General features: G+C 73.8%; 98 protein-coding genes and 3 pseudogenes (1 of these 101 running past the window's edge). 70 read left to right on the top strand and 31 right to left on the bottom strand.

The features are described from left to right. A protein-coding gene (locus tag ACZ6O5_RS07625) for a PP2C family protein-serine/threonine phosphatase (RefSeq protein WP_465975221.1) crosses the window boundary here: on the top strand, positions 1-196 show its 3' end. Its footprint begins 1,028 nt before the window's first position; 196 of the gene's 1,224 nt are visible here — the last part of the coding sequence; its start codon lies beyond the left edge, outside the window; it ends in the stop codon at positions 194-196. A gap of 93 nt (positions 197-289) precedes the next feature. On the opposite strand, the gene ACZ6O5_RS07620 is transcribed toward ACZ6O5_RS07625, so the two are convergent. Further along, positions 290-610, bottom strand: coding sequence for a peptidase inhibitor family I36 protein (locus ACZ6O5_RS07620; RefSeq protein WP_465975219.1), 321 nt, complete (start codon positions 608-610; stop codon positions 290-292). Positions 611-923: 313 nt separating this feature from the next. On the opposite strand from ACZ6O5_RS07620, the gene ACZ6O5_RS07615 reads away from it, so the two are divergent. Continuing rightward, a complete protein-coding gene (locus ACZ6O5_RS07615; protein ID WP_465975217.1) occupies positions 924-3,182 on the top strand; it encodes an ATP-binding protein in 2,259 nt (752 codons plus the stop codon). Here ACZ6O5_RS07615 and ACZ6O5_RS07610 read toward each other — a convergent pair. Then, the gene (locus ACZ6O5_RS07610; protein ID WP_465975215.1) at positions 3,145-3,465 is read right to left on the bottom strand and encodes a hypothetical protein; all 321 of its coding nucleotides are present in this window, start codon (positions 3,463-3,465) and stop codon (positions 3,145-3,147) included. The two genes, ACZ6O5_RS07615 and ACZ6O5_RS07610, sit on opposite strands and share 38 nt — an antisense overlap. Before the next feature lie 115 nt (positions 3,466-3,580). Here ACZ6O5_RS07610 and ACZ6O5_RS07605 point away from each other — a divergent pair, with 115 nt between their 5' ends. From ACZ6O5_RS07605 to ispG, 7 genes and pseudogenes are all read left to right on the top strand, one after another. Continuing rightward, complete coding sequence (locus ACZ6O5_RS07605) at positions 3,581-4,387, top strand: helix-turn-helix domain-containing protein (protein WP_465975213.1); 807 nt, start codon at positions 3,581-3,583, stop codon at positions 4,385-4,387. Then, positions 4,378-4,545: pseudogene (locus tag ACZ6O5_RS07600) on the top strand (DUF397 domain-containing protein); the annotation flags it as partial. The gene ACZ6O5_RS07605 and the pseudogene ACZ6O5_RS07600, both read left to right, overlap by 10 nt. Before the next feature lie 49 nt (positions 4,546-4,594). Then, positions 4,595-4,786, top strand: a complete 192-nt coding sequence (locus ACZ6O5_RS07595; protein ID WP_107155982.1) for a hypothetical protein — start codon at positions 4,595-4,597, stop codon at positions 4,784-4,786. 92 nt (positions 4,787-4,878) lie between these two features. Beyond that, complete coding sequence (locus ACZ6O5_RS07590) at positions 4,879-5,511, top strand: Uma2 family endonuclease (RefSeq protein ID WP_465975211.1); 633 nt, start codon at positions 4,879-4,881, stop codon at positions 5,509-5,511. Between the two features lie 32 nt (positions 5,512-5,543). After that, complete coding sequence (gene dxr, locus ACZ6O5_RS07585; protein WP_465975209.1) at positions 5,544-6,758, top strand: 1-deoxy-D-xylulose-5-phosphate reductoisomerase; 1,215 nt, start codon at positions 5,544-5,546, stop codon at positions 6,756-6,758. Next, positions 6,755-8,002 carry a M50 family metallopeptidase gene (locus ACZ6O5_RS07580; protein ID WP_465975207.1) on the top strand — a complete coding sequence of 416 codons (1,248 nt, stop codon included), beginning with the start codon at positions 6,755-6,757 and terminating at the stop codon, positions 8,000-8,002. The genes dxr and ACZ6O5_RS07580 overlap by 4 nt, the downstream gene beginning before the upstream one ends. Before the next feature lie 9 nt (positions 8,003-8,011). Then, entirely contained in the window at positions 8,012-9,187 is a 1,176-nt protein-coding gene (gene ispG, locus ACZ6O5_RS07575) for a flavodoxin-dependent (E)-4-hydroxy-3-methylbut-2-enyl-diphosphate synthase (protein ID WP_396775144.1), read from the top strand. Positions 9,188-9,357: 170 nt separating this feature from the next. Here the strand turns inward: ispG and ACZ6O5_RS07570 are convergent, their stop codons facing one another. Beyond that, on the bottom strand, positions 9,358-9,954 hold the full coding sequence (locus tag ACZ6O5_RS07570; RefSeq protein ID WP_425789846.1) for a PadR family transcriptional regulator: 597 nt from the start codon (positions 9,952-9,954) through the stop codon (positions 9,358-9,360). 135 nt (positions 9,955-10,089) lie between these two features. On the opposite strand from ACZ6O5_RS07570, the gene ACZ6O5_RS07565 reads away from it, so the two are divergent. From ACZ6O5_RS07565 to ACZ6O5_RS07545, 5 genes are all read left to right on the top strand, one after another. Further along, positions 10,090-10,929, top strand: coding sequence for a GNAT family N-acetyltransferase (locus tag ACZ6O5_RS07565; RefSeq protein ID WP_465975206.1), 840 nt, complete (start codon positions 10,090-10,092; stop codon positions 10,927-10,929). 90 nt (positions 10,930-11,019) lie between these two features. Beyond that, a complete protein-coding gene (locus ACZ6O5_RS07560; RefSeq protein ID WP_465975205.1) occupies positions 11,020-11,832 on the top strand; it encodes an ATP-binding cassette domain-containing protein in 813 nt (270 codons plus the stop codon). Beyond that, positions 11,829-13,979, top strand: a complete 2,151-nt coding sequence (locus ACZ6O5_RS07555; protein ID WP_465975203.1) for a YhgE/Pip family protein — start codon at positions 11,829-11,831, stop codon at positions 13,977-13,979. The genes ACZ6O5_RS07560 and ACZ6O5_RS07555 overlap by 4 nt, the downstream gene beginning before the upstream one ends. A gap of 10 nt (positions 13,980-13,989) precedes the next feature. Then, positions 13,990-14,583 (top strand): TetR/AcrR family transcriptional regulator, encoded by a 594-nt coding sequence (locus ACZ6O5_RS07550; RefSeq protein ID WP_107155991.1) that lies wholly within the window; start codon positions 13,990-13,992, stop codon positions 14,581-14,583. A 90-nt stretch (positions 14,584-14,673) separates the two neighbouring features. Then, positions 14,674-18,165: an ATP-binding cassette domain-containing protein gene (locus ACZ6O5_RS07545; protein ID WP_465975201.1), complete on the top strand. Its 3,492-nt coding sequence runs from the start codon at positions 14,674-14,676 to the stop codon at positions 18,163-18,165. A 40-nt stretch (positions 18,166-18,205) separates the two neighbouring features. Here the strand turns inward: ACZ6O5_RS07545 and ACZ6O5_RS07540 are convergent, their stop codons facing one another. The 4 genes from ACZ6O5_RS07540 to ACZ6O5_RS07525 all read right to left on the bottom strand — a co-directional run bounded on the left by ACZ6O5_RS07540 (position 18,206) and on the right by ACZ6O5_RS07525 (position 22,491). Further along, positions 18,206-19,273 (bottom strand): NADH:flavin oxidoreductase/NADH oxidase, encoded by a 1,068-nt coding sequence (locus ACZ6O5_RS07540; RefSeq protein WP_465975199.1) that lies wholly within the window; start codon positions 19,271-19,273, stop codon positions 18,206-18,208. A 64-nt stretch (positions 19,274-19,337) separates the two neighbouring features. Continuing rightward, complete coding sequence (locus ACZ6O5_RS07535) at positions 19,338-20,633, bottom strand: dicarboxylate/amino acid:cation symporter (protein WP_465975898.1); 1,296 nt, start codon at positions 20,631-20,633, stop codon at positions 19,338-19,340. Positions 20,634-20,834: 201 nt separating this feature from the next. Continuing rightward, complete coding sequence (locus ACZ6O5_RS07530; protein ID WP_465975197.1) at positions 20,835-21,533, bottom strand: DUF998 domain-containing protein; 699 nt, start codon at positions 21,531-21,533, stop codon at positions 20,835-20,837. Next, entirely contained in the window at positions 21,526-22,491 is a 966-nt protein-coding gene (locus ACZ6O5_RS07525; RefSeq protein WP_465975195.1) for a glutathione S-transferase family protein, read from the bottom strand. The genes ACZ6O5_RS07530 and ACZ6O5_RS07525 overlap by 8 nt, the downstream gene beginning before the upstream one ends. 112 nt (positions 22,492-22,603) lie before the next feature. Here ACZ6O5_RS07525 and pcaF point away from each other — a divergent pair, with 112 nt between their 5' ends. The 4 genes from pcaF (at position 22,604) to ACZ6O5_RS07505 (ending at position 27,487) form a co-directional block, all read left to right on the top strand. Continuing rightward, entirely contained in the window at positions 22,604-23,809 is a 1,206-nt protein-coding gene (gene pcaF / locus ACZ6O5_RS07520; RefSeq protein WP_465975193.1) for a 3-oxoadipyl-CoA thiolase, read from the top strand. A 116-nt stretch (positions 23,810-23,925) separates the two neighbouring features. Next, the gene (locus tag ACZ6O5_RS07515; RefSeq protein WP_107155998.1) at positions 23,926-24,744 is read left to right on the top strand and encodes an SAM-dependent methyltransferase; all 819 of its coding nucleotides are present in this window, start codon (positions 23,926-23,928) and stop codon (positions 24,742-24,744) included. Positions 24,745-24,750: 6 nt separating this feature from the next. Then, positions 24,751-26,895 (top strand): putative bifunctional diguanylate cyclase/phosphodiesterase, encoded by a 2,145-nt coding sequence (locus ACZ6O5_RS07510; protein ID WP_465975191.1) that lies wholly within the window; start codon positions 24,751-24,753, stop codon positions 26,893-26,895. 91 nt (positions 26,896-26,986) lie between these two features. Further along, entirely contained in the window at positions 26,987-27,487 is a 501-nt protein-coding gene (locus tag ACZ6O5_RS07505) for a DUF456 domain-containing protein (RefSeq protein WP_465975190.1), read from the top strand. A gap of 57 nt (positions 27,488-27,544) precedes the next feature. Here the strand turns inward: ACZ6O5_RS07505 and ACZ6O5_RS07500 are convergent, their stop codons facing one another. Beyond that, positions 27,545-28,426, bottom strand: a complete 882-nt coding sequence (locus ACZ6O5_RS07500; protein ID WP_465975188.1) for a glycosyltransferase family 8 protein — start codon at positions 28,424-28,426, stop codon at positions 27,545-27,547. 347 nt (positions 28,427-28,773) lie between these two features. On the opposite strand from ACZ6O5_RS07500, the gene ACZ6O5_RS07495 reads away from it, so the two are divergent. Next, positions 28,774-30,345 (top strand): amino acid permease, encoded by a 1,572-nt coding sequence (locus ACZ6O5_RS07495; RefSeq protein WP_465975186.1) that lies wholly within the window; start codon positions 28,774-28,776, stop codon positions 30,343-30,345. A 122-nt stretch (positions 30,346-30,467) separates the two neighbouring features. Here the strand turns inward: ACZ6O5_RS07495 and ACZ6O5_RS07490 are convergent, their stop codons facing one another. Both ACZ6O5_RS07490 and ACZ6O5_RS07485 read right to left on the bottom strand, forming a co-directional pair. Beyond that, a complete protein-coding gene (locus ACZ6O5_RS07490; protein ID WP_465975184.1) occupies positions 30,468-30,668 on the bottom strand; it encodes a DUF397 domain-containing protein in 201 nt (66 codons plus the stop codon). Further along, positions 30,655-31,449 (bottom strand): helix-turn-helix domain-containing protein, encoded by a 795-nt coding sequence (locus tag ACZ6O5_RS07485; RefSeq protein WP_465975183.1) that lies wholly within the window; start codon positions 31,447-31,449, stop codon positions 30,655-30,657. The genes ACZ6O5_RS07490 and ACZ6O5_RS07485 overlap by 14 nt, the downstream gene beginning before the upstream one ends. A gap of 233 nt (positions 31,450-31,682) precedes the next feature. On the opposite strand from ACZ6O5_RS07485, the gene ACZ6O5_RS07480 reads away from it, so the two are divergent. Next, positions 31,683-31,937, top strand: a complete 255-nt coding sequence (locus ACZ6O5_RS07480) for a flavin reductase (RefSeq protein WP_465975181.1) — start codon at positions 31,683-31,685, stop codon at positions 31,935-31,937. Positions 31,938-31,969: 32 nt separating this feature from the next. Here ACZ6O5_RS07480 and ACZ6O5_RS07475 read toward each other — a convergent pair whose 3' ends face one another. Next, on the bottom strand, positions 31,970-33,148 hold the full coding sequence (locus ACZ6O5_RS07475) for a PQQ-dependent sugar dehydrogenase (RefSeq protein WP_465975179.1): 1,179 nt from the start codon (positions 33,146-33,148) through the stop codon (positions 31,970-31,972). An 87-nt stretch (positions 33,149-33,235) separates the two neighbouring features. Here ACZ6O5_RS07475 and ACZ6O5_RS07470 point away from each other — a divergent pair, with 87 nt between their 5' ends. The 4 genes from ACZ6O5_RS07470 to ACZ6O5_RS07455 all read left to right on the top strand — a co-directional run bounded on the left by ACZ6O5_RS07470 (position 33,236) and on the right by ACZ6O5_RS07455 (position 40,721). Next, positions 33,236-34,600 carry a glutamine synthetase family protein gene (locus ACZ6O5_RS07470; protein ID WP_465975177.1) on the top strand — a complete coding sequence of 455 codons (1,365 nt, stop codon included), beginning with the start codon at positions 33,236-33,238 and terminating at the stop codon, positions 34,598-34,600. 148 nt (positions 34,601-34,748) lie between these two features. After that, positions 34,749-36,104 (top strand): aldehyde dehydrogenase family protein, encoded by a 1,356-nt coding sequence (locus tag ACZ6O5_RS07465; RefSeq protein WP_465975175.1) that lies wholly within the window; start codon positions 34,749-34,751, stop codon positions 36,102-36,104. A gap of 5 nt (positions 36,105-36,109) precedes the next feature. Further along, positions 36,110-36,877, top strand: coding sequence for a 3-oxoacyl-ACP reductase (locus tag ACZ6O5_RS07460; RefSeq protein ID WP_107156082.1), 768 nt, complete (start codon positions 36,110-36,112; stop codon positions 36,875-36,877). 184 nt (positions 36,878-37,061) lie between these two features. Beyond that, positions 37,062-40,721 carry a SpoIIE family protein phosphatase gene (locus tag ACZ6O5_RS07455; RefSeq protein WP_465975173.1) on the top strand — a complete coding sequence of 1,220 codons (3,660 nt, stop codon included), beginning with the start codon at positions 37,062-37,064 and terminating at the stop codon, positions 40,719-40,721. Here the strand turns inward: ACZ6O5_RS07455 and ACZ6O5_RS07450 are convergent. After that, the gene (locus tag ACZ6O5_RS07450; RefSeq protein ID WP_465975171.1) at positions 40,718-42,916 is read right to left on the bottom strand and encodes a hypothetical protein; all 2,199 of its coding nucleotides are present in this window, start codon (positions 42,914-42,916) and stop codon (positions 40,718-40,720) included. The genes ACZ6O5_RS07455 and ACZ6O5_RS07450 overlap by 4 nt on opposite strands. 15 nt (positions 42,917-42,931) lie before the next feature. On the opposite strand from ACZ6O5_RS07450, the pseudogene ACZ6O5_RS07445 reads away from it, so the two are divergent. After that, a pseudogene (locus ACZ6O5_RS07445) lies at positions 42,932-43,570 on the top strand (FUSC family protein); the annotation flags it as partial. A 720-nt stretch (positions 43,571-44,290) separates the two neighbouring features. On the opposite strand, the gene ACZ6O5_RS07440 reads toward ACZ6O5_RS07445, so the two are convergent. After that, the gene (locus tag ACZ6O5_RS07440; protein ID WP_465975896.1) at positions 44,291-44,635 is read right to left on the bottom strand and encodes an STAS domain-containing protein; all 345 of its coding nucleotides are present in this window, start codon (positions 44,633-44,635) and stop codon (positions 44,291-44,293) included. A 63-nt stretch (positions 44,636-44,698) separates the two neighbouring features. Here ACZ6O5_RS07440 and map point away from each other — a divergent pair, with 63 nt between their 5' ends. Continuing rightward, positions 44,699-45,556 carry a type I methionyl aminopeptidase gene (gene map, locus ACZ6O5_RS07435; RefSeq protein ID WP_465975169.1) on the top strand — a complete coding sequence of 286 codons (858 nt, stop codon included), beginning with the start codon at positions 44,699-44,701 and terminating at the stop codon, positions 45,554-45,556. Continuing rightward, a complete protein-coding gene (locus ACZ6O5_RS07430) occupies positions 45,553-46,266 on the top strand; it encodes a VIT1/CCC1 transporter family protein (protein ID WP_431934800.1) in 714 nt (237 codons plus the stop codon). Before map ends, ACZ6O5_RS07430 begins: the two co-directional genes overlap by 4 nt. 118 nt (positions 46,267-46,384) lie before the next feature. Here ACZ6O5_RS07430 and ACZ6O5_RS07425 read toward each other — a convergent pair whose 3' ends face one another. From ACZ6O5_RS07425 to ACZ6O5_RS07400, 6 genes are all read right to left on the bottom strand, one after another. Further along, positions 46,385-46,852, bottom strand: coding sequence for a nitroreductase family deazaflavin-dependent oxidoreductase (locus tag ACZ6O5_RS07425; protein WP_465975167.1), 468 nt, complete (start codon positions 46,850-46,852; stop codon positions 46,385-46,387). Between the two features lie 65 nt (positions 46,853-46,917). Beyond that, positions 46,918-49,596, bottom strand: coding sequence for an FtsX-like permease family protein (locus ACZ6O5_RS07420; RefSeq protein ID WP_465975165.1), 2,679 nt, complete (start codon positions 49,594-49,596; stop codon positions 46,918-46,920). Further along, the gene (locus ACZ6O5_RS07415; protein ID WP_465975163.1) at positions 49,593-50,315 is read right to left on the bottom strand and encodes an ABC transporter ATP-binding protein; all 723 of its coding nucleotides are present in this window, start codon (positions 50,313-50,315) and stop codon (positions 49,593-49,595) included. Before ACZ6O5_RS07415 ends, ACZ6O5_RS07420 begins: the two co-directional genes overlap by 4 nt. Before the next feature lie 23 nt (positions 50,316-50,338). Continuing rightward, complete coding sequence (locus ACZ6O5_RS07410) at positions 50,339-50,920, bottom strand: PadR family transcriptional regulator (protein ID WP_465975161.1); 582 nt, start codon at positions 50,918-50,920, stop codon at positions 50,339-50,341. A 69-nt stretch (positions 50,921-50,989) separates the two neighbouring features. Next, positions 50,990-51,460, bottom strand: a complete 471-nt coding sequence (locus tag ACZ6O5_RS07405) for a ferritin-like domain-containing protein (RefSeq protein ID WP_465975895.1) — start codon at positions 51,458-51,460, stop codon at positions 50,990-50,992. 206 nt (positions 51,461-51,666) lie between these two features. Further along, positions 51,667-52,131: a hypothetical protein gene (locus tag ACZ6O5_RS07400; protein ID WP_465975893.1), complete on the bottom strand. Its 465-nt coding sequence runs from the start codon at positions 52,129-52,131 to the stop codon at positions 51,667-51,669. A 264-nt stretch (positions 52,132-52,395) separates the two neighbouring features. On the opposite strand from ACZ6O5_RS07400, the gene rimP reads away from it, so the two are divergent. From rimP to ACZ6O5_RS07335, 13 genes and pseudogenes are all read left to right on the top strand, one after another. Then, entirely contained in the window at positions 52,396-53,055 is a 660-nt protein-coding gene (rimP, locus tag ACZ6O5_RS07395) for a ribosome maturation factor RimP (RefSeq protein ID WP_465975159.1), read from the top strand. Further along, entirely contained in the window at positions 53,052-54,095 is a 1,044-nt protein-coding gene (gene nusA / locus ACZ6O5_RS07390) for a transcription termination factor NusA (protein WP_431934805.1), read from the top strand. Before rimP ends, nusA begins: the two co-directional genes overlap by 4 nt. Positions 54,096-54,110: 15 nt before the next feature. Beyond that, positions 54,111-54,447 (top strand): annotated as a pseudogene (locus ACZ6O5_RS07385) (YlxR family protein). 93 nt (positions 54,448-54,540) lie between these two features. Continuing rightward, positions 54,541-57,555 carry a translation initiation factor IF-2 gene (gene infB / locus ACZ6O5_RS07380; protein ID WP_465975157.1) on the top strand — a complete coding sequence of 1,005 codons (3,015 nt, stop codon included), beginning with the start codon at positions 54,541-54,543 and terminating at the stop codon, positions 57,553-57,555. A gap of 80 nt (positions 57,556-57,635) precedes the next feature. Then, complete coding sequence (locus tag ACZ6O5_RS07375; RefSeq protein WP_465975155.1) at positions 57,636-58,679, top strand: TRM11 family SAM-dependent methyltransferase; 1,044 nt, start codon at positions 57,636-57,638, stop codon at positions 58,677-58,679. 70 nt (positions 58,680-58,749) lie between these two features. After that, a complete protein-coding gene (locus tag ACZ6O5_RS07370) occupies positions 58,750-59,043 on the top strand; it encodes a DUF503 domain-containing protein (RefSeq protein ID WP_465975153.1) in 294 nt (97 codons plus the stop codon). A gap of 207 nt (positions 59,044-59,250) precedes the next feature. After that, positions 59,251-59,766 carry a 30S ribosome-binding factor RbfA gene (rbfA, locus tag ACZ6O5_RS07365; RefSeq protein WP_465975151.1) on the top strand — a complete coding sequence of 172 codons (516 nt, stop codon included), beginning with the start codon at positions 59,251-59,253 and terminating at the stop codon, positions 59,764-59,766. A gap of 35 nt (positions 59,767-59,801) precedes the next feature. Continuing rightward, positions 59,802-60,842 carry a DHH family phosphoesterase gene (locus ACZ6O5_RS07360; protein WP_465975891.1) on the top strand — a complete coding sequence of 347 codons (1,041 nt, stop codon included), beginning with the start codon at positions 59,802-59,804 and terminating at the stop codon, positions 60,840-60,842. A gap of 427 nt (positions 60,843-61,269) precedes the next feature. Then, the gene (locus tag ACZ6O5_RS07355) at positions 61,270-61,824 is read left to right on the top strand and encodes a hypothetical protein (RefSeq protein ID WP_465975149.1); all 555 of its coding nucleotides are present in this window, start codon (positions 61,270-61,272) and stop codon (positions 61,822-61,824) included. Between the two features lie 112 nt (positions 61,825-61,936). Continuing rightward, positions 61,937-62,344, top strand: a complete 408-nt coding sequence (locus tag ACZ6O5_RS07350) for a hypothetical protein (RefSeq protein WP_281935551.1) — start codon at positions 61,937-61,939, stop codon at positions 62,342-62,344. After that, the gene (locus tag ACZ6O5_RS07345; protein WP_281936265.1) at positions 62,344-62,553 is read left to right on the top strand and encodes a DUF6186 family protein; all 210 of its coding nucleotides are present in this window, start codon (positions 62,344-62,346) and stop codon (positions 62,551-62,553) included. Before ACZ6O5_RS07350 ends, ACZ6O5_RS07345 begins: the two co-directional genes overlap by 1 nt. Before the next feature lie 700 nt (positions 62,554-63,253). After that, positions 63,254-63,769: a P-loop NTPase family protein gene (locus ACZ6O5_RS07340; protein ID WP_465975147.1), complete on the top strand. Its 516-nt coding sequence runs from the start codon at positions 63,254-63,256 to the stop codon at positions 63,767-63,769. Positions 63,770-63,811: 42 nt separating this feature from the next. Then, a complete protein-coding gene (locus ACZ6O5_RS07335; protein ID WP_465975145.1) occupies positions 63,812-65,134 on the top strand; it encodes an MATE family efflux transporter in 1,323 nt (440 codons plus the stop codon). A 36-nt stretch (positions 65,135-65,170) separates the two neighbouring features. On the opposite strand, the gene ACZ6O5_RS07330 is transcribed toward ACZ6O5_RS07335, so the two are convergent. Continuing rightward, positions 65,171-66,166: a hypothetical protein gene (locus ACZ6O5_RS07330; RefSeq protein WP_465975143.1), complete on the bottom strand. Its 996-nt coding sequence runs from the start codon at positions 66,164-66,166 to the stop codon at positions 65,171-65,173. A 107-nt stretch (positions 66,167-66,273) separates the two neighbouring features. Here ACZ6O5_RS07330 and truB point away from each other — a divergent pair, with 107 nt between their 5' ends. The 8 genes from truB to ACZ6O5_RS07290 all read left to right on the top strand — a co-directional run bounded on the left by truB (position 66,274) and on the right by ACZ6O5_RS07290 (position 75,123). Further along, entirely contained in the window at positions 66,274-67,158 is an 885-nt protein-coding gene (truB, locus tag ACZ6O5_RS07325; RefSeq protein ID WP_465975141.1) for a tRNA pseudouridine(55) synthase TruB, read from the top strand. A 29-nt stretch (positions 67,159-67,187) separates the two neighbouring features. Continuing rightward, positions 67,188-68,114 carry a bifunctional riboflavin kinase/FAD synthetase gene (locus tag ACZ6O5_RS07320; RefSeq protein ID WP_281935538.1) on the top strand — a complete coding sequence of 309 codons (927 nt, stop codon included), beginning with the start codon at positions 67,188-67,190 and terminating at the stop codon, positions 68,112-68,114. A gap of 185 nt (positions 68,115-68,299) precedes the next feature. After that, positions 68,300-68,569 carry a 30S ribosomal protein S15 gene (gene rpsO / locus ACZ6O5_RS07315; RefSeq protein ID WP_013284678.1) on the top strand — a complete coding sequence of 90 codons (270 nt, stop codon included), beginning with the start codon at positions 68,300-68,302 and terminating at the stop codon, positions 68,567-68,569. Between the two features lie 223 nt (positions 68,570-68,792). After that, the gene (locus tag ACZ6O5_RS07310; RefSeq protein ID WP_405092922.1) at positions 68,793-71,174 is read left to right on the top strand and encodes a polyribonucleotide nucleotidyltransferase; all 2,382 of its coding nucleotides are present in this window, start codon (positions 68,793-68,795) and stop codon (positions 71,172-71,174) included. Positions 71,175-71,295: 121 nt separating this feature from the next. Then, positions 71,296-72,630 (top strand): M16 family metallopeptidase, encoded by a 1,335-nt coding sequence (locus tag ACZ6O5_RS07305; protein WP_465975139.1) that lies wholly within the window; start codon positions 71,296-71,298, stop codon positions 72,628-72,630. A gap of 47 nt (positions 72,631-72,677) precedes the next feature. Then, a complete protein-coding gene (gene dapB, locus ACZ6O5_RS07300; protein ID WP_465975137.1) occupies positions 72,678-73,451 on the top strand; it encodes a 4-hydroxy-tetrahydrodipicolinate reductase in 774 nt (257 codons plus the stop codon). Between the two features lie 83 nt (positions 73,452-73,534). Beyond that, entirely contained in the window at positions 73,535-74,470 is a 936-nt protein-coding gene (locus ACZ6O5_RS07295) for a helix-turn-helix domain-containing protein (RefSeq protein WP_465975135.1), read from the top strand. 185 nt (positions 74,471-74,655) lie between these two features. Beyond that, entirely contained in the window at positions 74,656-75,123 is a 468-nt protein-coding gene (locus ACZ6O5_RS07290) for a GNAT family N-acetyltransferase (RefSeq protein WP_465975133.1), read from the top strand. A 119-nt stretch (positions 75,124-75,242) separates the two neighbouring features. Here the strand turns inward: ACZ6O5_RS07290 and ACZ6O5_RS07285 are convergent, their stop codons facing one another. Continuing rightward, complete coding sequence (locus tag ACZ6O5_RS07285) at positions 75,243-77,345, bottom strand: amylo-alpha-1,6-glucosidase (protein WP_465975131.1); 2,103 nt, start codon at positions 77,343-77,345, stop codon at positions 75,243-75,245. A 146-nt stretch (positions 77,346-77,491) separates the two neighbouring features. Here ACZ6O5_RS07285 and ACZ6O5_RS07280 point away from each other — a divergent pair, with 146 nt between their 5' ends. The 4 genes from ACZ6O5_RS07280 to ACZ6O5_RS07265 all read left to right on the top strand — a co-directional run bounded on the left by ACZ6O5_RS07280 (position 77,492) and on the right by ACZ6O5_RS07265 (position 81,842). Next, positions 77,492-78,481, top strand: coding sequence for a LacI family DNA-binding transcriptional regulator (locus ACZ6O5_RS07280; RefSeq protein ID WP_425791430.1), 990 nt, complete (start codon positions 77,492-77,494; stop codon positions 78,479-78,481). Between the two features lie 25 nt (positions 78,482-78,506). Next, positions 78,507-79,754 (top strand): sugar ABC transporter substrate-binding protein, encoded by a 1,248-nt coding sequence (locus ACZ6O5_RS07275; protein WP_465975129.1) that lies wholly within the window; start codon positions 78,507-78,509, stop codon positions 79,752-79,754. An 83-nt stretch (positions 79,755-79,837) separates the two neighbouring features. Next, complete coding sequence (locus tag ACZ6O5_RS07270; protein WP_465975127.1) at positions 79,838-80,956, top strand: carbohydrate ABC transporter permease; 1,119 nt, start codon at positions 79,838-79,840, stop codon at positions 80,954-80,956. Position 80,957: 1 nt separating this feature from the next. Further along, positions 80,958-81,842, top strand: a complete 885-nt coding sequence (locus ACZ6O5_RS07265; RefSeq protein WP_107156039.1) for a carbohydrate ABC transporter permease — start codon at positions 80,958-80,960, stop codon at positions 81,840-81,842. A 76-nt stretch (positions 81,843-81,918) separates the two neighbouring features. Here ACZ6O5_RS07265 and ACZ6O5_RS07260 read toward each other — a convergent pair whose 3' ends face one another. Continuing rightward, positions 81,919-82,503, bottom strand: a complete 585-nt coding sequence (locus ACZ6O5_RS07260; RefSeq protein WP_465975125.1) for a GNAT family N-acetyltransferase — start codon at positions 82,501-82,503, stop codon at positions 81,919-81,921. A gap of 35 nt (positions 82,504-82,538) precedes the next feature. On the opposite strand from ACZ6O5_RS07260, the gene ACZ6O5_RS07255 reads away from it, so the two are divergent. After that, positions 82,539-83,852 carry a glycosyltransferase family 87 protein gene (locus tag ACZ6O5_RS07255; RefSeq protein WP_465975123.1) on the top strand — a complete coding sequence of 438 codons (1,314 nt, stop codon included), beginning with the start codon at positions 82,539-82,541 and terminating at the stop codon, positions 83,850-83,852. Here the strand turns inward: ACZ6O5_RS07255 and ACZ6O5_RS07250 are convergent. Further along, positions 83,751-84,302 (bottom strand): GNAT family N-acetyltransferase, encoded by a 552-nt coding sequence (locus ACZ6O5_RS07250; protein WP_465975121.1) that lies wholly within the window; start codon positions 84,300-84,302, stop codon positions 83,751-83,753. The two genes, ACZ6O5_RS07255 and ACZ6O5_RS07250, sit on opposite strands and share 102 nt — an antisense overlap. Positions 84,303-84,383: 81 nt before the next feature. Between ACZ6O5_RS07250 and ACZ6O5_RS07245 the strand changes: the two genes are divergently transcribed. The 7 genes from ACZ6O5_RS07245 to ACZ6O5_RS07215 all read left to right on the top strand — a co-directional run bounded on the left by ACZ6O5_RS07245 (position 84,384) and on the right by ACZ6O5_RS07215 (position 93,977). Continuing rightward, positions 84,384-85,613, top strand: coding sequence for a winged helix-turn-helix domain-containing protein (locus tag ACZ6O5_RS07245; RefSeq protein WP_465975119.1), 1,230 nt, complete (start codon positions 84,384-84,386; stop codon positions 85,611-85,613). A 4-nt stretch (positions 85,614-85,617) separates the two neighbouring features. Then, positions 85,618-86,244, top strand: coding sequence for a DUF2752 domain-containing protein (locus ACZ6O5_RS07240; protein WP_465975117.1), 627 nt, complete (start codon positions 85,618-85,620; stop codon positions 86,242-86,244). Between the two features lie 341 nt (positions 86,245-86,585). Continuing rightward, on the top strand, positions 86,586-87,323 hold the full coding sequence (gene thyX / locus ACZ6O5_RS07235) for an FAD-dependent thymidylate synthase (protein ID WP_107156087.1): 738 nt from the start codon (positions 86,586-86,588) through the stop codon (positions 87,321-87,323). Between the two features lie 52 nt (positions 87,324-87,375). Beyond that, positions 87,376-88,302: a 4-hydroxy-tetrahydrodipicolinate synthase gene (dapA, locus tag ACZ6O5_RS07230; protein ID WP_465975115.1), complete on the top strand. Its 927-nt coding sequence runs from the start codon at positions 87,376-87,378 to the stop codon at positions 88,300-88,302. Between the two features lie 51 nt (positions 88,303-88,353). After that, entirely contained in the window at positions 88,354-90,042 is a 1,689-nt protein-coding gene (locus ACZ6O5_RS07225) for a ribonuclease J (RefSeq protein ID WP_465975113.1), read from the top strand. A 317-nt stretch (positions 90,043-90,359) separates the two neighbouring features. After that, positions 90,360-93,062, top strand: a complete 2,703-nt coding sequence (locus ACZ6O5_RS07220) for a putative Ig domain-containing protein (protein ID WP_465975111.1) — start codon at positions 90,360-90,362, stop codon at positions 93,060-93,062. A gap of 72 nt (positions 93,063-93,134) precedes the next feature. Further along, the gene (locus ACZ6O5_RS07215) at positions 93,135-93,977 is read left to right on the top strand and encodes a hypothetical protein (RefSeq protein WP_465975109.1); all 843 of its coding nucleotides are present in this window, start codon (positions 93,135-93,137) and stop codon (positions 93,975-93,977) included. Here the strand turns inward: ACZ6O5_RS07215 and ACZ6O5_RS07210 are convergent, their stop codons facing one another. Next, positions 93,978-95,159 (bottom strand): asparagine synthase-related protein, encoded by a 1,182-nt coding sequence (locus tag ACZ6O5_RS07210; RefSeq protein WP_465975107.1) that lies wholly within the window; start codon positions 95,157-95,159, stop codon positions 93,978-93,980. A gap of 42 nt (positions 95,160-95,201) precedes the next feature. Next, complete coding sequence (locus tag ACZ6O5_RS07205) at positions 95,202-95,360, bottom strand: lasso RiPP family leader peptide-containing protein (RefSeq protein ID WP_465975105.1); 159 nt, start codon at positions 95,358-95,360, stop codon at positions 95,202-95,204. 254 nt (positions 95,361-95,614) lie between these two features. Between ACZ6O5_RS07205 and ACZ6O5_RS07200 the strand changes: the two genes are divergently transcribed. Beyond that, the gene (locus ACZ6O5_RS07200; protein ID WP_465975103.1) at positions 95,615-97,162 is read left to right on the top strand and encodes a S1 family peptidase; all 1,548 of its coding nucleotides are present in this window, start codon (positions 95,615-95,617) and stop codon (positions 97,160-97,162) included. A gap of 185 nt (positions 97,163-97,347) precedes the next feature. On the opposite strand, the gene ACZ6O5_RS07195 is transcribed toward ACZ6O5_RS07200, so the two are convergent. Together ACZ6O5_RS07195 and ACZ6O5_RS07190 are read right to left on the bottom strand one after the other, a co-directional pair. Beyond that, positions 97,348-99,027: a type III secretion system chaperone family protein gene (locus tag ACZ6O5_RS07195; RefSeq protein WP_465975101.1), complete on the bottom strand. Its 1,680-nt coding sequence runs from the start codon at positions 99,025-99,027 to the stop codon at positions 97,348-97,350. After that, positions 99,024-99,503 (bottom strand): type III secretion system chaperone family protein, encoded by a 480-nt coding sequence (locus ACZ6O5_RS07190; RefSeq protein ID WP_465975099.1) that lies wholly within the window; start codon positions 99,501-99,503, stop codon positions 99,024-99,026. The genes ACZ6O5_RS07195 and ACZ6O5_RS07190 overlap by 4 nt, the downstream gene beginning before the upstream one ends. A gap of 113 nt (positions 99,504-99,616) precedes the next feature. Here ACZ6O5_RS07190 and ACZ6O5_RS07185 point away from each other — a divergent pair, with 113 nt between their 5' ends. Continuing rightward, positions 99,617-102,067 carry a DNA translocase FtsK gene (locus tag ACZ6O5_RS07185; RefSeq protein WP_465975097.1) on the top strand — a complete coding sequence of 817 codons (2,451 nt, stop codon included), beginning with the start codon at positions 99,617-99,619 and terminating at the stop codon, positions 102,065-102,067. A 60-nt stretch (positions 102,068-102,127) separates the two neighbouring features. On the opposite strand, the gene ACZ6O5_RS07180 is transcribed toward ACZ6O5_RS07185, so the two are convergent. Together ACZ6O5_RS07180 and ACZ6O5_RS07175 are read right to left on the bottom strand one after the other, a co-directional pair. Then, the gene (locus ACZ6O5_RS07180) at positions 102,128-102,373 is read right to left on the bottom strand and encodes a hypothetical protein (protein WP_465975095.1); all 246 of its coding nucleotides are present in this window, start codon (positions 102,371-102,373) and stop codon (positions 102,128-102,130) included. Positions 102,374-102,457: 84 nt separating this feature from the next. After that, a complete protein-coding gene (locus tag ACZ6O5_RS07175; protein WP_107156050.1) occupies positions 102,458-102,772 on the bottom strand; it encodes a DMT family transporter in 315 nt (104 codons plus the stop codon). A 215-nt stretch (positions 102,773-102,987) separates the two neighbouring features. On the opposite strand from ACZ6O5_RS07175, the gene ACZ6O5_RS07170 reads away from it, so the two are divergent. From ACZ6O5_RS07170 to pspM, 7 genes are all read left to right on the top strand, one after another. After that, the gene (locus tag ACZ6O5_RS07170) at positions 102,988-103,920 is read left to right on the top strand and encodes an ornithine cyclodeaminase family protein (protein ID WP_465975092.1); all 933 of its coding nucleotides are present in this window, start codon (positions 102,988-102,990) and stop codon (positions 103,918-103,920) included. A 63-nt stretch (positions 103,921-103,983) separates the two neighbouring features. Further along, positions 103,984-105,471: a 30S ribosomal protein S12 methylthiotransferase RimO gene (gene rimO / locus ACZ6O5_RS07165; RefSeq protein ID WP_465975090.1), complete on the top strand. Its 1,488-nt coding sequence runs from the start codon at positions 103,984-103,986 to the stop codon at positions 105,469-105,471. A gap of 47 nt (positions 105,472-105,518) precedes the next feature. Then, positions 105,519-106,100, top strand: a complete 582-nt coding sequence (gene pgsA, locus ACZ6O5_RS07160; RefSeq protein WP_465975889.1) for a CDP-diacylglycerol--glycerol-3-phosphate 3-phosphatidyltransferase — start codon at positions 105,519-105,521, stop codon at positions 106,098-106,100. A gap of 50 nt (positions 106,101-106,150) precedes the next feature. Further along, the gene (locus ACZ6O5_RS07155) at positions 106,151-106,699 is read left to right on the top strand and encodes a CinA family protein (RefSeq protein WP_465975088.1); all 549 of its coding nucleotides are present in this window, start codon (positions 106,151-106,153) and stop codon (positions 106,697-106,699) included. A 205-nt stretch (positions 106,700-106,904) separates the two neighbouring features. Then, a complete protein-coding gene (locus tag ACZ6O5_RS07150; RefSeq protein ID WP_281935483.1) occupies positions 106,905-107,345 on the top strand; it encodes a helix-turn-helix domain-containing protein in 441 nt (146 codons plus the stop codon). Between the two features lie 128 nt (positions 107,346-107,473). After that, positions 107,474-108,325, top strand: coding sequence for a PspA/IM30 family protein (locus ACZ6O5_RS07145; RefSeq protein WP_465975086.1), 852 nt, complete (start codon positions 107,474-107,476; stop codon positions 108,323-108,325). A 16-nt stretch (positions 108,326-108,341) separates the two neighbouring features. Then, positions 108,342-109,106, top strand: coding sequence for a phage shock envelope stress response protein PspM (gene pspM / locus ACZ6O5_RS07140; RefSeq protein WP_465975084.1), 765 nt, complete (start codon positions 108,342-108,344; stop codon positions 109,104-109,106). Between the two features lie 95 nt (positions 109,107-109,201). On the opposite strand, the gene ACZ6O5_RS07135 is transcribed toward pspM, so the two are convergent. Beyond that, a complete protein-coding gene (locus ACZ6O5_RS07135) occupies positions 109,202-112,828 on the bottom strand; it encodes a fibronectin type III domain-containing protein (RefSeq protein ID WP_465975082.1) in 3,627 nt (1,208 codons plus the stop codon). A gap of 168 nt (positions 112,829-112,996) precedes the next feature. After that, the gene (locus ACZ6O5_RS07130) at positions 112,997-113,788 is read right to left on the bottom strand and encodes a DNA-formamidopyrimidine glycosylase family protein (RefSeq protein WP_465975080.1); all 792 of its coding nucleotides are present in this window, start codon (positions 113,786-113,788) and stop codon (positions 112,997-112,999) included. A 106-nt stretch (positions 113,789-113,894) separates the two neighbouring features. Between ACZ6O5_RS07130 and ACZ6O5_RS07125 the strand changes: the two genes are divergently transcribed. Then, positions 113,895-115,115: a hypothetical protein gene (locus ACZ6O5_RS07125; protein WP_465975078.1), complete on the top strand. Its 1,221-nt coding sequence runs from the start codon at positions 113,895-113,897 to the stop codon at positions 115,113-115,115. The last annotated feature ends 228 nt before the right edge of the window (positions 115,116-115,343 follow it).

Genomic DNA, 115,343 nt, shown 5'->3' with positions numbered 1-115,343 from the left:
CGACTTCGTCGAGCGTGCCCTCAACGACCGGCTGCCCAGCCCGGAGACGATGCGTCGCCTGATCCGCGCCGTCCTCGCGTACCAGCAGGACGAGCTTGACGACGACGCCACCGCGCTGTTCCTGGAGTGGCAGCCGCCGCACCTGCCCATGCGGCACCTGGAGCACCTCGCCGCGTCCGGTGACCGCGACCGCTGATGCCGCGAGGGCGGGCCTCGGATGATCAGTCCGTGGCCCGCCCGGCCTGGCGGCCGCGGCCCACGTTGACGCGGCCGCGGCCTCACCCCGCGGTCAGCAGGGGGAGGTGATCCACCTGTGCGAGAGCAGGTAGGCAGGGCCGATGTTGCCCTGCCAACCCTGCCCCATGCACCCGTTGTAGCCGGTGTAGTACGTGCCCGTGTAGAACGCCACCGCCGTGTAGGAGGTGGAGGTTCCGCGGTTGTACACCGAGCGGGCCGGAGCGCTCCGGGCCCAGGAGCAGCGGTCGATCCCCGACGTCCAGTCCGGGTCGGCGTCCGACCAGCGGCACATGTTGCCTGACCCGCCGCTGCCGGTGTAGAAGCACACGTGGGAAGCGGGGCAGTCGGCGTAGCTGGCGGATGGGGTCACCACGGCCGAGGCCGGAGAGCTGACTGCCAGAAGGGCCGCTGCCGTCGTTGCGGCCACGGCGAGAGCCCGGCTCGGTCGGGTGAGTGCGGACAGCGTTCGCTGGAACATGCAGAACCTCCTAGGGCCGCCGAAAAGGGCTTCCGGCTTGTCGGAAGGAACGCGGCGCGGGTGCCGGCCGATCTGCCCGCGCTGACGTTTGTCTATGACTTGTAGTGTCGTGAGCACACCGGAGCCGATCCAGGCGACTGACCGGCGATCCACCGGCGACTTCCTCCACGACGGCTGAGGAACAGGACAAGCGATGGAATTCGGTCCTTTGATCAAGTCGCGTCGACAGTCGCTGAACCTCTCTCAGGAGGAGCTCGCCGCTCGGTCGGGAATCAGCGTGCGGAACCTTCGTGACCTGGAAACCGGGCGGATCCGGCAACCCCGCCAGCAGACCGTGCGGTTGCTGGCCGAGGCGTTGGGGCTGTCCGGTGACGAGCGGCGCGACTTTCACGAGCGGTCACGGGCCGCTCCGGGACTCAGCTCGCCGACGGACGGGACAGGAGGCGCCTCCACGGCGAGTCGACCCCTTCCGGCTCAACTGCCGCCGGACACCGCCTCCTTCACCGGACGCGCCGACGCTCTGGCCGTGATGGACGCGCTGCTCCGCACAGAGACGCCAACCGTGGGCACGACGACCCTGGTGGTAGGTCCGCCAGGCATCGGTAAGACCTCGCTCGCGGTGCACTGGGCGCACCGGGTGAAGGACCGCTTCCCGGACGGACAGCTCTTCGTCAACCTGTCCGGATTCGACCCCAGCCAACCGCCGCTGGCTGCCACCTCGGCGGTCCACGCGTTCCTGGGCGCGCTGGGGGTTCCCGCAGCGGCTATGCCGGTCGACGAGACGGGCCGGACTGGCCTGCTGCGCAGCCTGCTCGCCGGCAAGCGAATGTTGTTGCTGCTCGACAACGCCCGCGACGCGGAGCACGTCCGACTGCTGTTGGTCGCGGCACCGGGATCCGTAGTCGTCGTCACCAGCCGGGACCGGCTCCTGGGGCTGGTCGCGGCGGCGTCCGCACACCCGGTCAGCCTCAGCCCGCTCAGCGACGACGAGTCGCGACAACTGCTGCGCCGCCGGGTCGGCGCCGGCCGCCTCGATGCCGAACCGACCGCCGCGCACGTGATCGTCGACCGCTGTGGCGGCCTGCCGCTCGCCCTGGCGGTGACGGCTGCCCGTATCGTCTCCCAGCCCGCGGTGCCGCTGGCCGTCGTCGCGGGTGACCTGACCGGTGCCGTGCCACGGCTCGACAGTCTGGCCAGCCACGACAGCCCGACAGACCTGCGCTCCTGTCTCCTCGGCTCATACCGGTTGCTGAACCCCGGGGCCCGGCAGGTCTTCCGGGTGCTTGGACTGCATCCCGGCGCCGCCAACGAGGCGGCGGCGGCAAGCCTGGTCGGGCGCCCACCCGAGCAGGTGGGCCTGCTGCTCGCCGAGCTGGCCCGGGTCCACCTGATCGGCGAGACGGCCGACCGCCGGTGGCACCTGCACGACCTGGTGGCCGCCTTCGCCAAGGAACGAGGGCGGCGGGACAGCGATGCCGACCGCATGTCCGCGCTGCGGCGGCTCGGCGATCACTACCTGCAGACCGCGGTTGCGGGTGCCCGTCTCCTTGAGCCGCGCCGGGAACCGCTCCCCACGATCACCCCGGCGCCGGGTGTCACCGTCCACCCGCTCGCCGACGAGGAGGACGCCAACGCCTGGTACCGGGCGCACCGGACAACCCTCGTCGCCATGGTGCACCTGGCCGCCGAGCACGGCATGGCGACCCACGCATGGCAGTTGGCGTGGGCGATGACCACGTTCCTGTCCCGCGGCGGCCACTGGGCCGACCAACTGGTGGTGAACCGCGTCGCCCTCCGTGCCGCCCGAGTGGGCTCCGACGCCCGCGGCATGTCGTACGCACTGCGCGGTATGGCCCGCGCCTACCTGCGCCTCGGCGACCACGATGCGGCCGAGGCCAGCCTGCGTCGGGCGCTGCGGCTGTCGAGCCGGATCGGAGACCTCGGCGGGCGGGCGCGGGCCCACCACGGGTTGGCGTATGTGCGTCAACAGCGCCGCGACCTGCCCGGCGCCCTCCACCACTCCCGGCGGGCGAGGCTCCTCTTCCTGCTGGCGGGCAACCACAGCGCTGGTGCCGAAGCGCTCAACAGCTCTGGTTGGTACCACCTGCTGGCTGGCAATCTCCGCCAGTCGTTCCGTCAGACCCGGACGGCGCTGGTTCTGTTGCGGCGGTTCGGTGAGCGGCACGGCGAAGCCAGCGCCTGGGACACTCTCGGCCGACTCTGCGCACAGCTGGGCGATCTGGGCCAGGCGGATCGATGTTACGAGCACGCCCGTGCGTTGTTCCGGGATCTGGGGGACCCGTTCTTCGAGGCGGAGGTGCTGATGCACCGGGCGGAGGACCGGTGGGCGGCGGGCGACCGGAACGCCGCCAGAGCGGACTGGAGCGCCTCCGCGCGGATCCTTGAGGGCCTGCACCATCCGTGGGCCGTCATGGTGCGCGATCGGATCGGCAATCCGGGCAGCTAGCTGTACTGTCCTGAACCGGCCATGGTCGGGTCCAGCCGACGAACCGGGCGAAGTACTCGGCCGGGTCGACCTCGCCCGAGCCCAGCCGCAGCGCGTCGGCGATCGCGTCGTGCATCAGCACGCAGAGGTAGACGGCCAGGCCGGGGCGGTCGTGTGCGTACTCGCGGCGCAGCCGCAGTCGGGCCGGCTGGCACGGCCACGGCGCGGCGCACGCCCGGCACCGCCAGGCGGGCCGGACCGCCACGTGTCGGGCCAGCGCGGCCGGACCGATGTCCTTGCTCATGGGCTCCTCCGTCGTGTCTGTTCACACTCTGGTGTGGACGCGACTACGGTCGGAAGGCGGCGGGCGCTCCCGGCCCGGCTGTGCCGATCGGCTGGTGAGATGTGGTGGAGGTGTGATGGCCGGCGAACCGGTGTCGACGCTGGAGTTCCTCGGGGCGGAGCTGCGCCGCGCCCGCCGGGATCGCGGGCTCAAGCAGGAGGATCTGGCCCTGCGGATCAACTATTCGGCGTCGCTGGTCGGCATGGTGGAGATCGGCCATCGCACGCCCTCGCAGGACTTCGTGACCCGGGCGGACGCGGCGCTGGAGACCAGCGGCCTCCTCGGGCGGCTGCTCACGCTGGTGCGCGCCGACGCCGCGCCGCCGTGGCTCCGCGAGTGGATCAGCGTGGAGCGGGAGGCGACGTTGATCCGCTGGTTCGAGCCGTCGCTGGTGCCGGGCCTGGTGCAGACCGAGGCGTACGCCCGGGCGGTGCTGCGCGGCGGCCGGATGCTGCGGGAGAGCGAGGTCGAGCAGCGGATCACCTCCCGGATGGAGCGGCAGGCGATCCTGGGGCGGGAGACGCCGCCGGAGGTGGTGGCCGTGATCGACGAGGCGGCGCTGCGCCGGGCGGTGGCGGAGCCGGCGGTGATGGTGGAGCAGTTCGAGCATCTGCTGCGGGTGACCGAGCAGCCGAACGTCACCGTGCACGTGGTGCCCGCCGAGGCGGGGATGCACGCCGGCCTGGCCGGCCCGTTCATCCTGGCCCGCACGCCGGACGGCGGCGAGGTGGCCCACCTGGACAACGCGCTGCGGGCACACGTCACCGACCGGTCGGAGGACGTGGATAATCTTCGCCGCAGGTGGGAGAGCCTGCGGGGCGAGGCGTTGCCCCGGCGGGCCTCCCGGGAGCTGATCCGGGAGTTGACGAAGTCATGGACCTGACCGGCGCGCGCTGGCGAACCTCCACCCGCAGCGACAACGGCGGTTCCACGTGCGTCGAGGTGGCCACCAACCTGCCGCACGTCGTCGGCGTACGGGACAGCACCGACCGCCACGGCCCGGCGCTCCGTTTCCGCCCGACGGCCTGGACGGCCTTCCTCCGCTCCTTCATGATTTCGGCAGAGCGGACGATCCGGTGCGGCGGCGAAGGTGAGCGCGGTCAGGCCGACCGATGCGGAATCCGGGCTCACGGCGGACGAACTCGCACTTCGTCAGGGAATTGAACCGGTCGCCTGCCTTGACGAACTGGCTCGTCCCGAGCTGTTCGAGTCGGACGACGAGTTGGACCGCTTTCTCGCCGACCTCTACGCCTCTCGGCGCGATGGCGTCATCCCCGGGTAGGCCGTGACGGACACCGTGTGCGAGCAGGGCGAGACGGGGCAGCGCCGCTAGGGTGGGTGGTAGCACGATTACCCGCCGAGGGGGTGAGCCCGATGGCCCAGGCCGCATTCGCGCCCGAGCCGGCACCGCAGCCCGCCGAGCCGTCGTTCGACGTGCTCCGCTGGCACGACGAGCCGTGGACCGCGCAGCTTGCCCTCGATCTCCTACCGGAGACCAACGGCCCGAAGGTCGAGGTCCTGAGCGGAAGCGTGATCGTGACACCACATGCCGGCATCGACCACCAGTCGGTCGAGCGCGAGTTGCCCTACCTGTTGCACCGGGCCGCCCGCCGGGCGGGGCTCTGGGTCTATCCGGAGATCAACTTGGTGTTCGGCAAGGACCTGTTCATTCCCGACATCGCCGTGCTGCGCTCGTCGGGTGGCGGGCGATCCGCGGTCGACATCGGCCAAGCCGTCCTTCTCGGGGAGATCGTGTCACCCGGCAACCGGCGTAAGGATGTCATCGACCGGCCCCGGGAGTACGCCGCCGCCGGCGTGCCGTACTTCCTCCGGGTCGACCTGCGTAACCGGGTGCCGGCGCTCGCGCTCTACGAACTGGTCGACGACGACTACCGGCCGCTGGCCGCCGCGGCAGCCGGGACCACGTTCGTGATGCGGCAGCCGTTCGAGTTCAGCGTCGACCCGGCCGACCTGCTCGACGAGGAGGCCCCGGAACGGCCCGGGTGAGGCGTGCGGCGGCGCTGGGGAACAATGGGCGCGTGACCACTCCCCGAGACCTCGTGCTGCTCGGCTCGACCGGCTCCATCGGCACCCAGGCCATCGACATCGTCAAGCGCAACCCGGACCGGTTCCGGGTGGTCGCGCTCGGCGCCGGTGGCGGCAACGTGGCGCTGCTGGCCGCGCAGGCGCTGGAGCTGGGCGTGGCGGCGGTCGGGGTGGCGCGGGCATCCGCCGCGCAGGATCTCCAGCTCGCGTTCTACGCCGAGGCGAGCCGGCGCGGCTGGGCCTCCGGCGACTTCAAGCTTCCCAAGACCGTGGCCGGGCCGGACGCGATGACCGAGCTGGCGCAGTGGCCGTGCGACGTCGTGCTCAACGGCGTGGTCGGCTCGTTGGGCCTGCCGCCGACGCTGGCCGCGCTGCGCGCCGGGCGTACCCTCGCGCTGGCCAACAAGGAGTCGCTGGTGGCCGGCGGCCCGCTGGTGAAGGCCGCCGTCGCACGGCCGGGGCAGATCGTTCCGGTCGACAGCGAGCACTCGGCGCTGGCGCAGTGCCTGCGCGGCGGCGCCCGGGGCGAGGTGCGCCGGCTGGTGGTCACCGCCAGCGGCGGGCCGTTCCGGGGCCGGCGGCGCGACGAGTTGACCGACGTCACACCGGAGCAGGCGCTGGCGCACCCGACCTGGCAGATGGGCCCGGTCGTCACGATCAACTCCGCCACCATGGTCAACAAGGCGTTGGAGGTCATCGAGGCGCACGAGCTGTTCGACGTGCCGTACGCCGACATCGAGGTGATGGTCCACCCGCAGTCGGTGATCCACTCGATGGTCGAGTTCGTCGACGGCTCCACGCTCGCCCAGGCCAGCCCGCCGGACATGCGGCTGCCCATCGCGCTGGGTATCGGCTGGCCGGACCGGGTGCCCGACGCCGCCGCCGCGGTCGACTGGACCACGGCGCACACCTGGGAGTTCGCCCCGCTCGACGACGCCGCCTTCCCGGCGGTGGCGCTGGCCAAGGCGGCCGGCGAGGCGGGACGGTGCCGACCGGCGATCTACAACGCGGCCAACGAGGAGTGCGTGGCCGCGTTCGTGGCGGGCCGGCTGCCGTTCCTCGGCATCGTGGACACCCTCGGGCGGGTGCTGGAGGACGCTCCCGATTTCGACGAACCAGGTACCGTCGAGGACGTGCTCGCCGCCGAGTCGTGGGCACGGGCGCACGCCCAGGAGATCATCGTCGGGTCGGTGGAAGGAGCTCGATGAGCTATCTGCTCGGGGTGGTGCTGTTCGCCCTGGCGATCCTCATCTCGGTGAGCCTGCACGAGGCGGGGCACATGCTGACCGCCAAGGCGTTCGGGATGAAGGTCACCCGCTACTTCGTCGGCTTCGGGCCGACGCTCTGGTCGTTCAGGCGGGGTGAGACGGAGTACGGCGTCAAGGGCATCCCGCTCGGCGGCTTCTGCAAGATCGTCGGAATGACCCCGCAGGACGACGACGTCGAGCCCGGGGACGAGAAACGCGCCATGTGGCGCTACCCGGTGTGGAAGCGGACGATCGTGATGTCCGCCGGCTCCGCGATGCACTTCGCCATCGCGTTGGTCGCGCTCTGGATCATCGCGGTCTCCGCCGGCCTGCCGAACCCGAAGTTCCCCACCACCGAGGCCGGCTTCCGGGCCGAGCCGGCGGTGATCGCGCTCGCCCCGTGCGTGGTGGTGGAGAACGCCCCCCGCGCCTGCCAGGCCGGCGACCCGGCCAGCCCGGCCGGTCAGGCCCAGCTCAAGGACGGCGACCGGATCACCGCGGTGAACGGCCGCCCGGTCTCCACCTGGGGCGACATGCTCGACGTGGTCCGCGGCACGCAGCCCGGCCCGGCCACCGTCGCCTACCTGCGCGACGGCACCCCGGCCACCGCCACCGTCGACCTGGCGTCGGTGCAGCGCCCGCCGCTGAACGACCCCAAGGGCGCCACCTCGGCGGTCTCCGCGCTGGGCGTGGCGCTGCGGCCCAGCACGCCGACCCGGGTGGAGTACGGTCCGGTCGCCGCGTTCGGCGCCACCGCCGACTTCACCGGCAACATGGCGGTGCAGACCTTCCACGCCATGCAGCGCATCCCGCAGAAGGTGCCGGCGCTGTGGCACGCGATCACCGGCGCGGAGCGCGACGTGGACACCCCGATCAGCGTGGTCGGCGCCAGCCGGCTCGGCGGCGAGGCCGTGGAGAACAACGCCTGGCTGGTGTTCTTCATGCTCTTCGTGTCGCTGAACTTCTTCATCGGCGTGTTCAACCTGCTGCCGCTGCTCCCGCTGGACGGCGGCCACATCGCCATCGCCTGGTTCGAGCGCGCCCGCTCCTGGCTCTACGCCCGGATCGGCCGCACCGACCCGGGGCGCGTCGACTACCTCAAGCTCATGCCCCTCACGTACGCGGTGATCCTGGTGGGTGGCGTGTTCACGCTGCTGACCGTCACCGCGGACGTGGTCAACCCGATCACGCTCTTCTCAAGGTGAGTGCCTGAAGTGACCGCTGTCAGTCTCGGTATGCCCCCCGTACCGCCGCCGCCGCTGGCCCCGCGCCGGGCCAGCCGCCAGATCATGGTCGGTTCGGTGCCGGTCGGTGGTGGCGCACCGGTGTCGGTGCAGTCCATGACCACCACCCTCACCGCCGACGTCAACGCCACGCTCCAGCAGATCGCCGAGCTGACCGCGTCCGGCTGCCAGATCGTCCGGGTCGCCGTGCCGTCGCAGGACGACGTGGAGGCGCTGCCGGCGATCGCGCGCAAGTCGCAGATCCCGGTGATCGCCGACATCCACTTCCAGCCGAAGTACGTCTTCGCCGCGATCGACGCGGGCTGCGCCGCGGTGCGGGTGAACCCGGGCAACATCCGGCAGTTCGACGACAAGGTCAAGGAGATCGCCAAGGCGGCCGGTGACGCGGGCACGCCGATCCGGATCGGCGTGAACGCCGGCTCGCTGGACAAGCGGCTGCTGGCCAAGTACGGCAGGGCCACCGCCGAGGCGCTCGTCGAGTCCGCGCTCTGGGAGTGCTCGCTGTTCGAGGAGCACGGCTTCCGGGACATCAAGATCTCGGTGAAGCACAACGACCCGGTGGTGATGATCCGCGCCTACCGGCTGCTCGCCGAGAAGTGCGACTACCCGCTGCACCTGGGCGTCACCGAGGCCGGCCCGGCGTTCCAGGGCACCATCAAGTCGGCGGTGGCGTTCGGCGCGCTGCTGGCCGAGGGCATCGGCGACACGATCCGGGTCTCGCTCTCCGCCCCGCCGGTGGAGGAGATCAAGGTCGGCGCGGCGATCCTGGAGTCGCTGGGCCTGCGCGAGCGCGGCCTGGAGATCGTCTCCTGCCCGTCCTGCGGCCGGGCCCAGGTCGACGTCTACAAGCTGGCCGAGGAGGTCACCGCCGGCCTGGAGGGGCTGCCGGTGCCGCTGCGCGTCGCGGTCATGGGCTGCGTGGTGAACGGTCCGGGCGAGGCCCGCGAGGCCGACCTGGGCGTCGCCTCCGGCAACGGCAAGGGCCAGATCTTCGTCAAGGGCAAGGTCGTCAAGACCGTGCCGGAGGCGCAGATCGTGGAGACGCTGATCGAGGAGGCGCTGCGGATCGCCGACGAGATGGGCGCCGAGATCCCCGAGGAACTGCGCGAGCTGGTGCCCGGCGGCGCCACCGTCACGGTGCACTGACCCACCTGTCCGCGTCACGCCGTGCGGCCGTCCCCCGTCGGGGCCGGCCGCACGCGCGTCTCACCCCCACCCCGGTATCCCCGCTGATGCACGGAAAGCGTGGCCATGGCGGGCGGAATGACCACGCTTTCCGTGAATCTGGCGCGGCGAGGGGGAGGGGTGGGAGGGGGTTACTCGGGGTCGGCGAGGATGGCGTAGAGCTTGCGGCGGGTCTCGTCGAGCACCTGGGCGGCGCGGGCGCGTTGGTCGTCCGTGCCGGTGGTCATCACCTGCCGCAGCGCGTTCATGGCCTGGGTCCCCGCGTCGCGGATGTCGTGCCAACTGTTGACGGTCTGCTCGGCGAACTCCGCCCAGGGCGGGGCCTCCGCCGCCTGGGCGGCCTCGGCCTGCCCCTGCTCGGTGAGGGCGAACCGCTTGCGCCCGCCGTCGGAGTCGGGGGCGGTGGCGATGACGCCCTCGTCCTCCAGTAGTTGCAGCGTCGGGTAGATCGACCCGGGGCTGGGCCGCCAGGCCCCGCCGGTGCGGGCGTCGATCTCCTGGATCATCTCGTAGCCGTGCATCGGCCGCTCGGTGAGCAGGGCCAGCACGGCGCCGCGCACGTTCGGTCGCCGGCCGCGGCCCCGGCCACCCCGGCCGCGCCCGTGGCCGTGCGGCCCGTGCGGCCCGGGTGGGAACGGCGGCGGACCCGGGGGTACGGGCGGGAAGCCGAAGCCGCCGTGCCGGTGCATCTCGTCGTGCATGGTGTGGACGTGTCGACGGAAACCCATCGGACTCTCCTTCGCTGGGAGTATCACTGATGCATCAACGATATATCGGCAACGCATCGTCGACAAGACGTAATGGGGCGGCTGAGTGCCCGGTCGGCCCACCGGCTCCCGGCTGCGTCTGGCAGGCTGGTAACCGTGCTCACGATGCCGGTACGCCAACTGGGGGAGTCGGAGCGCCGTTCGGTCGAGCGGCTGCTCGACCTCGACCCCTACGCCGGCGCGCAGGTCGCCGAGCGGGTCGCGGCGCGCGGCCTGGCGTGGTGGCGGGCCGAGGCGCGGATCCTCGGCTACGGCTCCCGCCGCAACCTGGAGTCGATCTGCTGGCTGGGCGGCAACCTGACCCCGGTGCTCGCGTCCGAGTCGGCGGTGGCCGCGTTCGCCGAGCAGTTGGGCGAGGAGGAGCGGCTCTGCTCCTCGATCGTGGGTCGCGCCGACGCGGTGCTCGGCCTCTGGGACCGCCTCTCCACGCACTGGGGGCCGGCCCGGGACGTACGCCCGAACCAGCCGTTGCTGGCCACGGACGCGCCGCCGCCGGTGGCGCCCGACCCGCACGTGCGCCGCGTGCGCGTCGGTGAGGTGGACCGGCTCTTCCCGGCGGCGGTGGCGATGTACACCGAGGAGGTCGGCGTCTCGCCGCTGGCCGAGGACGGCGGGCGCGGCTACCGGCGGCGGGTGACCGAGCTGGTGCGCGCCGGCCGGGCCTACGCCCGGTTCGTCGACGGCCGGGTGGTCTTCAAGGCCGAGCTGGCGGTGGTGACCCGGCGCACCGCGCAGGTGCAGGGGGTCTGGGTGGCGCCCGAGTGGCGCGGCCGGGGCATCGCGGTCGCCGCGATGGCCGCCGTGGTCCGCGACGCGCTGGCCCGGGTCGCGCCGACGGTCAGTCTCTACGTCAACGACTTCAACCAACCGGCCCGGCGCGTCTACGAGCGGTGCGGCTTCCGCCCGGTCGGCACGCTCGCCACCGTGCTGTTCTGAGGATCACCCCGCCTCGCCTTGCCCCGAACCGGACACCCGGCGCTATGCTGGCCATGTTTTTATACTGACCAGTCAGTCTAGAAGGGTGCCATGGCAATCGTCGAGGCCAGCGGATTGGGACTACGGGCCCGTCGGGGCTGGGTCTACCGGGACGTCGACCTCACCGCGGACCGCGGTGAGCTGCACGCGGTCACCGGCCCGCCCGGCAGTGGTCGCACGTCGCTGCTGCTCGCGCTCGCCGGGCGCTTCCCGCACAGCCACGGCGAGCTGCGCCGCCGCGGCCCGGCCGCGCTCGGCCAGGTGGCCGGCGTGCACGAACCCGACCCGACGCTCACCGTCGCCGAGCACATCACCGAACGGCTGCTGCTGCTCGGGCCGGTGCCGCGCCGCCGCCGGCAGCTCGTCCCGGTGGCCGCGCTGCGGGCCCGCCGCGCCTACCGCCGCGACGCCTACGCCACCGCCATCGCCGGCGCCGGCTTCACCGACACCCCGCTCGACCCGGACCGGTACGGCCGCGACCTGACCCCGGTCGACCGGCAGGTGCTCGGGCTGGTGCTGGCTAGCCTCGGCGGCCCCAGCCTGATCGTCGCGGACGACGTGGACGCCGGCGCCGACCGAGGCGAACGGGAGTGGATCTGGGCCGCGCTGGAACGCCTCGCCGACCAGGGGTACGCGGTGGTCGCCAGCGCCCGGGCCGTCGAGCCCGGCGTCACCGCCACCGTGCACCGCATCGGTGACCCGGCGCTGCCCACCCCCGCCCTGCCCGCTCCCGTTGCGACCGATCCCGTTGCGACCGATCCCGTTGCGACCGATCCCGTTGCGACCGATCCCGTTGCGACCGATCCCGTTCCGACCGATCCCGTTGCGACCGCTCCCGTCCCGGCCGCCGAGGTGACCGCATGAGCGTGCTGCGACTGGCCCTGTTCGAGCTGCGCCGGATGACCCGGGGCCGGCTGCCGCGCGCCGCGCTCGCCGTGCTCACCGTGGTCCCGCTGCTCTACGGCGCGCTCTACCTCTACGCGTTCTGGGACCCGTACGGGAACCTCGACCGGATCCCGGTCGCGCTGGTCAACGCCGACCGGCCGGCGAAGGCGGCCGACGGCAGCGAGGTGCACGCCGGCCGGGACCTCGCCGACGAACTGATCGACCGCAAGGTCTTCGGCTGGACCGTCACCGACCAGGCCGACGCCACGAAGGGCCTCCGCGACGGCCGCTACCACCTGGTCTTCTCCATCCCGGCCGAGTTCTCGGCCACGCTCGCGGCCAGCCCGGAGCCGGACCGGCCGGCCCGGCAGGGCGAGCTGAAGGTGGTCAACGACGACGCCACCAACTACCTCTCCGGGCTGCTCGCCCGCTCGGCGTTCAGCGAGATCCGGGCCGCCGCCGCGGAGAGCACCGCCGCCTCGTACTTCGACAAGATGCTGATCGGCTTCACCGACGCCAAGGCCGAGACCGGCCGCGCCGCCGACGGCGCCGGGAAGATCTCCGACGGGCTCGACGCCTCCCAGCGGGGCGCCGGGCAGCTCGCCGACGGGCTCGGCGACGCCGAGAACGGCGCCGGGCGGCTCGCCGGCGGGCTGCACACGTCCGTCCAGGGCGCCGACAAGCTGGCCAAGGGGCTCGACCAGTTGCAGACCGGCGCCGCCCAGCTCGCCGACGGCGCCGGCCGGGCCGCCACCGAGACGAAGGCCGCCGCCGCCACCGTCGACGCCGCCGCCGACAGGTACGAGCCGGTGCTGCGCCGCAACGCCGACAAGATCCAGCAGGCGGCCACCGCGGTCGCCACCGGCGCGCAGCAGCTCGCCGCCGGCCTGGACGCGCTGCCCGCCAAGGCCGAGGAGGTGGTCAGGCTGGCGCAGGAAATCTCCGACCGGCTCGACGCGGTCGCGAAGGAACACCCCGAGCTGGCCGACGACCCGAACTTCGCCGCCGCCCGCACGGCCGCCGCCCGGGCCGTCACCCAGGCCGAGGCGCTGGCGTCCGCCGTGGACAGGTCCGACCTGGCCGCGTTGAAGAAGCAGATGACCGAGGTCGCGAAGACCGCCCGGGAGGTGGCCGCCGCCGCGCCGCACCTGGCCGACGACGTCGCCGCCGCCCGGGCCAAGGTCGACAAGCTGGCCAGCGGGCTCGGCACGCTGGCCCAGGGCAGCGCCAAGCTCCGCGACGGGCTCGGTGACGCGTCCACCGGCGCCGACCAGTTGCGCGGCGGCCTCTACCAACTGTCCACCGGCGCCCGCGCGCTCGACGGCGGCCTGGCCCGGCTCGGCACCGGCAGCACCTCGCTCGTCGACGGGCTGACCAAGCTGGAGGGCGGCGCCGGCGACCTCGCCGACGGGCTCGCCGCCGGGGAGAAGAAACTGCCCGGGTACGACGACGCGGCCAGTCGCGCCGACGTGCTCGGCGACCCGGTCGGCCTGATCCGCGACTCGCAGCACCCGGCCGGCTCGTACGGCGTGGGCTTCGCCCCGTACTTCCTGGCGCTGGCGCTCTGGGTCGGCGCGATGATCACGTACATGCTGTTGCGGCCGGTCAACCGGCGCCACGTGATGTCCGGCGCGCCCGGCTGGCGGGTGGTGCTCGCCGGCTGGCTGCCCGCCGCCGGGATCGGCCTGGCCCAGGTCGCCGTGCTCTACACCGTGGTGACGCTGGCGCTCGGGCTGCACCCGACGCACGGCGCGGCGACGTTCGGGCTGCTCGCGCTCACCTCGCTGGCGTTCACCGCGATCATGCAACTGCTCGGTGTGGCACTCGGTCCGGCCGGCCGGCTGGCCGCGCTGGCGCTGCTGATGCTCCAGCTCACCTCGTCCGGCGGCACCTACCCGGTGCAGACCTCGCCCGCCTTCTTCCAGGCCATCCACCCCTGGCTGCCGATGACGTACGTGGTGAGCGGCCTGCGGCACACCGTGAACGGCGGGCCGGCCGGCCCGGTGGTCACCGCCGCGTCGGTGCTGCTCGCGTTCGGGCTGGGCGCGCTGGCGCTCAGCGTCGGCGCGGCGCGCCGCTCCCGCCGGCTCACCCCGGCCAAGCTGCACCCCGAACTGACCATGTGAGGATGGGCCGGTGACGGACGGACGGACCCGCCGGCGGGAGGACACCCGCCAACGACTCTTCGTGGCCGCGGTTGACCTGATCGCCGAGCAGGGCTTCTCGGCGACCACGGTGGACGACATCGCGGCCCGCGCCGGGGTGGCGAAGGGGACCGTCTACTACAACTTCGAGTCCAAGACGGTCCTCTTCGAGGAGCTGCTGCGACACGGCATCGGCCTGCTCACCGCCGAGTTCCGGGCCGCGGTCGACGGGCTGCCCCCGCGCGAGGCGCTCGCCGCGCTGGTCCGCGCCGAACTGGACTACATCCGCCGCTACCGGGCCTTCGCCCAACTGCTGCTCTCCGAGATGTGGCGCACCAACCGGGAGTGGCAGCAGACGCTGCGGCTGCTGCGCGGCGAGGCGATCGAGGTGATCGCGGAGACGGTCCGGGCCGGGGTGGACAGCGGCGACCTCCCGGCCGACCTGGACGTGCGTACCGCCAGTTCGGCGCTGTTCGGCGTCGGGCTGGTGGTGGCCGTGGACTGGCTGGTGTTCCAGCCCGAGCGGCCGATCGGCGACGTGCAGGAGGCGCTGCTCGGCATCGTCCGCCGGGTCGCCCGGACCTGACCGGAACGCGGTAATTCGGTTGAACCACGCCGGTCCGGCGGGAAGGCTGGGTGCACCGCCCCCACCCGTCCGAGTCCGGAGGACCGTCCTATGCGCCTGCTCCGAGACCTCTGGGCCACCGCACCCCGGCGGATGGCGGCCGTTCTGCTGCTGATCGTGCTGGGCGCCGGTGGCCAGGCCGCCGCCTCCGCGCTGGCCGGGCCGGTGCTCGTGCACCGCTCGTCCGGCTGGTTCGTCGCGCTGGCCGTGGCGCTCGTCGCCGCCGTCGTCACCGACCTGCTGATCGGGCTGATCATGGCCCGGCTCACCGCCGACTGGTCCGCCGACGTGCGTCGCCGGCTCTGCCGGGTCGCGCTCGGGCAGGAGCTGCCCGCCCTGGAGACCACGCCGGTCGGCGAGCTGCTCGACCGGATCGACAACGACGTCTACCAGGTCGCCGCCGAGATGCGGAACACCGGCGTACGGCTGGCGCAGGGCATCGCCGTCTGTGTGCTCGCCACCGTCAGCGCGCTCGTCGTCTGGTGGCCGGCCGGCGTGGGGATGGTGCTGCTCACCACGCTGCTCGCGGTCCTGCTGCGCCGGCCCACCGCCCGCATCGCCCCGGCCCGGATGGCCGAGGAGGAGGCCTGGTCCGACCTCGCGGCCGTGATGGAGGAGGCGGTGCACGGGCAGGACGACGTGCGCACCAGCCTGGCCCGGCCGTACGTGATGCGGCTCTACGCCCGCCGCGCGGCCGAGGTGGTCGCCCGCTGCGGCCGGGTGTTCCGGCTCTCCGCCCGGGTCACCTCGGTGGCCGCCGGTGGCGTCCGGGCCGGCATCGCCGGTGTGGTGCTGGCCGGCGCGTGGGCGCTGTCGACCGGGCGGGTCGACGCCGCCCGGCTCACCGCCGTCTGGCTGCTCGCCATCGCGTTCGGCGCCACCGTCGAGCACATCGCCCGTTGGGTGCCGCACCTGCAACAGGCGTTCGGCGCGTGGGCCCGAGTGCAGTTGCTGGCCGGCGCGCGGCAGGAGCCGGCCGGCGGGGCCGCCCCGACCGACGGCGACCTGAGCGTGCGCGGGCTCACCTTCCGCTACCCGGCCGCCGGCGAGGAGCGCGGCCCGGCGCTGCGCGACGTGCGGCTCGACTTCGTCCGCGGGCGCTCGTACGCGCTGGTCGGCCGCACCGGCTCGGGCAAGTCGACGCTGGCCAAGGTGCTCACCCGGGCGGTGGAGGTGCCCCGTGGCACCGTCTTCCTGGGCGACACCGACCTGGTCGACCTGGACGTCGAGGAACTGCGCCGGTGGATCGCCGTGGTGCCCCAACGCACCGAGATCCTCGCCGGCACGCTCGCCGAGAACGTCGCGTTGCACGACCCGGAGCTGCTCGACGCCGCCGAGCGGGCGCTGGCCGAGCTGGGCCTGGCCGGCTGGATCGCCGAGCTGCCCGACGGCGTGCACACCCGGCTCGGCGAGGGTGGGCACGTGCTCTCCGCCGGCCAGGAGCAACTCGTCGCGTTCGCCCGCATCCTGGTCCGGGACCCGCACGTGGTGATCCTCGACGAGGCCACCGCGCGACTCGACCCGGTCACCGAGAACCGGGTCCGCGAGGCCACCGAGCGGTTGCTCACCGATCGGATCGGCATCGTCATCGCGCACCGGCTCTCCTCGGTGCGCCGCTGCGACGAGGTGGTGGTGATGGCCGACGGCGCGGTGCTGGAGGCCGGCCCGATGCGTGAGTCCGCCCGCTTCGCCGAGCTGCTCGCCACCAGCCACGCCGGGGCGTACGCGGGCACGGGCGCGCGGCGCGGCGGCGTGGAACTGCTCGACGCGCCCGGCTGGGCCGACGAGGCGGCCCCGGCCGTCGCGCCGGCCCCCGCGCCGCGTCGCGCCGGGATGCCGCGCGCCGAACCGCCGCCGGCGCCGCCCGCGCCGCCCGCGCGGACCATGCGGGAGATCCTCCGGCTGGGCTTCAACGATCCCCGGTACGGCCTGGCCGCGATCGGCCTGTTCATCGTGCTGACGCTGCTCGGGCTGGACGGTTCGGTGCTGCCCTGGCTCTGGGCCGAGCTGGTCGCCGGCGGCGACCCGTGGCTGCCGGCACTCGGCATCGCCGCCGCGCTGCTGCTGGTGCTGCCGCTGCCCTACCTCACCAACCTGTGGTTCCCGCAGTGGTGGATCCGGCAGATGCTGCGGATCAGCGCCCGGTTGGTGCACGGGCAGACCGGCGCGCGCCGGGTCAGCGGGCACACCCCGGCCGAGGTGGTCGCGCAGGGCGGCGACACCGACCGGGTGGTGCAGCTCGCCGACAACCTGATGGACCAGTTCATCTCGCTGGCCATCGTGCTCACCATGACGCTGGTGACAGGCAGCTTCGTGCCGGCGCTGTTCTTCGTCGGCACGATGGTGGTCTCCGGGCTGGCGGCGACGCTGTTCGGGCCCCGGCTGGAACGCACCGCCGCCGGCACCGTCGCCGCCCGCGCCGCGTTCGCCACCGCGCTGGTCTCCGCGCTCTCCGCCGCCCGCACGGTGAAGCTGGCCGGCGCCACCCGGCCGGTACTGACCCACCTCGCCGGGCTGGACGCGGTGCGCAGCGAGCGGCAGCGCCGGGAGATCGCCATGCAGGTGTGGGCCCGCTCCACCCCGGCGGTCGTCAGCGGGCTGCTGCCGATCGGGGCCTGGGCGCTCTACCTGACCGGCGGGCTCTCCGCCGGCGCCACCCTGGTCGCGGTCTCCACGCTGGGCGCGGCCCGCTGGTTCGCGTGGACCACCGCGGCGCTGGTCTCGCAGTACCCGTCGGCGCGGGTGTGGACGCGGCGGACCGTGGCGATGACCGGGACGGCCAACTACTCCGAACCGGTGCCGGGGCTCGACCTCGTCGCCGGCACCGCGCCCGCGCCGGAGCCGCCGCCCCGGCACCCGCTGCGCCGGCTGGAGCTGGCCGGCTTCGGCGCGCTGCACTCCGACGGCACGCTCGCCGTCCGCGACGTCGACCTGGTGGTCGAACGCGGGCAGTTGGTGCTGGTGGTCGGCCCGGTAGGGGCCGGCAAGTCGTCGCTGCTGCGCGCGCTCGCCGGGATCGTGCACCACGTCGGCGCGTTGCGCTGGAACGGCGAACCGGTCACCGAGCCGGAGCTGTTCCTGCGCCCCAACCAGGTCGGCTACGTGGGCCAGCTACCCCGGGTGCTCTCCGGCACGGTGGCCGAGAACATCGCGCTCGGCCACCCGGTCGACGCCGCGAGCGCGGTGTCGACGGCCCAGCTCGACCACGACCTGGCCGCCGCTGGAGGCGGGCTCGGGCTGCTCATCGGGCACAAGGGGACCCGGCTCTCCGGCGGTCAGCTCCAGCGGCTGGCGCTGGCCCGGGCGCTCGCCCCGCGTACCGAACTGCTCGTCGCCGACGACGTGTCGTCGGCGCTGGACGTGACCACGGAGCTGGCGCTCTGGGCGGCGTTGCGCGAGCACGGGGTGACAGTGGTCGGCTCGACCGCCAAGCGGGCCGCGCTGGTCCGCGCGGACCACGTGGTGGTGCTTGTCGACGGCGTGGTCGCCGACCAGGGCGCGTGGTCCGACCTGGAACCCCGCTGGAACCATCTGGCCGGCTGACCGCCGGGCCCCGACCCGCCCGGGTCGGGGCCCGGCGCGGTCAGAACGCGCGGGCGTACTGGTCCGGCCAGGCCGAGGTGGCGCCCAGCTTGGCGGCGGCGCGGCGCGGCCAGTACGGGTCGCGCAGCAGTTCCCGGCCCAGCAGCACCAGGTCGGCCTCGCCGCCGGCCACGATCTGCTCGGCCTGCTCGGGCTCGACGATCAGGCCCACCGCGCCGGTCGGCACGCCCGCCTCGCGGCGGATCCGGGCCGCCAGCGGCACCTGGTAGCCGGGGCCGACCGGGATCGACGCCTTCGCCGCCGCCCCGCCGGAGGACGCGTCGACCAGGTCCACGCCGGCGGCGGCCAGCTCACCGGCGAGCACCACGCTGTCCTCGATCGTCCAGCCGCCGTCGGTCCAGTCGGTGGCGGAGATCCGGGTCAGCACCGGCACCGCCTCGCCGACCGCGGCGCGGACCGCGCGCGCCACCTCCAGGGTGAGCCGCATCCGGCCGGCCCGGTCCCCGCCGTAGCCGTCGGTGCGCCGGTTGGTCAGCGGGGACAGGAACTCGTGCAGCAGGTAGCCGTGCGCCGCGTGGATCTCCACCGCGGCGAAGCCGGCGTCCACCGCCCGCCCGGCGGCGACCGCGAACGCGTCCACCACGGCCGCGACGCCGGCCTCGTCGAGCGCGACCGGGGTGCGGTAGTCGCTGACGAAGGGGTCGACGCCCGGGCCGACCGGCGTCCAGCCGCCCTCGGCGTCCGGCACGCCGCCGCGCCGCTCCGCCCACGGCCGGTACGTCGACGCCTTGAATCCGGCGTGCGCGAGCTGCACGGCCGGCACCGCGCCCTGGCCGGCGACGAACGCGGTGACCGGCCGCCACGCGTCGACGTGCGCGCCGGACCAGAGCCCGACGTCCTGCGGGCTGATCCGTCCCTCCGGCACCACCGCGGTCGCCTCGGTGAGCACCAGCCCGGCCCCGCCGACCGCGCGGGAACCGAGGTGGACGCGGTGCCAGTCGGTGGGCAGCCCGTCGGGCCCGGCAGCGTACTGGCACATGGGCGCCAGCGCGATCCGGTTGGGCAGTGTGACGCCGCGCAGGGCGAGCGGGGTGAACAGGGCGCTCATGCGGTTCTCCTCCGGTCAGGGGGACGGGTGCGTTCCCGGCCGGAACGCACCCGTCGGGCGTGGATCAGGCGGGTACGGGGGCGAGCCGCTCGTTCTCGCGCTCGGCGGGCTCGACGGGCTCGATCAGGTCGCGCCTGCCGGCCGAGTCGTACGCGGCCCGGTCGAGCGTGCCCTCGCGGGCGGCCACGATGGTCGGCACCACGGCCTGTCCGGCCACGTTCGTCGCGGTCCGCATCATGTCCAGGATCGGGTCGATGGCCAGCAGCAGCCCGGCGCCGGCCAGCGGCAGGCCCAGCGTGCTCAGGGTCAGCGTGAGCATCACGATCGCACCGGTCAGGCCGGCGGTGGCGGCCGAGCCGACCACCGACACGAACGCGATCAGCAGGTAGTCGGTGACGCCCAGGTCCACGCCGAACACCTGCGCCACGAAGATCGCGGCGAGCGCCGGGTAGATCGCGGCGCACCCGTCCATCTTCGTGGTGGCGCCGAACGGCACCGCGAAGGAGGCGTACTCGCGGGGGACGCCGAGGCGCTCCACCGAACGCTGGGTCACCGGCATGGTGCCCACCGAGGAACGGGACACGAAGGCCAGCTCGATGGCGGGCCAGGCCCCGGCGAAGAAGCGCAGCGGGTTGAGCCGGCCGGCGGCGGCCAGCAGCACCGGGTAGACCACGAACATCACCAGCGCGCAGCCGACGTAGACGGCGGTGGTGAACTTGGCGAGCGGGGCGAGCAGGTCCCAGCCGTACGAGGCGACGGCGTTGCCGATCAGGCCCAGGGTGCCGATCGGGGCGAGCCGGATGACCCACCACAGCGCCTTCTGCACGATCGCCAGGACCGAGCGGTTGAGCTGCACGAACGGCTCGGCGGGCTCGCCCACCAGCAGCGCGGCGGCGCCCACCACCAGGGCGAGGAAGACGATCTGGAGCACGTTGCCCTCGACGAACGCGCCGACCGGGTTGGTGGGCACGATGCCGGTGAGGAAGTCGATCCAGGAGCCGGTGGTCTTCGGCGCGTTGGCGCCGGCCGGGTCCAGGTTCACGCCGCGGCCGGGGTCGGTGAGCAGGCCCAGGCCGATGCCGATGCTCACCGCGATCAGCGCGGTGACGCCGAACCAGAGCAGCGTCTTGAGCGCCAGCCGGGCGGCGTTGGCGACGCCGCGCAGGCTGACCACGCTGACCACGATGGCGGTGAAGACCAGTGGCGGCACGGCCAGCTTGAGGAGCTGGACGAAGAGGCCGCCGACGGTGTCGAGCGTGCTGGTCAGCCAGGCGAGGTCGGTGGCGCGGGCGAGGAAGCCCAGCGCCACGCCGAGCACGAGGCCGAGCAGGATCTGCACGGAAAAGGGGATCTTGCGCAGGGCGGAAGCCATGAGGACGGGTCCAAGGTCTGGAGAGGAAAGGGCGGGCGTCGGGGAGCGGAGCTACGCCGGACAGACGCCGCTGGCCTGCCGTCGGAGGTCGACGTACAGGCGCTCGGTGAGGCACCAGACATTGGTCATCGCCGAACCACGCTACTCCCGCACCCGCCCCGCCGGAAGGACCGTTCCCCGTGACGCCCCTTACAACCGGCGGTTGGGGAAGGAGGGGCCCCCTTTTAACACCTCGGTGTTAAGCGGGGCCCCCTCCTCTACCGAATGCGTTAAGCGGGGGCCCCTCCTTACCAGCACCACGGCGGTGGTTAGGGCCCACGCGGCGGTTACCGTGAGCAGCAGCCGCTCCAGCACGCCGACCAGCGCGCCCCGGCCGACCAGCAGCATGGCCAGCCCCACCGCGCCGGCCAGCGGCAGCGCCAGCGTCGCGCCGACCGCGGCGACCCGCCGCAGCGCCGCGCCCGCGGCGGGGCCGCACACCAGCGCCAGCATCGCGAAGACCACCGCCGCGGTGGCCGCGATGCTGGCTCCGCCGTGCACCAGGTCGGCCACCGTGGCGGCCTCGAACGGCGGCAGCGGGCAGCCGGCGCTGCACGTCACCGTGCCGGAGAGCACCGTGGCGACCGCGCCGACGCCGAGCAGCACGGACGCCGCCCGCGCCACCGCCGGCAGCGCGCCGGCGAGCAGCAGCAGCGCCGCCGCCAGCGTGAAGATCCCCATCCGGTACGCCCCGGCGTACCCGCTGTCGGCGACACCGGCCTCGCTGACGTACCCGGTCGGGCCGGGGCCCGGACCGGCGATGACGGCAACCGTCACCGCGACCGCCCCGGCCAGCACGCAGGCGGCGGCCCCGGCGGCGGCGACCCGGCGCGACGGGCGCTCAGCCACGCCCGTGCGGCGTGGTCCAGCCGGCCAGGTCCGGACCGAGCGGCACGATCCGGGTCGGGTTGATCATGTCGTGGGTGGCGTAGTAGTGCCGTTTGATGTGGTCGAAGTCCACCGTCTCGCCGAAGCCCGGCGTCTGGAACAGGTCCCGCGCGTACGCCCACAGCACCGGCATCTCGGTGAGCTTCTGCCGGTTGCACTTGAAGTGTCCGTGGTACGCCACGTCGAAGCGGACCAGCGTGGTGAACAGCCGCACGTCCGCCTCGGTGATCGCGTCCCCCATCAGGTAGCGCCGCCCGGCCAGTCGCTCGCCCAACGCGTCCAGCCGGGCGAACAGCGCGGTGTACGCCTCGTCGTACGCCGCCTGCGAGGTGGCGAAACCACACCGGTACACGCCGTTGTTGACGTCGGAGTGGATCTCCGCCATCAGCGCGTCCAGCTCCGGCCGCAACTCGACCGGGTAGAGGTCCGGCGCGTCCGGCGCGTGGAACCGCCGCCACTCGGTGGAGAGGTCGAGCGTGAGCCGCGGATAGTCGTTGGTGACCACGTGCCCGGTCAGCGTGTCGACGAGCGCCGGCACGGTCACCCGGCCGGTGTAGTCCGGGTCGGTGGCCAGGTACGCCTCGGAGAGGAACCCGACGCCCAGCACCGGGTCGAAGCCGTCCGGGTCCAGCGCGAACCGCCAGCCCCGCTCGTCCCGGATCGGGTCCACGGTGCCCAGCGAGATCACCTCGTCGAGGCCGAGCAGGCCGCGTACGATCCGGGCCCGGTGCGCCCACGGGCAGGCCCGGCACCAGATCAGCCGGTACCGGCCCGGCTCCAGCGGCCAGCGGCCCTGCTCGTCCGGCCCGCCGCCGGCCGGCGAGGTGGAGTGCGGGGTGACCCGCCCGGTGAACCGGTTGGGTTGGCGGACGAAGGAACCGCCGCCACTGGTCTCTGCGCTGAACTGGGCCCCGGCCATGCCGCCAACCTATCCGCTCCGGGCGCGGATATCCTGGCGCCGTGGCACCCCGGCGCGACCCGCCGGGCCGCCGCCGACCGACCCCTTCCCACCCCCGAAGGACGTGCGCGCGATGACCGTGGCCTACCTCGTTGCCGGAGTCCGCACCCCGATCGGCCGGTACGCCGGCGCCCTCGCCGGGGTCCGCCCCGACGACCTCGCCGCGCACGTGATCCGCGAGCTGGTGGCGCGGCACCCGTCGGTCGACTGGGCCCGCACCGACGACGTGATCCTGGGCTGCGCCAACCAGGCCGGCGAGGACAACCGCAACGTGGCCCGGATGGCCGCGCTGCTCGGGGGCCTGCCGGCGGAGGTGCCGGGCAGCACCGTCAACCGGCTCTGCGGCTCCGGCCTGGACGCGCTCGCCGCCGCCGCCCGCGCCATCGTCGCCGGGGACGCCGACCTGGTGGTGGCCGGCGGCGTGGAGAGCATGAGCCGCGCGCCGTTCGTGATGCCGAAGGCGACCACCCCGTTCTCCCGCGCCGCCGAGGTCTACGACACCACCATCGGCTGGCGGCTGGTCAACCCGCTGATGGAGCGCGGCTGGGGCATCGACTCGATGCCGGAGACGGCGGAGAACGTGGCCGCCGAGTTCGGCGTGGACCGCGTCGCGCAGGACGCGTTCGCGTACCGCTCGCAGCAGCGGGCCGCCAAGGCGCAGGCCGACGGCCGGCTGGCCGAGGAGATCGTCGGCGTCACCGTGCCGGCCGGCCGGCGGGAGACGAAGCTCGTCGAGGTCGACGAGCACCCGCGGGAGACCACGCCGGAGAAGCTGGCCGCGCTGCCCACCCCGTTCCGCGACGGCGGCACGGTGACCGCCGGCAACTCGTCCGGCGTCAACGACGGCGCGGTGGCGCTGCTGGTCGCCTCCGCGGCCGCCGTCGAACGCTACGGCCTCACCCCGCTGGCCCGGGTACGCGGCGCCGCGGCGGCCGGCGTACCGCCACGGATCATGGGGATCGGGCCGGTCCCGGCGACCCGGAAGCTGCTCGACCGCCAGGGCCTCACGCTGGCCGACGTCGACGTGATCGAGCTGAACGAGGCGTTCGCGGCGCAGTCCGTGGCGGTGCTGCGGGAGCTGGGCCTGCCGGAGGACGCCGAGCACGTCAACCCGAACGGCGGGGCCATCGCGCTGGGCCACCCGCTCGGCGCCAGCGGTGCCCGGCTGGCGTTGACCGCCGCGCTGGAGCTGCGCCGCCGGGGTGGTCGGCGGGCCCTCGCCACCATGTGCGTCGGCGTCGGGCAGGGCATCTCGCTGCTGCTGGAGTCGGCCGGCTGAGCGCGGACGGCGGCATCGCCAGAAGTGGATCTCCCGTTGTCGGTCCGGCGCGCATAGAGTGGGCTGGACCACATGATCCGCCCCACCGGGCGGGTGACGACCGGGGAGATCGCACGATGCAGACGTCGGACGGACCTCCCGCCGGGATCGACCTGAGCCGGCCCAGCGCCGCCCGGGTCTACGACTACTTCCTCGGCGGGGCGCACAACTTCGAGATCGACCGGCAGCTCGCCGAGCAGATCGCGGCCATGACGCCGAACCTGGCGGCCACCATGCGTTCCGGGCGGGAGTTCCTGCGCCGGGCGGTGCGGGTACTGCTCGACGCCGGCATCGACCAGTTCCTCGACATCGGCTCCGGCATCCCCACCGTCGGCAACGTGCACGAGGTCGCCCAGGCCGCGAACCCCGAGGCCCGGATCGTCTACGTCGACATCGACCCGGTGGCGGTGGCGCACAGCCACGAGCTGCTGGCCGGCAACGACCGGGCCACCGCGCTCCTCGCCGACCTGCGCGAGCCGAAACTGATCCTGGACCAGGCCCGGGCCGGCGGCCTGATCGACTTCGACCGGCCGCTGGGCATCCTGCTCGCCGGCGTGGTGCACTTCGTGCCGGACGCCGACCGCCCGGCCGACATCCTGGCCACCCTGCGGGCCGCCGCCGCGCCGGGCAGTTTCCTGGTCGTCTCGCACTCCACGTTCGAGGACCAGCCGCAGGAGATGCTTGACGCGCAGCGGCTGTCGGCGCGTACCGCCACCGAGATCACGCTCCGCTCGCGGGCCGAGATCACCGGCTTCTTCGGTGACTGGACGATCCTCGAACCGGGTGTGGTGCACATGCCGCTCTGGCGGCCCGACTCGCCCTCGGACGTGGACGAGCACCCGGAACGTTTCGGGGCGTTCGGCGGCGTCGCCCGGCACGACCGCGCTGCCGGGTGAGCCGACGTGCCCGCCCCGGAGCCCGTCGGGGATGACTTCAGCCGTCCCGGCGCCACGGCGTACGCCGCCGAGTGGGCCCGGGCGGTGCGGCGCATCGGTTTCGTGCCGCTGAGCGCGGCCGAGACCGAGCGCCTGCTGGTGTCGCTCACCGAGCGGCTGGCCCGCGCGTTGCGGGCACCCACCTTCTCCGCCCGGCCGGCGGAGGAGGTGGGGCGGGCCCTGGTGGAGGCGCACCTGACCGAGCCCGGCGTGCTCGACTGGTCGGTGCAGGCGCTCGGCGACCGGTTCCTGGCCTGGGTGCTGCCGGCCCGCGAGGATCTGCCCGAGCTGCGGGAACGGATCGCCTCGTTGCAGGGCGCGGTCGCCGCCGGGTTCAGCCGGGCGCTGCGGGACCGGGTGTTCAGCCAGCAGGAACGGATCGCCCGCTCCGCCTGGCAGGCCCGGGACGCCGTCGAGCAGGCGTTGCGGGACAGCGAGGCGCGGTTCCGGGCGGTCTTCACCGGCGCCGCCATCGGCATCGGCATCGCCGGGGTGGACGGGCACATCATCGAGGTCAACCAGTCCTTCGCGGACATGCTCGGCTACACGGTCGCGGAGATGCGGCAGATGAACGTGTCCGCGCTGGCCCACGCCGACGACGCGGCCGGCATGTGGGAGCTCTACCAGGAGCTGGTCGAGGGCAAGCGGGACAGCGCCCGGGTGGAGAAGCGTTACTACCGCAAGGACGGCAGCGTGGTCTGGACCGACCTGGCCGTGTCCCTGATCCGGTACGACGACGGCCGGCCCCGGTTCACCGTCGCCATGATCGAGGACATCACCCAGCGGTACGAGCTTCAGCAGCGGCTGCGTTTCCAGGCGCTGCACGACCCGCTGACCGGCCTGCCCAACCGGACGCTGTTCTTCGAGACGCTCGGTGGTGTCTTCGCCGCGGCCGGCCCCGAGCAGCGCGTCGGGCTCTGCTTCATCGACCTGGACGGGTTCAAGGCGGTCAACGACAGCCTCGGCCACGACCTCGGTGACCGGCTGCTCCAGGTGATCGCCCGACGGCTCAGCGACTGCGTGGCCGGCCGTGGGCACCTGGTGGCCCGGATGGGCGGCGACGAGTTCGTCATCCTGGTCGACTCCGGCGGCGGTCTCGACGACGCGGTCGAGGTGGCCGAGCTGGCGCTCGCGGCGGTCTCCGCCCCGGTGCACGTCGCCGACCAGCAGCTCGCGGTCTCGGCCAGCATCGGCATCGTGGACTGCCCGGCGGCGGAGACCAGCGCCGGCGAGCTGATGAAGGCCGCCGACACCACGCTCTACTGGGCCAAGGCCGAGGGGCGGGGCCGCTGGGCGGTGTACGACCCGGAGCGCAGCGCCGCCGACATCGCCCGGTCGGCGCTGGCCGCCAACCTGCCCGCCGCGCTGGACCGGGGCGAGTTCGTGCTGCACTACCAGCCGATCGTGTCGCTGTTGGACGGCACCATGGTGGCGGTCGAGGCGCTGGTCCGCTGGCAGCACCCGGAGCTGGGGCTGCTCGGGCCGGACCGCTTCATCGGCCTGGCCGAGGAGACCGGTCTGATCGTCCGGCTCGGCGCCTGGGTGCTGCGCCAGGCGTGCCGGGATGCCGAGTCGTGGCGGCGCGCCTTCCCGGAGTCGAGACCGGTGGTCAGCGTCAACCTGGCCGCCCGGCAGGCCGACGACCCGGCCATCGTGGAGACCGTGGCGGAGGCGTTGCAGCACACCGGCCTCCCCGCCGAGCTGCTCCAGCTCGAACTGACCGAGAGCGCGGTGATGGGCAGCGCGGGTGAGCCGCTGCGGGCCCTGCACCAGCTCGCCGACCTCGGGTTGCGGTTGGCCATCGACGACTTCGGCACCGGTTACTCGAACCTGGCGTACCTGCGCCGGCTGCCGATCCACTGCGTGAAGCTGGCCGGCCCGTTCGTCGAGGGCATCCGCGGTGACGGCGCGGTCGCCGACCACCGCGACGAGCGGATCGTCGACGCGCTGGTCCGGTTGGCGCACGCGTTGGAGCTGTCGGTGACGGCCGAGGCGGTGGAGACCGAGGTGCAGGCCGAGCGGCTGCGGGCGTTGCGCTGCGACACCGGCCAGGGCCGCTGGTTCGGCGCCCCGATGCCCGCCGACGACATCCGCGCCCGCCTGGCGGCTTAAGGAAGGGCCCCCGCCTAACGCCTCCGGTAGAGGAGGGGCCCCCGCTTAACATCTCGGTTTACGCACCGCCCGCGCAGAGAAGAGTGAACTCGTGAGTCTGACCGATTCGCAGGCCGTGGTGTCGGTGGTCGCCGCGCTGGCGATCCTCGCCGGGTTGGCCGGCGTGGTGGTGCCCGGCCTGCCGGCGCTGCCGTTGTGCTGGGGCGGTGTGCTGGTGTGGGCGCTGTTCGGCGACGCCGGCCCGGGCCGCTGGGCGGTGCTCGCCGCCGCGACCGTGGTCGCCGCCGGTGGCACCGTGGTCAAGTACCTCTGGCCGGGGCGGAACCTGAAGCGGACCGGTGTGCCCACCCGGTCGCTGCTGGCCGGCGCGCTGCTCGGCGTGGTCGGGTTCTTCGTCATCCCGGTGATCGGGCTGCCGATCGGCTTCATCGCCGGGATCTGGGGCGCGGAACTGCTGCGGCTGGGCAGCAACCGGCTGGCCTGGCCGGCCACCGTGCAGGCGCTCAAGGCGGCCGGCCTGTCCATGCTTGTCGAGTTCATGGCGGGCATGGTGATCGCCGCGCTCTGGGTGGCGGGCCTGCTGTTCGCCTGAGGCACGACACCCGTCACCGCGCGGCGGTCCTGGTCGGGGTTGGGGGCGAAGCGTTCGTCACCGGCGCGAAGCGGTGAGTGATCCCGCCCGGGCTCGGGCGGTGACCGGTTCGGTGCGCCGGCGGTGCCTGCGGTAGAGCTGCCGGAACACGCCGTCCGGGAAGGCCGGATGCCAGGGCTTCACCGGGCCGGCCAAGTGGATGATGGACGCGTCCGTGATGCTCCCGCCGACGGTCGGGTCGAGCCGCCACGCCATCATGTGGTTCCAGCGCTTGGGGAGCCGGGTCCACCGGCCGTAGACGGCGTGGTTGAGCGCGTCCTGGTCCGGGAAACGCGCCTCGTGGGCGTGCCGGGCGATGTAGCCGAGCGCCGCGGCGGTGATCTCGAGTTCCCGCCACCGTGGCACGTCGATGAGCAACACCCCGGAGTTCAGGTACGGCGCCTGGGCGTCGAGGTCCCGATAGCCGTAGATGCCGGGCAGGCCGCCGTTGTCGATGAGGCGGCGGGTGAACGCGTCCCGGACCGCGCCGACCGGCGTGTCGCCCAGGTCGACGTCGCGCAACGGTGCCAGGGAGCCGGTGCAGAGCACGTCGGAGTCGAGGTAGAGCAGCCGGTCGACGCCCGGGGGCAGGGCGTGCGGGATCAGCAGCCGCAGGTACATGGCGGCGGAGAGGTAGCTCAGGTGGGGCTCGCGGGATCCGGGCAGGCGGATCGGTGGAGGGTCCACGGTCAGGAAGGTGACGGTGGCGTGCCGGGCCGCCCGGGTCAGCGAGGCCCGGGTCGGCTCGGTGACGTCGTCGTCGGCGGCCAGCCAGAACCGCAGCGGTTCGGTCGGCATCTGGGCGGCCACGGTGGACATCACGACCGCCGCGTGCGGGGCGTAGGTGGCATCGAAGGCCAGTGCGCAGTCCAGGATTACCTCCTTGGTCGGGGTGAACACCTGTCAATTTACAACGTTGTATACAAGATGACAACCAGAGCCCCTATGTCGATCCGGCGGACGTGGCCTTCCCGGGCTGACGGCGACCGTCGGGTCGGTAGGGAGCGGCGGCGCGGGCGTCCGGGGTACGGCGAGAGGCCGTACTTCAGTGAGAGAGAGGTGGACGCCGCGCGCCGCCGCGGACCGGGCGTTGCCGAGCGCCCGGTGCCGGCCCGTCGGGTCGGGCCTGGTCACAGCTCCAAGGATGCCCCGGGCCGGGAGCTGGGACAACGCATTTAACCGGTACGCGTATTGACCACCTTGATCGGCGGGAGCAGACTGCGAGCACTCGCCCGAGGAGGTGTGCAGTGGCCACGACGCCCGCGCCGACCGCCGAGCAGCCGATGGACGACGACGCCCGACGACTCGCCGAACTCGGCTACAAACAGGAGTTGCGCCGCAAGTGGAGCGGCTTCTCCAACTTCGCCATCTCGTTCTCGATCATCTCGATCCTGGCCGGCTGCTTCACCACGTTCGGTCAGGCGTGGAACAACGGTGGCCCGGTGGCCGTGTCCTGGGGCTGGCCGGTGATCTCGATGTTCATCCTGGTCATCGGGTTCTGCATGGCCGAGCTGGTCTCCGCCTACCCGACCGCGGGCGGGATCTACTGGTGGGCGGCGACCATGGGTCGGCCGGTGCACGGCTGGTTCACCGGCTGGCTCAACCTGATCGGGTTGGTCGCGGTCACCGCCTCGGTCGACTACGGCTGCGCCACGTTCCTCAACCTGACGTTGTCGGCGCTCGTCGACGGCTGGGCCGGCACCGGCCACCAGACGTTCGGGTTGTTCGTGGTGATCCTCGCGTTGCACGGCCTGATCAACATCTACGGGCACCGCATCATCGACGTACTCCAGAACGTCTCGGTCTGGTGGCACGTGGCCGGCGCGGCCGTGGTGGTGCTGATCCTGGTCCTGGTCCCGGACGACCACCAGAGCTTCCAGTTCGTGTTCACCGAGCGGTTCAACAACTCCGGCTTCGGCGACGGGGACACCGGCGGGTTGACGTTCTGGTTCTACGTGCTGCCGCTGGGCTTCCTGCTCACGCAGTACACGATCACCGGCTTCGACGCCTGCGCGCACGTCTCCGAGGAGACGCGGGGCGCGTCCAAGGCCGCCGCGCAGGGACTGTGGCGGTCGATCTTCTACTCCGCCGTCGGCGGCTGGATCCTGCTGCTCGCGTTCCTGTTCGCCGCCACCGACGTGGACGCGATCAACGACGCGGGCGGCTTTTCCGGGGCGATCTTCGAGACGGCGCTGACCCCGTTCTTCTTCAAGGTGGTCATCATCATCTCCACCATCGGGCAGTTCTTCTGCGGGATGAGCTGCGTGACCTCGATGTCGCGGATGGCGTACGCGTTCAGCCGGGACCGGGCGGTGCCGGGCTGGCGGCTATGGTCGAAGGTCAACCGCAACGGTACGCCGGTCAACGCCATCATCGGCGCCACGCTGGCCGGGCTGGTGCTCACGCTGCCCGCGCTCTACCAGCGCGGCGGCATCCCGGTCGCGTTCTACGCGGTGGTGTCGGTGGCGGTGATCGGGCTCTACCTGTCGTTCATCATCCCGATCTTCCTGCGGCTGCGGATGGGGGACCGGTTCGTCCCGGGCCCGTGGACGCTCGGCCGCCGTTACCGGCTGCTCGGCTGGATCGCGGTGGTGGAGATCGCCGTCATCTCGGTCTACTTCGTGTTGCCGATCGTCCCGGCCGGCGTGCCGGGCCATCCTGACTTCTCCTGGACGGCGGTGAACTACGCGCCGCTGGCGGTGGGCGGGGTGCTGCTCGGCGTGGCGATCTGGTGGTACGCCTCGGCCCGCAAGTGGTTCACCGGCCCCCGCCGCACGGTCGAGGAACTGCCCGCCGACACCCCCACCCCACCCTCCTGACCTCGCCTCGCCCCCGCCCTGCCCGCCCGTCGATCTTGGACTTGTGGCACCTCCGAAAACGCCATAAAAGCGGCATAGTTGGGCACCACAAGTCCAAGATCGACGGGAAGTGGGCGGTGCGATCAGGGGGCGGGGTGGAAGCGGTTGACCAGGGTGACGAATGAGCGCCACGACGACGGGGTGACGTGGAGGGTGCCGCCGTCGCGGTTCTTCGTGTCCCGCACCAGCACCACACCCGGCAGGTTGGCGGCCACCTCCACGCAGTCGCCGCCGCTCGTTCCGCTACGGGTGGACTTCTTCCAGATCGCGTTACTGAGGTCCATGCTGACTCTCGACTTCCTTGATCAGGGCGACCGACCGGGTGTGCGGCAACGCCGCGCTGCGCACCCCTTCCCACTTTGCCAGAAGCGTTGCCGTGGCGTCCTCCCCGTCGACGGCCGAGCCGGCGAGCTGATTCTCCATGTGTCCGGCCCAGCCGCCCTCTGCCAGGTGCGCCAGCGCCAGCGGCCCGGACAGGCCGACGTGAAGGCCGGCGTCGGCCGGAATGATGTGCAGGTGGACGTGGGGCAGCTCGGCCATCTGCACCAGGTGGGCGAGTTGCTCGGCCATGACAGCGTCCCGGCGGCGGAGCGCGGACTCGTCGGTGACGGCGACGACGAGAGGGGGACGCTCGCGGGTGAGGATCTCCTGCCGTGCCATCCGCGCCGCCACCTGCTTCTCCACCTCCTCGGGCGGCCTGGTGGTGTCGAAACGCAACACGGTGCGGGCGTAGTTCGCGGTCTGGAACAGGCCGGGGATCAGGCACGGGTTGAAGTATCGGAGCTGTCGGGCTGAGCGTTCCGCCTCCAGCCAGGGCTTGAACCACGACGGCTGGCTGTCCCGCTCGGCCATCCGCAGCAGCGACGTCAGCAGGCCGTCACTCCTCAGCACCTCGTCGGCGCGGGCCAGAAATGCGCGGTCCAGTGGGCGGGTGCCGGTCTCCACCGCAGAGACCATCGACGCCGAGTAGTGCACCTGCCGGCCGAAATCCTCCTGGGTGAGACCGGATGCGGAACGCATCCGCCGGAGCTGGGTTCGGATGAGGCTCGCTGTCGGTTCCTCCACAGTTCCTCCACAGATCTGACCCGAGACGCACTCGACTTCCGCTGGCCGTGCCGGGCCCGCACAGGTGCGTCGCGACCAGGCTCGATGCCTTCCGACCGTAGTGGTGTGCTCAGCAGACTGTCACGTAGGCGGATCCGCTCGCCGCCGACAGGCGCGGGCGGGTTCCAGCCCGGGGCCGCCCGGTCCCGACGATGCGCCGGGCGGCCCCCTCCACCCGGACCACGAGGAGGCCGATGGTGACAGGTCGCCGACGGGTGCCGCACGTGCCGATCCGCCCGCTGTGGCGGTGCCGCAACTGCGGCGCGGAGTGGCCCTGCCAGCCGGCTCGGCTGTCGCTGCTCGTCGAGTACCGGGGTGACCGGGTCGGGCTGCTGTTCCACCTGGGCGGCTTGCTGGCCGAGGCGCACGAACACCTCGCCCGGCTGAACCCGGACCATGTGCCGGACCTGCACCGCCGCTTCCTGGCCTGGGCGCGGTCGCGTGGCTGACGCCGTGGGCGGCGGTCCGCGTACCGCTGGGGTCAGGGTGTGGGTTGGCGGTGGGTGAGCGGGAAGCGGAGGATGCGGTCGTCGTCGGCCGCCGGTGGGACGTTGCGCGGCTCGCGGTTGCTGGTGGTCACCCAGAGCGCGCCGTCCGGGGCGACCGCGACGGTACGCAGGCGGCCGAACGTCCCGACCAGCTCCGCCACCGGTACGCCGACCGTGCCGTCCTGGTCGACCGGCACCGCCCAGAGCCGGGTACCGCGCAGCGCGGCCACGTAGAGCGTGCCCCGGGTGAACGCCGCGCCGCTCGGGGACGCCTGCGCCGGCGGCCAGACCACGACCGGGTCCCGGAAACGGCTGTCACCGGCGACGCCCTCCACGATCGGCCAGCCGTAGTTGCCGCCCGGCACGATCCGGTTCACCTCGTCCCAGGTGTTCTGCCCGAACTCGGTGGCGAACAGCCGGCCGTGCCGGTCCCAGGCCAGCCCCTGCACGTTGCGGTGGCCGTAGCTGTAGACCGGCGATCCGGGGAACGGGTTGTCCGCCGGCACGCCGCCGTCCGGGCGGATCCGCAGGATCTTGCCGTTGCGGCTGGTCAGGTCCTGGGCACGGGCCGGGACGCCGGCGTCGCCAACGCCGGCGTAGAGCAGGCCGTCGGGGCCGAACGCGATCCGCCCGCCGTCGTGGAACGTGGCCCGGGGGATGCCGCTGAGCAGCACCTGCGGGACCGGCGTGGCGGCCAGCCGGAACCGGACCACGCGGAGGTCGGTGGCGGTGGTGTAGGCGGCGTACACCCAGCCGTCCCGCCGGTAGGTGGGGGAGACCGCGAGCCCGAGCAGGCCCGCCTCGCCGCCGGCGACCACGTCGGCGATCCGGGTCACCTGCCGGGCCGGTCGGCCGGGGCGGACCCGCAGGATCGTGCCCGGGTCCCGCTGGGCGACCAGGGCGCTGCCGTCGGGCAGGAAGTCCAGCCCCCAGGGCACCGCCAGCCCGGTGGCGACCACCTGCGGGTTCGTCAGGTCGTAGCCGACCGCCGGCCGCCTGTCGACATGCCGCTCGAAGCCGGCCGGGCGCAGGTCGACCAGGTCCGGCTGCGGCGCCGTCTCGACGGCGGGCCGGTCCGGGGCGGCGGTGGGCTGCCGGTCGGCGCGGGCGTCGGTGGCGCCCAACCCGATCGCGACGACGGCCACGACGGCCGCGACGATCCGACGACGCATGTGTTCTCCCCGGTTTCGCACCCGGTCCCACCGGGGCATTGACGGTGATCCGGTTTGCCAGTAGACCTTGGTGATGGAGGCCCCCTGATGAGTAGAACGCCGTTCTCGCTGGAGCAGTTGCGGGTCGCCGTCGCCGAGGGCGAGATCGACACGGTGGTGCTCGCCCTCACCGACATGCAGGGCCGCCTCCAGGGCAAGCGGATCCACGCGCCGTTCTTCCTCGACAACGTGCTGGAGAACGGCAGCGAGGGCTGCAACTACCTGCTCGCCGTGGACGTCGACATGAACACCGTCGACGGGTACGCGATGTCGAGCTGGGAACGCGGCTACGGCGACTTCGCCATGAAGCCCGACCTGGACACGTTGCGCCGGACGCCGTGGCAGCCCGGCTCCGCGATGGTGCTGGCCGACCTGGAGTGGCTGGACGGCTCCGGCCCGGTGGTCGCCTCGCCCCGGCAGATCCTGCGCCGGCAGCTCGACCGGCTGGCCGCGCACGGGCTGACCGCGTACGCCGGCACCGAGCTGGAGTTCGTGCTCTACCGCGACTCGTACGAGGAGGCGTGGTCGCGCGGCTATCGCGACCTGACCCCGGCGAACCAGTACAACGTGGACTACTCGCTGCTCGGCACCGCCCGGGTGGAGCCGCTGCTGCGTCGCATCCGCACCGAGATGGCCGCCGCCGGCCTGACGCCGGAGAGCGCGAAGGGCGAGTGCAACCTCGGCCAGCACGAGATCGCCTTCCGGTACGACGAGGCGGTGGCCTGCGCCGACCACCACGTCGTCTACAAGAACGGGGCGAAGGAGATCGCCGCCCAGGAGGGCATGGCGATCACGTTCATGGCGAAGCCGAACGCGCGGGAGGGCAACTCCTGCCACATCCACTTCTCGCTGCGTGACGCGTCCGGCTCGTCGGCGATGCTGGGCGACGGGCCGGCGCACCTGAGCGTGACCGGGCAGCGGGTGCTGGCCGGGCTGCTCGCCACGATGCGCGAGTTCAGTCTGCTCTTCGCGCCCAACATCAACTCCTACAAGCGGTACCAGCCGGGCTCCTTCGCGCCGACCGCGCTGCGCTGGGGCACCGACAACCGCACCTGCGCGCTGCGGCTGGTCGGGCACGGGCAGGGGATGCGGGTGGAGAACCGGGTGCCGGGGGCGGACGTCAACCCGTACCTGGCGATCGCCGCGCTGGTGGCCGGCGCGGTCCACGGCATCGAGCACGAGCTGGAGCTGGCCGAGGAGTGCACCGGCAACGCGTACGACGACCCGGCCGCCGAGCGGGTCCCCGGCACGTTGCGGGACGCGCTCGACCTCTGGCAGGGCTCGACGGTCGCCCCGGAGGCGTTCGGCGACGAGGTGGTCGCCCACTACGCCAACTACGCGAAGGTCGAGCTGTCCGCCTTCGACGCCGCCGTCACGGACTGGGAGCTGACCCGTGGCTTCGAACGCCTCTGACCCCGTCCCCGCCCTGGCCCCCACCCCCGTCCCTCGCCGATCTTGCACTTGCGGCCCGCTTTTCGCGGCATGAGAGGCTTTTGTCCGGGCATTATCTGCAAGATCGACGAGGCGAGAGGCGAGGGATGGCGAAGGGCAGGGGGAGCGCGTGGGTGAGGTGATCTCGCCGGTCAGCGGGACGGCGATCGCGGAGGTGGCGTCGGCGTCCGTGGCGGAGGTGGACGCCGCCGTGGCGCGGGCGGCTGCCGCGTTCGAGGGGTGGCGTCGGGTGGCGCCGGGGGACCGGGCGCGGCTGCTGCGGCGGTTCGCCGCCGAGGTGGACGCCCACCTGGAGGAGCTGGCCCACCTGGAGGTACGCAACTCCGGGCACACCGTCGGCAACGCGCGCTGGGAGGCCGGCAACGTCCGGGACGTGCTCGACTACTACGCGGGCGCGCCGGAGCGGCTGACCGGCCGGCAGATCCCGGTGCCCGGCGGGCTCGACGTCACGTTCCACGAGCCGCTGGGCGTGGTCGGCGTGATCGTGCCGTGGAACTTCCCGATGCCGATCGCCGGCTGGGGGCTCGCCCCGGCGCTGGCCGCCGGCAACACGGTGGTGCTCAAGCCGGCCGAGCTGACGCCGCTGACCGCGCTGCGCCTGGCCGAGCTGGCGCTCGACGCCGGGCTGCCCGAGGGCGTGTTCACCGTGCTGCCCGGCCAGGGCAGCGTGGTCGGCGAGCGGTTCGTCGCCCACCCGGCGGTCCGCAAGATCTGCTTCACCGGCTCCACCGAGGTCGGCACCCGGATCATGGCCGGCGCCGCCGACCAGGTGAAACGGGTGACGCTGGAGCTGGGCGGCAAGTCCGCGAACATCGTCTTCGCCGACGCGGACCTGGCGAGGGCGGCGGCCACCGCGCCGTCCGCGGTCTTCGACAACGCCGGCCAGGACTGCTGCGCCCGCTCCCGGATCCTGGTCCAGCGTCAGGTGTACGACCGCTTCCTGGAACTGCTCGAACCGGCCGTGCGGGCGTTCCGGGTGGAGGACCCGGCCCGGGAGACGGCCGAGATGGGGCCGCTGATCTCCGCCGCGCACCGGGACCGGGTCGCCGGGTACGTCGACGGCGCGACCGTGGCGTTCACCGGCGCCCGCCCGGACGGCCCCGGCTTCTGGTACGCCCCGACCGTGCTGCTCGCCGACTCCCCGGCGGACCGGCACTGGCGCGAGGAGATCTTCGGCCCGGTCGTCTCGGTGCTCCCGTTCGACGACGAGGCGGACGCGATCCGGCTCGCCAACGACACCGAGTACGGCCTCTCCGGCTCGATCTGGACCCGGGACGTGGGTCGGGCCGTGCGGGTCGCCCGGGGGGTCGAGGCCGGCAACCTCAGCGTCAACTCGCACTCCTCGGTGCGCTACTGGACCCCGTTCGGCGGGATGAAGCGTTCCGGTCTCGGCCGGGAGCTGGGTCCGGACGCGCTGCACGCCTTCACCGACGTCAAGAACGTGTTCATCGGCACCGAGGAGTGATCACAGTGCAGGGACGGCTTTCCGACCGGGTGGCGGTGGTGACCGGCGCGGGCAGTGGCATCGGGCTGGCCACCGTGCGGCGCTTCGCCGCCGAGGGCGCGCGGGTGGTCTGCGTGGACATCGACGCCGACGCCGGCACCCGGGCCGCCGACGAGGTGGGCGGCGAGTTCGTGGCCGCCGACGTGGCCGACGAGACGGCGGTCCGCGACCTGTTCGACGGCGTGGTGGCCCGCCACGGCCGGGTGGACGTGTCGTTCCACAACGCCGGCATCTCGCCGCCGGACGACGACTCGATCCTGGAGACCGGGCTGGACGCCTGGGAGCGGGTGCTGCGGGTCAACACCACGAGCGTCTACCTGTGCTGCAAGCACGTCATCCCGCACATGCGGCGGCAGGGCAAGGGCTCGATCATCAACACCGCCTCGTTCGTGGCCCTGATGGGCGCGGCCACGTCGCAGATCGCGTACACGGCGAGCAAGGGCGGGGTGCTGGCGATGACCCGCGAGCTGGGCGTGCAGTTCGCCCGCGAGGGCATCCGGGTCAACGCGCTGTGCCCCGGCCCGGTCGCCACCCCGCTGCTGCTGGAGCTGTTCGCGAAGGACCCGGAGCGGGCCGCCCGCCGGCTGGTGCACGTGCCGATGGGGCGGTTCGGCGACCCGACCGAGATCGCCGCCGCGGTGGCGTTCCTGGCCAGCGACGACGCCTCGTTCATGACCGCCGCGCAGTTCGTGGTCGACGGCGGCATCACCGGCGCGTACGTCACGCCGCTGTGAGGCTGATCAACCCGGGGGCGGGCCGGGGTCGCCGCGGCCCGCCGGTTACGACAGGATGAGGCGGAGGTAACCAGCGTCCAGCGCGCCGAATGCGTTACGTTGCTCCACCGGCGGGGTAGTAGCCGGGGACGGTCGGCGCAGCGGCGCCGGCCGTCGGGGACAAAAGGCCGGAGCGGGAGGCTGCATGGGCTCGGCCCAGGGGGGCGGGGACGCCGGTTGGCCGTTCCCGGCGGCCGGCGATTCGTCACTCCCGCCGCTGCTGACCGCCGCGTTCGCCGCCGGCGGCGAGATGGGCGAGCGGCTGCGCGGCTTCGACTGGTCCACCACCCCGCTCGGCACCCCGGACGGCTGGCCCGCCGCGCTCTGCCACGCGGTGAGCACCATGCTCGCCTCCCGCGCCCAGATGGTGGTGTTCTGGGGCGCGGAGCACCTGGCCTTCTACAACGACGCCTACCGTCCCACCATCGGCGACAAGCATCCGGCCGTGATCGGGCAGTCGGCCCGGCTGCACTGGGCGGAGACCTGGGACGTGCTCGGCCCGATCCTGGACGGCGTGCGCGGCACCGGCGTGCCCTACCGGGGCGAGGACCACCCCTTCGTGATCAACCGGCACGGCTTCCTGGAGGACGTCTACTTCGACGTCTCGTACGACCCGATCCGGGAGGCCGACGGCACCGTCAACGGCATCTTCTGCTTCGTCAACGAGACCACCGGCCGGGTGCTCGGCGAGCGCCGGCTGCGGGCCCTGGCCGAGCTGGGCAACGAGTTGGGCGACGTGCCGAACACGCTGGAGCTGGGCCGGGCCGTGGCGCGGGTGCTCGACGCGCACCGCGACGACGTGCCGTTCAGCGCGCTGTGGCTGCACGACGCCGACGGCGCCCCGGCGCTGGCCGGCTGCGCCGGCGTCGATCCGACCACCGTCGCCGGCCGGCCCGGCCTGCCCGTCGGCGAGCCACTGACCGAGCCGCGCTGGGTCGCCACCGCCGACCTGCCCGGCGCGGTGCCGCCGGACGCCGCCGACCAGGCGCTGCTGCTGCCGCTGACCGCGACGAACGAGCCGGCCGGCGCGCTGCTGCTGGGCGTGTCCCGCCGGCTGCCGTTCAGCGACGACTACCGTGACTTCGTCGACCTGGTCGCCGCGCAGGTCTCCCGGGCCGTGGGCAAGCTGCGGGCGTACGAGCAGGAGCGCGCCCGCGCCGCCGAGCTGGCCGCGCTCGACCGCGCCAAGACCAACTTCTTCGCCAACGTCAGTCACGAGTTCCGGACCCCGCTGACGCTGGTCCTCGGGCCGCTGGAGGACATGCTCGCCGACCGGGAGCTGTCCGACCGCTACCTCGACCGGCTGACCGTCATGCACCGCAACGGGCTGCGCCTGCTCAAGCTGGTCAACACCGTGCTCGACTTCTCCCGGCTGGAGTCCGGCCGGCTGGCCGCCCGCTACCAACCCACCGACCTGTCCGACTACACGTCCCGGCTGGCCAGCACGTTCCGCTCCGCCACCGAGCGGGTCGGGCTGCGGCTGGTCGTCGACTGCCCGCCACTGCCGGCGCCGGTCTACGTCGACCGGGACATGTGGGAGAAGATCGTCCTCAACCTGGTGTCGAACGCGGTGAAGTTCACCTTCGAGGGCGACATCGTGGTCCGGGTACGCCCCAGCGACGGGTCCGCCGTGCTGGAGGTGAGCGACACCGGCGTCGGCATCGCGCCGCAGGAGCTGCCGCAGGTCTTCGAACGGTTCCACCGGGTGGCCGGCGCGCGCTCGCGTACCCACGAGGGCACCGGCATCGGGCTCGCGCTGGTCCGTGAGCTGGTCGAGATGCACGGCGGCACGGTCACCGCGCACAGCGTCGTGGAACGCGGCACCACGTTCACCGTCACCGTGCCGTTCGGCTACGCGCACCTGCCCACCGACCGGGTGTCCGCGCTCGCGCCGGTGCCGCTGACCGAGCCGGAGCAGGCCCGGCTGTACGTCGCCGAGACGGCGCTCTGGACCGACGAGGTGGCCCGGCCCGTCGGGCTGCCCGAGCCGTCCGGCGCACCGGGCGGCTCCGGCCGCGTCCTGGTCGCCGACGACAACCCCGACCTGCGGGAGCACGTCAGCCGGCTGCTCTCCCCGGCGTACGAGGTGGTGGCCGTGCCGGACGGCGTGGAGGCGTTGCGGCTGGCCGTGGACAGCCCGTTCGACCTGGTGCTGACGGACGTGATGATGCCCCGGCTGGACGGCTTCGGGCTGGTCGCCGCGCTGCGCGCCAATCCGGTCACCCGGGGGGTGCCGATCGTGCTGCTCTCCGCGCGGGCCGGCGCGGCGGAGGAGGTGGCCGGCCTGTCGGCCGGCGCGGACGACTACCTCACCAAGCCCTTCTCCAGCCAGGAACTGGTCGCCCGGGTCCGGGCCAACGTCGAGCTGGGCCAGCTCCGCGGGCAGATCATCCGCCGGCTGCGGGCGCTCGCCGACGCCGCGGTGGCGATCAACACCGCCCGGTCCACCGCCGAGGTGGTGCGGGTGGCCGCGCAACACGCGATCGGCCTGGCCGAGGCGGGCCGGGTGCTGGTGGTCGCCACCGGCGTCCGGCACGAGGAGGACACCGGCGGGGACCTGCCGGACGAACCGTCCGCGGTGCTGCCGCTCACCGGCACCACCGGCGAGCAGCTCGGCGAGCTGCGGGTGTGGCGTCGGGAGGACGGCGGCACGGAGCAGGCGGCGTTGACCGAGCTGGCCCGGCTGGTCGGCGTACGGCTGGAGAACGCCCAGCTCTACGAGGCCGAGCACCGGATCGCCACCACACTCCAGCACAGCCTGCTGCCGCGTACGCTGCCGCAACTGCCCGGCGCGCTGGTGGCCAGCCGCTACCTGCCGGGCAGCGCCGACGTGGAGGTCGGCGGCGACTGGTACGACGTGGTGGGCACCCCCGACGACGAGCTGGTGCTGGTCATCGGCGACGTCGTCGGCAAGGGGGTGCGGGCCGCCGCCGCGATGGGTCAGCTCCGCAACGCGCTACGGGCGTACGTGCTGGAGGGCTACGACCCGGGCGAGGCGCTGACCCGGCTCAACCGGCTGGTGCACTCCACCGGCAGCGACTCCTTCGCCACCGTGGTCTGCCTCACCTTCTGCCCGCGCACCGGCCGCCTCCGGTACGCCAGCGCGGGTCATCCCTCGCCCCTGCTGATTCGCGGAGACGATGTGGCGTTCCTACACGATCGGGCCCTCGGACCGCCGGTCGGGGCGATCCCCGGCACCACCTATCCGACCGCCGAGGGCGAACTCGCCCCCGGCGGCCGGATGCTGCTCTACACCGACGGCCTGATCGAGGACCGGGAGAAGGGCATCGACGCCGGGCTCCGCCAGCTACGGGTCGACGCCGCCGCCGGCGGGGAGCACGTCGCCGACCTGGTGGACGCCGTCGTGGAGCGCGTCGCCGGGCGGCCCCGGCACGACGACGTGGCGGTGCTGGCGCTGGAGGCGGCCGAGCGGAACCGTTTCGCGCTGCGGCTGCCGGCCGACCCGACCCGCCTCAGCGTGCTGCGCAAGCGCCTGGAGGACTTCCTCGTCGCCCACCGGGTCGGCGAGACCGACCTGTTCGACCTGACGGTGGCGATCTCGGAGGCCGCCGCGAACGCGATCGAGCACCCGGTCGACCCGGTCGACCCGTCCATCGAGGTCGACGTCACCATCGCCGACCGCACGGTGACCGCGACCGTCCGGGACAGCGGCCGGTGGCGCGAGTCCAGCGGGTCGGGGTTCCGGGGCCGCGGGCTGGGGCTGATCCAGGCGCTCGGGGAGATGAGCGTCACCCGGACCGGGGACGGCACCGAGCTGACGCTGCGGCGCAGGCTGGCCGACTAGTCGGCCCGGGGGAGCCGGGCGGCGAGGTCGCGCACGGCCGCGCGGTAGGTGTCGTCGAAGCGGAACAGGTGGCGTTCGATCGGCGGTGGCACGGTGTCGCCGGGCGCGACGGTCAGCCCCGCGGGGTCGCGCACCCGACGGTCGACGCCGGCGGCGGGATCGTCCGCTGACCCGCCGTCCGGCGGGAAGATCACTCCGCCGACCGGGTCGGTCCGGCGCCACAGGTTGATCCAGCGCCATCGGAGGTCTCCGCCGATGCGGCGCAGCATCGCGTCGTTGACGTAGGCGGGAAACACGCGGGCGTAGAGCCGGTGCAGCGGGGACGCGAAGGTGAGCAGCGCGACCCGGGAACGCGCGGACGCGGGCAGTTGCAGCGCGGTCACCGCCGCGAGCACGCTGCCGTGACTCTGACCGGCCAGGACGACGGTGTGCCCCGCGGCGATGAGGTACCGGACCCGCCGGGTGAGGTCGGGCACCGCCCGTTCCGAGTAGCAGGGCGCGGCGAGCGGATGGGCGCCCCGGGGCCAGAAGGTCGCCAGTTCCCACAGGATGCCGATCAGGCGGATGCCTCTCGACCGGTAGGCGAACAGGCCGAAGACACCCAGCAGGAGAGCGAAGGCGCCGATCAGGTAGGCGCCGAGGTCGGTGACGAAGATGACGGGCCGGGCGAGTGACTCGCCGACGAGCCGGCGGGCCAGGTCACCGGGACCGTCGTGCAGAATCGCCGAGCCGGCGGCGCCGAGCGAGATCGTCGCCAGGGTGGCGTAGGCGGCCGGGGCCAGCGGCCCGAGCTTGTCGGCGAGTTGCGCCGACACGATCGCGTCGCGTGCGGCGTGTACCCGGACGGGGGGAGCCTTGTCCGCTTCGGCGTACTCGGCCCGCAGGAACCGCATGGCCGCGGCCCGGCGCGCCGACCGCCGCCACAGTCGGCGCGTCAGGACGACGGCCGCCGCGAGGATCACCGCCAGGAAGAACCCCAGGGCCGCCCAGCGGAAGGCCACCGGCGGGGTCAGGGGCGGCGCGCCCGGCGGCGTCGGACGCGCGGGCGTGGGGCTGGACCCTCGGTCGAGGTAGTCGGCGGAGAGGTAGACCACGCCCGAGGAGTAGGAGACAGCGAACCCGATCGCGACGAGGACGAGCACCGGCGCCGCGAGCCCGCGCAGGACGGTGGAGTCGGTGACGTGGTGCCGGCGGGTCACCACGACCAGCGCGACAAGCGCGGTGAGCAGCACCATCTGGCTCACGTAGACGGTGGCGACGAGCACGTCGTAGCCGGGCAGGTTGTCCGCGGCGGCCCAGGAGTTCCGGGGTACGAGTGAATAGGCGAGAACGGCGGCGGTCAGGACCCCTGACGCGCGGGCCAGCGTTCGGGTCGCCGTGTCGAAGCGGGGTGTGCTGGTGCGACGTTCGATGCCGGGCAGGCAGCAGGTGACCAACGAGACCGCGACCACGACCAGCACGGCGGCGAACAGGAGATAGCCGGTGGGCCGGCGGTCGTGCGGCACGAGCGCGCTGAGCACGGCGATGTCGAGTGTCCCCAGGGCCGCCACCAGATGCACGGCGCGCAGATGCCGGACGAGGCTGCGGTTGTCCCAGAACGCCGGGTCGTCGAGGCTCTCGATCTCGGCGTCGCCGCCGTCGGGCGCCCCGGTCTCCGGAAGCTGCCACGTCCGGCGACCCAGGCGCCACAGTCCGGCGATCGCCGCCAGCGGGAGAAGGGCGAGGATGGCGAGTTCCCAGCCGGCGGGCAGACCGGCCAGCCAGGAGACGAAGCGGCGGTTCTCGTAGCAGCGCGGATAGCTCAGGCACTGCCAGGCGACCAGATCGAGCGCCACGCCGACCACTGCCAGCACGTACATCGTGGTCAGCGAGACGGACAGGAGCCGGACCAGGGCCCGCGCCGGCGCACCCGCGCGCCCGGTCAACGGCAGTGCCCAGAGCGCGACGTTGCCGAGCATGAACGGCATCAGCAGCACCAGCGAAAACGTGCGCCCCGCCGTGCCGCCGGTCAGCCCGTTCCACCGGTACGCCTCCAGGCACGTGGCCCCGGGGGGCACCGGGTCCTCCGGTCCCGCTCCGGGCCGGTAGAAGCCCGCCTCGGCGTCGCCGGCGACGAGGTGGGCGGCACGCTCGCCCAGAATCCGGTCGGAGCTGCGACCTCCCACCCCGTGCACCCGTAGTTCGATCATCGCCACCCGGTCACCGCTCCCGTGTCGAGGACGCGGGTGCGTACCCGGTGCCGGCCGAGTCATGTCGGGTCGGAGGCCGCGGCCGATAGCGCATTTCGCAGGGGGCAGCGGAACGTAGGCCGTAGCGTGTTCGGTGATGAGAAAAGGACCCGGGTGAGCACGACCCGGCGTCGCACCCACGATCCGGTCGGCGCGGCCTGGGCGACGGTCCGGCGTACCGGCTCCGCCACCGCCCACGACCGGGTGGTACGACTCCGGCTGAGCCTGCTCGTGGCCGTCCAGTCGGGGGTGGCCGCGGCCGGCGCGTGGTGGATCGCCAACGACGTGCTGGACAACCCTCAGCCCTTGTTCGCGCCTGCCGTCGCGGTCGGCACCATCGCCAGCTCGGTGGGTCAGCGCTTCCGCCGGACGCTGTTCCTGGTCGCCGGGGTGGCGATCGGGATCACCCTGGGTGATCTGCTCGTCTCCTGGGTCGGGCAGGGGCACGTGCAGATCGGCGCCATCGTGGCCGTGTCGATCCTGTTCGCCGTGCTGCTGAGCGGCGAGGGCTCATTCGTGACCCAGGTGGGCGGCAGCGCCATGGTGATCGCCGTGCTCTCGCCGGCCAACCCGGGTCTCGCGCTGCCCCGCTTCGTCGACGGCGTCGTCGGCGGCGTGATGGGGATCCTGGTCGCCCTGGTGGTGTTGCCACTGCACCCGATCCACCGCATCCGGCGCGCCGGCCGGCCACTGCTCGACCACATCGCCACCGAACTGGAACGGCTGGCGGAGGCCGCCCGCACGCGCGACGCCGAGGTGGCCAAACAGGCGCTCGACACCCTGCGCGGCATCGACACCTCGGACCTGCAGACGGCGCTGTCGGCGGCCGTCGAAGTCGTCCGCATCTCGCCCTTGCGGTGGCACAACCACAACTCGCTGGAGGGCTGGCGGCACGGCGCCGGGCTGATGATGCGGTCCCTGCTACAGACCCGGGACCTCGCCCTCAATCTCGAGACCGCGCTCCGTAACGACGAACCGGTCCCCGCGCCGCTCGCGGCGGCCGTCGACGACCTGGCCGACGCCGTCCGGCACGTCGGCGTGGAGTGGTCGCCGTCATCCGGCCGGCCGTCCCGCTCGCAGCGCGCGGCGCTGACCGCGATCCGCCGAGCCCAGGAGGCGCTCACCGCCGGCCTGCTCATCGGCGGCGTCAACGTGGCGAACGACGTCAGCATCATCGCCGTGAACACGATCCGGGCGGGCGGGGTGAGCAAGCAGGACGCCGAGGAACTGCGGCGGAACCTCGCCCCGACGCCACGAGGGACGCCGGTGGACCAGAGCCGCGTCATCCGCCGGCGGCACCGGGGCCGCCGCCCGCGCACGACGCGGGAGAGCAGCCCTGAGTCAGGCGTCGGCCAGCCACTCCTGCTCACCCAGGCCGGAGATCTCCAGCACGCGCCGGACCTGCCGCGACGGCAGCACGGTGAGCGCCGCCGGGAACCGCTGGGAGAGGCGGACCACCGCGTAGATGGCGGCCGAGTCGAAGAACGTGACCGCCCGCAGGTCGAGCAGGAGCCGGGTGGCGGGCTCGCGCAGCGCGGTCTGGAACATGGTGTCGGCGGTCGCCATGTCGACCTCGCCGGTGACCAGCACATGACGGTGGTCGCCGTCACCCTGCGCCGTCACGGAGAAGACGGGCGGCGCACCCCCTTGATCCACGCAGCAACAATGGCACAGCGTTTGCGGCACGGCAACAACCTCCCGGCCGGGCCGTGGCGAGGTCGTCGTCGGGGGCGGCGATAGGCTGAGGACATGACCGTCCGTGCGCCGCTGACCCCCGGCACGCTCTCCCCGTGGCGAGCGGTTCCCGCCCACATCCCGCGACCGGAGTACGTGGGCAAGGAGCGCCCGCAGGAGTGGCGCGGGTCGCACGTGCAGACACCGGAGACCATCGAGAAGATGCGCGCGGCCGGCCGGCTCGCGGCCCGGGCCACCCAGCTCGCCGGCGAGCACTGCAAGCCGGGGGTGACCACCGACGAGATCGACCGGGTGGTGCACGAGTTCCTCTGCGACCACGGCGCCTACCCGTCGACGCTCGGCTACCGGGGCTTCCCCAAGTCCTGCTGCACCAGCCTCAACGAGGTGATCTGCCACGGCATCCCCGACACGACTGTGCTCCAGGACGGCGACATCATCAACGTCGACGTCACGGCGTACCTGAACGGCGTGCACGGCGACACCGACGCGACGTTCTGCGTGGGCGAGGTGAGCGAGGAGGCCCGGCTGCTGGTCGAGCGGACCCACACGGCCATGATGCGCGGCATCAAGGCGGTCGCGCCGGGCCGGCAGATCAACGTCGTCGGCCGGGTGATCGAGTCGTACGCCAAGCGGTTCGGCTACGGCGTGGTCCGCGACTTCACCGGTCACGGCATCGGCGAGGCCTTCCACAGCGGCCTCTACGTGCCGCACTACGACAGCCCGCGCCCCACCGACCTGATGGAGCCCGGCATGACGTTCACCATCGAGCCGATGATCACCATCGGCACCCACCAGTACGACGTGTGGGACGACGGCTGGACGGCCGTCACGAAGGACCGGAAGTGGACCGCGCAGTTCGAGCACACCATCGTCGTGACCGACGACGGCTACGAGATCCTGACGCTGCCGTGACCGAGACCCCGGCGGCGCTGCGCGAGGCGCACCACGCGGACGTGTCCGGCGGCTGGCTGCGGCCGGCCGTCTTCGGCGCGATGGACGGGCTGGTCACGAACATCGCGTTGATCGCCGGCGTCGGCGGTGGCGGGGTGTCGCCGCGCAGCGTCGTGCTGACCGGCGCGGCCGGCCTGGTGGCCGGCGCCATCTCGATGGGCCTGGGCGAGTACACGAGCGTCCGGTCCGCCAACGAGCAGGTCGCCGCCGAGGTGGCCAAGGAACGGCGTGAGCTGGAGCGGCACCCGGAGGCGGAGGCGCGTGAGCTGGCCGACGCCTGGGTGGCCCGCGGCCTGCCCCGCGAGCTGGCCACCCAGGTCGCCGAGGCGGTCCGGCGCAACCCGGAGGAGGCGCTGCGCGTGCACGTCCGGGAGGAGTTGGGCGTCGACCCGGACGACCAGCCCAGCCCGTGGGCGGCGGCGATCTCGTCGTTCGTCTGCTTCTCGATCGGCGCCCTGGTGCCGCTGCTGTCGTACCTGCTCGGGTTCACCAGCCTCTGGCTGGCCCTCGCCGTCGGCGGGGTGGGGCTCTTCGTCGCCGGCGCGATCGTGGCCCGGTTCACCTACCGCTCGTGGTGGACAAGCGGCCTGCGGCAGTTGCTGCTCGGCGCGCTGGCGGCCGGCGCCACCTACCTGATCGGCACCCTGATCGGCGTCGGCGGCGTCGGCTGACCCCCCACCCCCACTCCCACCTCCGCGCGCTGATTCACGGAAAGCGTGGGTATCGGGCGCGACATGACCACGCTTTGCGTGAAACAGCGCGGATCTTGGCGGGGGCGGCGAGGGTGGGTCAGGGCGCGGGGACGAGACGGAAGACCTTGATCTCGCGGCCACCGGCCCGTTCGACGTACGTGCGGTAGGCCGGCCACTCCTGGGCCAGCCGGTCGAACAGCCGGTCCCGGTCGGCGCCGGTGACCTGCTCGGCGCGCACCGGGATCCGGCGGCCCTTGACGTCGACCTCGGCGGACGGCTGGGCCAGCAGGTTGAACGTCCACGACGGCTGGTGCTGCTGCCCCCAGTTGGAGCCGATCACCACGTAGGCGTCGCCGTCCGGCACGTAGAGCAGGGGATTGCTGCGGGGCCGGCCGGAGCGGCGGCCGGTGGACGTCAGCACCAGCGTGGGCACCAACCCGAACGCGACCACCCGCCCCTTCGTCAGCCGGCCGACCAGCCGGTCGGCGGGGACGAGCACGCGCATGGTGGCGGCGAACCACCGCTGGTGACCGAGGTGGCGGGCGAGGGATCCCAGGGCGGACACCCGCCAAGTGTGCCGCGCCCACCGGCCGTCGTCACCCCCTGAGCACCCGAGCGCCGGTGGGACGGTCAGTCGAGGCGGCGTTCGACGGGCAGGCGGGAGCGGGTGAGCAGGGCCGCGCCGAGCATCGCCACCAGCGGCACCACCACCAGCACCGCCATCGTGAGGCCGGGCACGGTCACCGGGTACGGCGGCTGCACCGGCCAGGACTGCGCGTACCGCTGGTTCAGCGAGGCCAGCACGACGGCGGCCGAGCCGAGCCCGGCCACGATGCCCAGCGCCGAGCCGAGCACCGCGATCACGCCGGCCTGGCAGAGCGACAGCACCCGGCGTACCCGCGGGTCAGCGCCGACCGCCGCGAGCGTGGACAGGTCCCGACGGCCCTCGGCGGCGGCCAGGCCGGTGGCGACCGCGGCGGCGCCCAGCGTGATCACCCCGGAGGCCGCCGCCAGCAGGAGCAGCAGGGGACGCTGGTCGGTCGGCGGGTCGGCGGTCGACACCTGGAGGGCCGCCGGCGCCACCTCGGACAGCTCGTCGGTCAGCCGCTCGCGCTGCCCGTCGGTGGGTGGTTCGGTGGTGTCCACCAGGTAGCCCAACGGCGCGGCCACCAGGCCGAGCGCCCGCGCGGCGGCGGGGGAGAGGACCAGCCGGTCCACCGGAAGGCCGCCGCGCAGCGGGTACCCGGGCAGCAGGCGGGCCGCCGACGGGGCACCGGAGCTGTGGCTCATCTCCACCCGGACCCGTCCGTCCGCCACCTGCCGTGGATCGGTGACCACCACGCCGCCCGCGGCGAGTGTCCGGCGCGCGGCGGCCACCTCGTCGGCCGGCGCGCCGGTGAGCGCGGCCAGCACGTCGCCGTCGTCCACGATCGCCGGCAGCGAGATGTCGTTCGGTTCCCGGAACGGCTGTCGGCAACGGGGATCGTCGCGGGCCGAGGCGGGAGCCACCTCGAACGGCTCGTACCGGCAGCGCTCCTCGGGCGGACGCACCGCCAGGGCGACGCAGTAGTCGTCCGGGGCGGCCGGACGGGCGCACTCGGGAATGGCGAGTCCCGCCACGCCGGCCTCGGGCAGCACCGCCCGGACCCGTTCGGTGACCGCGGCGAGCGTCGGCCGCAGGCTCCCCTCCTGGTCGGCGAACTGGACCAGCGCGTGTCCCGGCGGCAGACCGGGTTGCCACCCCGCCCGCTGTCGGGCGTCGTCGCTGGCCACGTAGACGCCGAGCGCGACACTGCCGGCGACCGCCGCCATCACGGCCGAGATGGCCGGCGCGGCCGACGACCGGTTGCGGCTGGCGTCGCGCAACGCGAGCCGGGGGGTCAGCGGCAGCAGCCGGCCGGCCCGGGCCAGCAGCCCGACCAGCGTCGGGGTGCAGAAGACCAGCCCCAGCTCGCCGAGGGTGACACCGGCCAGCACCCCGGTCGGCGAGGTCCGGGTGGCGGCGAACGCGGCCAGGGCGGTGCCGACGACGGTGAGCAGCGCGCCGAGCAGCAACCAGCGCCGGCGTGGCCGGGGCGCCTCGCGCCGGCCGGCCAGGCCGGCCACCACGTCCTGCCGGGCCGCGGTCCAGGCCGGCGCGAGCGCCGCCAGCACGCCGGCCAGCACCGCGACCGCGGCGATCGCGGCCAGCGCGCTGGGAAACACGCGGTACGCGCCGAGGCGCTCGTGGATCAGGTACTGCTCGACCAGCGGCCGGCCGGCGAACGCGGTCCCGACGCCGAGCAGCAGCCCGAGGGCGGCCCCGCCGGCGCCGAGCACCACCCCGTCGGCGAGCACGATCCGGCGCAGGTGGGCGGCGTCCCCGCCGGCCACCGCGACCAGCGCGAGATCCCGCCGCCGGCGGCGTACGCCAACCGCGAAGGCCGGCCCGACCAGCAGCACCACCTCCAGCAGACCCAGGCCGCCGACCAGCACCGAGACGCCGGCCTCCTCGGCGTCCGGCAACGGCGTGCCGTTGTCGAACTCCTGCCGGCCGGGCAGCGGGGACCGGGTGGACACCTGGATGCCGCGGGCGTTCAGCCGGTCGGCCAGCGCCTCGTCCATCGCCCCGGGCAGGTCCACCAGCCAGCTCTCGTCGGTGGGCGGCCCGTCCGGAGCGACGCCGGAGAGCGTCACCACCTCGCCCAGGTTGTCCGGGAACTCGACCACCCCGACCACCCGGTACGGCGTGCCGTCGGTGGTGCGTACCGGTGCCCCCGGGCGGGTGTCCAGCCGGCGCTGCGCGGCCGGGCTGACCGCGATCTCGTCCGGGCGCACCGGCACCCGGCCCGCCCGCAGCGTGGCCAGCGGACGGGCCAGCGGGTCGGTCAGATCGAGCGCGCGCGCCTCGAACGACACCGTCCGGCGGCCGAGTGGCGTCTCGAACGGCATCCACCGCCGGACCCGGACGACCCGGCTGCCGGCGGGCAGGAGCGCCCGCAACTCGTCGGCGGTGACCGGGCGGGTCCGGGGCACCGGGTCGCCCTCGACCGGCCAGGAGTTGTCGCCCCACCTGTCCTGCGTCACCGGGGTCAGGTTGTTCCAGCGCAGCTCGGCGTCGGCCGCGCCGAGCCGGCGGTCGAGCTGTTCCGAGCGGGTCAGCTCGGACATGTCGTAGCTCGCCGCGGCGAAGCTGAGTCCCAGCACCGGCAGCGCGATCATCACCAGCACCAGCAGGGTGCGGCGGCGGGAGCGGCGGGCCTCCCGGCGGGCGATCCGCAGCGCGGTGCGCCACGACCCGCGGGCCGCGGCGAGCCGGCCGGGGCTCACCGTTCGCTGCCGCTGAGCAGGTGCTCGATGCCGACCAGCGGCGCGGTCGAGTCGACGAGCACCCCGTCGCGGAGGAAGACCACCCGGTCCGCCCAGCCGGCGTGCCGGGCCTCGTGGGTGACCAGCACCCCGGCCGCGCCGTCGTCCACCCGGCGGCGCAGCAGGTGCAGCACCGCCTCGCCGGCCTGCGAGTCCAGCGCGCCGGTCGGCTCGTCGGCGAGGACCAGCCGGCGTTCGCCGACCAGGGCCCGGGCGATCGCCACCCGCTGCTGCTGACCACCGGACATCTGGTCGGGGAAGCGGTCCGCCTGCCCCGCGACGTCGACCTCGCGCAGCGCGGTCAGGGCCAGCCGGCGGGCCGCCCGCACCCCGGTGCCGTCCAGCTCCAGGGGCAGCGCCACGTTCTCCACCGCGGTCAGGCTGCCCAGCAGGTTGAGGTCCTGGAAGACGTAACCGATCCGGCGGCGACGCAGGCGGGCCAGCTCGCGGGCCGGCAGGCCGCCGAGCGCCTCGCCCTCGACCAGCACCTCACCGCCGGTGGGCCGGTCCAGCCCACCGGCCAGCGCCAGCAGGGTGGACTTGCCGGACCCGGAGGGGCCCATCACCGCCACCAGTTCGCCGGCCGCCACGGTGAGGCTGACGCCGCGCAGCGCGTGCACGGCGGCCTCGCCCGCGCCGTGCGTCCGGTGCACGTCGCGTAGTTCGAGCACTCCGCTCATCGTCGCGGGCCTCCCGTGTCCCGTCACCGGCGGGCCTCGTCACCGGCCCGGTCCACCGCCTCGGGGTGGACGACCGGCCGGCCCGCCGTCGGGCGGTGGCGGACCAGGCTGGTCTCGCAGTGGTCGAGCCACCGCACCTCGGCCTCGGCCTGGAAGATCATCGCGTCCAGCACCAGCCGCCAGGGCAGATCCTCCGGCTTGTCGCTGGTGTACTTCAACCGGGTGAACTCCTGCAACGCGCGCATGGTGGCGCTGCGCTGGGTCTGCACCACCGCCCGCACGTCCACCCCGGGTGTGGTCAGCGCCAGCGCCAGCTTGATCGACAGTTCGTCCCGGGGCCGGTCGGCCCGGCTGATCGGCGTGGCGAACCAGAGCGCCAGGTCCGCCCGCCCGGCGTCGGTGATCTCGTACGGCCGCTGCCCGCTCTCGTTCTCCGGCAGCGGGCGCACCAGGCCGTCGCGTTCCAGCCGGGCCAGCGTGGTGTAGACCTGCCCGATGTTGAGCGGCCACGTCGAGCCGGTCGACTCCTCGAACGCGGCACGCAACTGGTAGCCGTACATCTGGCCACGTTCGAGGAGGGCGAGCAGGCCGTGGCGGATGGACATGGCCTGGAGTATGCATACCTGGTATGCGCGCCGCAACCGGAAGGCTCCACCGGGTGACCGCCGCCGCGCTCAGGCCGGCCGACCCGGGAACGGCGCGGTGACCGGGCTCACCCCCGCCGTACGCCGCCAGCGGGTCGCCCGCAGCGCGCAGTCGGTGAGCGCGGCGAGCGCCGTGTTCCGGTCCGCGCCGCTGGTGTGCGGCAGCGCGGCCCGCCAGTGACCGGCGGTCCGTTCCTCGATTTCCACGGCCAGTTGGAGCGCGGTCGTCCGGTCGGTCACCGGATAGGGCAACGCGTAGCCGGCCCGGTCCGCCGGCACCTGCCCGGCCCCCTCGGCGAGCTGGAGCAGCAGCGCGTCCCGGCGGGAACGGTGCGCCGCCTCGGCGGCACGGGCGGCCGAGCGGGCCGCGTCGGTGAGGTGCACGCCGATCACCCCGTACGCCCAGACCGCCGCGTACTCGGCGGCGAGCGCGTCACCGAGCGCCCCGGTCGCGCCGTTGCCCGGTCCGTTGCTCGGGTCCACGCGGTGCCCGACGGGCATGGCCATCCGGCCCTCGCCGCGCTCGGTGCGTTCGCTCATGCGGTGCTGGTTGGGCATGGCCTCACGGCCCTCGCTGCGCTCGGTGCGTTCGCTCATGCGGTGCTGGCTGGGCATGAGCTCACGGCCCTCGCTGCGCTCGGTGCGTTCGCTCATGCGGTGCTGGCCGGGCATGAGCTCACGGCCCTCGCTGCGCTCGGTGCGTTCGCTCATGCCAGGGCCTCCACGTGGGTGGCCCGGGCCGCGGCGATCGAGCCGAGCAGCGCCGCCCGGTCGGCGGGTGCGGTCGCGCCGGCCTTGGCGGCGTTCGCGTGGCCCTGCCGCTCGGCCCGGCGCAGCTCGGCGAGCAGGGCGTCCGGAGCGTCGGCCGGTGCCCCGGACGCCGGGCCGGTCGGGCCGGTCGACGTCGTCCCCGAGGGCGCCGGTCGGCCGATCACCCGGCGCAACTCGTCGGCGTGCGCCCGGTGCGCGTCGGCGATCGGGGTGAGCCGCGCGGCCAGCGCCGGCGCGGTCGAGGCGGCGGCCCGGTGCCGCGCCTCCAACGCGAGCGCCTCGGCCGCCAGCGGCTCCAGCGCGTCCGGCGGCGGTGGCTCGTCGTCGCGGTCGAAAGGATCACAACCAGTCAGCGGCGCGGTGGCGCCACCGAGCGCCACGAGCGCGCCGGCCCGCAGCAGGCGACGCCGGGAATGCCCCGCTCCGCCCTGGTCAGATGGTGTTCTGCCGGTCCCCACCGGACAAGTCAACACCATCCCCGCCACCCCGTGGGGCAGCCTCCTCGGTGCGCCGCCCGGGCCGCCACCCGGCCCAGGCGTTACGCTCTGCGCAGCCACCGGGCGCGAACGCCCCGGTGGCGTGCCGGCATTGCGGGTCGACCGCGCACGCCGGCCCGGACGAACCCGGCCCCGAGGGGCCGTGGCAACAGCAGAGAGGTGCGCGGAATGACGCAGCGTGGCCGTGCCACCCGGTCGTCCGGGCCCGCCGGGCGGCCCCGCCGGTCCGACGGTCCCCGCGGTCCGGAGCGGAACGGCGCACCCCGTGGCGACCTCGCCGCCCGCCGGGCCCGGCTGCGCGAGGTGATCGAGCCGGTGGTCACCGCCGCCGGCTACGACCTGGAGGATCTCTCCGTCTCCCGGGCCGGGCGCCGGCACGTGGTCCGGGTGATCGTGGACGCCGACGGCGGGATCAACCTGGACGCCGTCGCGGACATCTCCCGGGCCGTCTCCACCGCGCTTGACGCCGCCGAGGAGGCCGGTGGCGACATCGTCGCCGGCGAGTACCAGCTCGAGGTCAGCTCGCCGGGCGTGGACCGCCCGCTCACCCTGCCCCGACACTGGCGGCGCAACGTCGGCCGGCTGGTCAAGGTCACCGTCCGCGGCGACGCCGGGGACCGGCAGCTCGCCGGCCGGGTCACGGCCGCCGACGACGAGCGCGTGACGCTGGAGACCGACGCCGGCTCCGCCGCCCATCCGTACGCCGAGCTCGGCCCCGGCCGGGTCCAGGTGGAGTTCTCCCGCCTGGACGACCTGGCCGACGCCGACCTCGACGACGACACCGACACCGACACCGACGACGAAGATCTGGAGGACGAGGAGAGGTGAACATCGACCTCGCGGCGCTGCGCGCCCTGGAGCGCGAGCGGGAGATCCCGTTCGACACGATCCTCGCGGCGATCGAGACCGCGCTGCTGACCGCGTACCGGCACACCGACGGCGCCGAGCCGCACGCGCGGGTGGAGATCGACCGTAAGAGCGGGGCCGCCTCGGTCTACGCCCAGGAGATGGACGACGACGGCACGGTCGCCCGGGAGTGGGACGACACTCCGCACGACTTCGGCCGGATCGCCGCCATGACCGCCAAGCAGGTGATTCTCCAACGACTGCGGGAGGCCACCGACGAGGTGCACTTCGGCGAGTACGCGGGTCGCGACGGCGACCTGGTCACCGGCGTGGTGCAGGCGCACGAGGCCCGCAAGGAGAAGGGCATCATCAGCGTCGACCTGGGCAAGCTGGAGGGCGTGCTGCCGCAGTCCGAGCAGGTGCCGGGGGAGGACCCGCAGCACGGCGAGCGGATCCGCTGCATCGTCGTGCACGTCGCCAAGGGCATGCGCGGGCCGCAGATCACGCTGTCCCGGTCGCACCCGGCGCTGGTGAAGAAGCTCTTCGCGCTGGAGGTGCCGGAGATCGCCGACGGCACGGTGGAGATCGGCGCGATCGCACGTGAGGCAGGTCACCGTACGAAGATCGCCGTACGCTCCACCACGCCCGGCGTGAACGCCAAGGGCGCCTGCATCGGCCCGATGGGACAGCGGGTCCGCGCGGTGATGAGCGAGCTGCACGGCGAGAAGATCGACATCATCGACTGGTCGGACGACCCGGCCACCTTCGTCGGCAACGCGCTGTCGCCGGCCAAGGCCCTGCGGGTCGAGGTGGTCGACCTGGCCAGCCGCGCGGCCCGGGTCACCGTGCCGGATTTCCAGCTCTCGCTCGCGATCGGGCGGGAAGGGCAGAACGCCCGCCTGGCGGCCCGGTTGACCGGTTGGCGCATCGACATCCGCTCCGATGCGGAGTCCTCCGGCGCCGCCGGCCGCAGCGGAGCCGATCACGTACCGGAGCCGGGCGGCGCGATCTCGAGCAGCTAGGGGTAGACTTTCTCAGTGGCACGACGCGAGCTGCCGGAGCGCACCTGTGTGGGCTGCCGGAAACGAGCGCCGGCCAGCGAGTTGTTGCGGGTCGTCGCGGTCGGTGACGAGGCTGGTCAGACCAGTCTCCGGCCCGATCCGGCCCGCAGACTGCCGGGTCGGGGAGCGAACATGCACCCCAATCCGGCCTGCTTCGCGCAGGCGGTGCGGCGCCGCGCCTTCGGGCGGGCACTGCGGGTCGCCGGGGTCCCCGACCACGGCGCGCTTGCCGAGCACGTCGACGCGCAACCCCCGACGAGCGGTCAAACCCGACCGGTCGCGGGTCGCTAGCAAGGTAGGACGACCGACATGAGCACACGATGAAGTCGCAGAAATGACCAGGCTTCAAGTGCACGAGTGAGGTTGCTGCGGGTGCTGCCCGCACGACCTCGGAGTGAGGAGTGCAGTGGCAGGAAAGGCCCGCGTACACGAGCTTGCCAAGGAGCTCGGGGTCGAAAGCAAGACCGTTCTCGCCAAGCTCAAGGAGATGGGCGAGTTCGTGAAGTCCGCCTCCAGCACCGTCGAGGCGCCTGTCGCCCGACGGCTGCGGAACGCGTTCGTGGCGTCCGCCGGTTCGCCGGCGCCCGCCGCCCCGCCGACTGCCGCGTCCAGCGGCCCGGCACCGACCCCCACGCCCACCCCGACCCCGGGTGCCCCCCGGGTCTCGGCCCGTCCGATGCCGCCCCGGCGGCCGGCCGCGCCGACCCCTGGACCGCGGCCCAAGGGCCCGGTCCCCGGCCCGCCGCAGCCGGCGACCCCGGTCGCCAAGCCGGCGAGCGCGCACGACATCGAAGTGGCGGCCGCGGAGGCACGCGCCGCCGCGCTGAAGGCTGAGCAGGAGGCCGCGGTCAAGGCCGCCCAGGCCGCCCGCCAGCAGCAGCGCGAGACCCCCCGCCGGGAGCCCCCGGCCGAGGGCGGTCCCCGTCCCGGCCCGCGTCCCGGCCCGAACGCCATGCCGCCGCGTCCGGGTTCCCCGGCCGCGCGTCCCAGCGGTCCGGGTCAGGGCCAGGGCCCCGGTGCCCGGCCGGGCGGTCGCCCGCCGGCGCGTGGCGCCGGCAACAACCCGTTCGGCATCCAGGGCGGCCAGCAGCGTCCCCCGGCCGCCGGTGCGGGCGGTCCCCGTCCCAGCCCGGCCGGCATGCCGCCGCGGCCCAGCCCGGCGTCCATGCCGCCGCGGCCGAGTCCGGCGTCCATGCCGAGCCAGCGTCCGACCACCGGTCGCCCCGGCGGTCCCGGTGGCGGTCGTGGCGGCCCCGGCGGCGGCGCGGGTCGTCCCGGTGGCGGCGGCGGTGGCGGTGGCTTCCGTGGCGGTCCCGGTGGCGGCGGCGGTGGCGGTGGCTTCCGTGGCGGTCCCGGTGGCGGCGGCGGTGGCGGTGGCTTCCGTGGCGGTCCCGGCGGTGGCGCCGGCGGCGGTGGCGGCGCGCCCGGTGGCGGTTTCCGTCCCGGTGGCGGCGGTGGCCGTCCGGGTGGCGGCGGCCGCGGCCGTGGCGGTGGCGCGGCGGGTGCCTTCGGGCGTCCCGGCGGTCGGCCGACCCGCGGTCGCAAGTCCAAGAAGCAGCGCAGACAGGAGTTCGACAACCTGTCGGCCCCGACCATGTCCTCGGGTGCGCCCCGCGGTCAGGGTCAGGTCGTCCGGTTGTCCCGTGGCGCCTCGCTGTCGGACTTCGCCGACAAGATCAACGCCAATCCGGGTTCGCTGGTCCAGGAGATGTTCAACCTGGGCGAGATGGTGACGGCGACCCAGTCCTGCTCCGACGAGACCCTGCTGCTGCTGGGTGAGCACCTCGGCTTCGACGTGCAGATCGTCAGCCCGGAGGACGAGGACCGCGAGCTGCTCGCGCAGTTCAACATCGACCTCGACGCCGAGGTCGCGGCGGACCGCCTGGTCAGCCGTGCGCCGGTGGTGACCGTCATGGGTCACGTCGACCACGGTAAGACCAAGCTGCTCGACGCGATCCGCAAGGCGAACGTCGTGGCCGGCGAGGCGGGTGGCATCACCCAGCACATCGGCGCCTACCAGGTCCACGTCCCGCACGAGGGCGAGGACCGCGCGGTGACCTTCATCGACACCCCGGGTCACGAGGCGTTCACCGCCATGCGTGCCCGTGGTGCCCAGGTGACGGACATCGTGATCCTGGTGGTGGCGGCCGACGACGGCGTGATGCCGCAGACCATTGAGGCGCTCAACCACGCCAAGGCGGCGGACGTGCCGATCGTGGTCGCGGTCAACAAGGTCGACAAGCCGGAGGCGAACCCGGACAAGGTCCGCCAGCAGCTGACCGAGTACGGCCTGGTCGCCGAGGAGTACGGCGGCGACACCATGTTCGTCAACGTGGCCGCCAAGCCCGGCATCGGCATCGAGGAACTGCTCGAGGCCGTCCTGCTGACCGCCGACGCGTCGCTGGAGCTGACCGCTCCGATCGACGGGCCGGCGCAGGGTGTGGCCATCGAGGCGCACCTGGACAAGGGCCGCGGCGCGGTGGCGACCGTGCTGGTGCAGAAGGGCACGCTGCGGGCGGGTGACTCCATCGTCGCCGGTGGGGCGCACGGCCGGGTGCGGGCCATGCTGGACGAGAACGGCAAGCCGGTCGACACGGCCGGGCCGGCGCGTCCGGTCATGGTGTTGGGTCTGACCACGGTGCCGGGTGCGGGTGACACCTTCCTGGCCGCCGAGGACGACCGCACCGTGCGGCAGATCGCCGAGCAGCGGCAGGCACGGCGGCGGGCGGCGTCCTTCGCCAACTCCCGTGGCCGGGCCACCCTCGAGACGCTCATGGAGCAGCTCAAGGAGGGCGAGAAGACCTCGCTCAACCTGGTGCTCAAGGGCGACGTCTCCGGTTCCGTGGAGGCGCTCGAGGACGCGCTGTTCAACCTCGACATCCCGGAGGAGGTCCAGCTTCGGATCATCCACCGGGGCGTGGGCGCGATCACCGAGAGCGACGTCATGCTCGCGAGCGCCTCGTCCGAGGCGGTCACGATCATCGGCTTCAACGTGCGGGCCGCCAACAAGGTCCGCGAGATCGCCGACCGCGAGGGCGTGGAGATCCGGTACTACACGGTCATCTACCAGGCCATCGAGGAGATCGACGCCGCGCTCAAGGGGCTGCTCAAGCCGGAGTACGAGGAGGTCGAGCTGGGCACCGCGGAGATCCGCGACGTCTTCCGCTCGTCCAAGATCGGCAACATCTCCGGCTGTATCGTCCGGTCCGGCCTCATCCGCCGCAACGCCAAGGCGCGGCTGCTGCGGGACGGGTCGGTCGTGGCGGACAACCTCACGATCAGCTCGCTGAAGCGGTTCAAGGACGACGCGACCGAGGTCCGCGAAGGCTTCGAGTGTGGTCTGACGCTGGGCGGTTACAACAACGTCCAGGTCGGCGACATCATCGAGACCTTCGAGATGCGGGAGAAGCCGCGCGCCTGAGTGGTGTGCACGACCGGTCGACGGCCGGGGCCTTCGGGCCCCGGCCGTCGCCGTTTCCGCAGGCTGAGACAATCTCCGGCGTGATCGGGTACGCACTGCTTCTCGCCCCCTCCGCCAACCGCGTCTACGCCGACGCGGCGGCCCGGCTGGCCCGCGCCGAACTGGCCGTGTTCGCCGGCTCGGGCGTGCTCGACGCGCCGCCGTCCGACGCGGAGGTCACCCGCATCGGCGGAGTGGAGTACCTGACGTTCACCGCGCCCGCACCCGGCCTCGGCGCACGGGACCTGGCCCACCTGGCGAACCTGTCGGCGGCGTACGCGCTCTTCGAGCGGGTCGGTGACGACCTGCTCCGGCCGGTGCCGCTGCACCCGCTGGCCCGGTACGACTCGGACCTGATCACCATCCCCAAGTACGCCGGCAAGACCAACGAGCAGTTCACCCGGCTGCTGCTCAACGTCACGCTGCTCGCCTCCGCCGCCGCGCCCCGGATGCTCGACGGCGGGCTGGTGGTGCTGGACCCGCTCTGCGGCCGGGGCACCACGCTCAACCAGGCGCTCATGTACGGCCACGACGGCATCGGCGTCGAACGCGACAGCCAGGACGTGGAGGCGTACGCGGCGTTCCTGCGTACCTGGCTGCGCCGTAAGCGCCTCAAGCACACGGCGGAGACCACGTCGGTGCGCCGGGACCGCAAGCTGGTCGCCCGCCGCTTCGAGGCGGTGCTCTCGCCGTCGAAGGACGCGCACCGGGCCGGTACCACCCAGCGGATCGTTGTGCTGAACACCGACACCACCCGGGCCCGCGAGGTGCTCCGTCCCCGCTGCGCCGACGTGCTCGTCACCGACGCCCCGTACGGGGTGGCGCACGGCAGCCGCACCGGCCAGGGCCTGTCCCGCAGCCCGCTGGAGCTGCTCACCGCCGCCGTGCCGGTGTGGCGGGAGCTGCTGCGGCCGGGCGGCGCGCTGGGGCTGTCCTGGAACACCCACGTGGCGCCGCGCGCGGCGGCCGAGGCGGTGCTGACCGACGCCGGCCTGCGCGTCGTCGACGGGCCCGGCTGGCGGGACCTGGCCCACCGGGTCGACCAGGCCATCGAGCGGGACGTGCTGGTGGCGGTCGCGCCATAACCGGGTGACCGGCGGTGGTCACGTCTTATCCGGGTGACCGGCGGCGTCCCGGCGCGTACCGTTGCTCGCCGTGTATACCGGAACCGCGCTGTTCGACCTGTTGCTGCCGGGTGACTCCCGGTCCCTGAAGGCCAAGCGGTCCTACGTCCGGCCGATCGTCGCCGCGCTGCGCAAGTTCGAGGTCTCGGTCGCCGAGGTCGGCGCGCTCGACCTGCACGGCCGGGCCGAGATCGGGGTGGCCGTGGTGGCCGCCGAGGCGGCCCACGTCCGCGAGGTGCTCGACTCCTGCGAACGAATGGTCGCCGCCCGCCCGGAGACCGAACTGCTGTCGGTGCGCCGCCGCCTGCACGGCGCGGACGACTGACCCGGCCCGCGTGGCGTACGACGGCCCGGCCCGCGTGGCGTACGACGGCCCGGCCGCGCCGCGCGTCGCCCGGCGGGGCGCGGGTAATGTTCTTCGACGTTGGGCGGTCGGACCCGGCGGCGCCCGGCGCCGTCCGTCTCCGGCCGGCGGCTCCCGGTCGCGACGCGATCCGGAGTCGGAGGTGACAGTGATCTGGAGGTGGGGGACATGTCGGATCCGGCCAAGGTACGCCGGCACGCGGAGCGCGTCCGCGAACTTGTCGCGTCGGTGGTGCGGAGCCAGATCAAGGATCCCCGGCTCGGCATGATCACGATCACCGACGCCCGGATCACCGCCGACCTGCGCGACGCCACCGTCTTCTACACCGTGCTCGGTGACGCGACGGCCCAGGCGAGCACCGCCGCCGCGTTGGAGAGCGCCAAGGGCATGCTGCGCAGCACCGTCGGCAAGGCACTCGGCCTGCGGCACTCGCCGACGCTCACCTTCGTGCTCGACGACGTGCAGAACCAGGTCAAGCACATCGACGACCTGCTCACCGCCGCCCGCTCCGCCGACGCCGAGGTGCAGCGGCTGGCCGCCAAGGCCGCGTACGCGGGCGACGCCCAGCCGTACCGCGTCGAGGAGGACGACGCCGACGCGGAGGGCGAGTCCCCGGCGGGCGACGCCGACGCCGACGGTGGCTCCCCGGTGGACGGCGCGCCGCGCGGCGGCGACCGCCGGTGACCGAGGCCGTCCCGGGCGGCGGGCCGGTCACCGCCGTGAGCGGCGGGCCGGCCCCCGCCGGTCCCACCGACGCCGACTGGTCTGCCGCCGTCGCCGCGGTGCGGGGCCTCGACCCGGACGCGCGGGTGCTGCTGATCTGCCACGTCAACCCGGACGGGGACGCCCTCGGCAGCATGCTCGGCTTCGCGTTGGGCCTGCGCCGACTCGGGGTACGCCACCTCCAGGCGACGTTCCCCGGGCCGCCCGGCGTGCCGGAGCCGTTCCGCTGGCTGCCCGGCGTCGAGCTGCTGGTGCCGCAGGACGACGCGGACCCGGCACCGGACCTGGTGATCTGCTTCGACGCGGCGAGCGAGTCCCGGCTCGGCGACCTGGCCGACCGGCTGGGCGGGGCGGGCACGTCGCTGGTGCTGGACCACCATGCCTCGAACACCGGCTTCGGTGACGTCAACCTGGTGGACCCGCACGCGGCGGCCACCTCCGTGGTGGCGCTGGGGCTGCTGGACCGGCTCGGCGTTCCGCTGGACGCGGCCACGGCGACCGGACTCTACGTGGCACTGACCACCGACACCGGCTCGTTCCGGTTCGAGGCGACCACCCCGGCCGTGCACGAGATGGCCGCGCGCCTGCTGGCCACCGGCATCCGCCCCGGCGACATCTCCCGGCGGGTCTTCGACACCCGCCCGTTCGGTGCCGTCCGCCTCTTCGGCGAGGTGCTCGGCCGGGCCACGCTGGAACCCGCCGCCGCCGACGGGCACGGCCTGGTCTGGACGTACGCGACCCGCGACGACCTGGTCCGCCACGACCAGCCGGCGTACGTGTTGGAGGCGCTCATCGACTCGGTCCGCTGCACCGCCGAGGCGGATGTGAGCTGCGTGCTGAAGCAGTCCGGGGACGCCGAGTGGGCGGTCTCGCTGCGCAGCAAGGGCGCGGTGGACGTGAGCCGGGTGGCGGTCGGCCTGGGCGGCGGCGGGCACCGCTTCGCGGCCGGTTTCACGGGTCGTGGCCCGCTCGACGACGTGATCGGCAGCATCCGCGCCGCACTCACCCCCGCGCTCCTGACCGCCCCACCCCCCTGACCACCCCGCCCCCACCCGCCCCACCCCCCACCACCCCACCCCACCCCCGACCTTCCCTGCGCCGATCTTGCACTTGGTGCCCCCGGAACGTCGGTTTCGCCCGGAATGGGCGGCCCGTAACTGCAAGATCGGCGGTCGGGGTGTCGGGGGCGTTCCCGTGTGGGGTGGGGTGTCCGGTTTCGGGGTGGTGGGCGGCACGCTGACGGTGGAATGGGTCGGGGGGTCGCGGCGTTGTATCCCGGTGCACGGCCGAGGAAGGCAAGCGCCCCCGCGCCGCCCCGCCCGGGAATGACGGTGGACCCCCGGTCGTTACACACAGTTCCGGCCGCCGCGATGAGGCCCCCGCCCCGCGAGCAGCCAAGACTTTCTTGTGCGCCTGACGGTGCCCGCACCCCCGGTGCGTTGACCCCCGAATGGAGCCCTCGCCATGAACACGATGCTGCGTAAGAGTGTGCTGGGTATTGCTGGTCTGGCTTTCACCGGTGGTGTGTTCGCCGGTCCGATCGCCGGTCACGTCGAGTCCGCGCACGCCGCCACCGCCAGCAAGCCGATCGCGGTCGCGGGTGTGCAGGGTGAGCAGTCCACGATCACCCTGAACGACGAGCAGACGGCCAACGTGAAGGCGATCATCGCGGCGACGAAGAAGGCCGGGCTGCCGGAGCGGGCGGCGGTGGTCTCGATCGCTACGGCGTTGCAGGAGTCGAAGCTGGAGAACCTGGGCCACCTCGGCGACCGCAACGACCACGACTCGCTGGGTCTGTTCCAGCAGCGTCCGTCCTCGGGTTGGGGCACGCCGGAGCAGATCACCGACCCGGAGTACTCGACGCTTGCGTTCCTGAAGGGGTTGAAGCAGGTCGACGGCTGGCAGGACATGCCGGTGACCCAGGCCGCGCAGACGGTGCAGGTGTCGGCCTACCCGGACGCGTACGCCCAGTGGGAGAAGCAGGCCACCGACCTCGTCAACAAGCACTGGACCAAGTAAGGCCGAGCATGGAGGCCGGCACCCCGCCGAGGGTGCCGGCCTTCGGCGTTTCCCCGCAGACACGAGGCGTGCCGGTCTTCCCGCGCTACGTCACGCTGGGGACAATCGGATGATGGATCACCCCCGTGAGCTCACCGTCGAGGCGCCCCGGGTCTGGGACCGGCCGGTCGTCTCCGTACCGGTGTTGATCTGCCTCTCCCTGGTCGGTGGCCAGCTTCCGTCGTTCTCGACGGTGGCGAACCTCTACATTCTCGGCACCGGCGGGGGGTTGATCTGGGTCGGTCTGAGCAACCGGGTGCCCCGACGCCCGGCTCCGCGCCGGCTGCCGTCGGCCGCGCTGTGGTGGTTGTTGCCGGTCACCGTCTTCGGGGTCTTCGAGGGGGCGACGTTCGTGCTGTCCGTGGGCGACGACTTTCCCACCTTCTCCCGGCTGGCCGATCCGCTGCTCGAGGACCACCTGGCCCGCTCGGCGGCCTGGTTCGCCTGGCTGGCCGCGTTCTGGGGACTGGTCCGCCGATGATGCGCGCGTTGGCCATCGGCGGGTTCCTGACCGCCGTGCTGCTGTTCGCGGTCGTCGAGTGGGCCGCCCGCCGGGAGGGTTCCCGGGTCCCGTCCCTGGCCGACGTCTGCGCCTTCGTCATGCGGTACGAGGTCGGGCCGGTGCCGGTGGGCCGGATCGGTCTGTTCGGCTTCTGGTGGTGGCTGGGCTGGCACTTTCTCGCCCGCTGAGACGTTGCCGGAAACGGGGTCGCCTGTCCGCATCGCGGGAACAGTGGGCACTATCTGGAAAGTGAACGTTAATTTGGGTGCGGGACCGGCGCTTCGCGGCGCTGGTCACGGGGGGTGGTGCCGCACCCGGAGCTGCCTCCCTCCAGGGTCAGACCGACCCGGGCTCACGCTGCCAGGCGAGCCGCTCCGGTGATCCCGGACCGCTGCCCGGCGCGCAGCAGGCCGACGACTCCGGTCGTGGCGCGACGGTCGTCGCGTCGTCGACGACGGGGCGTCGGGCGCCCGCAGGGCCGCCGTGCCTCGGTGGTCCGCACCCTGGAAGGACATGCCATGCCGAGCAAGCGCAAGCCGCAGACCGAGACCACCAACGACGAGGCGCGCGAGCAGATGCGTCGCGCGTTGCAGACCTCGATGGACACCCGTCAGTGACGCAGGCCGCCCGGCGGTGACGCCGACCGGCTGGGGCCCCGCGACACCGTGACCCGCCCCACCGCCAGCGTCACCGCCGCACCGGTCGCCGCACCCGCAGCGCCGCCCGGAGCCCCGTGCTCACCGGTCGCCGCGCCCGGCAACCGCCGCCCCGGAGCCCCGTGCTCACCGGTCGCCGCGCCCGGCAACCACCGGTCCGGAGCCCGCGCTCACCGGTCGCCGTCGCGCGTGGGGCCGTTGCGCGGCGGGACGACGACGTTACCGTCACCCGGTGCGCCGTATCCTCGTTGTCGGCAGCTCGGGCGCCGGCAAGAGCACCCTCGCCGGTGAACTGGCCCGGCGACTCGACCTCCCGCTGATCCACCTCGACCGCCACTACTGGCGGCCTGGCTGGGTCGCCCCGACCGGCGCCGAGTTCCGCGCCGAGGTGGCCGCGCTCGCCGCCCGCCCGGCCTGGGTGATGGACGGCAACTACGCCAGCACCCTCGACCTCCGGCTGCCCCGCGCCGACCTGCTGGTGCTCTGCGACCCGCACCGGCTGCGGTGCCTGGCCCGGGTGGCGCGTCGCCGCTGGGCCCACCGCGCCGAGCCCCGACCCGACCTTCCCGAGGGCTGCCCGGACCGCGTCGACCTCGACCTCCTGCGCTACGTCTGGCGCTATCCGCGCCGCTCCCGCCCCCGCGTGGTGGCGGCCGTCGCCGCGTACGCCCCGCACCTGCCGGTGCGTCGGCTGCGCGGCCAGCGGGACGTGGCCCGCTTCCTGGACGGGGCAAGTAAGCGGTCCTAGCGGGTTGCGTGCCTTACCGGAGGCGTGCCAGGATCGGCGGCGATGAGCACGACCGCCGCCCCCGCCACCGCCGCCACGCCCCGGCGGATCGCCGCGCTCGCCCTGCCCGCGTTGGTGGTGCTGGCCGCCGAGCCGCTCTACGTGCTCGTCGACACCGCCGTGGTCGGCCATCTCGGGCGGGTGCCGCTCGCCGCGCTCGCCGTCGGCGGCACGGTCATGACGCTGACCGCCTGGATCGGCACCGTCGTCGCGTACGGCACCACGGGGCGGTCGGCCCGCCGGTTCGGTGCGGGGGACCGGGCCGCCGCGGTGGCCGAGGGCGTCCAGGCGTCCTGGCTCGCGCTGACCGCCGGCGTGCTGGTGGCGGTCGCCATCGGCATCGGCGGGGGCGCGCTGGCGCGTACCCTCGTGGGCGGTCCCGGCGAGGTGGCCGACGCCGCCGCCGGCTGGCTGCGGGTCGCGGCGCTCGGCGCTCCCGGCCTGCTGCTCGCCGCCGCCGGCAACGGCTGGCTGCGCGGCATCCAGGACACCCGCCGGCCGCTGCTGTTCGTGCTCGCCCCCAACCTGCTCTCCGCGCTGCTCTGCCCGCTGTTGGTCTACCCGGCCGGCCTCGGCCTGGTCGGCTCCGCGGTGGCGAACGCGGTGGCGCAGACGCTCTCCGGCGCGCTCTTCGCGGCGGCCCTCGTCCGCGAGCGGGTCTCCCTGCGGCCCCGTCCCCGCACCATCGGGCAGCAGTTGGTGCTCAGCCGCGACCTGCTGGTCCGGGGCGTCGCCTTCCAGGCGAGCTTCCTGTCGGCGACCGCGGTCGCGGCCCGCTTCGGCGCCGCCGCGGTCGGCGCGCACCAGATCGCCGTACAACTCTGGTTCTTCACCGCGCTGGTGCTGGACGCCCTCGCGATCGCCGCGCAGGCCCTGATCGGCGCCGCGCTCGGCGCCGGCGACGCGGCCGGCGCGCGGTTCCTCGCCCGCCGCGTCGCTCTGCTCGGCGGCGTGTGCGGCGTCGCGTTCGCGGTGCTCATCGCCGCCGGCGCCAGCGGCGTGCCGTCGTTGTTCAGCTCCGATCCGCAGGTACGCGAGCAGGCCATGGTGGCCTGGCCGTGGCTGGTCGCGCTCCAGCCGATCGGTGGCGTGGTGTTCGCGCTCGACGGGGTGCTGATCGGCGCCGGCGACGTGCGCTACCTGCGCAACCTCACCATCGTGGCCGCGCTCGGCGGGTTCCTGCCGGCGATCTGGCTGGCCTACGGCCTCGACCTCGGGCTGGGCGGGATCTGGGCCGGGCTGACGCTGTTCGTGGTGCTCCGGCTGATCGCGCTGCTGCTGCGGCTGCGTTCCGGCGCCTGGGCGGTGGTCGGCGCGGTCCGCTGACCGCCGCGCGGCGGGCGGGCGCCGGCCGGACCGACGTCAGCAGGTGTCCGGGAGGTCGAGGGTCTTGTCCGGGTCGAAGACCGCGTCCGGATCCGGGTCGACGGGACCGCCGAACGAGGGCTTGCCGAGCGCGAGCAGGCCCTTGTCCCAGGCCGCGCAGTCGATGTTGGAGGCGTACGAGTCGGACTTCTCGATCCAGAGTCCGAGCGAGCCGCGGCGCACGTCGTCCGGGTGGGGCACGCTCCACACCACGGTGTCGTGCACCACCACGACACCGTCGCCCGGCTCGGTGCTCGCGCTGCGGAACGCGTACGCCCAGACGAAGTTCGTGGTGACCGCCAGGATCCGGATGCCGTGCGGATCCTTGGTGGCCCGGTAGCTGATCCGGCCCTTGACCCGGGGCTGGTCGGCGGTGAGCCGGGCGCCGGGGGTCAGCCGGGTGGCGTAGCTGCCCACCTCGCCGGAGGGAACGTCGCGACGCAGGTCGGCCCGGGCGTCCGGCGCGAACTGGCGGACCAGCCGCTCCGGGTCCTTCGCGGTGAAGAACGCGCGGTCCAGCCGGGCGGTCACCAGCGCCTTGCGTACCTTGGCCAGCGTGTCGGCCACCTGTTTCTCGGTGAAGGGGCCGGTCCGCCTGGCCCGGGGCAGCGTGATCCCGGCCGCGCCCTGCGGGAAGCCGGCGGCCGGGGTGCCGTCGAACGGCCCGGTGGCCGGTGGCGGCGACGCCGAGGTGACGGCCTGCTCGCCGCTGGGCGGGCTGACCGTCGGATGGGCCACCGGGTCCGCCTGCCAGCGCCGGTAGCCCTGGTAGCCGACCGTGGTGACCACCCCGGCGCAGGCCAGCAGCAGCACCGCGACCGCGCCGCCGAGCAGCTTGCCCGAGTGCCGGGCCAGGCCGATGCGCCAGCGTGCGAGGCGGGTGGGCTCGGCGTCCGGAGCGGCCTGGCGGAGCCACTCGGGAACCCGCCCCAGGGCATCCGCGGACAGCGGGTCGGCGGGGTCGGGCTCGGGGGTGGCGCGGTGATCGGTCATCGGGCTTCCGGGGGCGGCGGGACGAGGGCGCATGATCTTGACACCTCGTCGACTCCGGCGGTATCCCCCGCGGGGTCGGTCGCCGCCGTCTGGCAGGCTTGGCGGTCGTGAGCACAGACGGTCTGATCGTGGTCGACAAGCCCGGCGGCATGACGTCGCACGACGTGGTGGCCCGCATCCGGCGGCTGGCCCGGACCCGCCGGGTCGGGCACGGCGGCACGCTGGACCCGATGGCCACCGGCGTGCTCGTGATCGGGGTGGGGCGGGCGACCCGGCTGCTCACCTACGTGATCGGCGCGGGCAAGAGCTACGCCGCGACGATCCGGCTCGGCCAGGCCACGGTCACCGACGACGCCGAGGGGGACGTGATCGCCACCACCGCCACGGCGGGGGTGACCGACGACGCGGTCCGGGCCGCGCTGGCGGCGCTGACCGGCGAGATCGACCAGGTGCCGAGCGCGGTGAGCGCCATCAAGATCAATGGAGAGCGGGCGTACAAGCGGGTCCGTGACGGGGAGAGCGTGGACCTGCCCGCCCGCCGGGTCACCGTCTCCCAACTCGACGTGCTGGCCATCCGCCGGGACACCCCGGACGTGGTGGACGTGGACGTGGACGTGACCTGCTCGTCCGGGACGTACATCCGGGCCGTCGCCCGGGACGCGGGCCTGGCGCTCGGGGTCGGCGGCCACCTCACCGCGCTGCGTCGTACCGCGGTCGGCGGCTTCGCGCTGGCCGAGGCGGCCACCCTGGCGCAGCTCGAACAGCGCGCGCCGGAGGTGGTGAACCTGCCGTTGGACGCCGCCGCCGCGCGGTTCTTCCCGCGCCGGGACGCCACCGCCGAGGAGGCCCGCACGCTGTCCCACGGCGGGCCGCTGGCCCCGGCCGGGATCGCCGGTCCGTACGCGGTCTTCGATCCGGCGGGCGGGCTGATCGCTATCGTCAGCGAACGGGACGGGCGGGCCCGCGCGGAGATCGTGCTGGCCCCGGCCTGACGGCGCGTGGGCGGACAGGGAGGAACGGCATGCAGCGGTGGCGGGGGTACGAGGCGGCGCCCGGCGGCTGGGGGCGTTCGGTGGTCACCATCGGCGTCTTCGACGGGGTGCACCAGGGGCACCAGGCCACCATCGGGCACGCCGTGGCGCGCGCCCGGGAACTGGGCGTCAAGTCGGTGGTGGTGACGTTCGACCCGCACCCGGCCGAGGTGGTCCGCCCCGGGTCGCACCCGGCGGTGCTCACCGAGCCGGCCCGCAAGGCGGAGCTGATCGAGGCGCTCGGCGTGGACGTGCTCTGCGTGGTGCCGTTCACCGCCGAGTTCTCCCGGCTGCCGGCCGAGGCGTTCGTGCACGACATCCTCACCGAGCACCTGCACGCCGCGCTGGTCGTGGTCGGCGACAACTTCCGGTTCGGGCACCGGGCGGCCGGCGACGTGGCGCTGCTGGAGCGGCTGGGCCGCACGTTCGGCTTCGGCGTGGAGGGCGCCCCGCTCGTCGCCGAGGCGGGCACCGTCTTCTCGTCCACGTACATCCGCTCCTGCGTCGACGCCGGTGACGTGCGCGCGGCGGCGGCGGCGCTGGGCCGCCCGCACCGGGTCGAGGGCGTGGTGGTCCGCGGCGACCAGCGCGGACGTGAGCTGGGTTACCCCACCGCCAACCTGCTGACCCACCGGTACGCGGCGGTGCCCGCCGACGGGGTGTACGCGGCCCGGCTGGTGCGTCGCGGCGGCGACCCGCTCGTGGCGGCGGTGTCGATCGGCACGAACCCGACGTTCTCCGGCCGGGAACGCCGGGTGGAGGCGTACGCGCTGGACTTCTCCGGTGACCTGTACGGCGAGCGGCTGGCGCTGGACTTCGTGGCGCACCTGCGCGAGCAACGGACGTACGACGCGATCGAGCCGCTTGTCGCCCAGATCGCCGAGGACGTGGAGCGCACCCGACGGGCGGTGTCCTGACCCGCGGGGGAGACCTTGACCGGCCGGACCGGTCCGGGGCTGGTAGGCTGACGGAGACGTCGGCTGACCGACGGGAGCCTCGCGTGCCTGCACGACGCCGCGGGAGCGAGGAATCCGGTCCGTCGCACCGGTCGCCACGACCGCTCCGACAGACCTCATCGAACCACCCACGAAACAGGGAGAACATGGCGCTCGACCAGGAAGCCAAGGCCAAGATCCGCCAGGAGTACGCGACCGCCGAGGGCGACACCGGTTCGCCGGAGGTGCAGGTCGCGGTCCTGACCAAGCGGATCGCGGAGCTGACCGAGCACCTGAAGGTGCACAAGCACGACCACCACAGCCGCCGTGGGCTGCTGCTGCTGGTCGGTCGGCGCCGTCGGCTGCTCAACTACGTCCAGAAGAAGGACATCAACCGCTACCGGTCGCTCATCGAGCGGCTCGGCCTGCGCCGATGACGTGACGGGGGAGTGGCCGCTCGGCCGCTCCCCCGTTCCGGTACCACCAGAAAGAACCCCGGCCGCGCGACGACCCGAGAGGGAGCCGGTCAGCACCGGTCTCCGGTAGTGGCCCCCGGGAATCCCGGCATCATGCCGGCCCACCCGGGCGCTTCGATCGAAGACCGGCCGCCTGAGCAGTTCCCGTGTCGTCGGCCGACGACGCGAAGGAGCACCACAGCACATGACCGAGACCAACCTCGGCACCGAATCCCGCACCGCCGTGATCGACAACGGGTCCTTCGGCACCCGTGAGATCACCTTCTCCACCGGCCGGCTGGCCCGGCAGGCCGCCGGTTCCGTCGTCGCCCAGCTCGGCGAGACGGTCGTCCTCTCCGCCACCACCGCCGGCAAGCAGCCGCGTGAGTCGTTCGACTTCTTCCCGCTGACCGTCGACGTCGAGGAGCGGATGTACGCCGCGGGCCGGATCCCCGGCTCGTTCTTCCGCCGCGAGGGCCGGCCCAGCGAGGACGCCATCCTCACCTGCCGGCTGATCGACCGGCCGCTGCGCCCGTCGTTCGTCAAGGGCCTGCGCAACGAGGTCCAGGTCGTCGAGACCGTGCTGGCGCTCGACCCGCAGCACCCGTACGACGTGGTGGCCATCAACGCCGCCTCGATGTCGACCAAGCTCTCCGGCCTGCCGTTCTCCGGCCCGATCGGGGCGACCCGGGTCGCGCACGTGGACGGCCAGTGGGTCGCCTTCCCGACCCTGGAGGAGCTGGCCCGGGCCACCTTCGACATGGTCGTGGCCGGTCGCACCCTGGCCGACGGCGAGGTCGCGATCATGATGGTCGAGGCCGAGGCCACCCCGAACGCGGTGGCCCTGATCTCGGACGGCGCCACCGCGCCGACCGAGGAGATCGTGGCCAGCGGCCTGGAGGCCGCCAAGCCGGCCATCCGTGAGCTGTGCCGGGCGCAGAGCGAGCTGGCCGAGGTGGCCGCCAAGCCGGTCAGCGAGTTCCCGGTGTTCCTGGACTACTCCGACGACGCGTACGACGCGGTGGCCGACGTGGCCCGCGCCGACGTCACCGAGGCGCTCAAGATCGCCGGCAAGGCCGACCGCGAGGAGGCCCTGGACCGCATCAAGGCCAAGGTCGCCGAGGAGCTGTCCGGCCGCTTCGAGGGCCGCGAGAAGGAGCTGTCCGCCGCGTTCCGCTCGCTGACCAAGTCCGAGGTCCGCAACCGGGTGCTGCGCGAGCAGGTCCGTATCGACGGCCGCGGCCCGCGCGACATCCGTCCGCTGAGCGCCGAGGTCGGCGTGCTGCCGCGGGTGCACGGCTCGGCGCTGTTCGAGCGCGGCGAGACCCAGATCCTGGGCGTCACCACGCTGAACATGCTGCGCATGGAGCAGATGGTGGACACGCTGTCCCCGGAGAACCGCAAGCGCTACATGCACAACTACAACTTCCCGCCGTACTCCACCGGGGAGACCGGCCGGGTCGGCTCGCCGAAGCGGCGCGAGATCGGCCACGGCGCGCTGGCCGAGCGGGCGCTGATCCCGGTGCTGCCGTCGCGTGAGGAGTTCCCGTACGCCATCCGGCAGGTCTCCGAGGCGCTCGGCTCCAACGGCTCCACCTCGATGGGTTCGGTCTGCGCCTCGACGCTGGGCCTGCTCTCGGCCGGTGTGCCGCTGAAGGCCCCGGTCGCCGGCATCGCCATGGGCCTCATCTCCGACGAGGTCGACGGCAAGACCCAGTACGTGACGCTTACCGACATCCTCGGCGCCGAGGACGCGTTCGGCGACATGGACTTCAAGGTCGCCGGCACGCGTGACTTCGTCACCGCGCTCCAGCTCGACACCAAGCTCGACGGCATCCCGTCGGACGTGCTGGCCGCCGCGCTCCAGCAGGCGCACGAGGCCCGGCAGACCATCCTCGACGTGATGCAGCGGGCCATCGAGACGCCGGCCGAGATGTCCGACTACGCGCCGCGGGTCACCACCGTCAAGATCCCGGTCGACAAGATCGGCATGGTGATCGGCCCGAAGGGCCAGACCATCAACGCGATCCAGGACGAGACCGGCGCCGAGATCTCCATCGAGGACGACGGCACGATCTACGTCGGCGCGACCAACGGCCCGTCGGCCCAGGCCGCGGTGGACCGGATCAACGGCATCGCCAACCCGACCCTGCCGAAGGTGGGGGAGCGGTTCCTCGGCACCGTGGTGAAGACGGCCGCGTTCGGCGCGTTCATCTCGCTCCTGCCGGGCCGCGACGGCCTGCTGCACATCTCCAAGGTGGGCGACGGCAAGCGCGTCGACAAGGTGGAGGACTTCCTCAACGTCGGCGACAAGGTCGAGGTCGAGATCGCCGACATCGACGCCCGCGGCAAGATCTACCTGGACAAGATCCGTCCGGAGGGCGCCGAGGCGCCGGCCGCCGGTCAGGCTGCCGGTGGCGACCGTCCGGCCGGCCGGGACCGCGGTGGCGACCGTGGCCCGCGCGACCGTGGCGACCGTGGCGGTGACCGTGGCGACCGTGGCGGTGACCGCGAGGGCGGCGAGCGTCGCTCGGAGGGTGGCGGCGAGGGCGGCGACCGGCCGCGTCGCCGTACCCGGCACAGCTGATCGACCGACCGGCCCGGGTGACGCACGCGTCACCCGGGCCGGCCCACGGCTCCAGGTCGCACGGCGGGCTGGAGCCGTCGTTCGTCCCCCCACCCCTCGTGGCACGGAGAGCAGGTCTGTCGTGAGTTCGTCCACCCCGGCGGCACGGGCGGTCACCCGCACCCTCAGCGACGACCCGCTCGGCGGCACCGTCCGGCGCACCGTGCTCCCCAGCGGACTGCGGGTGCTCACCGAGGCGATCCCGGCGATGCGCAGCGTCTCGTTCGGCATCTGGGTGGCGGTCGGCTCCCGGGACGAGACCGGGTCGCAGGCCGGCGCCGCGCACTTCCTGGAACACCTGCTCTTCAAGGGCACCAAGAAGCGCAGCGCGTTGGAGATCTCGTCCGAGATCGAGGCGGTGGGCGGCGAGACCAACGCGTTCACCACGAAGGAATACACCTGCTACTACGCGCGGGTGCTGGACGAGGACCTGCCGCTGGCCATCGACGTGATGTGCGACGCGGTCGCCGACTCGGTGCTGGCCGCCGCCGACGTGGAGACCGAACGCGGCGTCATCCTCGAAGAGATCGCCATGCACGACGACGAGCCCGGCGACGAGGTGCACGACCTGTTCGCCCGCGCCGTCTACGGCGACCACCCGCTCGGCCGGCTCATCTCCGGCACCGAGGAGACGGTCACGCCGATGACCCGGCGGCAGATCCAGAACTTCTACCGCAGCCGGTACACCGCGCCGCAGATCGTCATCGCCGCCGCCGGCAACCTCGACCACGCCGCCGTGGTCAAGCTGGTCCGGCAGGCGCTGCGGGGCACCCCGCTGGACACCGACCCGGCCGCGCCGGCGCCGCACCGCGCGACCACCCCGGCGGTACGCGTGAAGCCGGCCACCACACTTGTCGAGCCGAAGGAGACCGAGCAGGCGCACGTGCTGCTCGGCTGCCCCGCCATCGACCGCACCGACGAGCGGCGCTTCGCGCTGGGCGTGCTCAACAACGTGCTCGGCGGCGGCATGTCCAGCCGGCTGTTCCAGGAGATCCGGGAGCAGCGCGGCCTCGCGTACTCGGTCTACTCCTACGCCAGCCAGTACGCCGACAGCGGCGTGTTCGCCGTCTACGCCGGCTGCGCGCCCGGCAAGGTGGACGAGGTGCTGGCCCTGACCCGCGCCGAGCTGGCCCGGGTGGCCGCCGAGGGGGTCACCGAGGCCGAGCTGGTCCGGGGCAAGGGGATGAGCAAGGGGTCCTTCGTGCTCGGGCTGGAGGACACCGGCTCCCGGATGAGCCGGCTGGCCAAGGGCGAGCTGCTCTACGGCAACCTGATGCCGGTGGACGAGCTGCTGGCCCGGGTGGACGCGGTGACGCTGACGGACGTGAACGACCTCGCCGCCGAGCTGCTCGGCCGGCCGATGTCGCTGGCCGTGGTCGGCCCGTTCGACTCCGGCGCGTTCCCGGCCGACCGCTGACCGGTCCGGCGGGTGGGGCGCGTCCCGATTGGGATAGGTTGTGCCCCGTGACTGACGTGCGGGAGAAGGGCCCGGCCGAGGCGGCTCGGGTCGGTGTGCTGGGTGCCCGGGGCCGGATGGGCCTGGAGGTCTGCAAGGCGGTCGACGCCGCCGCCGACCTGGAGCTGGTGGCCGCCGTCGACCAGGGCGACGACCTGGCCGCGGTGGCCGGCGCCGGGGCCGGCGTGGTCGTCGACTTCACCACCCCCGACGCGGTCATGGACAACCTGCGCTGGTGCGTCGAGCGCGGCGTCCACGCGGTGGTCGGCACCACCGGCTTCACCGGGCAGCGGCTCGCCCAGGTGCGGGAGTGGCTGGCCGACCGGCCCTCGGTGGGCGTGGTGATCGCGCCCAACTTCGGCATCGGCGCGGTGCTGATGATGCAGTTCGCGGCGCGCGCCGCCCGGCACTTCGAGTCGGTCGAGATCGTCGAGCAGCACCACCCGCGCAAGCTGGACGCGCCGAGCGGCACCGCCACCCACACCGCGCGGTTGATCGCGGCGGCCCGGGCCGAGGCCGGTCTCGGCCCCGCGCCGGACGCCACCCGCGACGAGGCGCCCGGCGCCCGGGGCGCCGACATCGACGGGGTACGCGTGCACGCGGTGCGCGCCACCGGCCTGGTCGCCCACCAGGAGGTGCTGTTCGGCACCACCGGTGAGACGCTGACCATCCGGCACGACTCGTACGACCGGGCCTCGTTCATGCCCGGCGTGCTGCTGGCGGTCCGCGAGGTGGGTCGCCGGCCGGGCCTGACCGTCGGCCTGGACGCCCTGCTCGACTGATTCCTCGCCGCGCCGGCCGGCCGGCGTGCGGCTGCGCAAGGGCGATCAAGCGGCGCGGTCGTCGGCGGGTGCAGGCTGGGCACATGACCTCGACGGACGGACTCACCGGCCTCCTCGACGTGCTCCAGGCGGCGCTCGACGATCCGGAGGTCGCCCCGGTCGATCTGGCCGCGCGGGCCCACCTGTCCCGGTTCCACTTCGACCGGCTGGTCGCCGCGGCCACCGGCGAACCGCCGGGCGTGCTGCGCCGGCGACTGCTCCTGGAACGGGCGGCCCATCGGCTCGTCACCAGCGACCGGACCGTCCTCGACATCGCGGTCGAGGCCGGGTACGGCTCGCACGAGGCGTTCACCCGTGCCTTCCGTCGGTCGTACGGCTTCGCCCCGACCGCGGTCCGGCGGCGTCGGCCGCTGACCTTCCGTGAGCTGGAGCTGCCCTGCCCCAGCGGAGTCCACTTCCAACCGCCCGGTGGCCTGCGGCTGCCGGCAGTACGTCAGGAGACCCCGATGAACGTTCTCCAACATCTGGTCGACCACCACGTCCAGACGCTCACCGCGATCATCGACCGCGCCGCCGGTCTCGACGACCAGGTCCTCGACCGGCCCGTCACCGTGTCCGTGGAGACCATCGACGAGCAGCCGACGCTCCGCTCGCTGGTCAACGCCATGGTCACGCAGGAGGAGCACTGGCTCTCGGCGCTGCGCGGCGGGGAGTGGCCCGACGAGAGCGACCGGTCGATGACCGGCCTGGCCGCCCGGCACGCGGTCGCCGGCCGCGACTGGCGGGCCTTCGTGGCCCGGACGCTCGCCGACGGCACCCTGGCGGACACGTTCGTCGACACCACCTGCACGCCCCCGACCACGCACACGTTGGGCGGCACCATCGGCCACGTGATCACCTTCGCCGCCGTGCGTCGGACGCTGGCGATCGGCGCCCTGCGCAGCGCCGGGGTCACCGACCTGGGTGCCGGCGACCCGCGCCCGTACCTCGACCGCGTCGCCCGCGCCGCCACCGACTGACGTGAAGGAGGGGCCCCCTGTTAACGCATTGCGCATAACAGGGGGCCCCTCTTATCGCCTCGCGCTTCCACCTCGCGGGCGACTCGCGGCGGCCTGGGCGGTGGGCGCCGGCGGACCTGACCGGGCCGCCGTGACCTCGGCGAAATCGATGGTCGGTGGGCGCAGCCGAGCCTAGGCTGACCGCCATGATCGACTCTGGAGTGCGTGACCGTCTCGGCCGCCGGGTGACCCTGCGGCCGGTGGACGACGACAACTGGCGGCCGGTGGCCGACGTGGCCCCGCGCGACGACCAGCGCGCCTTCGTCGCCGCGCTGGCCGCCCGCTACCTGCTGCTCTCCACGCACTCGGACGTCTGGAACTCGCTCGCCGTGTACGCCGACGACACCGTGGTGGGGCACGTGATGTGGGGCGTGGACGACGACGGCTCCCGCTGGATCGGCGGCATGGTCATCGACGCCGCCGAGCAGGGCCGGGGGGTGGGCCGCGCCACGGTACGCACGCTGGCCGACTGGCTGGCCGAGGCGGGCCGGCCGATCCGACTGAGCTACCACCCGGACAACACCGCGGCCGCCGCCCTCTACACCTCACTCGGCTTCCGCCCGACGGGCGCGATGGAGGACGACGAACTGGTAGCCGAACTCCATCCCGCCTGACCCCACCGCCCCGACCCGACACGAACTCCTTGATCACCGCCGTCCAGCGCCCGGACCGGGTTCGGTGATCATGAGGTTGGCGGCGCTTGTGGAGATCGAGAAGGCCGTCAACTTCATGGTCAACGCCCGGGGGTAGCGGGGGTGGGGGTGGAGGGGGTGCGGGGGGTGGGGATCAGGGTGGGGGGCAGGTTTGTCAGGGTGGGGTGGCCGGTGTGGGTGACCGTGGCCGTCACCGGGGTGCCGGCGATACGCAGGTTGGTCGCGCTGAGCGCGCCCAGTTCCGGGCCGGCCAGCGGGCGCAGGTCGACCCGGCCGTTCGGCACGTCCGGATAGACGCCGAGACCGGCCTGGAGCAGCAGCACGGCCGACGCCGCCGACCAGGCCTGCGGGCGGCACGCCGCCGGGTAGGGCACGGGCCGGCCGAGCGCCGCCCGGTCGTCGCCGCCGTACAGCTCGGGCAGGCGGTAGTCGAACGCCTCGGCGGCGGCGAGCAGGCCGTCGGCGAGGCGTAGCGCCGCGTCCCGGTGCCCGTCGCGGGCCAGCCCCGCGAGCACGATCGCGGTGTCGTGCGCCCAGATCGAACCGCAGTGGTACGACAGCGGGCTGAACCCGGCGTCGTCGGTGGACATGGTGCGCAGCCCGAAGCCGCCGGCCATCGCCTCGGTGGAGAGCAGCGCCGCCACCTGGGCCGATTCGGCGTCCGACAGCAGCCCGGTGCCGAGCAGGTGGCCGATGTTGCTGGTCAGCGCGTCGACCGGGCGCTTGTCCCGGTCCAGTGCCAGCGCGGGTTGCGGGCCGTGGCGGCCGTCCACCCAGAACGCCGCGCGGAACCTGGTGGCGAGCCGGTCGGCGTAGCCGCGCCAGCGGTCGGCGTCCGGACGACCGAACGCGTCCAGCAGGTCCGCCCCGTCGGTGGCCGCCCGGTACGCGTACCCCTGCACCTCGGCCAGCACGATCGGCGGCGCGGCCAGCCGGCCGTCGCGGAAGCGCACCGCGTCGCCGGAGTCCTTCCAGCCCTGGTTGGCCAGGCCGTGGCCGGTGGTGTCGATGTACTCGAGGAAGCCGTCGCCGTCGGCGTCGGCGTGCTCGCCGAGCCAGCGCAGCGCCGCCTCCAGGTGCGGCAGCAGCGGCTCGATCTGGTCGGCGGGCAGGCCCCAGCGCCAGGCGTCGTGCAGCAGGCTGACCCAGAGCATTGTCGCGTCGACGGTGCCGTAGTACGCGGGCGGCAGCCGCAGCCCCTCGTTCGGGGCGAACTCGTGCCGGCGCAGCTCGTGCAGGATCTTGCCGGGCTGCTCGCCGGTGGCCGGGTCGACCCGGGTGCCCTGCCGACGGGCCAGCACCCGCAGGGTGCCGGCGGCCAGCTCGGTGCCGAGCGGCAGCATCATCCGGGCGGCCCAGAGGCTGTCCCGGCCGAACAGGGTGAGGAACCAGGGCACGCCGGCGCCGAGGAAGACGTCCTCCGGGTGGGCCGGCTCGGCCAGGCGCAGCGCGTGCAGGTCGGCCAGGGACCGGTCGAGCAGCCGGAGCAGCCGGCGGTCGTCGGCGGCGACCCGGGGTTCGGCCCAGCCGGGGCCGGGCGGCGCGGCGGTCACCACGGCCCGCGGGTCGGTGACGGCGAGCCGCCAGCGCAGCGTGACCGAGTCGCCCGGGTCGACGGCGACCGCCCAGCTCAGGCGCGGTGCGACGGCGCGCTCGCCGGTGGCTTCCACGGTGGCGTCCGCGCCGGTCACGGTAACGGTGAGGCCGTCGGCGGCCCACTGCACCCGGCCCGGCTCGCCGGCGCTGGCCGCCAGCGGCTGGCCGGCGTGGCCGGTCTTGACCTGCTCGATCGGGGCGAGATCGCAGGCCAGGTCCACGGTGACGGTGGTGCGGACCGGCTCGGTGGCGGTGGACGACACCACGATCTCCTCGGTGAGACCGGCCGGGCCGGCCCGTCGGGTGCGTTCGACCCGGACGGTCGGGTCGGGGGTGTCGTCGCCGAGCCAGCGGGCCAGGGCGACGAAGCGGGCGCCGTGCGGACCGGCGGCGCCGTTCGCGATCGGCTCCGGCGCCCGGTCGTCGAGGCGCAGCTCGGCGCGGGAGAGCACCCGGGCGTCGGCGTGGAAGACGCCCTGGACGCCGTACTGCCGGAGCTGACCGGCCGCGTCGCCGAGCGCGCTCGTGGGGGCGTGCACCACCCCGACCAGGTCGTGCAGCAGGGGTTGGAGGTGGCGTTCGGTCACGGGGGAACTCCTGGTGCTGATCGGTGGCGCGGATGTCTTGACAACTGGCGGCGGCCGGGTGCAGAGTGCGAAACATTCCAGAAACTTTGAACGATCTAATCCTGCCGCATCGGTATTGGATCGTTCAAGGCGGCGAGAGGGATTTCGTGGGAGAAAAGGTAACCATCGCGACCGTGGCCCGGCATGCCCAGGTCAGCCGGCAGACCGTCTCCAACGTGCTCAACGCCCCGCACATCGTTCGCGAGGACACCCGCCGCCGGGTGCGGGAGGCCATCGCCGCGCTCGGCTACCGGGCCAACCAGGCCGCCCGCCAGATGCGGACCGGGCGGTCCCGGCTCATCGCCGTCCGCATCGAGCCCACCCGGGACGGCATCAACGGCTCCGTGCTCGACCGCTTCCTGCACGGCCTCACCGAGACCGCCGACGCCACCGGCTACCGGGTCATGCTCTACACCGCCCGCCACGACGACGACGAGATCGCCACCTACGACGACCTGCTCGGCGCGTACGAGCTGGACGCGTTCGTGCTCACCGGCACCAAGCACCGCGACCCGCGTACCGCGTGGCTGGCCGAGCGGAAGGTGCCGTTCGTGACGTTCGGCCGGCCCTGGGACACGCCGGAGGCGCACCCCTGGGTCGACGTGGACGGCGCCGCCGGCACCGCCCAGGCCACCCGGCACCTGCTCGCCGCCGGCCACCGTCGGATCGCGTTCCTCGGCTGGCCCGCCGGCTCCGGCGTCGGCGACGACAGGCGCGCCGGCTGGCGTACCACGATGGCGGAGGTCGGCCTCGACGGCGCCGCACCGGACCGCGCCACCGAGGACGGCATCGCCGAGGGGGAGCGCGAGGCCCGCGCGCTGCTCGCCCTCGACGCGCCGCCGACGGCGCTGGTCTGCGCCAGCGACTCGCTGGCCCTCGGCGCGTGGCAGGCCGCCCGCGACGCCGGGACCGACGTGGCGGTCGTCGGCTTCGACGACACCCCGGTGGCCGCCGCGGTCGGGCTGAGCAGCGTCAGCCAGCCGCTCGGCGAGGCCGCCGCCCGCTGCGTCGAGCTGCTCACCGGGCTGCTCGACGGGCAACAACGCGACCCCCAACTGCTGCTCGACCCCTCGCTGGTGCTCCGGCACTCGGCGTGATCCCATCCCCCACCAGGAGAAACAGATGACACCACGGATGCTCACCCGGGCCGCGGTGGCCGGCGTCGCCGCCGTCGCCCTGCTCGGCTCCGCCGCCTGCGGCAGCGGCTTCGACGACTCGGCCACCGACACCAAGCAGTCCAGCGGCCCGGCCAGCCTGCAGATCCTGATCGGCTCCTCCGGCGACGCCGAGACCAAGGCCGTGAAGGACGCCGCCGCCGCGTGGGCCGGCTCCTCCGGCAACTCCGCCACCGTCACCCCGGCGCAGGACCTCACCCAGCAGCTCGGCCAGGCGCTGGCCGGCGGCACCCCGCCGGACGTCTTCTACGTCGACGCGGCCCGCTTCGCCGACTTCGCCAGCGTCGGCGCGCTGGAGCCGTACGGGGACAAGGTCGCCAACTCCGACGACTTCTACGAGAGCCTGCGCACCGCGTTCACCTACGACGGCAAGCTCTACTGCGCGCCGAAGGACTTCTCCACGCTGGCGCTCCAGATCAACACCGACCTGTGGGCCAAGGCCGGCCTGACCGACGCCGACGTGCCGACCACCTGGGACCAGCTCACCGCCGTCAGCCAGAAGATCAAGGCCAAGGGACAGGTCGCGCTCGCGCTCGGCGACACCCGGGACCGCGTCGGCGCGTTCATGGTGCAGAACGGCGGCTGGCTGATGAGCAAGGACGGCAAGCAGCCGACCGCGGACACCCCGGAGAACCTCCAGGCCCTCCAGTACGTCAAGTCGCTGCTCACCAACGGCTACGCGAAGTTCCCGAAGCAGCTCGACTCCGGCTGGTCCGGCGAGGCGTTCGGCAAGGGCAAGGCCGTGATGACCATCGAGGGCAACTGGATCAAGGGCGCCCTGCAGAACGACTTCCCGAACGTGAAGTACAAGGTGGTGCCGCTGCCGGCCGGCCCGAAGGGCCAGGGCACGCTCTCCTTCACCCAGTGCTGGGGCATCGCGGCCAAGTCGAAGTACAAGGAGCAGGCGATCAAGTTCGTCGAGGCGATGACCGCCGGCGAGCAGCAGATCGGCTTCGCGAAGGCGTTCGGCGTGATGCCGTCCCGCCAGTCGGTCCGCGACCAGTACACCGGCGCGTTCCCGGCGGACAAGCCGTTCATCGACGGCGTCGAGTACGCCCAGGGCCCGGTGAACGCGCCGAAGATGGACAGCGTGCTGCGGGACCTGGAGGCCGGCCTCCAGGGCCTGACCACCGGTGACCCGAAGACGATCCTGGCCAACTTCGACAAGAACGCCAAGGCGGCGCTCGGCGGCTGAGGTGTAAGGAGGGGCCCCCTGTTAACAGACGGGTGTTAACAAGGGGCCCCTCCTTCCACCTCCCCCGAGCGAAGGAGGAGGGAATGGCAACGGACACGCTCGCCGCGCCGGGCACCGCGTCGGCCGGCCCGCCGCGTCGCCGTACGGGCGGCATCCGCAGTAACGAGAACCTGGCCGGCTGGATCTTCGTCGCGCCGGTGATCGTGATCCTCGGGCTCTTCCTGCTGCTGCCGATCCTGATGGCGCTCTGGGTGAGCCTCACCGACTGGAACGGCCAGGGCAGCCCGTTCACCGGCGACGTGCCGTTCGTCGGCGGCGACAACTACAGCCGGCTGTTCACCGACGACGGGCTCGCCCGCCGCGACTTCATGACCGCCATCCGCAACAACATCTACTACGTGGCGATCGTGGTGCCGGTGCAGACCGCGCTCGCGCTCGGTCTCGCCCTGGTGGTCAACAACCGGTTGCTGAAGGGGAAGGGCTTCTTCCGCAGCGCGTTCTACTTCCCGTCCGTGACCAGCTCGGTCGCGGTCAGCGTGGTCTTCCTGTTCCTGTTCGCCAACTCCGGCGCGGTCAACCGGCTGCTCGGCCTGCTCGGCGTCGACGGGCCGGAGTGGTTCGCCGACGGTCGCGGCGTCCTGCACCTGGTCCTCGGCGCGTTCGGGCTGGACACCCCGCCGGCCGCGCTCACCTCCGGCGGCCCGTTCGGGCTGAGCTGGTGGGAGTGGCTCTCCGGGCCCAGCGTGGCCATGATGTCGATCATCTGCCTGGTCATCTGGACCACCTCGGGCACGTTCATGCTGATGTACCTGGCCGCGTTGCAGAACGTCCCGGTGGCGCTTGACGAGGCCGGCATGCTCGACGGGGCGTCCCGCTGGCAGCGCTTCCGGTACGTCACGCTGCCGCTGCTCAAGCCCACCACGTTCCTCGTGGTCACGCTGGGACTGATCGGCTCCTGGCAGGTCTTCGACCAGGTGTACGTGATGAGCCAGGGTGACCCGGCCAAGACCACGCTCACCCCGGCGTACCTGTCGTACCGGACCGCGTTCCGCGACTTCGACTACGGCTCCGGCGCGGCCATCTCGTTCGTGCTGTTCCTGATCATCATCCTGCTCACCCTGTTCCAGCGCCGGCTGATGGCCGACCGGGACGGCAACCGGCGCGGCCGGTGGTGGCGGCGACGCGTACCGGAGGGGTCCTGACATGGCCGTGCTGACCGACCGGCCGGCGCCGGTCGCGCGCCGTCGCGACCGCGAGCCGCGCGCCCGGGCCAACCGCTTCCTCGGGTACGCCGTCCTGATCTTCTTCGGACTGGTCTTCCTCTACCCGTTCGTGATCCAGCTCGGCAACTCGTTCAAGACCGAGCCGGACGCGGCGGCCAACCCGCTGTCGCCGATCCCGGACCCGCTCACGCTGGCCGGCTTCGAACGGATCTTCTCCGGCACCAACTTCCCGCTCTGGCTCGGCAACTCGCTGCTGGTCACCGTGCTGGTCACGCTCGGCCGGGTGTTCTTCGACTCGCTCGCCGGCTACGCGCTGGCCCGGCTGCGCTTCCGGGGCCGGGCCGGGCTGTTCGCCGCCGTCATCGCGGTGATGGCGGTGCCGGGCGTGGTGCTGCTGATCCCGAAGTTCCTGGTGCTCAAGCAGATCGGCCTGTACGACAGTTACGCCGGCCTGATCGTGCCGCTGCTCGCCGACGCGGCCGGCGTGTTCATCATGAAACAGTTCTTCGAGTCGATCCCGGTCAGCGTGGAGGAGGCGGCCCGGATCGACGGCGCCGGTGTCTTCCGCACGTTCTGGTCGGTGGTGCTGCCGATGGCCCGACCGGCGCTGATCACGCTGACCATCCTGTCGTTCCAGGGCTCCTGGAACGAGTTCCCGCACAGCCTCGTCTCGGTGCAGGACCCGGGCCTGTTCACGCTGCCCCGTGGCCTGGCCGACCTGGTCGGCGGCTCGCTCGGCAAGGGCAACCAGTATCCGCTGAAGCTCGGTGCGGCGCTGCTGGCCACCATCCCGGTGGCGGTGCTCTTCGTGATCTTCCAGCGCTACTTCGTGCGCGGCGCCAACGAGGGCGCGGACAAGGGCTGACCGGTGACCGGCGGTCCCGCCCCGTGCCGGGACCGCCGGCCACCCGTCGAGGGCAGACCGGCGGCCGGCCGGAAACTCATCGCGGCGCCGGCGCCGCTTCCTCCGGGACGGCCACGTGCAGCCGGAGCTGGGGCACCAGCATGTCGTCCACGTCCAGCGCCCGGGTCGCGCCGTCCGGCTCCCAGCCGGTCGAGCCGAGGAACGCGCGGGTCGCCGCGTCCGCGTCGAACGCCCACGCCACCGCGCGGGTGAGCCCGTCCGCGCGCCAGTGCTCGACGGCGGCGGCGAGCAGCCGGCTGCCGTGCCCGCGCCGCCCCCACCGCGGCTCGACCAGCAGGTCGGTCACCGCGGCCACGCCCGAGTCGAACGCGTCGGCCGGTTCGCCCGGGGCGAGCGCCTCGGCGTCGGCCGGACCGGAGGCGACGAACCCCACCAGATACGATTGCGCGGCCTGTTCGACGGCGACCAGCACCCGGTGCGCGCCCGAGGGAGGCTCCTGCACCGCCGCGCCCCACCGCCGGGCGAGGTACGCCTCGTCCAGGTTGTCGAGCACGTGCCGGGGCAGGATCCGGCGGTACGCGACCCGCCAGGTCGCGAGCTGGATGCGTGCGATCTCGGCGACGTCCTCGGGACGCGCGGGGCGGACGTAGCCTTCAGCCATGGCACGTGAGCCTACGCAGGGCGAGGAGGAGGACGGTGGCGCAGGGTGCCGGGCGGACGACCGCGCAGGTCGTGGCCGTGGCGGCGCTCGCCGCGGCGGTCACCGGGTTCCTCTCCGTGGCGGCGGTGCGGCACGGCTTCTTCGACCTGCGGGTCTACCACGGCGCGCTCACCTACTGGGCGCGTGACGGCGGCGAGATCTACGACTTCCTCAAGGCCGGCACCCAGTACGGCTTCACCTACCCGCCGTTCGCGGCGCTCGTCATGCTGCCCATGGCGTACCTGCCGTGGGGCGCGGCGATCGTGGTGAGCGTGGCGGCGACGGTGGTGGTCAGCGCCGTGGTGATCTGGTGGCTGCTGGACCCGGTGGCCCGTCGGGCCGGCTGGACCCGCTGGTTCACGCTCGCGGTCGCGCTCTGCCTGGCCGCCGCGTACGAGCCGATGCGCGAGACGGTCAATTTCGGTCAGGTCAACATGCTGCTGCTGTTCCTGGTGGCGGTGGACCTGCTCCGGCTGCTGCCGGCCGGCAACCGCTGGGCCGGCGTGGGCATCGGCCTGGCCACCGCGATCAAGCTGACCCCCGGCATCTTCATCGTCTACCTGCTGGTCACCGGCCGCTGGCGGGCCGCCGCGACCGCGGTCGGCTCGGCCGCCGTCGCCACGCTCGTCGCCGCCGGCCTCTTCCCGGACGCGTCCCGCGAGTTCTGGACCGAGGCGCTGTGGAACACCGACCGGGTCGGTGAGCTGGCGTTCGTCTCCAACCAGTCGCTGCGCGGCGTGGTCGCCCGGCTCGACCCGGAGCATCCGAGCACCGTGGCCTGGCTGCTGCTGGTCCTGGCCACGCTGGCGGTCTGGGGCTGGCGCTGCCGGGCCGCGGTGTCCGCCGGCGACGAGGCCACCGGCCTGGCCCTGACCGGTGCGGTGATGTGCCTGGTCAGCCCCGTGACCTGGGTGCACCACCTGGTCTGGCTGCTGCCGGGGCTGATCCTGCTGGTCGACAACGGCATGGCGGCGCCCGCCCGCAGCCGGCGGCGTCGTCTGCTGCTGGCCGCCGCGCTGATCGGGTACGCGCTGCTGTGCAGCCGGATCGTCTGGTCCTGGGAGAAGGACTTCACCGGCGTGGGCGGCTTCCTCGGCAGCAACACCTACGTGTGGATCAGCCTGGCGCTGCTGCTCGGCCTGCCGATCCGCCGCTGGGCGGTCCCGGCCGGCGGCGCCGGGCCGGCGGGCGACGCCGGGCCGGCCGGGTCAGCGGTCGAGCCGGGCGGTGTACCGCAGCTCGCGGAGCAGGACCGGGTCGCGCCCACCGTGCAACGGCACCGGGTAGGCGGACTCCTCGCCGTCCGGTGAGTGCCCGGCCCGCTCGTAGAAGCGGCGGGCCCGGGCGTTGTCGGCGAGCACCCAGAGCCGGTACTCGGTCCAGCCCCGCCCGGCCAGCCCGGCCCGGGCGGCGGCGAGCAGCGCCGCGCCGGTGCCCGAACCCCAGTGCGCCGGCTCCAGATAGATCGCCAGCAACTCGCCGCACGCCGGGTCGAGGTCGCCGCGGTCCTGGTTGTTCCGGTACGGCCCGAACGTGGTGAAGCCGGTGACCTCCCCGTCGGCCTCGGCGACAAGCGTGGTGAACGGGTGCTCCGGGTCGGCGGTGCCGAGGTCGCGGCGGCGCTGCGCCCAGGCGGCCGGGTTCAGCCGGCGCAGCACCTCGGCGGGCATGATGCCGGCGTACCCGGCCTGCCAGCCGTGGACGTGCACCCGGGCGATCGCCTCGGCGTCGTCCGGTTCCTCCCGGCGGATGGTGGGCACCCGTCCAGTTCTATGCCCCGGCGGTCGACCGGTCCAGCCGCCGCTCCGTCCGCGTCGTACCGGTGGATTAGGGTCGCGACGATGGTCGCACCGGAATCGCTCTCCCTCGCCCAGGCCCGCCGGGTCGCGCTGGCCGCCCAGGGCTTCGCCGACCCGACGCCCGCCGCCGTGCCCACCCGCCGGCACCTGCGCCGGGTGCTCGACCGGGTCGGGCTGATCCAGATGGATTCGGTAAACGTCCTGCAACGCGCGCACTACCTGCCGCTCTACAGCCGGCTCGGGCCCTACCCGACCGCGCTGCTCGACACCGCCGCCTACCGCCGCCCCCGCGAGCTGTTCGAATACTGGGCGCACGAGGCGTCGCTGGTCCCGGTGGGGCTGCACCCGGTGCTGCGCTGGCGGATGGCCAAGGCGCGCGACGAGGCGTGGGGCGGGATGCGCCGGATCGCGCAGGAGCAACCCGAGCTGGTCGCGTGGGTCCGCGACGAGGTGGCCGCGCGGGGCCCGCTCACCGCCGCCGAGATCGAGCACGACGCGCCCCGGGAGACCGGCAACTGGGGGTGGAACTGGTCGGCCGTCAAGCGGGCGCTGGAGTTCCTGTTCTGGGCCGGTGAGGTCACCGCCGCCGACCGCACCAACTCGTTCGCCCGCCGCTACGACCTGCCCGAGCGGGTGCTGCCGGCGGCCGTGCTCGACGCGCCCACCCCGACCGTCGCCGAGGCGCACCGTGCCCTGGTTGCGCTCGCGGCCCGGTCGTTGGGCGTCGCCGCCGAGCCGGAGCTGCGGGACTACTTCCGCCTGCCGGTGGCCGGGGCCCGGCAGGCGATCGCCGAGCTGGTCGAGGCGGGCGAGCTGACCCCGGTCACCGTCCAGGGGTGGCGGCAGCCGGCCTTCCTGCACGCCGATGCCCGGCTGCCCCGCTGGGTGCGGGGCAACACGCTGGTCAGCCCGTTCGACCCGCTGGTCTGGGAGCGGGCCCGCACCGAGCGGCTCTTCGGCTTCACCTACCGCATCGAGATCTACGTGCCGGCGCCCCAGCGGGTGTACGGCTACTACGTGCTGCCGTTCCGGCAGGGCGAGCGGTTCACCGCCCGGGTCGACCTCAAGGCCGACCGGAAGGCGGGCGTCCTGCTGGTGCCGGCGGCCTGGCTGGAGCCGGGCGCCGACCCGGGGGAGACGGCCGTGGCGCTCGCCGCCGAGCTGTACCGGCTGGCCGGCTGGCTCGGCCTGGACGCGGTCGCCCCGCCGGCCGCCGGTGACCTGGCCGCGCCGTTGGCCGCCGCGCTGGTGGGCGTGGCCGGTGTACGGTGACGTCGTGACGAGCGTCGACCGGCCCGCTACCGCACCGCACCCGGACGCGGAGGCACCCGCACACGCCGAACCGCACGGGCACGCCGAGCCTTACGGCCACGTGGGGCCCTCCGGTCCTGCCGAGCCTCACGGCCATCCCGGGCCGGTGGCGTGGCCGGCCGGGGTGGTCTACCAGCCCGTCGAGCCGGACCGGTTCACCCGCCTGGTGCTGCGCCTGCACGCCCGCGCCCCGCGCTGGGCGGTGCCGCTGGCCGCGCTGGCCTGCGTCGGCCTCGGCGTGACGTACGCGTTGATCAGCGACCCCACCCGGAGCGACCCGGACGCCCGGCCGACCTGCCTGCTCAAGCTCACCACCGGGCTGGACTGCCCGGGCTGCGGCGGCACCCGCGCGCTCTGGTTCGTGCTGCACGGCGACCTGCCGGCCGCCGCCCGGCACCACTTCCTCTTCGTCTTCGCGCTGCCGTTCCTGGCCTGGCTCTTCGTCGCCTGGGCCGGCAACCGGGCGTTCGGCTGGCGACTGCCCGAGCCGCAGTTCAGCCCGAAGGTGCTCGGCGGTTTCCTGGCCGCCTGGGCGGTCTTCTCGGTGGTCCGCAACCTGCCCTGGGCGCCGTTCCCCTCGCTCTACGTCTGACCGCCCGCCGACGCCGGGACGATCTGTCACCGATGCCCTGTGGAGCTGAGTCGTCGGTGCCATCGGGACCGCCGCCCGGCTCCCGCGAAGCGGAATGGGCGAAGATCTTGGTACGAAGGTGCCCCTGGAGGGACCGTCCCGTACCAAGCTCTCGTCGCCGGCCGGGTGATAGCACCGACGACTCAGCTCGAAAGGGCCGACGAGACCACCACTGCCGCGGCGGACGTGGAAGAGAGCGGCGCGGGAGAGCTACGACACGTGCCGGAGAGCAGGCGCTGGTCGGCCGCGCGCCCGATTTCCGCGCCGGACGACGGGCAACTAAAGTCCTCGGCATGCCGGAGATGGTGCAGCCCCAGGTCAAGCTGATCGCGTGGACCCAGTTCCAGGCGCCGGACGAGGTGCCGTGGTCGACCGACGCCGACGGCGGGCAGGCGCTCGCCGAGTTCGCCGGCCGGGCCTGCTACCAGAGCTGGAAGAAGCCGAACCCGGTCACCGCGACGAACGCCGGCTACCTGGCGCACATCCTGGAGGTGGGTCACCTGTCCGTGCTGGAGCACGGCTCGGTGAGCTTCTACTTCAGCGGCGTCTCCCGGTCGTTCACGCACGAGCTGATCCGGCACCGGCACTTCTCCTACTCGCAGCTCTCCCAGCGCTACGTGCCCGAGCGGGACGCCGCCATGGTCGAGCCGGCGGTGATCGCCGAGGACCCGGAGCTGCACAAGAAGTTCGTCGAGGCGTCCGAGGCGGCGGTGCGCGCGTACACCGATCTGCTGGAGGGGCTGGAGGCCCGCTTCACCGACGAGCCCAACCCGACGCTGCGCCGCAAGCAGGCCCGGCAGGCGGCCCGGGCCGTGCTGCCGAACGCGACCGAGACCCGGATCGTGGTGACCGGAAACTACCGGGCGTGGCGGCACTTCGTGAAGATGCGCGCCACCGAGCACGCCGACGTGGAGATCCGCGAGCTGGCGATCGAGTGCCTGCGGCAGCTCCAGGGCGTCGCGCCGAACGTCTTCGCCGACTTCGTGATCACCACGCTGCCGGACGGCACCGAGGTGGCGGCCTCGCCGCACGCGGAGTGAGTCCTCTCCCTTCGCCGCCGGGGCACCGGTGGTCGTCAGCTAGGTTGTGAACATGACGCACGACCACTCCGCCGCCCCGGACCGCGGCGCGTCGCGCCCGTTCGGGCGGGTGATCACGGCCATGGTGACGCCGTTCACCCCCGACGGCGCGCTCGACCTCGACGGCGCCGCCCGGCTCGCCCGGCACCTCGTCGACGAGCAGGGCAACGACGCGCTGGTGCTCAACGGCACCACCGGTGAGTCGCCGACCACCACCGACGCGGAGAAGGAGACGCTGATCCGCGCCGTGGTCGAGGCGGTCGGCGACCGGGCCCGGATCGTCGCCGGGGTGGGCACCAACGACACCCGGCACACCGTCGAGCTGGCCGCGCAGGCCGAGAAGGCCGGCGCGCACGGCCTGCTCGTGGTCACCCCGTACTACAACAAGCCGCCGCAGGCCGGGCTGCTGCACCACTTCACCACCGTCGCGGACGCCACCGGGCTGCCGGTGATGCTCTACGACATCCCGCACCGCTCCGGCGTCGCGATCGCCACCGACACGCTGGTCACGCTCGCCGAGCACGGCCGGATCGTCGCGGTCAAGGACGCCAAGGGCGACCTGATCGCGACCTCGGAGGTGCTGGCCCGCAGCGACCTCGCGTTCTACAGCGGTGAGGACGCGCTGACCCTGCCCGCCCTGGCGATCGGCGCGGTCGGCGTGGTCGGCACGTCCACGCACTTCACCGGCGTGGCGACGAAGCAGATGATCGAGGCGTTCGAGGCTGGCGACCACGCCGGCGCGCTCGCCCTGCACCGGCGGCTGCTGCCGCTCTACACCGGTATCTTCCGCACCCAGGGCACGATCCTGGTCAAGGCCGGCCTCACGGCACACGGCCTGCCGGCCGGCCCGGTGCGAACGCCGCTGGTGGAGGCCACCGGCGACGAACTGGCCCAGCTGCGCGCCGACTGCGTCGCGGCGGGCCTGCCCCTGCCCGAATGATTCGACGACACGACGGACGCCGCACGACGGCGTCGCAGAATGAGGTGACGCGTGACCGAGGCGCACATCGACGGTGAGCTGCCCCCGCCGCTGCCGGAGGGCGGCCTGCGGATCATGCCGCTCGGCGGACTCGGCGCGATCGGCCGGAACATGACCGTCTTCGAGTACGACGGCAAGCTGCTGATCGTCGACTGCGGGGTGCTCTTCCCCGACGTCGAGCAGCCGGGCGTGGACCTGATCCTGCCCGACTTCGGCCCGATCCTGGACCGGCTGGCCGACGTGCAGGCGATCGTGCTCACCCACGGCCACGAGGACCACATCGGCGCGGTGCCGTACCTGCTCGCCCACAAGCCGGACATCCCGCTGGTCGGGTCCCAGTTCACGCTGGCGCTGGTCGAGGCGAAGCTGGCCGAGCGGCGGATCCAGCCGTACACGCTGACCGTGCGGGAGGGCGGCCGGGAGCGGCTGGGCCCGTTCGAGTGCGAGTTCTTCGCGGTGAACCACTCGATCCCGGACGCGCTGGCGGTGGCCATCCGCACCCCGGCCGGCCTGGTGCTGCACACCGGCGACTTCAAGATGGACCAGCTCCCGCTGGACGGGCGGATCACCGACCTGGCCGGCTTCGCCCGGCTCGGCGCCGAGGGCGTCGACCTGCTGCTCTCCGACTCGACCAACGCGGAGATCCCCGGCTTCGTCACGCCGGAGCGGGAGATCGGGCCGGTGCTCGACTCGATCTTCGCGAAGGCCAAGGGGCGGATCATCGTCGCCTCGTTCGCCTCGCACGTGCACCGGGTGCAGCAGGTCTTCGACTCGGCGGCCGAGCACGGCCGCAAGGTGGCGCTGATCGGCCGGTCCATGGTCCGCAACATGGGCATCGCCCGGGACCTGGGCCTGCTCAACATCCCGGCCGGTCTGGTGGTCAACATCGAGGAGGCCACCAACCTGCCGCCCGAGCAGATCGTGCTGATGTCCACCGGTTCGCAGGGCGAGCCGATGAGCGCGCTGGGCCGGATGGCCAGCGGCGACCACCGGCACATCACCATCGCGCCGGGCGACACCGTGGTGCTGGCCTCGTCGCTGGTGCCCGGCAACGAGACCTCGGTCTACCGGGTGATCAACCGGCTGGCCCGGGCCGGCGCTGTGGTGGTGCACAAGGACGTGGCGAAGGTGCACGTCTCCGGGCACGCCCCGGCCGGCGAGCTGCTCTACCTGCTCAACGTGGTGCGGCCGAGCAACCTGATGCCGGTGCACGGCGAGTGGCGGCACCTGCGCGCGCACGCCCGGCTCGGCATCGAGTCCGGTGTCGCGCCGGACCGGGTGGTGCTCTGCGAGGACGGCGACGTGGTCGACCTGGTCGAGGGCCGGGCCAGCCTGGTCGGGCGCGTGAAGAGCCGGTACGTCTACGTCGACGGCCTCGCCGTGGGCGACGTCAGCGAGTCGCTGCTGACCGAGCGCCGGATCCTCGGCGACGGCGGCTTCATCGCCACCACCGTGGTGGTCGACTCGGTCACCGGCAAGGTGGTCGCCGGGCCGACCCTCTCGGCGAAGGGCTTCTCCGAGGACCCGGCCGCGTTCAACCCGGTGGTGCCGCTGGTCACCGAGGCGCTGAACCGGGCCGCCGCGGACGGCATCACCGATCCGCACCAGCTCCAGCAGATCGTCCGCCGGACGGTGGGCCGCTGGGTCAACGACGCGTACCGCCGACGCCCGATGATCGTCCCGACCGTGGTCGAGGTCTGACCGACGGCCCCACTCGCGTGGCGGCCCCGCGGCACCCCTCCGGTGCCGCGGGGCCGTTTTTTGGTACGGCCGGACACTTCTTTTCCCGGCTGTTTCGTTTTGGGGCGACCCAATTCGCAAAATGACTACTCAGGCCGCCAATCCATGCCTTGACCTGCGGAAATAGTGACAGATCACTGTCGCTTCAAGGGTGAGCGTGATAGAAGGATAAGGCAGGAAATCTCCTGCCGTGAATGTTTATCTTCTTCCTTCCCACTCGTTCGCCTTCGGCGCGCTCATGGGCGTGCCCGTCGATCCCGCAGAAAGGCAGGGGTTCGATGTCCGCTTTGTCCCGCCTGCGCGTCTGGGCCGCCCCGGCCCTCGCCGGCGCGCTCGTACTGTCGGTGCTGTCACCGCCCGCACCCGCCTCGGCCCAACCCGCCGCCGCGGCCAAGAACCGATCCGCCGCCTCGGCGAAGCCAGCCACCGCTGCCGCGCCCGCCACCTCGCCCCGGCCGACCGTCCGGACCGGCGCACTGGTCGAGCCCTCCGCCCCGGCCGCGCCGAAGAAGCCGCGCGCCGGTCACCGCGGCACCCTGGCGGTCGTCACCTGGCAGGCGCCCGCCGATCACGGCAGCGCCATCACCGGGTACGTGGTGACGCCGCAACGCGACAAGAAGGCAGCCAAGCCGGTGTCGTTCGACGGCACGGCCACCACCGGCACGTTGCGGCTGGCGTCCAGCAAGGGGGCGTGGACGTTCACGGTGGCCGCCCGCAACGCCGTCGGCACCGGCCCGGCCAGCCCTCGGTCGGCGCCCGCCAAGCTGCTCGCGCTGCCGGCCGCGCCGACCATCATCGCGGTCAGCGCGAACAGCACCACCGCGCTGCTGAGCTGGACCCCCGGCTCCGACGGCGGCTCCCCGGTCACCAACTGGGTGATCACCCCGTACGTCGGCGGCGCGCGGCAGGCGACCCAGACGGTCGGCCCGGCCACCACCGCGGAGATCACCGGGCTGATCCCCGGCACCACCTACCGGTTCTCGGTGGCCGCCCGCACCGCGGCCGGCACCGGGCCCGAGTCGCCGCTGTCGTTCGCGGTGACCATGAACGTGTCGCCGACCCTGGCGTTCGCCACCCCGCCGCCGGGTGCGGTGGGGGTGGCGTACTCGGTGGGCCTCGACGCCACCCGTGGTGTGCCGCCGTTCGTCTGGTCGATCGCCTCCGGGTCGCTGCCGCCGGCGATCACGCTGGACACCAACACCGGCGCCCTGAGCGGGGTGCCGACCACCGCCGGCGTGTTCCCGTTCGTGGTGCGGGTGGTGGACGCGGCCGGGCAGCAGGGCAGCCGGCTGGTGACGATCGAGATCCGCCAGGCGCCCAGCCTGAACAACGCCGCGCCACCGCTCGCCGAGGTGGGGGCCATCTATTCCGACCAGTTCACGGTGGTCGGCGGCACCGCCCCGTTCAGTTGGTCGGTCACCGGCCCGCTGCCGCCGGGGCTCACGCTCAACCCGGCCACCGGGCTGCTCTCCGGGCGTCCCACCGCAGCCGGGGCGTACCCGTTCACGGTGCGGGTCACCGACGCGTTCGGGCTCAGCGACACCCAGCAGTTCCGGCTGATCGTCCAGGCGGCCAGCGTGGTCACCCTGACCGTCGACAGCACGCTCACCAACTTCGGCACGCCGAGCGCGTTCCACGTGCGGATCGGCCCCGGCGTCGCCGAGGGTAGCGTCACCGCGATCGACGTGCTGCCCAACGGCACCGACCGGCCGCTCGGCACGTTCCCGGTGACCTTCAACGCCGCCGACTTCCAGGTCATCCTGCCGGCGTACGGGCTCAACCGGTTCCGGGTGCAGTTCGACGCCACCAACACCAACGCGGTGGTCAACTCCAACACCGTCACCGTGGACATCCGGGCGCTGCCCGGCCAGGTCCTCATCGGCCAGTTCGCCCAGTCCGGCACCGCCGGCGACAAGGACCAGTTCCTGGGCCTGCGCAGCAACCTGCCGATCGACGTGCCGATCGCCGGGTTCCGGATCGAGGCGCCGGGCGGGTTCAGTCTCACCATCCCGGCCAGCGCCCGGCCGGTGCCGAACCGGCGGGGCTACCTGGTCGCCGGGTCCGACTACTCGCTGTCGAACATCCTGCCCGACCTGGTGGTGCCCGACCTGGGGCCCGCCGGCGGCGGATTCCGCCTGGTGGCGCCGGACGTGCCCGGCACGGTGACGGACGCCGCCGGGTCCGCGCCGGGCTTCTACGAGGGCACCCCGTTGCCGGCGTTCACCAGCCCGCCGCACGTCGCGCACGCCTGGGGCCGGATCCGGTCGAACGGCCAGTTGATCGACACCGGCAACACCCGCAACGACTTCCGGCTGGTCAGCACGCTGCTCGGCCCGACCGAGGGGGTGCCGTCCGCGCTGGGCAGCCCGAGCCCCAGCAACACGCTCGGCGTCTACCAGCAGAACGACATCGCCCAGTCGACCCGGCTGGACCCGAACGTGTCCACCGGGGCGGCGCCGAACCGGGAGGTGAACGGCAACACCATCATCCTGCGGTTCACCGTCACCAACCGGTCGTCCAGTTCCCCGCTGACCCAGGCGCGGCTCCAGATCACCGCACTGAGCCAGCTCAACGGCGCACCGAAACCCAACGGCCCCACGCCGTCGCCGCAGGGCAACCTGCACGTGATCAACCCGCCCACGACGACCAGCCCGGTCACGTTGAGCAACGGAAACGTGGTGACCGTGAACAACCTGCGGATGGACGCGCCGGCCACCAACCCGCCCGGCGGCGGCCTGTTCACCACGCTGACCATCCCGCTGGACCTCGGCGGCCTCGGCCCGGGCGCCTCCATCCGGCTGGCCCTCTGGCTGCACATCGACACGCCGGGCCCGTTCTGGGTCGGCTGGGACGTCGACGCGCTCGGCCTGCCGGCGCCCGCGGTGGCCCTGTCCGCCAACGGCAAGGGGCGCCTGCGGAAGGTCACGCCGGGTTCCGCGAAGGTCACGCCGTCGCACGTGATCAGCGGTACGGTCCGCTGATCGGATGACACCCGGTGCGGGTGACGCTCCGGCGTCACCCGCACCGCCGTGCCCGGGCGACAGGAGGAGCAGATGACCGGACGGTTCGCCTACGGGCTCCGGGTCCACGGGCTGGACGACGTCACCGACCTGATGCCGGCCGAGCCCGGGGGCGACCTGCCCGAGGTGACGATCCGCCAGCACGACGGCCCCCGCCCCACCCCGGTGCCGCTGGACCGGTGGCGGCAAGTGCGCCTGCTCGCCGACGGACGGCACCTCACCGTCGACCGGCGGACCGGCACGGCCACGTTCCACGGGCCGCCGTTGACGCCGGACCTGCTCGCCCACCCCTACCTGGCGCCACCGGCCGTCGTGGTGAACCGGTGGGCGGGACGGGAGACGTTCCACGCCGGCGCGTTCGTCCGGCACGGACGGGCGTACGCGGTGCTCGGCCCGCGTACCGCCGGCAAGAGCAGCCTGCTCGCGGCGCTCGCCGCCCGGGACGTGCCGGTGCTGGCCGACGACGTGACGGTGGTGCACGACGGCGCGGTCTTCGCCGGGCCGCGCTGCATCGATCTGCGGCAGCCGGTCCCCGGCGCGGCCCTCGCGGGCCGGACCGCCCGGGAGGGCAGTCGGACCCGGGTGCCGCTCCCGCCGATCGCCGTCCGCGCGTCGCTGGCCGGCTGGTTCTTCCTGCGGTGGGGCGACGGGCCGGCGGTGACCCGGCTGGCCGCGATCGACGCGCTGGGCCGGCTCGCCGCCGAACGGTCCTGGCCGCAGCTGCCGTCCGACCCGGCCGCGCTGCTCACCCTGGCGGCGCTGCCGGCCTGGGAACTGACCCGGCCCCGGGACTGGACCGCCCTGGAGCGGACGTGGCGGCTGATGGAATCCGTCACCGAGACCGCCGATCTCGCCTCGGCGAGCCGGCGGGCCTGATCAGCGGTCGCCGGCCAACCGGTGCGGCGCGGGGTCGCGGAGCGCCGGTGGATGCTGCCGCAACCACAGGTGCTGCACCAGCCCGGCGGTGCACTCCGGAACCGGCCACCGGCTCCAGACCGCGCGCAGCGCGGCCGGATCCACCACCGATCCGTCCACGCCGCCGCCGTCCCAGCTCCGCACGAACTCCCGCGTCGGCGTGCGCAGAAACACGTCCAGGAAGTGCGCCTTGCCCTGCCGCTGGAACAGCAGCGGCGGCAGGTTGCCGTCGGCCACCTCGGCGAGCAGGTCACGGCGGGCCACGCCACGGCGGTGACCGGCGGTGGCGGCGAGCGCCGCCACGAACCCCGGATCGAGGAACGGATGCCGGACCAGTACGCCGTGGTCCGCACCCATCCGGTCGAACGAGGCCACGGTGAGCCGCAGGTCACGGCGGCGCAGGTGCCAGGCCATCCGCCGGTCCAGCCGGGTCGGCTCGGCCCGCCGCTCGGCCCGGTGCCGGCGTAGCACCTCCTGTGCCGCCGCCGGCCGCAACCAGGGAAACCTGTCGACGCCGGACGGCCCCCGGCGCAGTCGGGCCCGCACCCGGGACGCCCGGTGGCGCAACCGACGGTACGGGGAGGCCGGTAGCGGAGGCCGCCACCCGGCGAGGATCTGGTCGCCGCCGCCACCGGTCAGCATCGACCCGCCGGCCGCCAGCTCGACGATCGGCAGGTGCAGGTGCGTGTTCAGCGGATGGCACACGCCGTAGCGGTGCAGGAACCGTTGGGCCACCGGGCCGACCAGATCGAGGTCGTCGTCCGCGCGCAGGATCTGCCAGTGGTCCCGCAGGCCCAGCGTGTCGATGATGCGGTCCTGCCAGTCCGACTCGTCGGCCGCCGGCGCGCCGGTGAACCGCCAGGTCACCGGCACCGGCGCCGGCAGGCCGTGCCGGGCGGCCACCCGGGCGGCCGCGGCCAGCACCGCTGACGAGTCGAGGCCACCGGAGAAGCTGACCAGGCACGGCGGCCGGCGGACCGCCGGCAGCACCGCCGCCTCCAGCGCCGCCAGCGGGGACGGGACGACCGGAGCCGGCGGACCGGTCCGGTCCGCCGGCTCGACGCCGGTCACCAGGCCGGTGGCCAGCTCGTACGGCGACGGCCATGGTGCGGCCACCCGGGTGTCGACGATCGGTGCGGTCATCCTCAACTCCTGGTGGCCGGTGCCACGGCGGTCGACCGAGGTTCAGATCGACGCGCCGCTGCCACCCTGTCCGTCGCCGACGGGAAGCTCGCCGCCCCGGGTCAGGTCGGCCAGGGTGCCGAGCCGGGTCAGCCGTGGCGGCTGGTAGCCCCCGCGTGGCGTCGGCTGCTCGTCGGCCCTGGTCGTCTGCGATGCCGTCATGATTCGGTCCTCCGTGCAGGTCGCGGTGACGGTCTGGTTCCGTCCGCGATATCTATCGCGGACCGGCCGGTGGGGGATACGGCTCCCGTCGGGACATCACCCGAAGGGGGTGAGGGCGACCCGTCCTGTCGCGCTCCGGGTGCGCCCCGACACGCTGCGTCGAAACCGGGTGCCGGTCCTCAACCGATCGGCGTCCGGCTCCGTACCCCCGGTCGGTCGGCGTGCCCCCGCGCCGGCCGGGAGGAGCGTGGCGGATGGACCGCAGACGGATGACAGCCACCGGCGTACTGGTGGCGGCGGCCGGCCTGACGGCGGCGGTGACGCTGCCGTCGTTCGCCGGTGAGGAACCCCGGCGGGCGGCCCCGGCCGCCGACGGCCTCGCCCCGGAGGTCCTGGACGCGCTGGGCCGCGACCTCTCGCTCACCCGCGACCAGGCGGTCCGCCGGCTGAAGACCGAACGCTGGGCGGCCGGCACGGTCAGCAGGCTGCGCACCGAACTCGGCGCCGGCTACGGCGGAAGCTGGCTCGGCGACGACGGCGCCACGCTCAACGTGGCGGTGACCGACGCGGCCGGGGCGGCGCGGGTCACCGCGGCCGGCGCGGTGCCGAAGCGGGTGCAGCGGGGCGTCGCCGAGCTGGACGCGGTGAAGACCCGGCTGGACGCGGCCGGCGCGGACGCCAGCCCGGACATCGCCGGCTGGTACGTCGACGTGGCCAGCAACTCCGTGGTGGTGGTCGCCCGGCCCGGCGCGGAGGCCGCCGGTCGCCGGTTCGCCGCCGCCGGCGGGACCGCCGGCCCGGCCCGGGTGCGGACCGCCGACGAGGCCCCGCGCCCGCTGTTCGACGTGCGGGGCGGCGACGCGTTCTTCATCAACGACGCCGGCCGCTGCTCGGTCGGCTTCTCCGTGGTCGGCGGCTTCGTCACCGCCGGGCACTGCGGCCGTCCGGGGGACCGCACCACCGGCAGCAACCGGGTCGCCCAGGGCACGTTCGCGGCCTCGTCGTTCCCCGGCGACGACTGGGCCGTGGTCGAGACCAACGGCGACTGGACGCCGCAGGGCGTGGTGAACGACTTCAACGGCGGCACGGTGCCGGTTAACGGCTCCACCGAGGCCCCGGTCGGCGCGTCCATCTGCCGGTCCGGCTCCACCACCGGCACCCGCTGCGGTGTGGTGCAGGCCAAGAACGCGACCGTCAACTATCCGGAGGGGACGGTCACCGGACTGACCCGGACGGACGTCTGCGCCGAGCCGGGCGACTCCGGCGGCGCGTGGCTCTCCGGTGACCAGGCGCAGGGTGTCACCTCCGGTGGTTCCGGCGACTGCACCCGGGGCGGCGTGACGTTCTTCCAGCCGGTCAACGAGATTCTCCAGCGCAACAACCTGACGCTTGTCACCGCCGGCGGCCAGCCGGCACCCGCGGAGCCGCCGGCCGGTGGTGACCAGACCGCCCCGCCGGCCGCGACGCCGCCCGCCGAGCCGCCGGCCGGCGACACCGAGTGCACCGGCCAGGTGAGCCGCACCGGCCGGATCGCCGCCGGGCGCGCGCAGGTGCAGCCGGACGGCCGCTTCTTCCGGGCTGCCGGCGGCACGCAGGAGGCCTGCGTCGTCGCGTCGGACGGCGCCCGGGTGGTGCTGGAGCTGCAACGCTTCACCGGCGGCGCGTTCCGCACCGTGGCGCGCGCGGCCACCGCCGACGGCGCGGCCACGCTGACCGCCGACACCCCGGCCGGCGCCTACCGCTACCGCGTGGTCGGGCTGTCCGGCGCCGGCGACTACACGGTGGCGTTCTCCGCCCGCTGACCGCCGCCCCCCGAGACCGCGGCCCCCGACCTCCACCGCCCGGTGGTCGGGGGCCGCGCCGCGTCGGCGGCACGGTTCCTCCGGGCACCTCCACCGCCCGGTGGTCGGGGGCCGCGCCGCGTCGGCGGCACGGTTCCTCCGGGCATCGCCACCGCCCGGTGGTCGGGGGCCGCGCCGCGTGCGGCTCAGCCCAGGGCGGCGACCGCGTCGGCGTACGCGGTGCCGGTGCGGACGGCGGCGGCCACCAGCACGGCCAGTTGGGTGGGCGCGACGCCGCAGGACAGGTCCGTGGTGACACCGGCGGCCAACACCAGCGTCCCGTCGCCGGGCTCGTGCACGTAGGCGGCGGGCAGCAGCCGGTCGTGGTTCCAGGCGTTGCAGAACGCGTACGCCTCGGCGCGCCGGTCGGCCGGCAGCGTGCGCGCCGCCACCACCCGGGCGTGCAGCACCTCGCCGAGCACGCGGAACTGGATCGTCGCCTCGCCCCACCGGCCGACGAGCGTGCCGTCCGGCTCCGTCGTGACCGCCTCGCGGCGCGCCGCCAGCGCGGCGGTGAGCAGCGCGGCGTCCAGCGGGGCCGGCTCCTCCGGGCCGGGCGGGCCCGGGTCGGCCGGGTCGGCCTCCGGCTCCTCGTCGAACTCGCTCTCCGCCGCCAGCGACACCGGCCCGGCGAGCGGCCGTTCGGCCAGCCAGGAGGCGATCCGGCCGGACTGGTGCCCGGTGCCGTTGCGGGCGTCGAAGCTGCCGGCCAGTGCGGTGGCCAGCGCCTGGAGCTGTGCGCCGAGCGTGGCCACGTCCACCTCGGCCGCCGGCCGGGAGCCGTGCCCGGGACGGTGGATCCGCCGCCCGCCGAGACCGGCCTCCGCGGCCAGCCCGCAGAGCAGCGCGCCGGCCGCCGCGAACTCCATCGCGGACAGGTCGTCGGCCGGCCGGTCCAGCCGGGGCAACTGCTCGGTCAGCAGCTCCAGGCCGCGGTGCGGGTACCCGCCCAGCGCGCAGAACCGCAGATGCGTGGCGAGCAGCGGGAACGCGGCCCGCTCCCGTCGGTGCCGGCGGTACGCGCGGGCGTGCGCCCGCGCCGCCCGCTCCACCGCGCCGGTACGCAGCCACGGCAGCAGCCCTGCCGTGAGTGACCGTTCGGGCTGGTCGGTGCAGTCCGGCGCGCCGTCCGCCGCATCGCGCTCGCCGTGGTGCCGGCCGTGCTGGCCGTGGTGCTGGCCGCGCTGGCCGTGGTGCTGGCCGTGGTGCTGGCCGCGCTGACCGTGGTGCTGGCCGCGCTGGCCCAGTGCCGCCAGGGCCGCCTCCGGCTCACCCCAGCCGGTCAGCAGCTCGGCCCGCCGGGCCGGGGCACAACCCGGGCAGCCGCCCACCGGGTCGGCCGCGTCCCCGGCCGTCCACCGCTGGTACGCGCGCCGGGCGGCCGGCTCGTCGCCGAGGTGGTCGGCGAGCCGGCAGCGCAGCTCGGCGACCGGCGTGGCGTCCGGGCCCAGCTCGTCGGCGAGCTCATCGGTGAGCGACCGGATCTGGTCCAGCCCGACCCGGGGGGTGCCGAGCGCCGCCTCCACCGCCTGCCGCTGGTGCCGACGCAGCCGGGCCAACTCGTCGGGGTGGGCGTCGAGCAGCCCGGGATGCCGGGCCAGCGTGGCCCGCAGGCGGCGGACCTGCTCCACGGTTCGCCACCGCTCGCCCCGGTGCAGGTACGCCTCGACCAGCGCGAACCGTGCCGACAGGGCGGTACGCGGGTCGTCGGCGGCGTCCGCGCGGGCCGCGATCCGGTCCAGCTCGGCGCAGCGTTCCTCGTCGTCCGGCCGGTCCCGGGCGTCGGCGAGCGCGGCGGCCAGCGCCCGGTCGCGGGCCGTGGTCACCGGAGCGTCCCGCCGGGCAGGTCGGCGACGGCGACGGCGAGCTGGCAGCCGGTGGTGACGCCGCAGTCGATCAGCCGGTCGAGCTGGTGCGGGGTGACGCCGCGCTCCAGGTCGGTGGTGACCTCGCCGCAGACCTGGGCGACGCCGTCGTCGTCGACGTGCACGTACGCCTTGGGCCAGAGCCGGTCGTGGTTCCACGTGTTGCAGAACGCGTGCAGCCCGGGCACCCGTTCGATGCCGAACCAGTGCGCGGCGACGGTGCGTACCTGGAGCAGCTCGCCGGCCGCGCCCCGGCGGTGGAACCAGATCAGGCTGCGTTCCCAGCGGCCGACAAGCGCGCCGTCGGGTTCCTGGGCCACCGCGTACCCCCGGTGGGCCAGCACGGCGGCGATCAGCTCGCCGGTCAGTGGCCGCAGTGCCTGCGGGTGTCCGGTCAGGGGACCGTCCGGACCGTCCTCGATCTCCGGCGACGCCATCGGGCATCCCTTCTGAGGCGAATAACACAAACGACGGCCCGGCCCGCGCTGCGACACGCGCACCCGACCCGGAAAAGCGGCGTTCCGCCGGTTACCGCCGTTACCGTGACTCTATGGCGGGCCGTACCTCTCAGGCGAGCCGGCGGCGCGGCGCGTCGCCGCGCGGAACCACGAACAACCGTGCCCGTCAACCGGCGAAGAAGGCGGCGCGCAAGCCGGCCCGGCGGCGGCCGACCCGCGGGCCGAGCCCGGCCGCGTTCGTCGGCGGCGCGGTCAACGCACTGTGGATGGGGCTGGCGCACTCGGTCGGCTGGGCGTTCCGGGCCGCCGGCCGGCAGGCCGCGTCCACCCGGGAGCTGGACCCGGAGCACCGCCGCGACGGGGCCGGCCTGCTCCTGTTCGGGCTGGCCATCCTCGCCGCGGTGGGCATCTGGGGCGGCGGCGCGGGGCCGGTCGGGCGGCATCTGGCCGACACGGTGCGCCTCTTCTTCGGCGCGATCTCCATCGTGCTGCCGGTGCTGTTGATGATCGGCGCGTGGCGGTTGATGCGCACGCCGGTGGACCCGGAGCATCGCGGTCGCGGCCTGGTCGGCTGGGGTTCGATGCTGCTGGCCACCGCCGCGATGCTGCACATCGGGCAGAACCCGGTCGACGAGGTGCAGCGCGACTACGCCGGCGGCCTGATCGGCGCCGGCCTGGGTGACCTGCTGAAGTCGGCGGTGACCGCCTGGGTGGCCATGCCGTTGCTGGTCCTGCTGCTGGTGTTCGGCCTGCTGGTGGTGACCGCGACGCCGATCAACCGGATTCCGGAGCGGCTCGGGCTGCGCGCCGGCCTGATCCCGTCCGACGACGTCGAGGTGGAGGAACCGGTCGAGGTCGCCGCGCCGCCGAAGCCGGCGCGCAAGCGGCCGGCGAAGCGGCTCCCGCCGCCGCTGGACCCACCGGACCCGGACGACGAGCTGGCCGGCGTGGACCTCCAGGAAACCATCGTGCTGCCGCGCAAGATGCCCAAGGTGCCGGCGAACCGCAAGCCGCCGGAGCACTCGCCGCTGCCCACCCGCGCCGAGCAGCTCGCGCTCACCGGCCTGGCCGGCGACTACACGCTGCCGCCGGCCAACATGCTCGGCGCCGGCGCCGCGCCGAAGACCCGGAGCAAGGCCAACGACGAGGTGATCGCGGCGCTGACCGGCGTGTTCGACCAGTTCGGGGTGGACGCCGAGGTCACCGGCTTCACCCGGGGTCCGACCGTGACCCGCTACGAGGTCGAGCTGGGGCCGGGCGTCAAGGTCGAGCGGATCACCCAGCTCTCCCGCAACATCGCGTACGCGGTGAAGTCGCCGGACGTGCGGATCCTCAGCCCGATCCCGGGCAAGAGCGCGGTCGGCGTGGAGATCCCGAACACCGACCCGGAGAATGTGTCGCTCGGCGACGTGCTGCGGTCGCGCAACGCGACAAGCGACCACCACCCGATGGTGGTGGCGCTCGGCAAGGACATCGAGGGCGGCTACGTGGTGGCCAACCTGGCGAAGATGCCTCATATTCTGATCGCGGGCGCCACCGGCGCCGGTAAGTCGTCCTGCCTGAACTCGCTGCTGGTGTCCATTCTGACCAGAGCCACGCCGGACGAGGTGCGGCTGCTGCTGATCGACCCGAAGCGCGTCGAGATGACCGGCTACGAGGGCATCCCGCACCTGGTCACGCCGATCGTCACCAACCCGAAGAAGGCGGCCGACTCGCTGGACTGGGTCGTCCGCGAGATGGACATGCGCTACGACGACCTCGCCGCCAACGGGGTCCGGCACATCGACGACTTCAACCGCAAGGTGCGCAACGGCGAGATCAAGGCCCCGCCCGGCAGCGAGCGGGAGATGCGCCCCTACCCGTACCTGCTGGTGATCGTGGACGAGCTGGCCGACCTGATGATGGTCGCGCCGCGCGACGTGGAGGACTCGGTCGTCCGGATCACCCAGCTCGCCCGGGCCGCCGGCATCCACCTGGTGCTGGCCACCCAGCGCCCCTCGGTGGACGTGGTCACCGGTCTGATCAAGGCGAACGTGCCGTCCCGGTTGGCGTTCGCCACCTCGTCGCTCGCCGACTCCCGGGTCATCCTCGACCAGCCCGGCGCGGAGAAGCTGCTCGGCCGCGGTGACGGCCTGTTCCTGCCGATGGGCGCGTCGAAGCCGGTACGCATCCAGGGCGCCTGGGTGACCGAGCGCGAGATCGCCGACGTGGTCAAGTTCTGCAAGGACCAGCGCGAGCCGGAGTTCCGCAAGGACGTGCTCGCCCCGGCGCAGGACAGCAAGAAGAAGATCGACGAGGACATCGGCGACGACCTCGACCTGCTCGTGCAGGCCGTCGAGCTGGTGGTCACCTCGCAGTTCGGCTCGACCTCGATGCTCCAGCGCAAGCTGCGGGTCGGTTTCGCCAAGGCGGGCCGGTTGATGGACCTGATGGAGACCCGGGGCGTGGTCGGCCCGTCCGAGGGCTCCAAGGCGCGCGACGTGCTGGTCAAGCCGGACGAGCTGGAGGAGGTCCTGGCCGGCCTGCGGGGCGGCGAAGAGTAGACCCGGTCACGACGAGGGCCCGCCGGAAAACGGCGGGCCCTCGTCGTGCTGGTGGTGCGATCAGGCGTTCAGGAGCGCGGCGGCGATGATGAAGCCGAGGACGGCGCCGGCGACGCTCGCGGCGGCGGCGTACCAGCCGAGGGGCTTGTCGCCGAGCACGGCGCCCACGATGCCGAGGATCACGCCGAGGACCCCGAAGATCAGCGGGGACAGGAAGAGCGCGAGCGCCGCGAAGACGAACGCGATGATGGTGCAGATCCGGGCGGCGTTGCTGCGCGGACGGGCGGTGCCGTGGACGTCGGCCATGGGGTCCTCCGTGAGTGATCTTCTCGATGAGCTGGGGATCACCTACCCCGGCGCGGCGGCTGTCCAAACCGGATGACGCACCGATCAGTGGAACACCTTGAGGCCGACCACGCCGGCGACCACCAGCAGCAGGCAGGCGATCCGGGGCAGGTTGGCCGGCTCGCCGAGCGCGACCATGCCGACAAGCGCGGTGCCCACCGCGCCGATGCCGACCCACACCGCGTAGCCGGTGCCGACCGGGATGTCGCGCAGCGCGTACGCCAGGCCGGCCATGCTGCCGACGAGCGTGACGGCGAAGACGGCGGAGGGGACGGGGCGGGTGAAGCCGGCGCTGCGGTCCAGGGCGATCGCCCACGCGGTCTCCAGCAGTCCGGAGAGCACCAGCACGATCCAGGCCATGACGGATCACCTCTGACGGGCGGGCCCGGCACTCGGCCGGGCGGCGGTCGGTTCACGCGGGGCGTCGTGCCTGACCGGGTACGCCCACCACTCGTCCGGGGCGGCCCGGGGACCGCCACGGCCGACGCTAGCACCGGCGGGGCGGGTCGGGCGGCGTGGTGACGAAGCCCACCATCACTGGAGTTGACGTCAACTTCAGGTTGCACGATGGGTCCATGACGGTGCTCTTCTCCGACGAGGACGTGGCGGCGGTCGTGGACGCCCCGCTCACCGTCGCCGCCATGCGGGACGCGTTGCTGGCCTCGTACGCCGGGCGGCTGATCGCCCCGCCCCGGGCGTCCGCGTCGCTCGGTGGCGGCCGGATGGTCCTCACCGCCGGCCACCTGACCGGTGAGTGGTACGGCTTCCGCTCGTACGACACGTTCGGGCACCCGGAGAGCGGGCAGCTCGTCGTGCTGCACGACGCGCGTACCGGCGCGGTCCGGGCCGTCGCGGTCGGCGACGAGCTGGGCTCGCGGCGCACCGGGGGACTGGGCGGCGTGGCGGTGGACGCGCTGGCCCGACCGGACGCCGCCACGCTCGGCGTGGTGGGTTCCGGACGCCAGGCGTGGACCCAGGTCTGGGCCGTCGCGGCGGTCCGGCCGCTGCGCGAGGTGACCGTGCACAGCCGCTCGGCCGCCCGGCGGGAGGCGTTCGCCGCCCGGGTCCGGGCCGAGCTGGGCGTGCCGGCCCGGGCCGTCGGCTCCGCCGCCGCCGCGGTACGTGACCGCGATCTCGTGGTGCTCGCCACCACCAGCACCACCCCGGTGCTGGCCGCCGCCGACCTGGCCCCCGGCACGCACGTCAACACCGTGGGCTTCAAGCAGGTCGACCGGCACGAGTTCGGCACCGACCTGCTCGACGCCGCCGACCTGCTGGTCACCGACTCGCCGGGGCAGGCCGCCGCGTACGCCCCGCCGATGCTCGCCGCCGTCGAGCCGTACGCCGGGCGGCTGCGTGACCTGGGCGCGGTGCTGGCCGGCGCGGTTCCCGGCCGGACCCGCGCGGAGCAGATCTCGGTCTTCTGCTCCACCGGCCTGGCCGGCACCGAGGTCTTCCTGCTGGACCGCCTGGCCCGCACCCTCGCGCCCGCGCGCCCGGCGCGGTGAGAGGGGAACCCTTCTCTACCGCAGGCGTTAAGAAGGGGCCCTTCCTTGCACCTGTACCCTCGGATGGTGTCTGATTCTTTGTCTGGGCGGCGGGTTGCGCTGCTGACGCTGGGGTGCGCGCGCAACGAGGTCGACTCGGAGGAGTTGGCCGCCCGGCTGCATGCCGACGGCTGGCAGGTGACCACCGACGGCGAGGGCGCCGACGTGGTGGTGGTGAACACCTGCGGTTTCGTGGAGAAGGCGAAGCAGGACTCGATCCAGACGCTGCTGGCCGCCGCCGACACCGGCGCCAAGGTGGTCGCCGCCGGCTGCATGGCCGAGCGGTACGGCCGTGAGCTGGCCGACAGTCTCCCCGAGGCGCAGGCGGTGCTCAGCTTCGACGACTACCCGGACATCGCGGCCCGGCTCGACGCGGTGGTGGCCGGCGAGGCGATCTCCGCGCACACCCCGCGCGACCGGCGCGAGTTGCTGCCGCTGACGCCGGTGAAGCGCCGCGAGGCGGCGGTCTCGCTGCCCGGCCACGGCACGCCGACCCGGGTCGCGCCGGAGACCGACGCGCACACCCCGGCGCACCTGCGGCAGGTGCTGCGGCACCGGCTCGACACCGGCCCGGTGGCCTCGCTGAAGCTGGCCAGCGGCTGCGACCGGCGGTGCGCGTTCTGCGCCATTCCGGCGTTCCGTGGGGCGTTCGTCTCGCGTACCCCGGACGAGCTGCTCGCCGAGGCCGAGTGGCTGGCCAAGACCGGCGTACGGGAGCTGGTCCTGGTCAGCGAGAACTCCACCTCCTACGGCAAGGACCTGGGCGACCCGCGCGCGCTGGAGAAGCTGCTGCCGCAGCTCGCCGCCATCGACGGGATCGTGCGGGTGCGGGCGAGTTACCTCCAGCCGGCCGAGACGCGGCCCGGCCTGGTCGAGGTGATCGCCACCACGCCCGGCGTGGCCGCGTACTTCGACCTGTCGTTCCAGCACTCCAGCGAGCCGGTGCTGCGCCGGATGCGCCGGTTCGGCTCCACCGACCGGTTCCTGGAGCTGCTCGCCTCCGCCCGCGCGCTGGCGCCGGAGGCGGGCGCGCGGAGCAACTTCATCGTCGGCTTCCCGGGCGAGACGAAGCAGGACGTGGCCGAGCTGGTCCGGTTCCTGACCGAGGCGCGGCTGGACGCGATCGGCATGTTCGACTACAGCGACGAGGACGGCACCGAGGCCGCCGGGCTGCCCGGCAAGGTCTCCGCCGCCACGGTCAAGCGGCGCTACGACAAGCTCAGCGCGCTCGCCGACGAGTTGTGCTCGCAGCGGGCCGAGGAGCGGCTCGGCGCGACGGTGGAGGTGCTTGTCGACTCGGTCGCCGACGGCGTCGTCGAGGGCCGGGCCGCCCACCAGGCCCCCGAGGTCGACGGGTCGACCACGCTCGTCGCGCCGGACGGCGGCGGGGTGGACCTGGCCGCGCTGCGCCCGGGTGACCTGGTCCGGGCCCGGGTGACCGCGACCGAGGGGGTCGACCTGATCGCCGTACCGGATGAGATGATCTCGGCGGCGCCCGGCGCGGCACGGTGACGGCGGGCCCGGACGGAGCGGGGAAGCCACGTGGGGCGATGCCGGACATGACCGGGGCGGAGTCGACGGTGTCCGCTCCCGTGCCACTGCTCAACGCGGCCAACCTGCTGACCGCGGCGCGGCTGGTGCTGGTGCCGGTCTTCGCGGTCACCGTGGTCGCGTCCGGGATGAGTCACGCCGGCTGGCGGACGGCGGCCTGCCTGATCTTCGTGGTGGCCTCGGCGACGGACCTGGTCGACGGCTGGATCGCCAGGCGGTTCGAGCTGGTCACCTCGCTGGGCAAGGTCGCCGACCCGATCGCCGACAAGGCGCTCACCGGCGCCGCGTTGGTGCTGCTCTCCGTCTACGACCGGCTGCCCTGGTGGGTGACCGTGGTGATCCTGGTCCGGGAGCTGGGCATCACCGCGTTGCGCTTCTGGGTGATCCGGCACGGGGTGATCGCGGCCAGCCGGGGCGGCAAGATCAAGACCGCGTTGCAGATCCTGGCCATCACCTGGTACCTCTGGCCGATGCCGGCGGCACTGGCCCCGGTCGGTCCCTGGATCATGGGTGCCGCCGTGGCGGTCACGGTCGCCACCGGCTTCGACTACGTCGCCCAGGCGCTGCGGCTGCGACGTCCCACGCGTTGATCCGGGCAGCCGGCGAGTAAGCCGGCGCGGCGCGGGAAGAAGGGGCGGTCATGGGAGACACCGACGCGAGACACCAGCGGCCCGCCGGCAGTCCGGCGGCCGCCGCGGTGCACCGCCTGCACGAGTGCGGCCAGACGCTGGCCACTGTCGAGTCGCTCACCGGCGGGCTGCTCGCCGCCGCCGTCGTGGAGATCGCCGGCGTCAGCGCGATCTACCGGGGCGGGCTGGTGGTCTACGCCACCGAGCTGAAGGCGGTGCTTGCCGGCGTGCCGGAGGACCTGCTGGCGGCGCGCGGGCCGGTCGACCCGGACGTGGCCGTCGCGCTGGCCGAGGGCGGGCGGCGGCGCTGCGGCGCGGACTGGGGACTGGCCACCACCGGCGTGGCCGGGCCGGAGCCGCAGGACGACAAGCCGGTCGGCCTGGTCTACGTGGCGGTCGCCGGCCCCACCGGCAGCGACGTGCGCCGGCTCGACCTCGACGGCGGCCGGGACCACATCCGCTCGGCCGCGGTGATCGAGGCGCTGCGCCTGCTCGCCGAGCACATCCCGGGTACCGACGACGCCGGGGTCGCCGACCCGGCGGGCGCCGGCCGGCGGTGAGCCGTCCGACCGCCGACGCGCCCGGCCGCGGGGTCGCCGGCACGGCCTTCCGCACAGGATTGGAGAGGCGGGGTGGGATGTCGTCGTGGCGGTCAACGGGTACGGTTGCGGGAAGGCTCCGGCGGGCGACGCCGGCGCCGGGGCGGCCCGCCGTCCCCGGCGCGGCGCGGACCGGCCGGACAGGTGTCCCGTCAGGGGAGGTGCGATGGTCCTGCTACGCCGGGTGATCGGTGACGCACTGCGGGCGCGCCGGCAGGGGCAGCACCGCACCCTCCGCGAGGTCTCGTCCGCGGCCAACGTCAGCCTCGGTTACCTCTCCGAGATCGAACGCGGCCAGAAGGAGCCCTCCAGCGAGCTGCTCGCCGCGATCTGCGACGCGCTCGGCGCCCGCCTGTCCGAGCTGCTGCGCGAGGTGAGCGACACGGTCGCGTTGGCCGAGCAGATGCCCGGCGTGCTGGTGCCGGTGACCGACGAGCCGACGCCGGTGGCCCCGTCCGCCGTGCGCAAGGCCACCAACCGGGGTGTCCGGCAGGTCACCACCGACGGCGCGGTGGCCGTCCAGGTCCGGCAGGATTCGCCGCTCAAGGCGACGCTGCGCAGCACCCGCGTGCGCCCCGCCGAGCGGGACGTGGTCTGCGCCGCCTGACCGACCGGTCCAGCGCGATGGTCGCCGGTGGCGCCTGCGTCGTACTGTTGATCAGGGTCGTACGGGTGCCGGAGTGGTGTCCGACTGGGACGATGTAGGCGCGACACTACTGAGGGGACGAGGCGGCGATGGCGAACCCGTTCGTCAAGGGTTGGAAGTACCTGATGGCGCTCTTCGGCGCGAAGATCGACGAGCACGCCGATCCGAAGGTGCAGATCCAGCAGGCGGTCGAGGAGGCGCAGCGGCAGCACCAGGCGCTGGTCCAGCAGGCCGCGGCGGTGATCGGCAACCAGCGCCAGTTGGAGATGAAGCTCTCCCGCCAGATGACCGAGGTGGAGCAGCTCCAGGGCAATGCGCGGCAGGCGCTCGCGCTGGCCGACCAGGCCCGGGGCCGGGGCGACGAGACCGAGGCCGGGCGCTACGAGCAGTCCGCCCAGTTGCTCGCCACCCAGCTCGTCTCCGGTGAGCAGGCGCTGGAGGACCTCAAGACGCTGCACGACCAGGCGCTCGGCGCGGCGGCGCAGGCCCGCAAGGCGGTCGAGAACAACTCGATGATCCTCCAGCAGAAGCTCGCCGAGCGCACCAAGCTGCTCAGCCAGCTCGAGCAGGCCAAGATGCAGGAGAGCGTGGCCAAGTCGCTGGAGTCGATGTCGTCGCTCACCGCGCCGGCCAGCACTCCGTCCCTGGACGAGGTGCGGGACCGCATCGAGCGCCGCTACGCCACCGCGATGGGCCGGGCCGAGCTGGCCGGCAACTCGGTCGAGGGCCGGATGCTGGAGATCCAGAAGGCGACGCTCGACTCGGCCGGGTCCTCCAGGCTGGAGCAGATCCGGTCGAGCATGGCCGGCGAGCAGCTCGGCGGTCAGCAGCAGCGGCCGGCCGTGGGGCAGCCGACCGACCCGGCCGCCACCGCCCGGCTGGACGAGATCCGGGCCAGCATGACCCGGGAACGCGGCGCCGGGGAGAGCACCACCGGCTGACGGACGAGGGAGAGCGATGGCGGACGAGCGGACGCGACACTTCCGGCGGCTGGCCAAGCTGCGTCGTTCGGCGCGGCGGTGGAGCGTGCTGGCCGGTGGGCTGGGCGGTGCCGCCGCGGTGCTCACCCCGTACGCCGGCCTGGGGCTGCCGGACGCGGCCTGGGCCGGCGCCGCGGGCAGCGCGATCGCGGTGGCCGCCTGGCGCTGGATCGACCACCGGGCGCTCGCCGCCGTGCCGGCCCCGCCGGCGCTCGACCCGGCCGAGGCCGCCGCCCGCTCCCGGGCCCGGCTGGTCGCCGCCGTCGAGCGGCTGCCCGTCGGCCCCGGCGTCCTCGCCGAGGTACGCCGCGTCCGGTCCCGCCTCGCGCTGCGCGGCACCTCCGCGGCCGAGCCGTGGGCCCGCCTGGACCGCGCCGCGCTCACCCTCGGCGGGCTGGCCGGCCGGCTGACCGGGCTGGCCGAGCCGGCGGTCCGGGAGGCCGCCGAGGCGGACCACTCGCTGCGTGAGCTGGCCGGACGGGTGGCCGGCGTGGAGCGCGCGCTGAAGCTGGCCCCGCGCGGGCCGCTCGCCGAGGTGCACGCCACGCTCGTCGCCCAGCTCGACGAGGGCGTGGCCGCCTACGAGCGGCTGGTGGTGGCCGCCGCCGGCTACGTCGCCGAGGACGCCCGCCCCGACACCCACCACCCGGCCGCCGCGCGCCTCACCGAGGCCACCGACCTGCTGCACGGCGTCGCCTCCGCCCTGGCCGAACTCCGCACCCCCCTCAGAACCACCCCCTGACCCCGCCCCTTCCCGGGTGATCATGAGGTTGGCGGCGCTGTCGATCTCCGATCCGGCCGTCAACTTCATGATCGACAGGCTGGGTGTCGAGCGGGTCACTCGGGGGTGGTGATCTGGATCGGGGGGGTCCACGGGGAGGTGCCGACGATGTTCGTCGCGCGGACCCGGTAGTAGTAAGTGACGCCGGGCGGCAGGGCGGTGTTGGTGAAGCCGCGGCCGGTGACGCGGAACGTGGTGGGCTCCCGGGTGAAGCCGGCGTCAGTGGCGCGTTCGACGAGGAAGCCGGCGCCCGGCCCGACCGGCGTCGACGCCGACCAGTTCAGCGTCACCGTGGTGGTGTCCGGGGCCGGTCCGCCGGCGGTGGCGGAGACCCGGGTGGGCGCGGCCGGCCGGGGCGGCGTGGTCACCGTGGCCACCGTCGACCAGGGGGACGCCGCGCCGAGGTACGTGGTGCGTACCCGGTAGTAGTACGTGGTGTCCGGGGCGACGACCGGGTCCAGGTGGGCCTCGCCGACGGTGATCGCCGTGGTGCCCGGCCCGCTGGTGAACGTCGGGTTGGTGGCCCGCTGCACGTCCACCCCGGTGGCGAAGGAGTGGTTCGCCCAGCGCAACGCCACCCGCAGCGGGGCGGCCGGCGGCACCGCCGCGGTCAGCCGGGACGGCGCGGTCAGCCGCACCGCCGCCGGCGCGTCGTTCGACCAGGCCGAGCAGCTCACCGCGTTCTCGGCGCGGATCCGGTAGTGGTAGGTGACGCCGGGGGTGACCGTCGCGTCCGTGTACCGGGTCGCGGTGGCGGCCACGGTGATCTCGGTGCGGCCGGTCGTGAAGGCGCTGTCGGTGGCGCGTTGCAGCCGATGGCTGGTGGCCGGCGGGCGGCTGCCGTTGCCGGTCCAGGCCAGCGCGATGGCCGGCAGCACGGTGGCCGAACCGGGCACCGGCGTGGCGGTCAGGCCGGTGGGCGTCCGGGGCGACACCCGCAGCACCAGCGGCCGGCTCATGCCCTGGTCGCGCAGTCCCGCCGAGCGCGTCTGCCAGCGGTACTCCCAGCCGAGGTTGACCACCTGGTTGACCACCGTCGCGGGCCGCCCGTCAACCGGGCTGACCGGGCCGGCGTCCAGCCGCGCGCCGGCCGGGCGGCTCGGATCGAGCAGCCGTACGCTGTCGCCGACCGTGAACGGCAGGCTGGGCGCGACCGGGCGCAACGCCACCACCACGTCCTCCCGGGGGTTGACCCGGACGGTGTCCTTCCAGCCCAGCTCGCCCTGCTCCGGTGGGCGGAGCGTGCCGTCCCAGCCGACCCGGTTGACCACCTGCACGTCGACGCCCGCCACGTGCACCGGATGGGTCCGGTCCGTGTCGCCGACGACCCGCCAGAGCTGGGTGCCGTCCGCCGGCGCGCCCACCGGCACGGTCGGGTCGGTCACGAACAGCTCCTCGGTGACCGGGTCGGTCGGGCCGAGCGGCAGCACGGCCGGCGCGAGCGCGCCGGCGAGCGGGTGGCCGACCCCGAGTCGCCCCACCGCCCGGCCGTGCCGGGGCTCGAACACCTGCCCGACCGACTTCACCGCCAGCGGCAGCGTGACCGGGCCGGACCCGCCGGCCGGGGTGAACGTGACCGAGGTGGCGCGCGCCGGGACCAGCGTCGGACCGGCGGTGCGGGTGCCGAACGCCGGGTCGTACGCCGGTTGCGGCACGATCGGCGGCGGCTGGCTCTGCGCGTACGCGGCGGGCAGCCGGGCGGCCAGCCGCCGCCTGTCGTAGCGGGGCGCGGGGCTGCCGACCACCCGGATCTGGAGCAGCGTGCGCGTGTTCGGGCCGTAGCCGGCGTGGGCCGGCGGCAGGCCACCCGCGCCGGTGCGGTCGACGGCGCCGGTGTGGTGGTCGTAGCGCGGATCGAAGCGGGGCAGCGGGGCCGGGCAGTCGTTGTAGAGGATCAGCGTGCGGCCGGGCGGCACGGTGGAGAAGTCCACCACCACGTCGGCGCGTTCGCCGGGCGCGAGCAGCAGCGTGTGCCCGTCCACGTTGAGCACGGTCGGGTCCTGCCGGTCGTAGCGGTAGCCGACCGGCTGGTTCGCCAGCACCACCGGCGCCGGCAGCATGCCACCCTCGTTGCCGATCTGGATCAGCTCCGGCCCGGCGGCGGCCGGGTCGGGCACGCCGCCGTCGCGCCCGTCCACCGGCCAGTACGCCGGCCGCCCCGGCACGCGTACCGCCTCGACCATCGGCACCTCGCCGGCGCGCGGGTCGACCGGGTCGCCGTCCGGCGTCCACATCGGTCCGTCCGAGGCGGCCCGGTAGAGCTGGAGGTTGAGCGCCCGGTCCGCGCAGGCGTTCAGGATCCGGAACCGGTACGCCCGCGGCTCGACCTCCAGGTACGGGTACGCGACGCCGTTGACCAGCGGCGTGTCCCCGTACGCCGCGGGGACCGCCGAGGGGTGCGGCACGTCCGGGACCAGCGGTGGCTCGTCGGGTTCGGTGACCGGGTCGTGGTACGGGTTCGGCACCGGGGCGACCCAGGGGCTGGTCCCGCCGTCCGGGTCGTGCGCCCACGGCCCGTAGTCCCACCGCCCGGTCGGGTTCGTGCCGCTGATCCGGTACGGGTTCTGCCGGGGCTGGTAGACGTGCGGGTGCCAGAGGCTGCCCTTGGCGCCCCAGCGGTCCCGGTCCCAGGTCGGGTCCTGCGCGGCGAGCTGCGCGTCGTCGGGGACGAACGTCTTGTCCTCGATCACCAGCGGGAGCTGGTCGGCGGGGAGCACGCCGTCGGCGACGAGGCGGTCCTCGGCCGGTTCGGTGAGCAGGTAGAGCGCGAGCTGCCCGGCGTAGACGGTGAGCCGGGACAGGCCGAGCGTGTTGTCGTGCAGCCACATCAGCCGGCCGCTCTGGTCGTTCGGGAAGTAGAGCGTGGTGGCGCCCGCGCCGGGGGGCGGCATGTCCGGCACCGGCGTCACCCCCACCCCGGCCGGGTACGGGGTGATCTCGCCGGCCGGGGTCACCCACTGCCACGGGTTGCCGGCGCTGATCCAGGCGGTCCGCGCCCCGGCCAGGTGCGGCACGGCCCGGTTCTGCGGGTACGGCGCGGGACCGTCAAGCGGCCCGGTCCCGGCCCCGTCGACCGTCTCGTCGACCGGCAGGAACAGTTCACCGGCCCGGCCGGTGGGGAGCTGGTTGATGAACTTGACCCGGACCGGCCGGCCGCGCCGGGCCATGATCACCGGCCCGAGGTGCCAGGGCCGGTCGGGCGGGCTCACCGTGTTGTGGCCGGACCCGTCCGTGCCCAGGTTGAGCTGGCGGTAGCCGCGCAGCCGGGTGGCCGGCAGGTCCCGGTGCAGGCGCTGCGCGTACTCCTGGAGGCCGATCTCGTAGTAGTCGCAGCCCGGCCAGGTGATGGTGTCCGGCACCGCGACCGGCAGTCGGGCGCCGAGCCCGGCGGTGGGCGGCCGGCCCGGCAGCGGCAGCGGGTCGACGAACTTGCGCAGGCCGGTGCCGGGGACCGGGTGGCCGTCCGGGTCGAGCGTGGGCAGCGGGCTGCCGGCGGTGTTCGGCACCGGACCGAACAGCCGCGGCACCCCGCCCGGGTCCAGAGGGGCCGGTCCGGTGGGTTCGGCCGGTCCGGCGGGCGTCTCGTCGGCGGCGCGGGCGGTCGGGACGGCAGGCGTGGTCTCCTCGGCGACCGTGGCGGCCCGGTCCGGCCGGTCCGGCCGGAGTCTGCGGAACAGCACCATGGCTCTCCCCGGGATCGGGGCGCGCCCGGCCGTCACCCCGGCGTGACGGCGTACGCGCTGCTGACGATCGGTGCGGTCCACCGCAGCATGCGACGCCGGACGGGCGGGAGGGAAGTACCCAATCGTCCGTATCTCGGGTGATCTTATGCGGTTCGTGGAAGTTGCATGTCACGTCCGCTCCGGCTGGCAGACCGGGCACCAGTAGGTGACCCGCTCGCCCAGCTCCTCCTTGCGGATCGCCGTCCCGCAGCGCCGGCACGGCTGGGCCCGGCGGCCGTAGACGTAACTGGTCCCGCCCCGGCGCAGCACCCCGGTGGTGCTCTGCGTCCAGCGGCCCCGGTTCGCCGCCAACAGCCGCTGGGCCAGCGCCACGGTGCCGGCCAGGTCGGGCACGTCGCGCACCGGCGTCCACGGTGACACCCCGCGCAGGAACAGCACCTCGCACTTGTAGAGGTTGCCCACCCCGGCCAGGTTGCGCTGGTCGAGCAGCGCCTCGCCGATGCTCTGCTCCGGGTGCGCGGCCAGCCGGCGGACCGCCTCGGCCGGATCCCAGTCCGGACCGAGCAGGTCCGGGCCGAGGTGACCGACGAGCGACTCCTCCTCGGCGGTCGGGATCAGCGCCAGCTCGTGCAGGTGGTAGCCGACCGCGACCGCGCCGGCGGAGCGGAGCACCACCCGGATCAGGTGCGCCGGTCGGGCCGACCACCGCTCGCCCGGGGCGTACGCCCGCCACGCGCCGTCCATCCGCAGGTGTGAGTGCAGCGTCCGGTCCTCGCCGGCCGGACCGGCGAGACGCAGCAGCAGGTGCTTGCCGCGGCTGGCCGACTCGCGCACGGTCCAGCCGCTCAGGTCGGTGGTGGCGAGCTGCGGCACGCGGAAGTCCGACCCGGTGAGACGGGCCCCGGCCAACGCGCGGTGCAGGACGCGGGCGGTGTTCCAGACGGTGTCACCTTCGGGCACCCCGTCATTGTCGCCCACCGAACGGAATTCGCATGTTTCGCTATCTGGAACGATATTATTTTTTATGCTGAAAGCGGACAGGATCAGGGGGTTCTGAGGAGAACCCATGGCCCGAGCCCGTCGTACCGTCATCGCCCTGACCGCCCTGCTCACCGCCACCGCCGGCCTGCCCGCCGCCGCGTCCGCCGCGCCGGCCCGCGCCACCGGACCCGAACGCTGGTCCGCCGACCTCGCCGTCGCCGGTGACGACGACGTCAACGTCACCTGGCGCGCCGGCCGCCTGCGGCTGGCCGACCCCCGCCCCACCGCCCGCACCCGCCCCGCCGCCGCGTCCGGCCCGGTCGCCGAGGGCATCCTGCTCGCCGCGCCGCGCGCGCTGGACCGGCCCGCCACCCGGGTACGCGCCCGGCTCGCCGCCCGCACCGGCGATGGCGGCACCGCGACGGCCGAGGTACGCGGCTGGCGGGCCGGCGGCTGGACCGAGTGGCGCGACGCCACCGAGGCGGTCTTCGACCAGCCGGTCACCCGGGTCCAGGCGCGCGTCGTGCTGACCGCGCCGGGCACCGCCGCCGAGGCCACCGTGACCGACCTGACGCTCGCCGCCGACCAGGCCGCCACCGCCGCGACCCAGCCCACCGCCGGGCGCACCTACCGGGTGTACGCGACCCGGATCGGCCTGGTCGGCGGCGTCACCGCCAACGGGCACGTCGTCGGCGCGCGGGACCACTTCGCGGCGCTGCCCACCCGGCGCGGCCTCTCCCCCCGGGGCACCGGCGACTACACGGTCAAGGTCTGCACCACCAACGGCAGCCGGTGCGAGTACGCGCCGGTCTGGGACGTCGGCCCGTGGAACACCCGGGACGACTGGTGGAACCCGCCGACGGTCCGGGAGAACTGGCGCGACCTGCCGCAGGGCCGGCCCGAGGCGCAGGCCGCCTACGAGGACGGCTACCACGGCGGGCGGGACCAGTTCGGGCGGGTCGTGCGCAACCCGGCCGGGCTGGACCTGGCCGACGGCACGTTCTGGGACGGGTTGCGGCTCACCGACAACGCGTGGGTGAACGTGACCCTGCTCTGGACCGGGGGCGGGGCGCGGGCAATCGTCGGCTCCGGGCCGCTGACCCTGCGCACCGGGGCGGGCACCTCGTACGCGAGCCGGGGCCTCGCCGCCACCCACGCGCAGGTGCCGGTGCAGTGCTACCTGACCGGTGAGCGCATCGCCGGCACCTACCGCACCACGACCCGGTGGTACCGCCTGGTCGGCGGCACCTACGTCAGCCACGCGTACCTGTCCACCATCACCGGCCCCCCCGTCCCCCACTGCTGACCCCTCCCTCCCTCCCTCCCTCCCTCCCCCCTCCTCCCTCCCTCCCCCCACCTCCCTCCCCGGCGATCTTGCACTTGCGGCCCGTCCGGCGCGGCTTTCGGGTCATTTGTCGGGGCCCGAACTGCAAGATCGCGGGGGATGCTCCTATAGAAGTCAAGGGGTGTTGAGGGTGGTGAAGTCAGCGAGGAGGGCGGTGTGGACCTCGCGGACGATGTAGCGCTTGAGGCA

Source organism: Micromonospora sp. NPDC049201 (assembly GCF_055586805.1).
This window is presented reverse-complemented; position numbering and strand designations above follow the sequence as displayed.

Bases quoted from the DNA above. Each gene is read 5' to 3' on its own strand.
- ACZ6O5_RS07610 (WP_465975215.1), bottom strand. From the start codon at position 3,465: ATGAGCAAGGACATCGGTCCGGCCGCGCTGGCCCGACACGTGGCGGTC.
- ACZ6O5_RS07605 (WP_465975213.1), top strand. From the start codon at position 3,581: ATGGCCGGCGAACCGGTGTCGACGCTGGAGTTCCTCGGGGCGGAGCTG.
- ACZ6O5_RS07590 (WP_465975211.1), top strand. From the start codon at position 4,879: ATGGCCCAGGCCGCATTCGCGCCCGAGCCGGCACCGCAGCCCGCCGAG.
- ACZ6O5_RS07580 (WP_465975207.1), top strand. From the start codon at position 6,755: ATGAGCTATCTGCTCGGGGTGGTGCTGTTCGCCCTGGCGATCCTCATC.
- ACZ6O5_RS07570 (WP_425789846.1), bottom strand. From the start codon at position 9,954: ATGGGTTTCCGTCGACACGTCCACACCATGCACGACGAGATGCACCGG.
- ACZ6O5_RS07560 (WP_465975205.1), top strand. From the start codon at position 11,020: ATGGCAATCGTCGAGGCCAGCGGATTGGGACTACGGGCCCGTCGGGGC.
- ACZ6O5_RS07555 (WP_465975203.1), top strand. From the start codon at position 11,829: ATGAGCGTGCTGCGACTGGCCCTGTTCGAGCTGCGCCGGATGACCCGG.
- ACZ6O5_RS07545 (WP_465975201.1), top strand. From the start codon at position 14,674: ATGCGCCTGCTCCGAGACCTCTGGGCCACCGCACCCCGGCGGATGGCG.
- ACZ6O5_RS07540 (WP_465975199.1), bottom strand. From the start codon at position 19,273: ATGAGCGCCCTGTTCACCCCGCTCGCCCTGCGCGGCGTCACACTGCCC.
- ACZ6O5_RS07525 (WP_465975195.1), bottom strand. From the start codon at position 22,491: ATGGCCGGGGCCCAGTTCAGCGCAGAGACCAGTGGCGGCGGTTCCTTC.
- pcaF (WP_465975193.1), top strand. From the start codon at position 22,604: ATGACCGTGGCCTACCTCGTTGCCGGAGTCCGCACCCCGATCGGCCGG.
- ACZ6O5_RS07515 (WP_107155998.1), top strand. From the start codon at position 23,926: ATGCAGACGTCGGACGGACCTCCCGCCGGGATCGACCTGAGCCGGCCC.
- ACZ6O5_RS07490 (WP_465975184.1), bottom strand. From the start codon at position 30,668: ATGGACCTCAGTAACGCGATCTGGAAGAAGTCCACCCGTAGCGGAACG.
- ACZ6O5_RS07480 (WP_465975181.1), top strand. From the start codon at position 31,683: ATGGTGACAGGTCGCCGACGGGTGCCGCACGTGCCGATCCGCCCGCTG.
- ACZ6O5_RS07475 (WP_465975179.1), bottom strand. From the start codon at position 33,148: ATGCGTCGTCGGATCGTCGCGGCCGTCGTGGCCGTCGTCGCGATCGGG.
- ACZ6O5_RS07470 (WP_465975177.1), top strand. From the start codon at position 33,236: ATGAGTAGAACGCCGTTCTCGCTGGAGCAGTTGCGGGTCGCCGTCGCC.
- ACZ6O5_RS07455 (WP_465975173.1), top strand. From the start codon at position 37,062: ATGGGCTCGGCCCAGGGGGGCGGGGACGCCGGTTGGCCGTTCCCGGCG.
- map (WP_465975169.1), top strand. From the start codon at position 44,699: ATGACCGTCCGTGCGCCGCTGACCCCCGGCACGCTCTCCCCGTGGCGA.
- ACZ6O5_RS07415 (WP_465975163.1), bottom strand. From the start codon at position 50,315: ATGAGCGGAGTGCTCGAACTACGCGACGTGCACCGGACGCACGGCGCG.
- ACZ6O5_RS07410 (WP_465975161.1), bottom strand. From the start codon at position 50,920: ATGTCCATCCGCCACGGCCTGCTCGCCCTCCTCGAACGTGGCCAGATG.
- ACZ6O5_RS07405 (WP_465975895.1), bottom strand. From the start codon at position 51,460: ATGCCCGTCGGGCACCGCGTGGACCCGAGCAACGGACCGGGCAACGGC.
- rimP (WP_465975159.1), top strand. From the start codon at position 52,396: ATGACGCAGCGTGGCCGTGCCACCCGGTCGTCCGGGCCCGCCGGGCGG.
- rbfA (WP_465975151.1), top strand. From the start codon at position 59,251: ATGTCGGATCCGGCCAAGGTACGCCGGCACGCGGAGCGCGTCCGCGAA.
- ACZ6O5_RS07355 (WP_465975149.1), top strand. From the start codon at position 61,270: ATGAACACGATGCTGCGTAAGAGTGTGCTGGGTATTGCTGGTCTGGCT.
- ACZ6O5_RS07350 (WP_281935551.1), top strand. From the start codon at position 61,937: ATGGATCACCCCCGTGAGCTCACCGTCGAGGCGCCCCGGGTCTGGGAC.
- ACZ6O5_RS07345 (WP_281936265.1), top strand. From the start codon at position 62,344: ATGCGCGCGTTGGCCATCGGCGGGTTCCTGACCGCCGTGCTGCTGTTC.
- ACZ6O5_RS07335 (WP_465975145.1), top strand. From the start codon at position 63,812: ATGAGCACGACCGCCGCCCCCGCCACCGCCGCCACGCCCCGGCGGATC.
- ACZ6O5_RS07330 (WP_465975143.1), bottom strand. From the start codon at position 66,166: ATGACCGATCACCGCGCCACCCCCGAGCCCGACCCCGCCGACCCGCTG.
- ACZ6O5_RS07320 (WP_281935538.1), top strand. From the start codon at position 67,188: ATGCAGCGGTGGCGGGGGTACGAGGCGGCGCCCGGCGGCTGGGGGCGT.
- rpsO (WP_013284678.1), top strand. From the start codon at position 68,300: ATGGCGCTCGACCAGGAAGCCAAGGCCAAGATCCGCCAGGAGTACGCG.
- ACZ6O5_RS07310 (WP_405092922.1), top strand. From the start codon at position 68,793: ATGACCGAGACCAACCTCGGCACCGAATCCCGCACCGCCGTGATCGAC.
- ACZ6O5_RS07295 (WP_465975135.1), top strand. From the start codon at position 73,535: ATGACCTCGACGGACGGACTCACCGGCCTCCTCGACGTGCTCCAGGCG.
- ACZ6O5_RS07290 (WP_465975133.1), top strand. From the start codon at position 74,656: ATGATCGACTCTGGAGTGCGTGACCGTCTCGGCCGCCGGGTGACCCTG.
- ACZ6O5_RS07275 (WP_465975129.1), top strand. From the start codon at position 78,507: ATGACACCACGGATGCTCACCCGGGCCGCGGTGGCCGGCGTCGCCGCC.
- ACZ6O5_RS07270 (WP_465975127.1), top strand. From the start codon at position 79,838: ATGGCAACGGACACGCTCGCCGCGCCGGGCACCGCGTCGGCCGGCCCG.
- ACZ6O5_RS07265 (WP_107156039.1), top strand. From the start codon at position 80,958: ATGGCCGTGCTGACCGACCGGCCGGCGCCGGTCGCGCGCCGTCGCGAC.
- ACZ6O5_RS07260 (WP_465975125.1), bottom strand. From the start codon at position 82,503: ATGGCTGAAGGCTACGTCCGCCCCGCGCGTCCCGAGGACGTCGCCGAG.
- ACZ6O5_RS07245 (WP_465975119.1), top strand. From the start codon at position 84,384: ATGGTCGCACCGGAATCGCTCTCCCTCGCCCAGGCCCGCCGGGTCGCG.
- thyX (WP_107156087.1), top strand. From the start codon at position 86,586: ATGGTGCAGCCCCAGGTCAAGCTGATCGCGTGGACCCAGTTCCAGGCG.
- dapA (WP_465975115.1), top strand. From the start codon at position 87,376: ATGACGCACGACCACTCCGCCGCCCCGGACCGCGGCGCGTCGCGCCCG.
- ACZ6O5_RS07220 (WP_465975111.1), top strand. From the start codon at position 90,360: ATGTCCGCTTTGTCCCGCCTGCGCGTCTGGGCCGCCCCGGCCCTCGCC.
- ACZ6O5_RS07215 (WP_465975109.1), top strand. From the start codon at position 93,135: ATGACCGGACGGTTCGCCTACGGGCTCCGGGTCCACGGGCTGGACGAC.
- ACZ6O5_RS07210 (WP_465975107.1), bottom strand. From the start codon at position 95,159: ATGACCGCACCGATCGTCGACACCCGGGTGGCCGCACCATGGCCGTCG.
- ACZ6O5_RS07205 (WP_465975105.1), bottom strand. From the start codon at position 95,360: ATGACGGCATCGCAGACGACCAGGGCCGACGAGCAGCCGACGCCACGC.
- ACZ6O5_RS07200 (WP_465975103.1), top strand. From the start codon at position 95,615: ATGGACCGCAGACGGATGACAGCCACCGGCGTACTGGTGGCGGCGGCC.
- ACZ6O5_RS07190 (WP_465975099.1), bottom strand. From the start codon at position 99,503: ATGGCGTCGCCGGAGATCGAGGACGGTCCGGACGGTCCCCTGACCGGA.
- ACZ6O5_RS07185 (WP_465975097.1), top strand. From the start codon at position 99,617: ATGGCGGGCCGTACCTCTCAGGCGAGCCGGCGGCGCGGCGCGTCGCCG.
- ACZ6O5_RS07180 (WP_465975095.1), bottom strand. From the start codon at position 102,373: ATGGCCGACGTCCACGGCACCGCCCGTCCGCGCAGCAACGCCGCCCGG.
- ACZ6O5_RS07175 (WP_107156050.1), bottom strand. From the start codon at position 102,772: ATGGCCTGGATCGTGCTGGTGCTCTCCGGACTGCTGGAGACCGCGTGG.
- ACZ6O5_RS07170 (WP_465975092.1), top strand. From the start codon at position 102,988: ATGACGGTGCTCTTCTCCGACGAGGACGTGGCGGCGGTCGTGGACGCC.
- rimO (WP_465975090.1), top strand. From the start codon at position 103,984: ATGGTGTCTGATTCTTTGTCTGGGCGGCGGGTTGCGCTGCTGACGCTG.
- pgsA (WP_465975889.1), top strand. From the start codon at position 105,519: ATGACCGGGGCGGAGTCGACGGTGTCCGCTCCCGTGCCACTGCTCAAC.
- ACZ6O5_RS07155 (WP_465975088.1), top strand. From the start codon at position 106,151: ATGGGAGACACCGACGCGAGACACCAGCGGCCCGCCGGCAGTCCGGCG.
- ACZ6O5_RS07150 (WP_281935483.1), top strand. From the start codon at position 106,905: ATGGTCCTGCTACGCCGGGTGATCGGTGACGCACTGCGGGCGCGCCGG.
- ACZ6O5_RS07145 (WP_465975086.1), top strand. From the start codon at position 107,474: ATGGCGAACCCGTTCGTCAAGGGTTGGAAGTACCTGATGGCGCTCTTC.
- pspM (WP_465975084.1), top strand. From the start codon at position 108,342: ATGGCGGACGAGCGGACGCGACACTTCCGGCGGCTGGCCAAGCTGCGT.
- ACZ6O5_RS07135 (WP_465975082.1), bottom strand. From the start codon at position 112,828: ATGGTGCTGTTCCGCAGACTCCGGCCGGACCGGCCGGACCGGGCCGCC.
- ACZ6O5_RS07125 (WP_465975078.1), top strand. From the start codon at position 113,895: ATGGCCCGAGCCCGTCGTACCGTCATCGCCCTGACCGCCCTGCTCACC.